Source organism: Arthrobacter sp. TE12231 (assembly GCF_054062895.1).
On the sequence record NZ_JBSSFS010000001.1, the window covers coordinates 284313 to 399655 of the forward strand.

General features: G+C 66.3%; 102 protein-coding genes and 1 pseudogene (1 of these 103 only partly in view). 57 read left to right on the plus strand and 46 right to left on the minus strand.

The window, feature by feature from the left end:
- A protein-coding gene (locus ACVWYS_RS01240; RefSeq protein ID WP_456508166.1) for a sensor histidine kinase crosses the window boundary here: on the plus strand, positions 1-477 show its 3' end. The gene continues 921 nt to the left of window position 1, outside the view; only the last 477 of its 1398 coding nucleotides appear in the window; the start codon falls outside the window, past its left edge; the stop codon is at positions 475-477.
- Positions 470-1153, plus strand: coding sequence for a response regulator (locus tag ACVWYS_RS01245; protein WP_456508167.1), 684 nt, complete (start codon positions 470-472; stop codon positions 1151-1153). The genes ACVWYS_RS01240 and ACVWYS_RS01245 overlap by 8 nt, the downstream gene beginning before the upstream one ends.
- A gap of 24 nt (positions 1154-1177) precedes the next feature.
- Here ACVWYS_RS01245 and ACVWYS_RS01250 read toward each other — a convergent pair whose 3' ends face one another.
- The 3 genes from ACVWYS_RS01250 to ACVWYS_RS01260 are packed head-to-tail and all read right to left on the minus strand — an operon-like array spanning position 1178 to position 4700.
- The gene (locus ACVWYS_RS01250) at positions 1178-2926 is read right to left on the minus strand and encodes a cytochrome b/b6 domain-containing protein (RefSeq protein ID WP_456508168.1); all 1749 of its coding nucleotides are present in this window, start codon (positions 2924-2926) and stop codon (positions 1178-1180) included.
- Positions 2927-2928: 2 nt separating this feature from the next.
- Complete coding sequence (locus ACVWYS_RS01255; RefSeq protein ID WP_456509210.1) at positions 2929-3912, minus strand: electron transfer flavoprotein subunit alpha/FixB family protein; 984 nt, start codon at positions 3910-3912, stop codon at positions 2929-2931.
- Positions 3913-3923: 11 nt separating this feature from the next.
- A complete protein-coding gene (locus tag ACVWYS_RS01260) occupies positions 3924-4700 on the minus strand; it encodes an electron transfer flavoprotein subunit beta/FixA family protein (RefSeq protein ID WP_456509211.1) in 777 nt (258 codons plus the stop codon).
- Between the two features lie 194 nt (positions 4701-4894).
- On the opposite strand from ACVWYS_RS01260, the gene metH reads away from it, so the two are divergent.
- Together metH and ACVWYS_RS01270 are read left to right on the plus strand one after the other, a co-directional pair.
- Positions 4895-8545, plus strand: coding sequence for a methionine synthase (gene metH, locus ACVWYS_RS01265; protein WP_456509212.1), 3651 nt, complete (start codon positions 4895-4897; stop codon positions 8543-8545).
- A gap of 67 nt (positions 8546-8612) precedes the next feature.
- Positions 8613-9383, plus strand: a complete 771-nt coding sequence (locus ACVWYS_RS01270; RefSeq protein ID WP_456509213.1) for a DUF6994 family protein — start codon at positions 8613-8615, stop codon at positions 9381-9383.
- A gap of 62 nt (positions 9384-9445) precedes the next feature.
- On the opposite strand, the gene ACVWYS_RS01275 is transcribed toward ACVWYS_RS01270, so the two are convergent.
- A complete protein-coding gene (locus ACVWYS_RS01275; protein ID WP_456509214.1) occupies positions 9446-12322 on the minus strand; it encodes an ATP-binding cassette domain-containing protein in 2877 nt (958 codons plus the stop codon).
- The gene (locus ACVWYS_RS01280) at positions 12319-12876 is read right to left on the minus strand and encodes a hypothetical protein (protein WP_456508174.1); all 558 of its coding nucleotides are present in this window, start codon (positions 12874-12876) and stop codon (positions 12319-12321) included. Before ACVWYS_RS01280 ends, ACVWYS_RS01275 begins: the two co-directional genes overlap by 4 nt.
- Positions 12877-13055: 179 nt before the next feature.
- Here ACVWYS_RS01280 and ACVWYS_RS01285 point away from each other — a divergent pair, with 179 nt between their 5' ends.
- The gene (locus tag ACVWYS_RS01285; RefSeq protein ID WP_456510266.1) at positions 13056-14348 is read left to right on the plus strand and encodes a C-glycoside deglycosidase beta subunit domain-containing protein; all 1293 of its coding nucleotides are present in this window, start codon (positions 13056-13058) and stop codon (positions 14346-14348) included.
- Between the two features lie 30 nt (positions 14349-14378).
- Complete coding sequence (locus tag ACVWYS_RS01290; protein WP_456509215.1) at positions 14379-15857, plus strand: sugar phosphate isomerase/epimerase family protein; 1479 nt, start codon at positions 14379-14381, stop codon at positions 15855-15857.
- Positions 15858-15919: 62 nt separating this feature from the next.
- Here ACVWYS_RS01290 and ACVWYS_RS01295 read toward each other — a convergent pair whose 3' ends face one another.
- The gene (locus tag ACVWYS_RS01295; RefSeq protein ID WP_456509216.1) at positions 15920-16864 is read right to left on the minus strand and encodes a LysR family transcriptional regulator; all 945 of its coding nucleotides are present in this window, start codon (positions 16862-16864) and stop codon (positions 15920-15922) included.
- Between the two features lie 233 nt (positions 16865-17097).
- Between ACVWYS_RS01295 and ACVWYS_RS01300 the strand changes: the two genes are divergently transcribed.
- The 12 genes from ACVWYS_RS01300 (at position 17098) to ACVWYS_RS01355 (ending at position 28245) form a co-directional block, all read left to right on the plus strand.
- Positions 17098-18393 (plus strand): ABC transporter substrate-binding protein, encoded by a 1296-nt coding sequence (locus ACVWYS_RS01300; protein ID WP_456509217.1) that lies wholly within the window; start codon positions 17098-17100, stop codon positions 18391-18393.
- A gap of 52 nt (positions 18394-18445) precedes the next feature.
- Complete coding sequence (locus ACVWYS_RS01305; RefSeq protein ID WP_456508177.1) at positions 18446-19405, plus strand: carbohydrate ABC transporter permease; 960 nt, start codon at positions 18446-18448, stop codon at positions 19403-19405.
- A gap of 3 nt (positions 19406-19408) precedes the next feature.
- Positions 19409-20245 (plus strand): carbohydrate ABC transporter permease, encoded by an 837-nt coding sequence (locus ACVWYS_RS01310; RefSeq protein ID WP_344367055.1) that lies wholly within the window; start codon positions 19409-19411, stop codon positions 20243-20245.
- A gap of 6 nt (positions 20246-20251) precedes the next feature.
- Entirely contained in the window at positions 20252-20623 is a 372-nt protein-coding gene (locus tag ACVWYS_RS01315; RefSeq protein WP_456509218.1) for a nuclear transport factor 2 family protein, read from the plus strand.
- Between the two features lie 29 nt (positions 20624-20652).
- Positions 20653-21429: a TIM barrel protein gene (locus ACVWYS_RS01320; RefSeq protein WP_456509219.1), complete on the plus strand. Its 777-nt coding sequence runs from the start codon at positions 20653-20655 to the stop codon at positions 21427-21429.
- Positions 21426-22988 (plus strand): GMC oxidoreductase, encoded by a 1563-nt coding sequence (locus tag ACVWYS_RS01325; RefSeq protein ID WP_456509220.1) that lies wholly within the window; start codon positions 21426-21428, stop codon positions 22986-22988. Before ACVWYS_RS01320 ends, ACVWYS_RS01325 begins: the two co-directional genes overlap by 4 nt.
- Before the next feature lie 66 nt (positions 22989-23054).
- Positions 23055-23450, plus strand: coding sequence for a C-glycoside deglycosidase beta subunit domain-containing protein (locus ACVWYS_RS01330; RefSeq protein WP_456509221.1), 396 nt, complete (start codon positions 23055-23057; stop codon positions 23448-23450).
- Entirely contained in the window at positions 23447-24550 is a 1104-nt protein-coding gene (locus ACVWYS_RS01335) for a sugar phosphate isomerase/epimerase family protein (protein ID WP_456509222.1), read from the plus strand. The genes ACVWYS_RS01330 and ACVWYS_RS01335 overlap by 4 nt, the downstream gene beginning before the upstream one ends.
- Positions 24551-24570: 20 nt before the next feature.
- Entirely contained in the window at positions 24571-25635 is a 1065-nt protein-coding gene (locus ACVWYS_RS01340; protein WP_456509223.1) for a sugar phosphate isomerase/epimerase family protein, read from the plus strand.
- A gap of 8 nt (positions 25636-25643) precedes the next feature.
- Positions 25644-26042 (plus strand): C-glycoside deglycosidase beta subunit domain-containing protein, encoded by a 399-nt coding sequence (locus tag ACVWYS_RS01345; RefSeq protein WP_456509224.1) that lies wholly within the window; start codon positions 25644-25646, stop codon positions 26040-26042.
- The gene (locus tag ACVWYS_RS01350) at positions 26039-27226 is read left to right on the plus strand and encodes a Gfo/Idh/MocA family protein (RefSeq protein WP_456509225.1); all 1188 of its coding nucleotides are present in this window, start codon (positions 26039-26041) and stop codon (positions 27224-27226) included. Before ACVWYS_RS01345 ends, ACVWYS_RS01350 begins: the two co-directional genes overlap by 4 nt.
- Before the next feature lie 14 nt (positions 27227-27240).
- Entirely contained in the window at positions 27241-28245 is a 1005-nt protein-coding gene (locus ACVWYS_RS01355) for a sugar phosphate isomerase/epimerase family protein (RefSeq protein WP_456509226.1), read from the plus strand.
- A 76-nt stretch (positions 28246-28321) separates the two neighbouring features.
- Here the strand turns inward: ACVWYS_RS01355 and ACVWYS_RS01360 are convergent, their stop codons facing one another.
- Positions 28322-29335, minus strand: a complete 1014-nt coding sequence (locus ACVWYS_RS01360; protein WP_456509227.1) for a restriction endonuclease subunit R — start codon at positions 29333-29335, stop codon at positions 28322-28324.
- Positions 29336-29403: 68 nt separating this feature from the next.
- Here ACVWYS_RS01360 and ACVWYS_RS01365 point away from each other — a divergent pair, with 68 nt between their 5' ends.
- Positions 29404-29820 carry a C-glycoside deglycosidase beta subunit domain-containing protein gene (locus ACVWYS_RS01365; protein ID WP_456509228.1) on the plus strand — a complete coding sequence of 139 codons (417 nt, stop codon included), beginning with the start codon at positions 29404-29406 and terminating at the stop codon, positions 29818-29820.
- A gap of 48 nt (positions 29821-29868) precedes the next feature.
- Here the strand turns inward: ACVWYS_RS01365 and ACVWYS_RS01370 are convergent, their stop codons facing one another.
- Positions 29869-31131 (minus strand): ROK family protein, encoded by a 1263-nt coding sequence (locus ACVWYS_RS01370; protein ID WP_456509229.1) that lies wholly within the window; start codon positions 31129-31131, stop codon positions 29869-29871.
- A 106-nt stretch (positions 31132-31237) separates the two neighbouring features.
- On the opposite strand from ACVWYS_RS01370, the gene ACVWYS_RS01375 reads away from it, so the two are divergent.
- From ACVWYS_RS01375 to ACVWYS_RS01400, 6 genes are all read left to right on the plus strand, one after another.
- On the plus strand, positions 31238-32278 hold the full coding sequence (locus ACVWYS_RS01375; RefSeq protein WP_456508185.1) for a Gfo/Idh/MocA family protein: 1041 nt from the start codon (positions 31238-31240) through the stop codon (positions 32276-32278).
- Positions 32275-33081 (plus strand): hypothetical protein, encoded by an 807-nt coding sequence (locus ACVWYS_RS01380; RefSeq protein ID WP_456508186.1) that lies wholly within the window; start codon positions 32275-32277, stop codon positions 33079-33081. The genes ACVWYS_RS01375 and ACVWYS_RS01380 overlap by 4 nt, the downstream gene beginning before the upstream one ends.
- A 154-nt stretch (positions 33082-33235) precedes the next feature.
- Positions 33236-34732 carry an MFS transporter gene (locus ACVWYS_RS01385; RefSeq protein ID WP_456508187.1) on the plus strand — a complete coding sequence of 499 codons (1497 nt, stop codon included), beginning with the start codon at positions 33236-33238 and terminating at the stop codon, positions 34730-34732.
- Between the two features lie 19 nt (positions 34733-34751).
- Positions 34752-36329 (plus strand): GMC oxidoreductase, encoded by a 1578-nt coding sequence (locus ACVWYS_RS01390; RefSeq protein WP_456508188.1) that lies wholly within the window; start codon positions 34752-34754, stop codon positions 36327-36329.
- A gap of 75 nt (positions 36330-36404) precedes the next feature.
- Positions 36405-37367 (plus strand): LysR family transcriptional regulator, encoded by a 963-nt coding sequence (locus ACVWYS_RS01395; protein WP_456508189.1) that lies wholly within the window; start codon positions 36405-36407, stop codon positions 37365-37367.
- Between the two features lie 73 nt (positions 37368-37440).
- Complete coding sequence (locus ACVWYS_RS01400; protein WP_456508190.1) at positions 37441-38223, plus strand: SDR family NAD(P)-dependent oxidoreductase; 783 nt, start codon at positions 37441-37443, stop codon at positions 38221-38223.
- Positions 38224-38242: 19 nt separating this feature from the next.
- Here ACVWYS_RS01400 and ACVWYS_RS01405 read toward each other — a convergent pair whose 3' ends face one another.
- The 9 genes from ACVWYS_RS01405 to ACVWYS_RS01445 all read right to left on the minus strand — a co-directional run bounded on the left by ACVWYS_RS01405 (position 38243) and on the right by ACVWYS_RS01445 (position 46923).
- Positions 38243-39019, minus strand: coding sequence for an SDR family NAD(P)-dependent oxidoreductase (locus ACVWYS_RS01405; protein ID WP_456508191.1), 777 nt, complete (start codon positions 39017-39019; stop codon positions 38243-38245).
- Between the two features lies 1 nt (position 39020).
- Positions 39021-40019 (minus strand): fumarylacetoacetate hydrolase family protein, encoded by a 999-nt coding sequence (locus ACVWYS_RS01410; protein WP_456508192.1) that lies wholly within the window; start codon positions 40017-40019, stop codon positions 39021-39023.
- 12 nt (positions 40020-40031) lie between these two features.
- Entirely contained in the window at positions 40032-41105 is a 1074-nt protein-coding gene (locus tag ACVWYS_RS01415) for an amidohydrolase family protein (RefSeq protein WP_456508193.1), read from the minus strand.
- Complete coding sequence (locus ACVWYS_RS01420; RefSeq protein ID WP_344367007.1) at positions 41102-42226, minus strand: FAD-dependent oxidoreductase; 1125 nt, start codon at positions 42224-42226, stop codon at positions 41102-41104. Before ACVWYS_RS01420 ends, ACVWYS_RS01415 begins: the two co-directional genes overlap by 4 nt.
- A gap of 88 nt (positions 42227-42314) precedes the next feature.
- Entirely contained in the window at positions 42315-43361 is a 1047-nt protein-coding gene (locus ACVWYS_RS01425; RefSeq protein WP_456508194.1) for a cyclase family protein, read from the minus strand.
- The gene (locus ACVWYS_RS01430; RefSeq protein ID WP_456508195.1) at positions 43358-44320 is read right to left on the minus strand and encodes a fumarylacetoacetate hydrolase family protein; all 963 of its coding nucleotides are present in this window, start codon (positions 44318-44320) and stop codon (positions 43358-43360) included. The genes ACVWYS_RS01425 and ACVWYS_RS01430 overlap by 4 nt, the downstream gene beginning before the upstream one ends.
- A gap of 7 nt (positions 44321-44327) precedes the next feature.
- Positions 44328-45347, minus strand: coding sequence for a VOC family protein (locus ACVWYS_RS01435; protein WP_344367001.1), 1020 nt, complete (start codon positions 45345-45347; stop codon positions 44328-44330).
- Positions 45348-45506: 159 nt separating this feature from the next.
- Positions 45507-46208, minus strand: coding sequence for an SCO1664 family protein (locus ACVWYS_RS01440; protein WP_456508196.1), 702 nt, complete (start codon positions 46206-46208; stop codon positions 45507-45509).
- Positions 46209-46254: 46 nt separating this feature from the next.
- The gene (locus ACVWYS_RS01445; protein WP_456508197.1) at positions 46255-46923 is read right to left on the minus strand and encodes an MSMEG_4193 family putative phosphomutase; all 669 of its coding nucleotides are present in this window, start codon (positions 46921-46923) and stop codon (positions 46255-46257) included.
- Between the two features lie 146 nt (positions 46924-47069).
- Between ACVWYS_RS01445 and ACVWYS_RS01450 the strand changes: the two genes are divergently transcribed.
- Both ACVWYS_RS01450 and ACVWYS_RS01455 read left to right on the plus strand, forming a co-directional pair.
- Positions 47070-48458 (plus strand): sigma 54-interacting transcriptional regulator, encoded by a 1389-nt coding sequence (locus tag ACVWYS_RS01450; RefSeq protein ID WP_456508198.1) that lies wholly within the window; start codon positions 47070-47072, stop codon positions 48456-48458.
- Positions 48459-48488: 30 nt separating this feature from the next.
- On the plus strand, positions 48489-50492 hold the full coding sequence (locus tag ACVWYS_RS01455) for a vWA domain-containing protein (protein WP_456508199.1): 2004 nt from the start codon (positions 48489-48491) through the stop codon (positions 50490-50492).
- Between the two features lie 20 nt (positions 50493-50512).
- Here ACVWYS_RS01455 and ACVWYS_RS01460 read toward each other — a convergent pair whose 3' ends face one another.
- The 3 genes from ACVWYS_RS01460 to ACVWYS_RS01470 all read right to left on the minus strand — a co-directional run bounded on the left by ACVWYS_RS01460 (position 50513) and on the right by ACVWYS_RS01470 (position 54252).
- Positions 50513-51163: a M15 family metallopeptidase gene (locus ACVWYS_RS01460; RefSeq protein ID WP_344366989.1), complete on the minus strand. Its 651-nt coding sequence runs from the start codon at positions 51161-51163 to the stop codon at positions 50513-50515.
- Between the two features lie 307 nt (positions 51164-51470).
- The gene (locus ACVWYS_RS01465; protein ID WP_344366987.1) at positions 51471-52715 is read right to left on the minus strand and encodes an MFS transporter; all 1245 of its coding nucleotides are present in this window, start codon (positions 52713-52715) and stop codon (positions 51471-51473) included.
- Between the two features lie 124 nt (positions 52716-52839).
- On the minus strand, positions 52840-54252 hold the full coding sequence (locus tag ACVWYS_RS01470) for a M20 family metallopeptidase (RefSeq protein WP_456508201.1): 1413 nt from the start codon (positions 54250-54252) through the stop codon (positions 52840-52842).
- A gap of 138 nt (positions 54253-54390) precedes the next feature.
- On the opposite strand from ACVWYS_RS01470, the gene ACVWYS_RS01475 reads away from it, so the two are divergent.
- The gene (locus ACVWYS_RS01475) at positions 54391-55281 is read left to right on the plus strand and encodes a LysR family transcriptional regulator (protein WP_456509230.1); all 891 of its coding nucleotides are present in this window, start codon (positions 54391-54393) and stop codon (positions 55279-55281) included.
- Between the two features lie 48 nt (positions 55282-55329).
- Here ACVWYS_RS01475 and ACVWYS_RS01480 read toward each other — a convergent pair whose 3' ends face one another.
- Positions 55330-56589, minus strand: a complete 1260-nt coding sequence (locus ACVWYS_RS01480; protein WP_456508202.1) for an NYN domain-containing protein — start codon at positions 56587-56589, stop codon at positions 55330-55332.
- A gap of 330 nt (positions 56590-56919) precedes the next feature.
- Here ACVWYS_RS01480 and ACVWYS_RS01485 point away from each other — a divergent pair, with 330 nt between their 5' ends.
- From ACVWYS_RS01485 to galE, 4 genes are all read left to right on the plus strand, one after another.
- Positions 56920-57846 (plus strand): C2 family cysteine protease, encoded by a 927-nt coding sequence (locus ACVWYS_RS01485; protein ID WP_344366979.1) that lies wholly within the window; start codon positions 56920-56922, stop codon positions 57844-57846.
- Positions 57847-58125: 279 nt separating this feature from the next.
- Positions 58126-59313: a galactose-1-phosphate uridylyltransferase gene (galT, locus tag ACVWYS_RS01490; protein WP_456508203.1), complete on the plus strand. Its 1188-nt coding sequence runs from the start codon at positions 58126-58128 to the stop codon at positions 59311-59313.
- Positions 59310-60482, plus strand: a complete 1173-nt coding sequence (gene galK / locus ACVWYS_RS01495; protein ID WP_456508204.1) for a galactokinase — start codon at positions 59310-59312, stop codon at positions 60480-60482. The genes galT and galK overlap by 4 nt, the downstream gene beginning before the upstream one ends.
- Positions 60479-61516, plus strand: coding sequence for a UDP-glucose 4-epimerase GalE (gene galE / locus ACVWYS_RS01500; protein ID WP_344366974.1), 1038 nt, complete (start codon positions 60479-60481; stop codon positions 61514-61516). Before galK ends, galE begins: the two co-directional genes overlap by 4 nt.
- A 41-nt stretch (positions 61517-61557) precedes the next feature.
- Here galE and ACVWYS_RS01505 read toward each other — a convergent pair whose 3' ends face one another.
- Both ACVWYS_RS01505 and ACVWYS_RS01510 read right to left on the minus strand, forming a co-directional pair.
- On the minus strand, positions 61558-63279 hold the full coding sequence (locus tag ACVWYS_RS01505) for an amidase (RefSeq protein WP_456508205.1): 1722 nt from the start codon (positions 63277-63279) through the stop codon (positions 61558-61560).
- Complete coding sequence (locus ACVWYS_RS01510) at positions 63279-64322, minus strand: agmatine deiminase family protein (RefSeq protein WP_344366969.1); 1044 nt, start codon at positions 64320-64322, stop codon at positions 63279-63281. Before ACVWYS_RS01510 ends, ACVWYS_RS01505 begins: the two co-directional genes overlap by 1 nt.
- Before the next feature lie 135 nt (positions 64323-64457).
- Between ACVWYS_RS01510 and ACVWYS_RS01515 the strand changes: the two genes are divergently transcribed.
- Positions 64458-65099, plus strand: a complete 642-nt coding sequence (locus ACVWYS_RS01515) for a TetR/AcrR family transcriptional regulator (protein WP_456508206.1) — start codon at positions 64458-64460, stop codon at positions 65097-65099.
- A gap of 81 nt (positions 65100-65180) precedes the next feature.
- On the opposite strand, the gene ACVWYS_RS01520 is transcribed toward ACVWYS_RS01515, so the two are convergent.
- From ACVWYS_RS01520 to ACVWYS_RS01535, 4 genes are all read right to left on the minus strand, one after another.
- The gene (locus ACVWYS_RS01520; RefSeq protein ID WP_133247492.1) at positions 65181-65411 is read right to left on the minus strand and encodes a hypothetical protein; all 231 of its coding nucleotides are present in this window, start codon (positions 65409-65411) and stop codon (positions 65181-65183) included.
- A complete protein-coding gene (locus tag ACVWYS_RS01525; RefSeq protein ID WP_116766260.1) occupies positions 65408-65614 on the minus strand; it encodes a hypothetical protein in 207 nt (68 codons plus the stop codon). Before ACVWYS_RS01525 ends, ACVWYS_RS01520 begins: the two co-directional genes overlap by 4 nt.
- 326 nt (positions 65615-65940) lie before the next feature.
- Positions 65941-67560: an amidohydrolase gene (locus ACVWYS_RS01530; RefSeq protein ID WP_456509231.1), complete on the minus strand. Its 1620-nt coding sequence runs from the start codon at positions 67558-67560 to the stop codon at positions 65941-65943.
- Positions 67550-69007 (minus strand): APC family permease, encoded by a 1458-nt coding sequence (locus ACVWYS_RS01535; RefSeq protein ID WP_456509232.1) that lies wholly within the window; start codon positions 69005-69007, stop codon positions 67550-67552. The genes ACVWYS_RS01530 and ACVWYS_RS01535 overlap by 11 nt, the downstream gene beginning before the upstream one ends.
- Positions 69008-69144: 137 nt before the next feature.
- Here ACVWYS_RS01535 and ACVWYS_RS01540 point away from each other — a divergent pair, with 137 nt between their 5' ends.
- Complete coding sequence (locus ACVWYS_RS01540) at positions 69145-69747, plus strand: TetR/AcrR family transcriptional regulator C-terminal domain-containing protein (RefSeq protein WP_456508208.1); 603 nt, start codon at positions 69145-69147, stop codon at positions 69745-69747.
- A gap of 247 nt (positions 69748-69994) precedes the next feature.
- Positions 69995-72175, plus strand: a complete 2181-nt coding sequence (locus tag ACVWYS_RS01545; RefSeq protein WP_456508209.1) for a leucine-rich repeat domain-containing protein — start codon at positions 69995-69997, stop codon at positions 72173-72175.
- A 55-nt stretch (positions 72176-72230) separates the two neighbouring features.
- Here the strand turns inward: ACVWYS_RS01545 and ACVWYS_RS01550 are convergent, their stop codons facing one another.
- From ACVWYS_RS01550 to ACVWYS_RS01560, 3 genes are all read right to left on the minus strand, one after another.
- Positions 72231-72434: a hypothetical protein gene (locus tag ACVWYS_RS01550; protein ID WP_116766255.1), complete on the minus strand. Its 204-nt coding sequence runs from the start codon at positions 72432-72434 to the stop codon at positions 72231-72233.
- Between the two features lie 346 nt (positions 72435-72780).
- A complete protein-coding gene (locus tag ACVWYS_RS01555) occupies positions 72781-74076 on the minus strand; it encodes a cation:proton antiporter domain-containing protein (protein WP_456508210.1) in 1296 nt (431 codons plus the stop codon).
- Between the two features lie 134 nt (positions 74077-74210).
- The gene (locus ACVWYS_RS01560) at positions 74211-75293 is read right to left on the minus strand and encodes a LacI family DNA-binding transcriptional regulator (RefSeq protein WP_456508211.1); all 1083 of its coding nucleotides are present in this window, start codon (positions 75291-75293) and stop codon (positions 74211-74213) included.
- A 204-nt stretch (positions 75294-75497) separates the two neighbouring features.
- Here ACVWYS_RS01560 and ACVWYS_RS01565 point away from each other — a divergent pair, with 204 nt between their 5' ends.
- The 6 genes from ACVWYS_RS01565 (at position 75498) to ACVWYS_RS01590 (ending at position 81039) form a co-directional block, all read left to right on the plus strand.
- Positions 75498-76346, plus strand: a complete 849-nt coding sequence (locus ACVWYS_RS01565; protein WP_456509116.1) for an ABC transporter substrate-binding protein — start codon at positions 75498-75500, stop codon at positions 76344-76346.
- Positions 76347-76458: 112 nt separating this feature from the next.
- The gene (locus ACVWYS_RS01570; RefSeq protein WP_116766251.1) at positions 76459-77247 is read left to right on the plus strand and encodes an amino acid ABC transporter permease; all 789 of its coding nucleotides are present in this window, start codon (positions 76459-76461) and stop codon (positions 77245-77247) included.
- The gene (locus ACVWYS_RS01575; protein ID WP_456508212.1) at positions 77244-78023 is read left to right on the plus strand and encodes an amino acid ABC transporter ATP-binding protein; all 780 of its coding nucleotides are present in this window, start codon (positions 77244-77246) and stop codon (positions 78021-78023) included. The genes ACVWYS_RS01570 and ACVWYS_RS01575 overlap by 4 nt, the downstream gene beginning before the upstream one ends.
- The gene (locus tag ACVWYS_RS01580) at positions 78023-79078 is read left to right on the plus strand and encodes a Gfo/Idh/MocA family protein (protein WP_456509233.1); all 1056 of its coding nucleotides are present in this window, start codon (positions 78023-78025) and stop codon (positions 79076-79078) included. The genes ACVWYS_RS01575 and ACVWYS_RS01580 overlap by 1 nt, the downstream gene beginning before the upstream one ends.
- A gap of 65 nt (positions 79079-79143) precedes the next feature.
- Positions 79144-80265 carry an NAD(P)/FAD-dependent oxidoreductase gene (locus ACVWYS_RS01585; protein ID WP_344366900.1) on the plus strand — a complete coding sequence of 374 codons (1122 nt, stop codon included), beginning with the start codon at positions 79144-79146 and terminating at the stop codon, positions 80263-80265.
- A 90-nt stretch (positions 80266-80355) separates the two neighbouring features.
- On the plus strand, positions 80356-81039 hold the full coding sequence (locus ACVWYS_RS01590; protein ID WP_456509234.1) for a hypothetical protein: 684 nt from the start codon (positions 80356-80358) through the stop codon (positions 81037-81039).
- Positions 81040-81211: 172 nt separating this feature from the next.
- Here the strand turns inward: ACVWYS_RS01590 and ACVWYS_RS01595 are convergent, their stop codons facing one another.
- Positions 81212-81784, minus strand: coding sequence for an MOSC domain-containing protein (locus tag ACVWYS_RS01595; protein ID WP_456509235.1), 573 nt, complete (start codon positions 81782-81784; stop codon positions 81212-81214).
- A gap of 246 nt (positions 81785-82030) precedes the next feature.
- On the opposite strand from ACVWYS_RS01595, the gene ACVWYS_RS01600 reads away from it, so the two are divergent.
- Positions 82031-84004, plus strand: coding sequence for an ATP-binding protein (locus ACVWYS_RS01600; RefSeq protein WP_456509236.1), 1974 nt, complete (start codon positions 82031-82033; stop codon positions 84002-84004).
- 45 nt (positions 84005-84049) lie between these two features.
- Here ACVWYS_RS01600 and ACVWYS_RS01605 read toward each other — a convergent pair whose 3' ends face one another.
- Positions 84050-85063, minus strand: a complete 1014-nt coding sequence (locus tag ACVWYS_RS01605) for a medium chain dehydrogenase/reductase family protein (RefSeq protein ID WP_456509237.1) — start codon at positions 85061-85063, stop codon at positions 84050-84052.
- Between the two features lie 205 nt (positions 85064-85268).
- On the opposite strand from ACVWYS_RS01605, the gene ACVWYS_RS01610 reads away from it, so the two are divergent.
- The 3 genes and pseudogenes from ACVWYS_RS01610 to ACVWYS_RS01620 all read left to right on the plus strand — a co-directional run bounded on the left by ACVWYS_RS01610 (position 85269) and on the right by ACVWYS_RS01620 (position 87116).
- Positions 85269-85718: an ArsR/SmtB family transcription factor gene (locus tag ACVWYS_RS01610; RefSeq protein ID WP_456509238.1), complete on the plus strand. Its 450-nt coding sequence runs from the start codon at positions 85269-85271 to the stop codon at positions 85716-85718.
- Positions 85719-85737: 19 nt separating this feature from the next.
- Positions 85738-86236: pseudogene (locus tag ACVWYS_RS01615) on the plus strand (SRPBCC family protein).
- Between the two features lie 91 nt (positions 86237-86327).
- Positions 86328-87116 carry an alpha/beta fold hydrolase gene (locus tag ACVWYS_RS01620; RefSeq protein ID WP_456509239.1) on the plus strand — a complete coding sequence of 263 codons (789 nt, stop codon included), beginning with the start codon at positions 86328-86330 and terminating at the stop codon, positions 87114-87116.
- Positions 87117-87123: 7 nt separating this feature from the next.
- On the opposite strand, the gene ACVWYS_RS01625 is transcribed toward ACVWYS_RS01620, so the two are convergent.
- On the minus strand, positions 87124-87861 hold the full coding sequence (locus tag ACVWYS_RS01625; protein ID WP_456509240.1) for a TetR/AcrR family transcriptional regulator: 738 nt from the start codon (positions 87859-87861) through the stop codon (positions 87124-87126).
- 134 nt (positions 87862-87995) lie between these two features.
- On the opposite strand from ACVWYS_RS01625, the gene ACVWYS_RS01630 reads away from it, so the two are divergent.
- On the plus strand, positions 87996-88721 hold the full coding sequence (locus tag ACVWYS_RS01630; protein WP_456509241.1) for a DUF2306 domain-containing protein: 726 nt from the start codon (positions 87996-87998) through the stop codon (positions 88719-88721).
- Between the two features lie 148 nt (positions 88722-88869).
- The gene (locus tag ACVWYS_RS01635; RefSeq protein WP_456509242.1) at positions 88870-89409 is read left to right on the plus strand and encodes a DinB family protein; all 540 of its coding nucleotides are present in this window, start codon (positions 88870-88872) and stop codon (positions 89407-89409) included.
- Positions 89410-89515: 106 nt separating this feature from the next.
- Here ACVWYS_RS01635 and ACVWYS_RS01640 read toward each other — a convergent pair whose 3' ends face one another.
- Positions 89516-90247: a TetR family transcriptional regulator gene (locus tag ACVWYS_RS01640; protein WP_456509243.1), complete on the minus strand. Its 732-nt coding sequence runs from the start codon at positions 90245-90247 to the stop codon at positions 89516-89518.
- A 67-nt stretch (positions 90248-90314) separates the two neighbouring features.
- Between ACVWYS_RS01640 and ACVWYS_RS01645 the strand changes: the two genes are divergently transcribed.
- Complete coding sequence (locus ACVWYS_RS01645) at positions 90315-91094, plus strand: SDR family NAD(P)-dependent oxidoreductase (protein ID WP_456510267.1); 780 nt, start codon at positions 90315-90317, stop codon at positions 91092-91094.
- Positions 91095-91219: 125 nt separating this feature from the next.
- Here the strand turns inward: ACVWYS_RS01645 and ACVWYS_RS01650 are convergent, their stop codons facing one another.
- The 8 genes from ACVWYS_RS01650 to ACVWYS_RS01685 form a co-directional block, all read right to left on the minus strand.
- Positions 91220-92695: an aromatic amino acid ammonia-lyase gene (locus ACVWYS_RS01650; RefSeq protein WP_456509244.1), complete on the minus strand. Its 1476-nt coding sequence runs from the start codon at positions 92693-92695 to the stop codon at positions 91220-91222.
- Between the two features lie 226 nt (positions 92696-92921).
- The gene (locus ACVWYS_RS01655; RefSeq protein WP_456509245.1) at positions 92922-94649 is read right to left on the minus strand and encodes a thiamine pyrophosphate-dependent enzyme; all 1728 of its coding nucleotides are present in this window, start codon (positions 94647-94649) and stop codon (positions 92922-92924) included.
- 98 nt (positions 94650-94747) lie between these two features.
- Positions 94748-94894 (minus strand): hypothetical protein, encoded by a 147-nt coding sequence (locus ACVWYS_RS01660; RefSeq protein ID WP_161958206.1) that lies wholly within the window; start codon positions 94892-94894, stop codon positions 94748-94750.
- A 70-nt stretch (positions 94895-94964) separates the two neighbouring features.
- Positions 94965-96479, minus strand: coding sequence for an amino acid permease (locus tag ACVWYS_RS01665; RefSeq protein ID WP_456509246.1), 1515 nt, complete (start codon positions 96477-96479; stop codon positions 94965-94967).
- 73 nt (positions 96480-96552) lie between these two features.
- Positions 96553-97497 (minus strand): glutaminase, encoded by a 945-nt coding sequence (locus tag ACVWYS_RS01670; protein ID WP_456509247.1) that lies wholly within the window; start codon positions 97495-97497, stop codon positions 96553-96555.
- Positions 97494-99092 carry a PucR family transcriptional regulator gene (locus tag ACVWYS_RS01675; protein ID WP_456509248.1) on the minus strand — a complete coding sequence of 533 codons (1599 nt, stop codon included), beginning with the start codon at positions 99090-99092 and terminating at the stop codon, positions 97494-97496. Before ACVWYS_RS01675 ends, ACVWYS_RS01670 begins: the two co-directional genes overlap by 4 nt.
- A 224-nt stretch (positions 99093-99316) precedes the next feature.
- A complete protein-coding gene (locus ACVWYS_RS01680) occupies positions 99317-99820 on the minus strand; it encodes a DUF2510 domain-containing protein (RefSeq protein ID WP_456509249.1) in 504 nt (167 codons plus the stop codon).
- A 27-nt stretch (positions 99821-99847) separates the two neighbouring features.
- A complete protein-coding gene (locus ACVWYS_RS01685) occupies positions 99848-100150 on the minus strand; it encodes a hypothetical protein (protein WP_344366859.1) in 303 nt (100 codons plus the stop codon).
- Positions 100151-100525: 375 nt separating this feature from the next.
- Here ACVWYS_RS01685 and ACVWYS_RS01690 point away from each other — a divergent pair, with 375 nt between their 5' ends.
- From ACVWYS_RS01690 to ACVWYS_RS01710, 5 genes are all read left to right on the plus strand, one after another.
- On the plus strand, positions 100526-101449 hold the full coding sequence (locus ACVWYS_RS01690) for a TM2 domain-containing protein (protein WP_456509250.1): 924 nt from the start codon (positions 100526-100528) through the stop codon (positions 101447-101449).
- Positions 101450-101803: 354 nt separating this feature from the next.
- Positions 101804-102055, plus strand: a complete 252-nt coding sequence (locus ACVWYS_RS01695; RefSeq protein WP_456509251.1) for a hypothetical protein — start codon at positions 101804-101806, stop codon at positions 102053-102055.
- Positions 102028-103044 (plus strand): MFS transporter, encoded by a 1017-nt coding sequence (locus tag ACVWYS_RS01700; RefSeq protein WP_456510268.1) that lies wholly within the window; start codon positions 102028-102030, stop codon positions 103042-103044. Before ACVWYS_RS01695 ends, ACVWYS_RS01700 begins: the two co-directional genes overlap by 28 nt.
- A 79-nt stretch (positions 103045-103123) precedes the next feature.
- A complete protein-coding gene (locus tag ACVWYS_RS01705; RefSeq protein WP_456509252.1) occupies positions 103124-104812 on the plus strand; it encodes a long-chain-fatty-acid--CoA ligase in 1689 nt (562 codons plus the stop codon).
- A 9-nt stretch (positions 104813-104821) separates the two neighbouring features.
- Positions 104822-105745: an MBL fold metallo-hydrolase gene (locus ACVWYS_RS01710; RefSeq protein ID WP_456509253.1), complete on the plus strand. Its 924-nt coding sequence runs from the start codon at positions 104822-104824 to the stop codon at positions 105743-105745.
- Here the strand turns inward: ACVWYS_RS01710 and ACVWYS_RS01715 are convergent.
- Positions 105742-106053 (minus strand): putative quinol monooxygenase, encoded by a 312-nt coding sequence (locus tag ACVWYS_RS01715; protein ID WP_344366848.1) that lies wholly within the window; start codon positions 106051-106053, stop codon positions 105742-105744. The genes ACVWYS_RS01710 and ACVWYS_RS01715 overlap by 4 nt on opposite strands.
- A gap of 24 nt (positions 106054-106077) precedes the next feature.
- The gene (locus ACVWYS_RS01720) at positions 106078-107112 is read right to left on the minus strand and encodes a LacI family DNA-binding transcriptional regulator (RefSeq protein ID WP_456509254.1); all 1035 of its coding nucleotides are present in this window, start codon (positions 107110-107112) and stop codon (positions 106078-106080) included.
- A gap of 240 nt (positions 107113-107352) precedes the next feature.
- Between ACVWYS_RS01720 and ACVWYS_RS01725 the strand changes: the two genes are divergently transcribed.
- The 4 genes from ACVWYS_RS01725 to ACVWYS_RS01740 all read left to right on the plus strand — a co-directional run bounded on the left by ACVWYS_RS01725 (position 107353) and on the right by ACVWYS_RS01740 (position 112712).
- On the plus strand, positions 107353-108708 hold the full coding sequence (locus ACVWYS_RS01725) for an NAD(P)H-dependent oxidoreductase (RefSeq protein ID WP_456509255.1): 1356 nt from the start codon (positions 107353-107355) through the stop codon (positions 108706-108708).
- Positions 108709-108768: 60 nt separating this feature from the next.
- Positions 108769-109803 (plus strand): DctP family TRAP transporter solute-binding subunit, encoded by a 1035-nt coding sequence (locus ACVWYS_RS01730; protein WP_456509256.1) that lies wholly within the window; start codon positions 108769-108771, stop codon positions 109801-109803.
- Positions 109804-109883: 80 nt separating this feature from the next.
- Positions 109884-111803, plus strand: coding sequence for a TRAP transporter large permease (locus ACVWYS_RS01735; RefSeq protein ID WP_456509257.1), 1920 nt, complete (start codon positions 109884-109886; stop codon positions 111801-111803).
- 18 nt (positions 111804-111821) lie between these two features.
- Entirely contained in the window at positions 111822-112712 is an 891-nt protein-coding gene (locus tag ACVWYS_RS01740; protein WP_456509258.1) for an NAD(P)-dependent oxidoreductase, read from the plus strand.
- Between the two features lie 41 nt (positions 112713-112753).
- Here ACVWYS_RS01740 and ACVWYS_RS01745 read toward each other — a convergent pair whose 3' ends face one another.
- On the minus strand, positions 112754-114781 hold the full coding sequence (locus tag ACVWYS_RS01745; RefSeq protein ID WP_456509259.1) for a glycosyltransferase family 2 protein: 2028 nt from the start codon (positions 114779-114781) through the stop codon (positions 112754-112756).
- A gap of 213 nt (positions 114782-114994) precedes the next feature.
- On the minus strand, positions 114995-115228 hold the full coding sequence (locus ACVWYS_RS01750) for a hypothetical protein (RefSeq protein WP_456508238.1): 234 nt from the start codon (positions 115226-115228) through the stop codon (positions 114995-114997).
- Between the last annotated feature and the right edge of the window lie 115 nt (positions 115229-115343).

Genomic DNA, 115343 nt, shown 5'->3' on the forward strand with positions numbered 1-115343 from the left:
CGCAGCGAGTCGGGAACATCCGTGGAACTTTCAACTGGCCAGCAGATGGCGGTCTACCGGATCGTCCAGGAATGCCTGACCAATGCGCTTAAACATGGCGGGCGCGGCACGGACGTGCGGCTCCACTTTGACTGGAGCGGCCCGGGCCTGACCCTGCACGTGGCCTCGGCGCTAGACCCCGGCCAAGCAGGCGCCGGCGATCCGTCCTCCTCCCGGGGCGGGCGGGGACTTCCCGGCATGCGCGAACGCGCCCATCTGGCCGGCGGCTGGCTCACGGCCGGCCCGGACGGCGAACACTTCCGTGTGACGGTCTTCGTCCCCTACGGAACCCGGGAAGCGAGAGAAGCGGACGATACAGCCTGCGCTGAAGCCGGGGGCTCCCTCACGGAAATCGCGGATGCGGAAGCCCAGCCGCTGCTCGCCGCAATCGGACTGCAGCAAGCAGCGATTGCCCGGGAAGTGCACGACCGTGGCTGATGCCGGGGCGCTCATCGCCGTCGCCCTGGTGGATGACCAGCCTCTGTTCCGTGCAGGAATCCGGATGCTCATAGAGAGCCAGGAGGACATGGAACTCTCCGGAGAGGCGAACGATGGGGAACAGGCGGTAGCCCTGGCAAGCGAACGTCGTCCGGACGTCATGCTGATGGACCTGCGTATGCCGGTCATGGATGGCGTCGAGGCCACCCGGCGGATTGTGCAGCGCGCCGATGCTGCGGGCACCGACAAGCCAAGAATCATCGCACTGACCACCTTCAACCGGGATCAGGCCGTGGTCCAGGCAGTGCAGGCCGGAGCCAGCGGGTATCTCCTCAAGAGCGCGGAACCGGAGTTCCTCCTGGCAGCCATCCGCACTGTTCACTCCGGGTATTCGGTCATCGCGCCAGGATCCATCCACTCTCTGTTTGAACATGCGGCCCGCAGTGCTCCCGCGGCGGGCCCGGACCTGTCGGTCCTCAACGTCCTGTCCGCGCGGGAGCGGGACGTCTTCCTGCTCGCGGCCAAAGGCCTCAGCAATGGCGAAATGGCGGAGAGCCTGTTCGTCTCCGAAGCAACCATCAAAACCCACCTGCGCAGCGTGCTGGACAAACTGGAGCTCCGAACCCGGCTGCAGCTGGTCGCCTTCGCCCACGAACGCCGTCTGCTGGGCACCTGAACGGGCAATTCGGCCCGGTGAAACTTAGCGGCTGCTCACCTGCCCGAACAGCTTCGCGATTGGCGCGATGATGAGCGGGCGGGCGGCGTACCACCCGGCCGCGGTGATGGCGATTGCGGCCGCGAAGAGCCAAAACCCGACCCAGTTCACCACGTCGGTGCCGCCGAACATGTGGTTCAGGTTGCGCAGCGCGCCGGTCGCGAACACCAGGAACACGTGGATGAGAATGAACAGCACAAAAAACAGCATGGTCGGGAAGTGAATGGCGCGCGCAACCTCCACCGGGTAGATCTTGTTCAGCCTCTTCGCGTCCTTCGGCCAGAACTCGCTCATGCGCACACCCGTGATCGCCGCCAGCGGGGCCGCAATGAACACCACGACGAAGTACATGATCTGCTGCAGGCTGTTGTAGTTCACCCAGCCGCTCTCAACGGGCCAGTCGAGTGTCATGTACTGCAGGAGCGCGGAGAGTGCGTTTGGGACCGCCTCCCAGCTGGTCGGGACGATTCGCATCCAGCGTCCCGAGGCAAACAGCAGCACCACAAAGATGAGTCCGTTGACAAGCCACAAAATGTCGAGCGACTGGTGCAGCCACAGGTTGATGCTGATCTTCTTGCCACCGCGCTTCGGCGTCCAGAACGCCGGCGGCTTCTGCTGAGTGCGCACCTGATAGCCGGAGCGAATGATGAGCACCATCAGGAAGATGTTAAAGAAGTGCGCCCACTGCGCCCACCAGGGGAAGCCGGGCTCCATCGTGTCGGGCAGGGGATACGCGCCCGGGTACCTCTCAAGGAACTCCGGCACGCCCGGCAGCGTCGTCACGCCGCGCGCGGCGAGCACAAGAATCCCTGCGGCGGCCACGGCGCCGACCGCGAGGAGCACGACGAGCTTGATCCACTGGCCCCGGGTACGCGACCCGTAGAGCCTGGCCTCGGTTTTTGGCCTGACGGGCTTTTCAGCGGCGACGACGGGCTGTGCCGCCGGGGCGACGACGGCGTGTGCCACCGCTTCCGGCGGGGTTGTGGCCGCGGGCGCAGTCGCCGTGGCTGAGGGCTCCGCCTCGGCAACGGCCTCCACCACGCTGGCGGCCGGGGCCGGGGTCTGGGCAACGTGTTCGGGAACGGCCTGCGCCGCAGGGGCGGCAGCGACCGCCGGAGCGAGTCCAGCCGGCGGCCACGGTTCGCCACCGGGGACGCGGGGAAGCCCGCGACGCAGCGAAGTGGTTCCCAGCGTCACTGCCGCGGGTGCGGCGGGTGCGGTGGCCGGAACAGCTGGAAGCGCCGTCGACGTCGGCGCCGTCGCTACTGCTGCTGCCGCCGCCTCTGCCGCTACTGCTGCCGCTATTGCAGCCGCAGCCGCAGCCGCAGCAACATCTGTGACCGGCGCGGGCGTGGCGCCTGCGGCGGGAGCCCCGGACCGAGCCCCCGCTGACACCGGAGCCTCGCCCGCGGGCGGCCACGGCTCGCCGCCCGGCACGCGCGGCAGGCCGCGGCGAAGCGGCCGCGCCACAGCGGCGCCGGAGTTCGCGGCCGGGACCGGAGCGGACACCGCCGTCGCACCCGGTGCCGTTTCCCGGGCAGCGGCAGCACCGGGGGCGGAGGGTGCGGGGGCGGAGGGCGCGGCGGTGACCGATCCCTCCCCGAAAACAGGCGCGGACCGGGCCGCCGCTCCTGCCGACATAATGCGTGCGGGCGCCTGCCCTGCTGCGGGCCAGGGCTCACCACCTTCGACGCGCGGCAGGCCCCGCCGAACAGACCGAGAAAAAGTTGCCATGACTACTTCTTCCGAGCCTCAAGCGCGCTGATGAGCTGCGGCACGACCTTGAAGAGGTCGCCGACCACACCAAAGTCGGCGATCTCGAAGATCGGCGCGTCTGAATCCTTGTTGACGGCGACGATCGTCTTCGCCGTCTGCATGCCGGCCCGGTGCTGAATCGCGCCGGAAATGCCCAGCGCGATATACAACTGCGATGACACCGAAACCCCGGTCTGGCCGACCTGCTGCGACTGCGGGATGTAGCCCGCATCCACTGCGGCACGCGAAGCACCAACGGCAGCACCGAGCGCATCGGCGAGCTGTTCGACCAGTGCGAACTGTTCCTTCGACCCGAGGCCGCGACCACCCGCGACAACCTTCGCGGCACCACGCAGCTCCGGCCGCGAGGTGGCGGCAACCGCCTCCTCGAACGAGTCGATCCGCGCGGCCGGCTTCTCGGAGCGCGTCACGGCCAAGGTCTCCGAGGCTTCCGGCTGAGCCGCAGCCCGCGCATCGATGGAGCCCTGGCGAACCGTGATTACCGGCGCCCCAAACGTGGACGATGACGTCACGTTGTAGGCACCGCCGTAGACGGAGTGGTGGGCGACGACGCCCTCGTCGTCGCGTGACACGCCGACCGCATCGGCGGAAACCGCTGCACGCGTGCGGGCAGCGTAACGGCCGGCGAGGTCGCGCCCGTTCAGAGAATGTGAAATCAGGATCGCGTCCGGCTGCACCTGCTCCGCGGCGGCGGCAAGGGCGTCAACGCCCGGCACTCCGAGCACGGAAGGATCCGGGGTCTCCGCGATCAATACGTGCGCGGCACCCAGGCCCGCGGCCTCCGTGGCGGCGGCGCTGCCGGCGCCGGGTGCGGCAAGTACCAAGGCGATGGGCGTGCCGACCGCAGCGGCAGCGCCGAAGAGTCCGGGTGCAGCCTTCTCGAGTTCACCGGTGGCCCGGGTTTCGACGACGACGAGGATGGCGTCAGGAGGGAATTCAGTCATGTCGTTTCTCCCTAAGCCAGTCGGTTTTCGACAAGGAAGTCAGCGAGCTTCTCGCCGGCGTCACCCTCGTCAATGATCTTTACGCCCGCCGCGTGCGGGGGCTTCTCTGCAATGGTCAGCATGATCGAACGCGCCGCCTCCGGGTTGTCGGCCGTGATCCCGAGGTCTGCGAGGGTAAGCACCTCAAGGGGTTTCTTCTTCGCGGCCATGATTCCTTTGAAGTTCGGGAAGCGCGCCCCGGGAAGCGCCTCGGTAATGGAAATCACCGCAGGCAGGTCCGCTGACACCTTCTGCACGCCGGATTCAACGGGCCTGGTGCCGGACACCGCGCCGTCGCTGATTTCCACGGAGCTGAGGCCGGTAGCGTGCGGCACGTCGAGCAATTCTGCGAGCATCGCGGGAATCATCCCGCCGGATCCGTCGGTGGAGACGTTGCCGCTGATCACGAGGTCAAACCCAGCGCGACGGATCGCTGCTGCGAGAGTCTCGGCGGTAAGTCCCAGATCCGCACCCCGGAGCGCCTCGTCAGAGACGTGGATAGCGCTCCCCGCGCCCATCGCAAGCCCCTTGCGGATCGTTGCCGTCGCACCCTCGGGAGCGAGGGAGAGGACTGCGACCTCGGTGCCCTCGTGCGCGTCGGCGTACGTCAGCGCCAGCTCCAAGGCCCGCTCACCAATCTCATCAATGACTGCCTCGCTGGCTTCCCGATCGGCGAGGCCTGTTTCCAGGTTCAGCTTTCGGTCCCCGTAGGTATCGGGGACCTCCTTTACTAGAACGACAATCTTCATCGATGGCTCTTCCTGTGGCGGGCTTGTCTCTACAGAGGAGACGGGTCGGATCTCCATCGAGTCTACGAAAGCTGGGCCCCTCCTGACTGATCGGGCCCGTGTCGTGACTCGAAGGTCTCAGGAAGGCGACCCCCGCCGTCGTAGTACATGGAAATACAGCGCCCTGCATACTGCCCCGCCCGTAGTCTGTTTAGATGCCTCGTTTTGCGCTTGATATTGAGTCCGTCCCCCGCCCCGTCCGTTCGCAGGAGCTGCTGGATGCAGTGAACCACCGGGTCGTCATTGCCGATGGGGCGATGGGCACCATGCTGCAGGGGCGTGAGCTGTCGCTCGAGGACGACTTCCTGGGCCTTGAAGGCTGCAACGAGATCCTCAATGCCACGCGCCCGGATGTCCTCGCGGACATTCATGACGCGTACTTCGCCGTGGGTGTCGATGCGGTCGAAACCAACACCTTCGGCGCGAACTGGTCCAACCTCTCCGACTACGGCATCGACGACCGGATCGAAGAGCTCGCCCGGAAGGGCGCGGAGATCGCCCGGGACCGTGCCGAAGCGGCAGAAAAAACAGACGGGCGGATGCGGTGGGTACTGGGCTCGATGGGGCCGGGCACCAAGCTCCCCAGCCTCGGCCACACCAGCTACGACTACCTCAAACAGACCTTCGCGCTGCAGGCCGAGGGCCTCATCGACGGGGGAGCGGACGCCTTCCTCATCGAGACCAGCCAGGACCTCCTGCAGACCAAAGCCGCGGTCAACGGCTGCAAGCAGGCGATCGTCACCCGCGGCATCCGGCTCCCGATCTTCGTCGAGGTGACCGTCGAAACCACCGGAACCATGTTGATGGGCTCCGAGATCGGCGCCGCGCTCACCTCCCTCGAACCGCTCGGCGTCGACGCCATCGGCCTCAACTGCGCCACCGGGCCGGATGAGATGAGCGAGCACCTGCGCCACCTCTCCAAGCAGTCCACCGTAGCCATCGCCTGCATGCCCAACGCCGGCCTGCCCGTCCTTGGTGCCAACGGCGCGCACTACCCGCTCTCACCCACCGAACTCGCCACCGCGCACGAGCAGTTCGTGCGGGAATTCGGTCTGGGCCTCGTGGGCGGATGTTGCGGTACGACGCCGGAGCACATGGCCGCCGTCGTCGAGCGTCTTGCGCCCTTGCGTGCCAGCGTCGCTGTCACCAGCGGCGGGAGGGGCGCCGACGGCAGCCGCGTTCCCACCGAGCGTGAAGCCGGCATCGCGTCCCTCTACCATCATGTGCCGTTCGACCAGGAGTCTGCGTACCTCGCGATTGGCGAGCGCACCAACGCGAACGGTTCGAAGGCGTTCCGCCAGGCGATGCTCGACGAGCGATGGGACGATTGCGTCGATATCGCCCGCGAGCAGGTCCGCGTCGGCGCCCACCTGCTCGATGTGTGCATTGACTACGTGGGGCGCGATGGCGTGGCCGACATCAAGGAGGTCGTCTCACGTTTCGCGTCGGCCTCCACCCTCCCGTTGGTCATCGACTCCACCGAACCACCCGTCCTGCAGGCCGGGCTCGAACTCATCGGCGGACGCCCGGTGGTCAACTCCGTCAACTACGAGGACGGTGACGGCCCGGACAGCCGCTTCGCGCGCATCATGCCGCTCGTGAAGGAACACGGCACCGCCGTGATCGCCCTGACCATCGACGAGCACGGCCAGGCACGCACAACCGAGGGCAAGGTGGCCATCGCCTCGCGCCTCGTCGACGCCCTGGTGGGCGAATGGGGCATGCGCGTCGAGGACATCATCGTCGACTGCCTGACCTTCCCCATCGCCACCGGCCAGGAAGAAACCCGCCGGGACGGCATCGAAACGATCGAGGCCATCCGCCAGATCACCACGAAATATCCCGGCATCCAGACCACTCTCGGCGTCTCCAACGTGTCCTTTGGCTTGAACCCGGCAGCGCGCATGGCCCTGAACTCGGTGTTCCTGCACGAGGCCGTGCAGGCGGGCCTGACCAGCGGCATCATTGACGCCGCCAAGATTGTGCCGCTCGCGTCGCTGCCGGAAGAGCAGCGCAAGGTGGCGCTGGACCTCATCTGGGACCGCCGCGAATACGACGCCGACGGCAATGTCACGTACGACCCCCTGAACAGCATGCTGGACCTGTTCGCCGGCGTCGACACCGCAGCGCTCAAGGACCAGCGCGCCGCTGAACTCGCCGCGCTGCCCACCGGCGAACGCCTGCAGCGGCGCATCATCGACGGCGAAGGCAAGGGCCTCGAAGAGGACCTCGACCTGGCGCGCGCCGAAGGCATGACCCCGCTGGGCATCATCAACGACCAGCTGCTCGAAGGCATGAAGGTGGTTGGCGAACGCTTCGGCGCCGGCGAGATGCAGCTGCCCTTCGTGCTGCAGTCCGCCGAGGTGATGAAGAATGCGGTTGCCCTGCTCGAGCCGCACATGGAGAAGTCGGATTCCTCCGGCAAGGGCACCATGGTGATCGCCACCGTGCGCGGCGATGTGCACGACATCGGCAAGAACCTGGTGGACATCATCCTCACCAACAACGGCTACAAAGTGATCAACATCGGCATCAAACAGGGGATCGCCGAGATCATGGCCGCAGCCGAGGAGCACAACGCCGACGTGATCGGCATGTCTGGCCTGCTGGTGAAGTCCACCGTGGTGATGAAGGAAAACCTCGCCGAACTGCAGTCCCGGGGGCTCGCGAAGAAATGGCCAATCATCCTCGGCGGCGCAGCCCTGACCCGCGCCTACGTGGAGCAGGACCTGGCGGAGCAGTTTGAAGGAACCGTCCGGTACGCCAAGGACGCCTTTGAGGGCCTGGCACTCATGGAGCCCCTGGTGCAGGTGGCCCGCGGCGCCGACCCGGACGCCGTCGGCCTTCCGCCGCTGAAGAAGCGGATCCATAAAGGCGGCCCGAAGTTCACGGTGACCGAGCCGGAGGCGATGCCCGGCCGGTCCGACGTCGCCTCCGACAATCACGTGCCTTCGCCGCCGTTCTGGGGCACGCGCATCGTGCGCGGCGTCGCACTCCACGACTACGCTACTTTCCTCGACGAACGCGCGACCTTCATGGGGCAGTGGGGGCTCAAGCCCGGCCGCGGCGAGGACGGCGCCTCCTACGAGGAACTGGTGGAACGCGAGGGGCGGCCGCGCCTGCGGTACTGGCTGGACCGCATCCTCGGCGAGGGAATGCTTGACGCGTCCGTCGCGTACGGCTATTTCCCGGTGGTCTCCGAGGGGGAACAGGTGGTGGTGCTGCACCACGGGGAGGACCGCGACGGCGTCCTCGGCACCGTGGGACTGCTCGCCCCCGACGGCGGCTCAGGCGGCCCGATCGGCACCGAGCGGCTGCGCTTCGACTTCCCGCGCCAGCGCCGCGACCGGCACCTGTGCCTCGCCGACTTCGTCCGCTCGCGCGAATCGGGACAGATCGACGTGCTGCCTGTGCAGCTGGTCACCGCCGGCTCCAAGATCGACGAGGTGACTGGCGAGCTGTTCAAAGGAAACCACTACCGCGACTACTACGAACTTAACGGCCTGGTTATGCAGCTCACCGAGGCGCTCGCGGAATTCTGGCATGCGCGCATCCGCTCGGAGCTGGGCTTCGCTTCCGAGGAGCCCAAGGACAAGGCCGGCCTGTTCAAGCTCGACTACCGCGGTGCGCGGTTCTCGCTCGGATACCCCGCGTGCCCGGACATGGAGGACCGCCGCAAGGTAACGGAACTGCTGCGTCCAGAGCGGATGGGCGTGGTCCTGAGCGATGAGCTGATGCTGCACCCGGAACAGTCCACCGACGCGTTCGTGTTCCACCACCCGGAGGCGAAGTACTTCAAGGTGTGAGCTGGTACTTCGACGTTATTTGGTCTGAAACCGTCAAAATGTCTTGACCTGCGCATACACTGCCACCATGCGCGTTTTCGATACGTCATTCGACTACAAGACCGACGAGTCTCGGAAGGCCAAGCGGGGCAAATCCGGCGGCCTGGGCGACCCAGACGCGAACAGCGTGAGGCTCCGGGCGGACCATGAGCTGCTGTGGACCAAGAAGCTGAACTCCGGCGCCCTTTTCGCCCCGAGCGCATCAGCGGCCCGCTGGAACGAGTACCTCATCTATACCGACGACTCCGGGGCGAGGCATTGCTACGGCAGCGATGCCATCACGGCCTCCTACACCGGAAGATCACGCCCGGCGTCTCTGGCCAACGCGATGGCCGGTCTGAACGAAGAGCAGCGGGCCCGCTACCTCTACCCGCCGTACACCATCGGCAGTGCGATGATTTGGCCCGTCAGGGCGAAAGACCGACCCACGATGAACCAGGCCCGGGGGATTCGCCACTCGATCGCTGACCGCATAGACCTCACCCTTGAGTGCGTCCGGCGCCACTACGCTGGAGAGCCGAAGAGCCCGCTTGCCGATGTCATCAACGCCTACAAAGACTTCTTCGAGCTCTTCGATGGGTTCGTGGAGTTCGTGGACTTCTTCCACTTTCAGGACCTCGTGGCGCCCGACTACAAAGACATTCGGTTCTTCGTGCCCTTTGAGGGCTTTGATCCTTCCGGGATACCGGCGGACTACGTGACGTACCGGGAGGCCACGCTGGAGTTCATCGCGGCACGGAATCGCCGGATGGCCAAGTGGGTCACAGAGAACCACCCCAACATCGAGGTTCGCGAGTAGCGTCTTGAGGTTCCGGCGATAGGTCAGGGACAGCGTGCAGGGCGGGTGTCCCGGCGGTGGCCTCAGACCCCGAGTTGAAGCCGGTCCCTGTCCGGGGCGGGTTGGGCCTGAACGGCCTGCCCACCCGTGCTGGAGACCGGCTTCACCCGCCGGAGGGCGGCGAGAACGGCCCGCCCTACCAGGGTGATTCCGATGACCGTGGTGATGGCACGCAGGGTGTCCCAGCCCGCCGTCGAGGTCACCAGCGAGTACAGCAGGAAGCTGCTGAGGTTGGTGGCCAGCGGCGCGCCGGGCACGTAGGAAATGCCGGTGCCGGCACCCACCGCGAAGGGCCAGAACCACAGATTGGTCAGCAGGCCGAACGCGTAGGACGCCAGGGCCCCGTAGCCGCACAGCATCCATAGCTCGGCTTTGCCCCGCACCCTGCGGGGGAGCAGGCCTGCCCCGGCGCCCACCCACGCGCAGGCGAAGATCTGGAACGGTGACCAGGGTCCGATGCCACCCCACAGGATGCTGGACACGGCGATGGTGGCGGCGCCGAGGAGCAGGCCGAAACGGGCACCGAAGGCGCGGCCGGCCAGGATCAGCAGGATAAAGACCGCCTCCACACCGCCGACGCCGGTGCTCGCCACCCGCACCGCCGAGCCAATGGCGGCCAGCACGCCGAGCAACGCCACCGTGTGCGCGGAGCGGACCGAGCCGTCGAGCGACACCGCGACGGCGACGGCGGCGAGCGGCGCGATGGCCAGCGCCGCGTAGGGGAGAGCCGCGGCGGCATCCTCCGGGAGGGCTGCGGCGAGCAAAGGCCAGCAGAACGCTGCCAGGGCAAGAAGGTTTGCGGCTGCGAGAATTGCGGACTCCACGCCCCGCGGCATCCGGATGTGGCGGACTCTTGCTGCCGCACCCGGACTGTCCGGCCGTGGGTCGATGAACCGTGGTTCTGCGGTGCGTTGTGCTGTGCTGCTTTGTGTTGTGGGGACACTGGCCGGGGCGGCTTCTGTCACGAATGATGGGGCGACGCCGTCGCGCATCGGGAGGATCCGGGCGCCGAGCCCGCGGGCAAAGTCGAGGTCGTGGGTGGCGATCAGGACCGCCGCGCCGTCGTCCGCTGCGGCCCGGAGCGCCGCCGCGACCGCTGTGCGTGCCTCGTAATCGAGCCCGCGGGTCGGCTCGTCGATCAGGAGTACCTGCGGATCGTCCATGGTTTGCAGCGCGATGGCCAGGATCCTGCGTTCCCCGGCGGAGAGGTCCCGCGGGTGCTCGTGTCCGATGGGCATCCGGACATCCCCGCGCAGGCGAGCCAGGTGCGATTCCGCCGACCGGGAAGGGACTTGGTCGCTGCCTGCGCGGAGCCGGTTGGAACGGCGCCGGTTCGAACGACGCGGGTCACGTTCCCGCCGTCGTTCCGCCGCTCCAAGCTCTGCCGCGACGGTGTCCCTCGTGAAGAGGTCGTCGGAGGCGTCCGGCACAAGGGCGACGCGGCCGCCGTCGACTGTGATTTCACCGGGCGTGCCTTCCCCCAGGGCGAGCGCCACGAGGAGGGACGACTTCCCGGCCCCGTTCGGCCCCACCAGGGCGACCACTTCACCGCGGTGCAGGGCCAGGGATGCGTCGCGCACCAGCGGCTTGCCCTCGCGGTGCACCGCGAGGTTTGTCGCAGTAAGTACGGGTGCATGCCCCGTTTCCGGAACGGGCATTGGGTAGGCAGCAGCCGGGGCCGAAGCGGACGGCGCGACACCGGGCACCAACGTGCCCTCGTAAATGGTCCACCACGAGTCGGCAACGGGTACGAGCGAGTCCGCCCGGTGCTCCGCCACGATGACGCAGACATCCCCGTCGCGGGCGAGGGCGTCGAGGACGGCGATGACGCGTCCGCGTGCTGAGGTGTCAAGGTCGGCCAGGGGCTCGTCAACCAGGAGCAGGACCGGATGGTCCACCACCGCGGCGGCGATGGCTACGAGCGTTGCCTCACCCGCCGAGAGGGTGCTGACATTCCGGTCCAGCAGCGCCGACACTCCGATGCGCTCCGCGACCTCCAGCACCCGGGCCTTGGCGACACCGGAAGCCACGCCGCGCAGCTCAAGTGCGAGGGAGATTTCGTCCCGGACCCGGGTGGTGGCGAATGCGGCGCGGGGATTCTGCAACACTACGCCGACGAGGCGGGCGGTATCGCGCGGCGGCGTGGCGGCACGGTCCGTTCCGGCGACGTGCAGCGTGCCGGAAATGTCTCCACCGTCAACGTGGGAGAGGAGGCCCGCGATACCTCGCAGGATCGTGGACTTGCCGGAGCCCGTCGGCCCGGTAATGACCGTCATTGACCCGCTCGACGGCGTGAACCCGGTGACGCGCACCTGCGTGTCACTAATGCGGAATTGTGCGTCCGGGATCAGAACCGGCGCTTCGGCGCCGGGGGCGGGTTGGTGTGGTGCCCGGCTGCCGAAGCCGCGTAACTCCAGGGCCGCGGCCACCCGTCCGGCGTGCTCGAGGGTGCGCTCGAGCACGGGAACAAGGGCGCGGGGTCCGAAGCGTTCGCCCCGCAATCGAAAAGCCAGGCGTACGGAGGTTACGGCGTCGGAGAGTGCCGGGAGCGCCGCCCAAGCCACCACAAGCGTCCGGGCCGTGCTCTGCAGGGGGCCGCCGCGGGCCAGGTGCCGGAAGCCGCGGGCCACGTCCACCCAGGCGTTGAGCATGCCGAAGCCGAGGATCATTCCGGCGATCGGCAGGGCGGACAGGACCGCCGCCCACAGGCCGGGTGCCGTTACCGGGCCCAGGAGGACCACATGGGCATACGGGGCAGGCAGCGGCACCGGCGGCATGTTCAGCAGGACGGGTTCACCGATGCCCGCCCCGTTGAAGAGAATGCGGTAGAGGACCCGCGCCGCGATGAAGACGGCGGCGAGAGCCGCCGCTGCGCGTAACGGCGCGGGTCGAAAGGTCATGCTGCGGGTGCGGCCGGTGCGTCGTCGACCGTGAAGAGCAGTTCCAGGCTCTCTCCCGGGCTGACCTTCAGGGTGCCGAGGCCTTCCTGCGCGTATGCCCAGGCGCCAGAGGCCGGCTTGACCCAGAGAGCCCAGTAGGCAAAGGCGGCGGGCATCTTGCTGCAATCTTCCCGGTACGTGCCGCCCTTGTGGGCGATGTCGAAGTCTGCGGCGGGTACACCGTTCACACGGCACACCAGTTCCTTGGGATATGCGGCAGTGCCCTCGATCTTCACCTTTGCATCTTCGAGCACCTTGGAAGCGAGGGTCGGCGCGTCCACGGGAACGCAAACGGACGTGTCAGCGGCAGCCTGCTTCAGGGCGCCCGAATCGGTGATGACCTTCACTCCGGTGCAGGGCTCGGAGGCGGCGCTGGAGGAAGTTGCTGCCGGGGAAGCCGGTGCAGAGGAGGTGGGCTGGGTGGCGGCCGGCGTCGAACAGGCGGCGAGGGCAAACAGGAGACCTGCGGCGGCGAAGGAGCTCGCGGCGGCGGTGCGGATTCGAGTCAAAGTCACCTGTCAAGGGTAGGGCGTTGCCTGTCCGGAACCGGATGCCGTCGCGTTGTGTGACGTGAGGCCCCTAACAAATCCAAGGGAGCGGGAGCCGAAGTTTTGTCGAATATGCGCTAACTTAAGTATAAAAGTGGCAGAATGATTGCTACTCTGGATTCTGCACCTAGAGAGAGTGAGCAATGATGCTTCTCGAAAGAGACCTCATCCAATCCGTCGGCTTCCGCAACGTAACGGACGGCGGACGTGTAACCGGCTTTCAGTTCCGGGTTCGAATGCCTTCCTACAGGGGCATGGCCGCGTCCCTCATCGACGGCATCGCCGTTCGCGTTGGCACCATCGTCGACGTCGGACCTGACGTTCCGCTTTGGACGTTCGGTGAGCGGACCTACACCCTGCAGCAGCTCTGGGACAGCGACGGCGTGCGCTGGCCCCTTGAGGAAGCGGCCGTGGTGACCGTACCGCTCGACGGCGGCCTCCCCCAGGGCGTCCACGAACTCTCCATCGAGCTGCGGCTGCGCATGTCCTATATCCCGCTGGAGCACCAGCCCACCGTGCACCGGACCAGCCGCAAGGTGACGCTCGCGCCGGAAGGCCGCGAAGGCACCTTCCGCTACGGCGTTTCCCTGTACAGCTTCATGGGCGACTACGGCACGGTCATGGACCTGGAAACGGCGCTGGCCGCCGTCGCGGACGTGGGCGCCACCGGCGTCGAAATCCTCGGCGAGGGCCACATCCCCGGCTATCCCGAACCGTCCCCCGCCTGGATCGACAACTGGTTCGGCCTCCTGGAGAAGTACTCGCTGGAGCCCACGAACTACGGCTCCTGGATTGACACCCGTCTGCACCCGGGACGGACCATGACCGTTGCCGAGGGCACCGATGCCCTTCAGCGGGACCTGCGGCTTGCCAACCAATTGGGCTTCGGGTTCGTGCGCCCCAAGATCGGCGTCGTGTCCAGCGACCTGGTCCCGGACCCCAGCTGGACCGAGTCCGTGGAACACTCCCTTGATCTGGCCCACGAACTGGGGATCATCATCTGCCCGGAAATCCACTCGCCAACGCCCATCAAACACCCCGTCGTCGAGGACTACATCGCACTCATCGAGCGGACGGGCACCAAGAACTTCGGGCTCCTCATCGACACCGGGATCTTCCAGGACCGGCCCATCCCGCTGCGCGAAGGGGAAACCCGCGAGACACGGCCCGCCTTCCTTGACGGCATCGGCGTCAATCCCGCCGACTTCGCGGATATCGCACAGTACGTTGTATTCGTCCAGGCCAAGTTCCACGACATCAACGAGCAGCTGGAAGACCAGCAGATTCCGTGGCTGCCCGTGCTCCAGGCCCTCAAGGACTCCGGTTACACCGGTTACCTCTCCAGCGAATACGAAGGCGAACGCACTCCCTGGCGTGCCATCGAGCAGGTGCGGCGCCACCACGCCCTGATCCGCCGCATCGCCGGCGGACTTACCTAACCCATCCCACCTCCCAGCAAAGAGACAACCATGCCAAACGGACTTCTTGACGATGCAAGCCTCCGCACCCACCCCGAGGGCCTCGCGCTGGCCTTGACGCTTCCGTGGTACCGGAGCCTGTGGCTCTCCTCGGTCTCCAGCCTCCGGCTCATGGTCGACGGCCGGGAAATCCCCGCCGGGGACCTGGCCCTGGAACTGGGCGGTATCCGCTATGCGCTCCCGGACCTGCCCGCGCAAAGCGAAACTCTCTGGTTCCTCCAGGAACATCCTCTGCTCATTGCCAAAACGGAGAGTCCTGTTGCCTTGGGCGAGCAGCACACAATCCAGATCATCGGTGAGCTGCGCCTGCCCTACATGCAGATTGCCCCCGGCCAGGACGGCGGTCCCGGCATGTACGTCCCCAATTTCGTCAGCCAGACATTGGAGCTGACCGTCACGGACACGGTGGCGGCGGCCCCGGAGCTGACGACGGCGGTCACCCCGCCTCCGCCCAAAGCTGAGGGGGATCCTTTCGCCCTCGGGCTCACTCTCTACTCGGCAAGTGCCGAATTCCGCGCCGGCTGGTACGACTTCGACGGCCTGCTGAGCCGGGTGGCGGAGCTGGGCATCGGCCCCGGGATCGAAATCGTGGCCTCTCAGGTCCTGCCTACCTATCCCAACGTGACGGACGACTTCGCGCGCTCCTGGCAGGAGGCCTTCGACAAACACGGTTTCACGGCCAGCTCCTTTGGCGCCAACCTGGACATGGGCAGGCGCCGTGACCGTGACATGACCCCGGACGAAGAGTACGAGTTCACGCAGACGCTCTTCCGAGGCGCCAAGAAGCTGGGTTTCCCCCTTGTCCGCATCCAGAGCGCGAAGCCGGAGCTTCTTCGCCGGCTCCTGCCGCTCGCCGAGGACCTCGAACTCAAACTTGCCTACGAGATCCATGCCCCCTTGGGGCCCAACTCGCCGGAGATCATGAAGGTCCGCGACGTCTATGCGGAGCTTGATTCGCCACTGTTGGGTTTCGTAGCTGACTTCTCCTCGACCATGCACAGCATGTCTCCCACGCTCCTGCGTGCTGTCCGCCGTGCCGGGCTGGACGACGAAGCCGTCCAAAGACTGCAGGCTATCTGGGCCACTGACGCCCCGATGCGGGTGCGGCAGGAGGAGTTCATTGCCTACCTGCGCGGACGCGACTTCGATCCTGCCCGGCTTGGGTCCTTCGCCCACCTGGCCTTTAACATGCACGGCCATGTCAGCCCCCAGGAGTGGGCTGACATCATGCCGCAAATCATGCACGTCCACGCGAAGTTCTACGACATTGATGCTCAGGGCAACGAGCCGGCCATCGATTATCCGGAACTCGTCCGCGTATTCGTCGAAGGCGGCTACCGCGGCTACTGGTCCAGCGAATGGGAGGGCCACGCCTTCGCCGAGCTTGGCGAGGTGGATCCGCTGCTGCTGGTCCGTCAGCAGCACGACCTCATCCGCAAGAGCATGCGGACGGCGCTGGCATCAGCCTGACGCTGCAACCGAACGTCCCGTAGCCTCGATGCCCGTCCAAAAATAGGCGGGCATCGAGGCATTTAAGGGGCTTCCTTTGTTGCGGCGGCTGCCACGATGTCAGCGGCCTCTTTGAAGAGGCCCCGCATCCACTCATGTTCCGAATCGCGGTTGTGCACGGGGTGCCACCACAGGGCATTCACCAGCGGAGTGGCATCGAAGGGCAGCGGCAGGATCCGCACCCCGCCTATCCGCAGCGCGAACGGTACCAGCGCCGCCTGGATGAGCGCGATCCGGTTGGTTCCCACCACAAAGTGCGGCAGGGACTGGAAACTTTCAACAACCACGTCCACGCGCGGCTCAACACCCAGCTGCTGGATCTGCCGTTCCGCCGACGTTGAAGCTGTGCGGGTCTGATAGGTCATCACCCAGGGAAGCTCGGCGATGTTCTCCATGGTGATGCGATCGCCGACGGCGTCGTTGGACGAGGAGACCACGGCCACCCACCCGTCCCTCCATAGATCCAGGTAGGGGAGCCCGGTAAGGAACCCGTGGGGGATCACCATGCCGTCTACGGAACGAAGGCGGTTGGCGGCATCCTCCACCACCATCGGGTTGTGAAGCATAAACCGGAAGCGGACCCCTGGCGCCCGCTCAGCGGCAAGTTCGGAGGCAACCCGGCCAATGGTCGTGAAGCCGTAGTCCGAGCCGTAGATGGAGAACTCACGCTCGGATTGCGTGGGCTCCCAGGTGGCCTGGCTCTCGAAGACGCGGCGTGCGGCCTCGAGCGCGGTGGTGGTGTGCTCCGCGAGCCGCAGGGCGAAGGGGGTGAGCTCGTAAGCATTTCCGCGACGGGCCAGGATCGGGTCCCCGAAGTGGGATCTGAGCCTGGCGAGCGAGGCGCTGAGCGCCGGCTGGCTGAGGTGGAGCCGCTCCGCCGCCCTGGTCACGCTGCGTTCGGTAATGAGGGCATCCAGCGAAATCAGCAAGTTGAGGTCGAGCCGGGATAGCAAAACATGATTCATCACGGCACGGCAATCCTTCAACGGTGAACTAAGTAGGGCCAGTGTATCAGCGGCGTCGATAAGTTGGGCGGCCGGCATCAGACTTCTCGATGTAAGTGCTTCCGCTCACCCCCCGCATGACTTATGTCTGTCATCGGTAAGACTTATGTGCGTTTTCGGCACATCTCTTGCATACTGATGAGTGACCGGGGTCACGGCCCCGGATATTTTCGACAACGAAGTCAGAAAGGCTGGACATGACACAGCACCGTCGCTATTCGGGCCTCAAGGTCGGCGCCCTCGCCGTCCCCACTATCGCAGCCCTCGTCCTTACCGGCTGCTCAGCCTCCGCTGGCAGCAATTCCTCCGCTGGGGGCTCACAGGAATTTTCCCTGTCGTTCGCCACCTCCAACACCATTGAGAGCCCCTTCCAGGTCTTGGCTGAGAAGTACATGAAGTCGAACCCCAACGTGAAGATCACGTTCAACCCGCAGCCCAATGACTCGTACGACCAGACCCTGCGGACCCAGCTCCAGGCCGGAAACGCGTCCGACGTCGTGGTGACCGCACCGGGTTCCGGCACCGGCCGCAGCATCCTGCCCCTCGTTCAGGCAGGTTTCCTTGAGCCTTTGGACGACGCCGCCAAGAAGCTTGTTCCCACGGGCAGCGAAGCCCTCTTTGGAACGGACGGAAAAGTCTACGGCCAGGCCCCGGAGATCACGGTGGTCGGGATGGTCGCCAATGAGACCGCCGCCAAAGCATCCGGCATCGCTGACTTCCCGTCAGACTTCTCCTCCCTCGAGGAGCAGTGCAAAACGCTCGAATCGTCCGGCAAGTCGTTCTTCGCGCTGGCCGGCTCCGCTGCTCCAAACACCGGCCTGATGGCAATGTCGCTCGCAGCCTCCCGCGTTTATGCGGAGGACCCGAAGTGGAACGAAAAGCGTACCGCCAAGGAAACCACCTTCGCCGGCTCGGACGGCTGGAAGGCATCGCTGGAGGCAGTCACCAAACTGAATGACGCTGGCTGCTTCCAGAAGGGCGCCGCAGGTGCCGGCTTCGACGCCATCACCAAGGGCCTTGCCAGCGGAACTTCTGTCGCTGGATTTATCCCGGGCCCCAGCTGGAAGCAGTTGAAGTCTGCGGCCGCCGACTCGGATTTCGATGTGCGCGGGCTCCCTGCAGAGCAGAGCTCGGATAAGGGTTTCGTATTCGCCAGTGCCAACTACGCGTTTTCCATCAACGCGGCGTCCAAGAACAAGGACGCGGCGAAGGCTTTCCTCGATTGGGCCGCACAGCCTGAACAGACGAAGGCCTTCGCGGAAATCGACGGCGCCCTCCCGGTCAGCGGCCTGGACAGCTACGACTTCAACAGCGGTGCGTACAAGAACGTTGGTGATCTCATCAAGGGCGGAAAGTACGGCCCGCTGCCGAACAGCCAGTGGCCCAACTCAGCCGTGTACGATGCACTCGCCACCGGCGTCCAGGGCCTCATCACTGGCCAGAAGACTGCCGACCAGGTGCTGCAGGCGATGGATGCAGCCTGGGACCAGTAACAGCTTCACATCACCAAGCTCCGAGAACTCAAAGGGATAAGCAAGGATTACCATGACTGCGACGATGCAACCGAAAAGCGAAGCAGCTGAAGCACCCCGGCGAGGCAAGCGCACTCCGGGGGCGGACCCAAAGGCCCGCCCCCGGGGCAGGGGGCTACAGTTCGGGCACTGGTGGTGGGCGCTGCCCGGGATTGCCCTTGTCATCGCCATCCACTACGTGGCGACCGGCATCGGCGGCTTCTTCGCCTTCACCAACTGGACAGGCATCGGCTCGTTCAAAATGGTCGGCTGGCAGAACTTTGAAGCCATTTTCAAAGATCCCACCAAGCTCGGCGCCCTGCTGAACACTCTCTTCCTGGCCTTTGGGTCGGTCTTCCTTGGCAGCGTCGCGGGCCTCATCATCGCCCTCGGCCTGAACCGGGTCCTCAAGACGCGCTACATCCTCCGCACTCTCTTCTTCATGCCCGTGGTGCTTAGCCCCCTCGCCACGGCCTACATCTGGAAGTACATCTTCGACTTCGACGGTCCGATCAACGTCTTCCTGACCTCGATAGGCGCCGGCGACCTCGCGAAGCCCTGGCTCGCGGACCCGCAGTGGGCCATCTGGACGGTGCTGGTGGTGCTTGTCTGGAGCTCTACCGGCTTCGCCATGGTGATCTTCATGGCCGGACTGGCCGGCGTGCCGGTGGAAGTCGAGGAGGCGGCCGCCATTGACGGCGCCAACCTGTGGCAGCGATTCCGGAACGTCACGCTGCCAGCTATCCGCCCCGCCATTGCCATTGCGACCACCCTGGGAATCGTCCAGGGGCTTCGGGTCTTCGACCCCATCATGGCCTTGACCGGGGGAGGGCCGGCGGGTGCAACCGAAACGCTGGCCACCCAGGTCTACAAGCAGGCGTTCGCGCTCGGGAACTTCGGCGGCGGTGCCGCCCTGGCCCTAGTGCTGGCCGTCATCATCTTGTTCTTCGCCGTTCTCCAGCAGCGGCTGACGCGATCGAACCCCGAGGACTAACAAATGTTCCGCTACACCAAACTCACCTTGCTCCGGGAAATTGGTCTCTGGGCTTTGGCGCTAATCTTCCTCGCCCCGTTCTACTTCCTGGTGACCACGGCTCTTAAGCCTGACAGCGAGATGTATACGACGTCGCCCCTCGCGCCGCCTAAGAGCCCGGACTTCAGCAACTTCGTGGCTGTCTTGACGGCCACGGGCAACTCCAACGTGGTCATGGGCCTTGTGAACAGTGTCATCATCACCGCGGGCAGCATAGTCGGATTGATCGCACTGGGCTCAATCACCGGATACGTGATCTCCCGCAACACCCGCCGCTGGAGCAGGGGCGCGTACTATCTCTTCCTCATTGCCATCATCCTCCCCGGCCAGCTCGGCGCCGTGCCCCTCTATATGGGTGCGCGTGCCATTGGCCTCACGGGATCGGCATGGGGCCTGATCATCCTGTACACCGGCATGCTCCTGCCGCTGTCGATCTTCCTTTACGCGAACTTCTTCCGGGGTCTTGGCACGGATTATGAGGAAGCGGCAACTATCGACGGCGCCAGCAAGTCCCAGATCTTCTCCAAGGTGGTGTTCCCCATGATGGCTCCTGCCACCGGCACGGTCACCATCTTCGCCGGACTCATCGTGTGGAACGACTTCTTCACCTCGCTGATCTTCCTGGGCGGCTCTGCGAACCAGACGCTGCCGGTGGCCATGTACTACTACATCGGCTCCCTGGTCTCGAAGTGGAACTCGATCTTCGCGATCGTGATCGTCTCCATGATTCCCATCCTGGCGCTGTTCCTGTTCGCCCAGAAGCGATTCATCCAGGGCTTCTCCGGCGGCCTGAAGGGCTGACCCGCGATGGTTGACAACCGCGCAGCGTTCGAGCGCTTCGTGGAGATCTTCTATACCCAAAAACGGGTAGGAGAAGCCTTCGACTTCCTTGTGGCCGACGACTACCGGCAACACAACCCGACTATTCCTGACGGGCCTGAGGCGGCTATCCGGATGCTCACGCCAAAATTTGATGGATCCCCGGACGCGAGTTTCGATATCCAGCGCATCCTCGTGGACGGTGACCTGGCGCTGGTGCATGTACGCGCTTCAGGTCCAGGGCGTCCCGACGCGGCCGTCGCAGACATCTACCGCTTCGAAAACGGGCGGATTGTTGAGCACTGGGACGTGCTTCAACCGGTTCCGGAGCGTCCGGTCCACGACCACCCCATGTTCTAAACCACTCTTCAACATTTCAGGAGACACCCATGTTCCAACTTTCGCCAAATATTGACCTTTTGTTCGCCGAATCAGACGAAAGCGCCGCGGGCCGGGTCCGTGCCGCCGCTGCCGCCGGCTTCGACGCCGTCGAGATGTGGGGCCCGACGGGCAAGGACATTCCGGCCCTCAAGGACGCACTCGAGGAAACCGGAGTCCAGCTCACTGCCCAGCTCGCGGAACCGCGCATGCAGTTCATGATCCCGCCCCGAAACCACGAGCCTTTCTACGAGGGGCTGGACGCCGGCGTGGCGGTAGCGCAGCAGCTCGGCTGCCCACGCATCGTGGTGGGCAGCGGCACCGGCTTCGGCGGGCGCAAGCGGCAGGACCAGCTTGACGAGCTGATCGAGATCTTCACCCGTGGCGTCGCGCACATCGAGGGCTCCGGCATCACCCTGGTCCTCGAGCCGGTGAACATCCGGGTTGACCACCCCGGGGCGCTGCTGGACCGGACCGCGGAAGCCGTCTATGTCGCCCGCGGCGTGAATTCCCCGAACTTTGGCGTCCTCTACGACCTGTACCACTCCACCGTCGAAGGCGAGGACGTGGCCGCCGAACTCGCCAACGCCGGCAGCCTCATCAAGTACGTGCAGATCGCCGACGCCCCGGGCCGCGGGGAGCCGGGTTCAGGATCCATCGACTGGCCCGCCCGGCTCGCAGACCTGCAGAACAGCGGCTACTCCGGCCCCATCGGGCTCGAGTACTACCCGACTATTGACTCGGCAAAGTCCGTGCGCCGCATCCAGGAACTGGTGGCGGGGCGATGAGCAGCCGCCGGCACCCCGACACCGTCGACGTCGCCATCGTTGGCAGCGGACCGACGGCATCAACGTACGCGCGAATCCTCAGCGAGGAGGCGCCCGGCGCCACCATCGCCATGTTCGAAGTGGGTCCCACGGTCAGCAGCCCGCCCGGGGCGCACGTGAAGAACATCGGGGACGCTAAACGCCGCAGCCTTGCCCAGCGGGCATCGGAAGGCCCCGGAGCCGGCGCGGAAACGGTGAATTCACCCGGCGCCGTCAAAAGCGGGGAGCGCCGCGCCCGGCCCGGGACCTACCTGCTGCCGGACGGCTACGCGTTCCCCGGAGAAGACGGGATGCCAGTCGCCGCCATGTCGAGCAACGTGGGCGGCATGGCTGCCCACTGGACCGCCGCCTGCCCCCGCCCGGGCGGGCAGGAGCGCATCGCATTCCTGCCGGACCTGGAGCAGCTTCTCGAGGACGCCGACCGCCTGCTGGGCGTGACCACCCATGCCTTTGACGGCGCCCCGTTCTCGGACCTCGTCCGCGGACGCCTTGCGGCCGTTGTGGATGAGGGCCGGGGCCGGGCCCAACGCGTCCAGCCCATGCCGCTCGCCGTGCACCGCCGGAAGGACGGCGGCCTTGTCTGGTCAGGCTCCGACGTCGTCATGGGGGACGTGACCCGGGATAACCGGCAGTTTGAACTTTTCGACGAGTCGCTGGTGACCCGCGTGCTCGTCGATGACGACGGCAGGGCCGGCGGCATTGAAGTCCAGGACCGGCGCAGCGGAGAGAGCCATCAGGTGGCCGCCCGCTACGTTGTGGTGGGCGCGGATGCCCTGCGCACGCCGCAACTTCTGTGGGCTTCCGGAATCAGGCCCTCCGCGCTGGGCCGTTATCTCAACGACCAGGCGCAGGTGGTGTTCGCGAGCAGGCTGCGTGACGTCGAGGCCGAGCATGGCCCGGCGGCTGCGGACGGCACGCTCAGCGAGCAAAGCGGGGTGGCGTGGGTTCCGTACACTGACGACGCACCCTTCCATGGCCAGATCATGCAGCTGGATGCGTCCCCTGTCCCGTTGGCCGAAGATGACCCTATTGTCCCGGGATCGATTGTTGGGCTGGGCCTGTTCTGCGCCAAGGACCTTCAGCGGGAGGACCGGGTGGCGTTCGACGACGACGCCCGCGACTCATACGGAATGCCCGCCATGCGCATCCATTACCGCCTCACGGGTCGCGACCACGAGGTGCTTGAACGTGCCCGGCAGGAAATCGTCCGGCTGGGCAAGGCGGTGGGCGAACCGCTTGACGAGCGCCCCTTCGTCCTCCCGCCGGGGTCTTCGCTCCACTACCAAGGCACAACGCGCATGGGCGCGGCGGACGACGGCGAGAGCGTGTGTTCCCCGGACAGCCAGGTCTGGCAGGTCCCCGGCCTCTTTGTGGCTGGCAACGGCGTGATCCCCACCGCCACGGCGTGCAATCCCACGCTGACGGCGGTAGCGCTCGCGGTGCGCGGTGCGCGGAGGATCGCGGAAGAAGTCACCCGCTCTTTACTTATGTCTGAATCTGACATTAGACTGACTAAATAATGAAGAAGTGGCCCACGCCACTCTGTTCAAGCACAGGCAAGACATGCCGCAGACAAGGAGGTCTCGATGATCGCCGACCGCATTATCGAGCAGGGAACACTCACCACCCAGGACGGCCGAACAGCCGTCGAAGTCCGCATCCCCTGGTACAGGGCCCTGCCGGGTTCGTGCATTGCCGGGGCGGCGTTGAGCATTGACGGCGTCAGCGCACCGGAGGGCTCGCTGCGCTGGACCATGAACAACCGCACCTTCAGCTTCGAGGAACTCGTGGACGAGACCGGCGAATGGTGGTTTCCCTTGGACTCGGCCGTTCTTTCGGGCGACGTTCCCGTAGCGGATCAGCAGGCTGAGCACGAGGTCCGGGTCGACCTGAAGCTCTATATCCCGTACATCATCACCGACCACGGCGTGCTGCACATCGAAGAGCACGACACCAGGACCATGAAGGTGGCACAGCGATGACCAGCCTCGGCACGCCGATCCAGGGCGTCACCCTTTACAGCTTCACCCGGGCCTCCCACGCCCGGCAGTACGACCTCGATGGCCTGATCCGCAAAGTGGCGGCCGAAGGCTTCGGCCCCGGCCTTGAGGTCATCGGATTCTCCAGCCTGCGGGGCTTCCCGGACCGGATTGATGACACCTTCGTTGGGCAGTTCCGTGACCTGGTTGCCGAGGTTGACCTGGTGCCCACCTCGCTCGCAGTTAACGTTGACACGGGCATCCGCCGTGACCGGCTCATGAACCACGACGAGCTGGTCGAGTACATGCGCAAGCAGATCGAAGTGGCCGCCCGGCTCGGCTTCCCGATCGCCCGGGTACAGATCTCGCTGACTCCCGACGCGATGGAAAGCCTGCTTCCCGTGGCGGAGCAGTACGGGGTCACCCTGGCCCTGGAAGTCCACGCGGACCAGCACGGCGCCCATGAACGTGTCCTGGCCCTGCGCGACCGCTATGAAAAACTCAATTCCCCGCTGTTGGGCTTCACCGCCGACTGGGGCGCCACGGTCACGGGCTTTGCTCCTTCCCTGCTGGAGGCCTACCGCCGCCGCGGTGCTTCCGAGGAGCTTCTCCGGCAGGTGGTGGAGATGTGGAACGGTTTCCATGCCGAAGGACCGCCCAACACACAAAAGGTCCATGGTGAGCGCTTCGGGGCTTTCATTGGCTTGGCAGCGCGCAACGGCCGGCCGGACCTTGGGATCGACTTCGCCATCAACGGAACAGGTCTCTTCGGTCCGGCGTCGCTGGACACGTGGCTGGAAATCATGCCGTGGGTACGCCACGTGCACGGCAAGTTTTTTGGCATCGACGAGAACGGCGAAGAGCCCTCGGTACCGGTACGTGACCTGGTCCGGCAGCTCGTCGAGAACGGCTACTCCGGTGCAATCTCCAGCGAATACGAAGGCTGGCACTGGAACAACTGGCAGGACCCGTTCGACATAATCCGCGGCGAGCAGGCCGTCCAGCGTTCGGCCGCGGCCAACGCCGGTTCGTCCATGATCACCGACGCCTCCGAGGCGCGCCGCATCCTCAAAAGCCATCTCGCCCAGCCCGTCCGCGGCTGACAACGAAGGAACTAAAAGACATGTCAGAAGGCATCGCAGGCTCGGGTATCGAGCTAGGCATTACCCTCTATTCACTCACCTCCGAGTTCGCCGCCGGGCTTTACACGCCCGAGACGCTGATCAAGGCTGTTGCCGACGAAGGCCTCGGCCCCGGCGTCGAATTCAACATCGCGCAGATGCTGCGCACCTACCCCGACGTGGACGATGACTTCATCCGCCTCTGGCGCGACAGCATGGACCGCTACGGCCTGACACCCAGCGCCGTCGGCACCAACCTGGACATGGGCCGCCGCAAGGACCGGGACATGACGCCGGACGAGGAGTACGACTTCTTCGCCGCGCAACTGCGCACCGCCAACAAGCTCGGATTCCACCGCGTGGTAATCCGCTCCGCCGGCAAGGAACTACTCCGCCGGCTGCTTCCCCTGGCCGAGAAGTACGACCAGAAGCTCGGCTACGAAATCCACGCGCCGCAGGGCCCGAACGACCCCAAGATCCTGCAGATCCGGGAAATGTACGAGGAACTGGGAAGCGACCGGCTCGGTTTCACCGCAGACTTCAGCTCCACGATGCACAGCCTTTCCCCGACCCTGTTCCGCACCCTGACGCAGATGGGACTGCCCGAGGAGCACTTCGCCGTCATGCAGGACATCTGGCGCAAACCATTGCCCATGCACGAACGCAACCAGGAGTTCGAGGACTACCTCAACGCCAACAACTTCGATCCAGCACGCCTCGGCCCGTTCACCCGGCTGGCCTTCAACATGCACGGCCTGGTTCCACCGGAGGAATGGCTGGACATCATGCCGCAGATCTTCCACGTCCACGCGAAGTTCTACGACATTGACGAGAACGGCAATGAACCTGCGATGGACATTGCCCGGATTGTGCACCAGTTCGTTAGAGGCGGCTACCAGGGATACCTCTCCAGCGAGTGGGAGGGGCACGCGTTCGCGGATCTCGGCGAATCCGATCCGATCGACCTCGTCAAGAAGCAGCACGCGCTGATGCGGCGTGCCATTGAAGCGGCCGTTGACCCTAATGCACCCGACTCCCACGCGACCTTGGTCGAGACTGTTAAGTAAGGAAAGCCATGGCAACTCACAATTCCCTGTTCCAGGACACCAACGTCCGCAGGCACCCCGAGGGCATCGCCGTGTCGGTGCAGCTGCCCTGGTACCGCAGCCTCTGGCTGTCGGCCGTCGACGACGTCGTCGCAACAGTCAACGGCGTGGAGATTCCCCAAGCGTCCCTCCGCTTCGAATTGCAGGGAAAGTCCTATTCCATAGCTGAGCTTCCGGAGCAATGGGAAACCCTGTGGTTCGTCGCAGACAAGCCCGATGTCATCATCCCGCTGGACCGCGTCCCCGACGCCGGCGAGGAGATCGACGTCGAAGTCATCCTCACGCTCCGCCTGCTCTACATGCAGATCGCACCCATGCGCTACGTGGGCAACCGCGTGGCGGTCGAGCGCAAGGTAGTGCTCGCATGAGCACCCTGCGTGTGGCCATGATCGGCTATGGCTTCATGGGCGCCGCCCACTCCCAGGGCTGGCGCACGGCACCGCGGGTGTTCGACCTGCCGGCCGAGCCGGAAATGGCGGTCGTTGTGGGCCGGAACGCCGAAGCGGTGGCCGCCGCCGCCCAAAAGTGGGGCTGGGCAGAATCAGCCACAGACTGGCGGGAAGTGATCGCGCGGGACGATATCGACGTCGTCGACATCGTCACGCCCGGTGACTCCCACGCCGAAATCGCGATCGCGGCGCTTGAGGCCGGGAAGCACGTCCTGTGCGAAAAGCCCCTGGCCAACACGGTGGCGGAGGCCGAAGCGATGGCCGCGGCTGCCGAGCGCGCGGCAGCCCGGGGCGTCCGGGCCATGGTGGGCTTCACCTACCGCCGTGTTCCGGCCGTCACATTCCTCCGCAACCTCATCGCCGAAGGCGCAGTGGGGACGATCAACCACGTGCGCGCCTCCTACCGGCAGGACTGGCTCGTGGACCCCGAAATGCCGCTGGCCTGGCGTCTGCAGAAGGAACACGCCGGTTCCGGGGCGCTGGGGGACATCGGTGCCCATGCCATTGACCTGGCCCAGTTTGTCACCGGGCTAAACCTGGCGAAGGTGTCCGGCGTCATCGACACCATCGTGAAGGAGCGGCCTCTCCTGAACTCAAGTTCCGGGCTGTCCGGCACTGCCGGGACCGGCTACGGCCAGGTGACCGTGGACGATATCGCCATCTTCACCGGCCGCTTCGAAACCGGGGCGCTGGCGTCGTTTGAAGCCTCACGCTTTGCCACCGGCCGCAAGAACGCGCTGGAGATCGAGGTTTCGGGCGACAAGGGCGCCCTGGCCTTCGACCTTGAGGACCTTAACAGCGTCCGGTTCTACGACCGCACCGCACCCGCGGACCGCCAGGGCTTCAGGAAGATCCTCGTCACGGAAGCGGACCACCCCTACGTTTCGGCGTGGTGGCCCGCGGGTCACATGCTCGGTTACGAGCACGGCTTCTCCCACCAGGTCAAGGACCTCGTGGAGGGCATCGTGGGCGGCACAAACCCGCACCCGTCGTTCGCTGACGGGCTGAGGGTGCAGCGAGTGCTCGACGCCGTCGAGCGCAGTTCCGACAATGATTCCGCCTGGACACGCGTCGCTGCCGGCGTTCCCGTGCTGGCCGGCTGAGGAGGGGGGAACAGATGGCTCGACCAATCACAATGTTTACCGGCCAGTGGGCCGACCTGCCGTTCGAGGAGGTCGCCCGGCTCGCCGGCGAGTGGGGCTACGACGGCCTGGAGATCGCCTGCTGGGGTGACCACCTGGATCCTTGGCGCTGGGATGACGACGCCTACGTGCAGGGCAAGCTGGACATCCTTGAACGCCACGGACTCAACGTGTGGACCATCTCCAACCACCTCAAGGGCCAGGCAGTCTGTGACGACCCCATCGATGAACGGCACCGCGGCATCCTGCCTGACGTTGTGTGGGGCGACGGCGAGCCCGAAGGGGTCCGCCGCCGTGCCGCCGAGGAACTGAAGAACACCGCACGGCTCGCCGCCAAGCTCGGCGTGAAGACGGTAACCGGTTTCACGGGATCATCCATCTGGAAGTACGTGGCAATGTTCCCGCCCGCCTCCGAAAAGATGGTCGACGCCGGCTACCAGGACTTTGCGGACCGGTGGAACCCCATCCTGGACGTCTTCGACGAGTGCGGCGTCCGGTTCGCCCACGAGGTGCACCCGTCCGAGATCGCGTACGACTACTGGACAACGCAGCGCACCCTGGAGGCGATCGGACACCGCGAGGCCTTTGGCCTGAACTGGGACCCCAGCCACATGGTGTGGCAGGACATCGACCCGGTGGGGTTCCTGTGGGACTTCAAGGACCGCATCTACCACGTGCACTGCAAGGACACGAAGAAGCGGCTGGCCAACGGCCGCAACGGGCGCCTCTCATCCCACCTGCCCTGGGCTGATCCGCGCCGCGGCTGGGACTTCATCTCCACAGGCCACGGCGACGTGCCATGGGAGGATGCGTTCCGGATGCTGAACGCCATCGACTACCGGGGCCCGCTGTCCGTGGAGTGGGAGGACGCCGGCATGGACCGGCTGGATGGTGCCCCCGAGGCGCTTGCGTTCGTCCGCCGGCTCTCCGGCTATGAACCGTCCGCAGCGGCCTTCGACGCCGCTTTCAGCACCAAGTAGCACACACCAGAACGGCCGGTCCCAGGTACTTCGGGGGCTGGCCGTTCCGCTGTTCAGTTGTAGTTTTGAGCTTTGATCAGACCGCAGCCCTGCCGGTCGGCGCTGACCCCGCCAGGCAAGTCTCCGCCAGTGCCAAATGCCTGCGCGTCATCTCCGTCGGGTCATCCTGCAGCCACTCGTGGCCACCCCATTCGCTGGTCAGCGTGCCGGTGAAACCTTTCCTGCCGAGCAGGCTGCCAAGGTCCCGCAACGGCCGCGAAACCCGGCCGCCGTCGTCGTCCAGGTCCCAGAACTTCAAATGGAAGGCACCCACCAAGGGGAGGATGCCCTGAAGGTCTGCGGCATCGCTGCGGCCGAACCGGATGAGCAAGTTCATGAAGAGGGTATGGATGTGCGGCGGAACCTTCCCTGAGCGGAGCAGGCCCGTGACGGCGTCGAGCGTGGCTGGGTCCCGCCAGTCATTCTCCAGGCGCACCAGAAGTTCCGCGGAGACGCCTCCGCGCCGCAGCTCTTCAAGGTAGGTCACGGGAAGGGCAGGCATCAGCATGCTGATATCCACGAGCACGCGCACATGGTCATCTGCCAGCCCGGCTATTGCATCCAGGGCTGGAGCCACGGAAGGGTTCCGTGGCGACTGCTCCCCCTGGATCTCTTCATACAGCACCAGGTCGAGCTCATGCAGCAGCGGTTGCAGCAGCGTCAGCAGTTCCGTGCCCGCCTGTCCGACCGGCAACCGGACTCCGCTCGCGCCCACCCGGCGGGCGGCGTGGAGTTGGGGGACCAGGAAGTCCAGACGTTCCTGAAGCGAACGGCGTTCGGTTGGCGATGTGAAGTCGTCCAGGCTGGCACCAACGATGCTGACGCGTGCCCCTCTAGCGGCCAGCGAATCCCGCAGTTCGTCCACCTCAGCGTCCTGCGGAGCGGGGAAGGTCCGCCACAGCAGTCCAGGCTCGAGCTCTATTGTCTTCACCGCGGAGTCTGCGATGCCAGTGACAATGTCTTGGGCCGTTCGCCGTGCTGCCGTGATCTCGGGGGCCCAGTTGAAGGAGCTGGCGCAGAGGGTCCAGTCGTCTGGAATTTCGGGGGCCATAGAGTGCCTTCCCATTTATGCTTATGAATGACAAACTAATGTCACTTTTAGGATAAAGGATGGAAGTCATGTTGCAAACCGCCTTGCGCGAAGATGCGCTGACGGCCACCCCGGGGGGCTTTGAGCTTCGCGTGGGTCTTCCCTGGATCCGCTCGATGCCCTTGTCCAGCTTGGGCGGCTTTGCAGTTGAGATCGACGGCGTCCGGGTGCCGCCCGGGGAGTTGGCGGTAGTGCTGGGGGCCCGCAGTGTGCCGGCAGATTCGCTGCAGGCCGAGTCCGGCTGGTGGTTCGTGCAGGACAGGCTGGTCCTGGCCGGCAAACGCGAACTTCGCGGCGGTGCACACGCCGTGGCTGTCGGCTTCCAGCTCCTGGTGCCTTACCTGCGGGCAGGTCCCGGCTCGCCGTTGCTCCTGCCGTTCCGCTTGGAGGCCCTGCTGGATCCTGACCGGGTGCCGGTGCCCAGCGTGTCCCGCGACGTGGCCTGAGGGGGCCGGGGGCGCTATCCCGTCATGCCGGTACCCTACGCCGGAATTTTACGCCGGAACGGCGGCTCGTTCAGGGGACGGCCGGCCCTCCGCGAACCAGCGGGGGAAAGTGACGTCGAACAGCTGCTCGCGGGCCAGTTCAGCTCCGCCGCGCAGCGGTTCGCGCTCATCGTTTACCGAGAGCGTGATGGTTAGGTCGCGGGTGGCGAGCGGCAGTGACAGTTCATAGACCCGCTGGCGCACCTCGGCCAGGAACACTTCACCGGCGGATGCGATGGCACCGCCGATCACAATGACTCCCGGATTGAACATGTTCACCAGGGCTGAAATGGTCTCGCCTGCCACCCGTGCCGACTTCTGGATGAGGGTGATGGCCAGGGGGTCCCCGTCGTGGGCTGCCAGGGTGATGTCCTCGAGGGTCAGCGCTCCCTTTTTCGCCTTCGGGGCCAGGGAGCTGCCAGCACCTTCCTTGATGGCCTGTTCGGCATCCCGGACGAGGGCCCAGCCGCCGGCAACAGCTTCCAGGCAGCCGATCTTGCCGCAGCGGCATTGTGCGTCGGAATCGGAAACCCGGACGTGTCCGATGTCGCCGGCGGCCCCGTTTGCACCGCGGTGAATCCTGCCCTTGGACAGCAGGCCCGCTCCGACTCCTGAGCCGATCTTGCAGTAGATGAGGTCCACCAGGGCGTCGCGCCGCCGGGCACGTTCGCCGAGGGCAAGCAGGTTGGAGTCGTTATCTACCCATACCGGTGCGTTGAACCGTTCCTCGAATGGTGCGCGGACATCGTAACCGTTCCACCCCGGCATGATCGGAGGCGCCACGGGCTGCCCCGAGGCGAAGTCCACCGGGCCCGGAAGCCCTACCACCACACCCCAGACGGGCACCTCCGCGTCTTTCTTCAGGATGTCGTCAATCAGGGACATCGCCGCGTCGATGGTCTGCTCCGGACCCTGTGCGATATCCCACGTGCGGTGCCTGTGTTCCAGGATGTCGCCGTCGAGGGCCGCTACGCCAACCCTCATATGAGCCGCTCCGAGGGCGCAGATCACGATCCGCCCCCGCTCCGCGCGGAAACGTAGGGTCCGGGGGGCGCGGCCCCCGGATGAGGCTCCGAACTCGCCATCGCCGAGGAAGCCCATCTGGATGGCCTGATCCACGCGCTGACTGACAACGCCCCTGCCCAAGCCGGTGACCTTGCCGATTTCAGGGCGCGTGGTGGCCTCGCCCGTGCGCACCAGGTTGACGATCCGTAGGAGGCTCGTTACTTCATCCGTCTGTGCTCCAAAGCGGAGGGTGGAGTCTGTCGTCATGGCAACAATTCTCACACATTGGAGCGACTAAGGTGCGGCTTGATGTGACTATAGCCAAAACTTTTCCTACTTATGAATAATAAGAACATAAGAAGGGGGGGCAACGATGCCTTGGGGAGTGGGGATTCTTGGAGCAGGGCCGGGCGTCGCGGCCCTTCACCTGCCGGTGCTGGGAGGACTGGCGGAACTATTCACGGTGCAGCACATTGCCGATGCCGGGAGCGGTCGCGCCCGGGGGCTGGCGGAGAGGCTTGGCGCCCGCTGGTCGGAGGGGGACGCGGACCTCCTTGAAGACCCAACGGTGGAGGTGGTGGCCGTCTGCAGTCCGCCTGCGCAACATGCGCGCCAGATTATGGAGGCAGTGGCTGCCGGCAAGCGCGCCATTTTCTGCGAGAAGCCGTTGGCCACCAGCCGGGAGGAAGCCGATGAGGTCATTACTGTGTGCCGGGCCGCCGGCGCCATTCTGGTGGTGGGAACCAACCACCTGTTTGATGCGGCCTGGGGACGCGCGAAGCATCATCTTGTGGCCCTCGAAGGCCGGGTCCAGGCAATCTCCGTGACGCTCGCGCTCCCGCCAAATGACAGGTATCACCGGCTGGTGGTCGAGGGCGGTCCCCTCCCGGCGGCCCGGCGGGGCCGTCCTGACCTGGACGATCCAGCAGTGGCGGCCGGCGTCCTGCGGCAGTTGCTGACGGGCCTCGCGATCCATGACTCTCCAGCCGTCAGGGACATTGCGCCTGGCGTCGACGAAGTGGTGTACGCGAAGGTGGCCAGGCCCATCGGCTACCTGGTGGGGTACCGGGCGGGTGACGTCTTGGTCCAGTTGGCGCTCACCATGCTTCCGGAAGGGCCGGACGCGCTCTGGCGGATGGGCGTCGCCACCTCCCATGACCGTATCGAGGTTAATTTCCCGCCGGCCTTCGTCCATGCCGGAAGCGCGGCCGTCCGCGTCCGAAGCGTGGACGGGCAGTGGACAGAGTACCGGCGGGATCCGGAAGACGGCTATGTGGCGGAGTGGCGCCTGCTTGCGTCGCTCCTTGAGGGTGCAGCCCCGGTGGAGTATGACGAACTGCTGGCCGACTCGCTCCATGCAATTGACCTCGCCGATGCTGTCGTGGCGAAAGTTCTTGAAGGGGTGCCGCAGTGAATCCCGCAGTTCGAGGGTTCGGCGTCTGCACCGCAATGCCTGCCTATGTTGCCGCTATTGCCGAACTTCCCCTGAGCGCAGTGCGCACGGACGACGTCCGTGGCGCGGTGGCCGTGGTGCCTGGATCCGGAAATTGGTGGCAGGGCATGCTGGCCGCCCGGGCGGAAGGAGCGGTGGCTGTGGTGCTTGCGGACCCCGGGGTGCTTCCGCAGGAATCCCTTGCATCCCGACCCTGGCCGGGCGATATCCCACTGATCGCCGAGCGCCCCCGCCTGCGCCCCGACGTTGTTGCTGATGCAGTCCGGGCAAGGCGGGGAAGCCCGGCCCGGATCGTCACCGTCGAGTGTGCGGCTCCCGCTGCAAACTTCGATGCCGTACTCCGGGACGGCTTTGGCTGGGCGCGGTCCCTGACCGGGCGGCCGCTGACTCCACAGGCCTGCAGGGCCACTGCCCACGGCAGGATCGCGCTCCTGGACTCCGCGGGCCCCGACGGCGGATCGGTTCCCGCTACCCTCGTCGGGACACTGGTGGGCGGGACTCACCTCGGAGGGCTGGTCCAGGTGTTGGCCCTCGGTGAGGTGAGGACGGAAATAACCGTGGACCAACCCGCCGGGCTGACGCGCCTGGAGACGTCCACCGCGGGCGGCGCGTTGAGGGCTCCGGAACGCTACGAATCATCAGCCCGCCTTGCGCTCCGCCGGGCTCTTGTTGCCTGCTCCTCGGGCCGGAACGTCACCGACCTGGATGAGCTGCTCGAGGACATGGCCCTCACCTGGGCCTTGAGGGGCACCTGGCGCGAATGATGTCGAATTCGGGCATTCTTTTGTTGTTTTTGGACTAAAGTGAGGTAGCATGGCTAGTGGCGCCGGGGTTCCCTCGGGACCCGTTCTCGTCCGTGATGGTGCGGCCGAGGCACAACACGTCGCGTCGACGGCCCGATCGTTCGGGTAGATCACTATGCCACTTTCGCCTTTGAGACTCCGTCTCCTTGTTATCTCCCTCCTTACGGTCTCTTTCCTCGGAGCCCTTGACCACACTGTGGTGTCCACATCCTTGGCCACCATTGCCGGTGAGTTGGGCGCACTGAAACTGATGAGCTGGGTCGTTGTGGGTTATACCCTCGCCAGCACCGTGCTGCTGCCCGTGCTCGGCAAGCTGGGTGATGTGCTCGGAGCGCGGCGGATCTTCCTCGGTTCGCTGGTCATGTTCCTGGCCGCCTCCCTGGCCTGCGGTTTCGCCCAGGACATGGCATGGCTCATCGCGGCGCGTGTCCTGCAGGGGATGAGCTCCGCGGGCCTGCAGTTGATGTCCCAGACCATCATTGCCCGGGTCACGACGCAGCGGGAACGGCCGCGCTACATGGCCATCATTGGTGCGGCTTTCCCTATCGCGATCCTCGTTGGCCCGGTCCTCGGCGGCGCCATTACCGATTACTGGGGCTGGTCGTGGGTCTTCTGGATCAATATTCCGGTCGGCGCAGCGGCCCTGGGCCTCGCAGTGATCGCTGTTCCGCATCTGGAACCGGGACCCATGCCGCGCCACTTCGACGTCGCCGGGGCGGCTGTTTTCACCACGGCCCTGGTGGCCCTCGTGCTCGCCGTCACGTGGGCTGCTGAACGGAGCGCCGGCCCTGGCACCGCTGCGGCGCTTGCAGTGAGCGTCTTGGGCTTCGTTGCCTTCTTCTTTATTGAGCGGCGGGCTCCCGAACCCATCGTGCCGCTCCACGTCTTCGCGAACCGGACCATTGCGGCAGGCACCGCCTTATCGGCGATCATCGGCGTCGGGCTTTTCTCCATCACGGCCTACCTGCCCACTTACTTCCAGATGGCCTACCAAACCACCGCCACGGTGTCCGGGTTCGTCCCCATCGCAACAGTGTTCGGCATGCTGATCAGCAACCTGCTCACGGGATGGCTGGCCACCCGGACCGGGCGGTACCGCATCTTCCCGATCCTGGGAACCTCTCTGGGAGCGGCCGGACTTTCTGTGATGGCGTTGCTGCCCGCGGGGCTTCCGTTGTGGGTGCCCATGATCGTTATGGGTGTGGTTGGTATGGGCACCGGTGCGTTCATGAGCTTGATCGTCGCAGTGGTCCAGGGGGCCGTTCCGGCCAGCCAGACAGGCACCATCACGGCAACCGTCAACCTGGTGCGGCAGGTGGGCTCAACGGTCGCGACGGCGATCATCGGCGGGGTGATCGGCTTCGGCGTGGCGGCCCTATTGCCAGTAGGTTTTGACGCTTCCACCCTTACCCCGCAACTGGTCCACGGGGCGACGCCCGCCGTCCGGGCCACCATCGCGCAGATCTATAGTGCAGTCTTCACACCCATCTTCATCTCCCTGGCGGCCACCTACGCCGTGGGCATTGTCGCAGCGATCCTGCTCCCGCATGGCCGCCTCTCCGACGAACCGGTTCCCGCCCCCCAAACAACTTCCGAAACACTTTCGGCCTGATTTTTTCGAAGGAGACACCATGTCCAATCCCACTATTGCCATCGTCGGCAGCGGGCCCATCGGTTCCACCTATGCTCGGGTGATCCTCGAGCGGGTCCCTGAAGCCCGGGTGGTGATGTTCGAAGCAGGACCACAGCTGACGAACCTTCCCGGCGAGAGCGTCCGGAACATTGCAGACCCTGGCGAAAAGGCCCGTGCGCGGGAAATGTCGCAGGGACCGCAGGCCGGCGCCTACCGTGAATCGCTCGGCATCCCGGCCGGGACGGTCACCGAGGGAATGTTCACCGCCCGTCAGGGCACCCATCTGCTCGATTTCGGTGGAGCCGGCTCCGCCCACGCTTCCTCTTTTCCCGCAGCGGCTGCGGCCACCAACGTCGGCGGCCAAGGTGCGCACTGGACCTGCGCCACGCCGTCGCCGGCGTTCAGCGAGAAGATTCCGTTCATCGCCAACGAGGAGTGGGATGAGCTGATCGGCCAGGCAAAGGAGCTCCTGCACGTCCACAGTGCCGCGTTCGCCGATTCCACCGTCGGCGAAGCCATTAGGTCACTCCTTGACGAAGAGTTCGGCGCGGAACTGCCGGAGGGGTACGGCGTTGGCACCCTTCCGGTTGCCGGAGACCCGCAACCGGACGGCTCCGTGCGCTGGGCGGGCGCCGACGTCGTCCTCGGTCCGCTCATCGATAAGGACAGTGCGCTCTCAAAGAAGTTTGAACTCCGTGACCTCACCCTGGTCCGCCGCGTGGAGCTGGACGGACACCGGGCTAGCGGGGTCACCGTCCAGGACCTGCGCACGGGCGAGATGTCATTTGTGGCGGCGGACGCCGTTGTCGTGGCGGGGGATGCCTTCCGCTCACCGCAGCTCCTGTGGGCTTCGGGCGTGCGACCGCAGGCGCTCGGCCACTACCTGACCGAGCATCCCGTGGTCATCTCCACGGTGGCGCTGGACGCCGAAAAGATGCGCCGCTTCGCCACGGAGGAGGACCTCGACGCCGAACTGGCCCGGCGCGCATTGAACCCGGCAGACCCTGTTGCGGCAGTGAACCGCATCCCGTTCTCCGAGCCCGAGCACCCTTTCTCGGTCCAGGTGATGTATTCCGAATCGACTCCGTTCCCGATGGAGCCGGGAACCCCCTACTCCGAGAACCGCTGGGGTTACGTCAACATGGGCTACGGCATGCGCAAGCACCCGCGCTACGAGGATGCCGTCACTTTCGACGACAACGAACCGGACTACCGGGGATTCCCCAACATGAGCATCGAGTACGCGCTCACTGAACGGGAAAACGCGGAAATCGCCGAGGCCACCGAGCGGCTGCGGCGTGCCGGCAAGGCCCTTGGCGCCTTCGTTGCCGAGCCCCGCCTCATGCCGAACGGCTCGAGCCTGCACTACCAGGGCACCATGCGCCTGGGTGAAACCGACGACGGCACCTCGGTGGCGGATCCGTGGTCACGTGTGTGGGGCTACGACAACCTGGTGGTGGGCGGAAACGCTCTCATTCCGACGGCAACGGCCATGAATCCCACGCTGATGAGTGTGGCCATCGCCGTCCGCGGCGCCCGGAAGGTTGCCGAAGCGCTTGGATCGGAGGGCGCCTGAGCTGACAGCTCTTGGGAAGCCGGGTGCCACCGACCGCTAAGACGGCCGGACTCGGAGCACAGATAACCTATGGGTATGAAGAACCTGGACCTGAACCTGTTGCCCCAACTGCAGGTCCTGCTGGAGCTGCGCAACGTTTCCCGGGCGGCTGAAAGGCTCCAGCTCAGCCAGCCAGCCACCAGCGCCGCGATGGCCAGGCTCCGGCGCCATTTCGACGACCAACTCCTGGTGCGGAACGGCCGAACCTATGACCTCACGCCCTTCGCGCAGTCCCTGGTTCCGCTGGTTGATGAAGCAATGCTTCACATCCAGCGGGCCACGCGTGTACGGTCCGGGTTCGACCCCGCCACGAGCGAGCGGGAATTCATCATCGCAGCCTCGGACTATGCGGCGGCTCTGATTGTGGGTCCCCTGCGGGGGATCCTGCGCGAGGCTGCACCCGGAGTGTCTGTGGATTTCGTTCCCACAGCCAAGTCCGGGATCCAGGGCCAGATGGCCGACTACTCTAAAATCGACCTTCTCGTCGGGCCCACGGGATACCACATGCAGGGAGCAAGCAAGCAGCTCTTCCGGGACAGCTTCGTGGCTGTGGCTGACACCGGAAATCCCCTGCTCCAGCGGCCCCGGCTCACGCTGGGGGACCTGGCCACCGTTCCCCACGCCGTCGGCTATTTCGGCGAGGGAATCAGCACCCCGGCGGACAAGCTGTTCGAGTCGCGGGGCATCCAGCGCCGCGTGGCGGCTGTGGTGGCCGGATTCCTGTCCCTGCCACTCCTGGTGGAAGGGACAGACCTTGTGGCGCTGGTCCCGGGAATGCTGGCAGCACGGGCCCAGCGCGGTGCGGAAATCGTTGTGCTGGAGTTCACGGACGACGCTGAAGCGTCCCTTGTGGAAGCGATGTACTGGCACCCGTCCCAGACGGAGGACCCTGCCAGCGTCTGGCTGCGTTCCGTGGTCCAGCGGGCCTGTTCGCGGCTGCACGAACTTTTCCCCGTCGCCGCCCACCCGGTGACTATTCGTGCGGCGGATACTACCTAGAGCCAAAGCGCCATTCCCCGTTCGGACCAACCCTGCGAAAGTCGAAGAAACGTACTTTCAGAAGGGACCCCCCATGCCTGTCTCCAGCCAGCGCCTGGCCGGCAAAACCGCCGTCATCACCGGAACGTCCAGCGGCCAAGGCAGGGCGGCGGCGCTGGCCTTCGCGGAGGCAGGGGCCATAGTGATCGGCTGCGACATGGACGACGCCGGCGCCGCAGGCACCGTCCGCCAGGTCACCGCAGCCGGGGGCCGGATGTGCAGCAGCCGGGTAGACCTGACGGACGAGCCCGCTGTGGCGGCATGGGCGCAGGACGTAGCCGCAAACCATGGCCAGATCCACATCCTGTACGCTAACGCGGCGGTCACCCGCTTCGCCCCGGTGGAGCAGCTCACGTTTGCCGACTGGAAGTGGAATGTTGAACACGAGATGGACGTGGTGTTCCTGCCGGTCAAATACTTCTGGCCACAACTGATCCGGGCGCAGAACGCCGCCATCGTGCTGGTGGGATCCACGGCAGGAGTTACCGGTTCCATGACCAACGGCCGGCTGGCCCACACCGCCACGAAAGGAGCCGTGGTGGCCATGACCAGGCAGCTCGCGGCCGAAGGGGCTCCGCATGGACTGCGCGTCAATGCTGTCAGCCCCGGAATGATCCGCACTGCAGCCACCGAGGGCAACCTCCTGGCCGCCGACCACCCCATGCGTTCCATCGCCGGCAGCATCCCGCTGGGCAGGATCGGCTCGCCGGAAGAAGTGGCCAAGTGCGCGCTGTTCCTGGCCTCCGACGAAGCGTCATACGTGACGGGCGCCAACCTGATGGTCGACGGCGGCTGGTCGGCGGTGCTGCCGGGTTAGTTGGCATCGTGCTGCAGGGCTAGCGCATGGCATCGGAGACAGACTTTGCTCCGCCGTGGCCTGACTGGCCCCCGTCCACGGGGATCTCGGCACCGGTCACGAACGAAGAGAGCGGGCTCAGGAGGAACAACACGACGCCGGCCACCTCCTCCACGCTTCCAGTGCGCCCCAGCGGGGTCTCGGCCATGGTCGCCTGCCTGAACTCGGCCTTGGCGCTCGCCGTCATGGGCGTTTCGATGAAGCCTGGGTGGACAGAATTGACCCTAATTCCCCGGGGGCCAAGTTCCATGGCAGCCACCTGGGAGAGGCCCCGCAGTGCCCATTTACTGGCGGTGTAGGCCACCGGATAGTGTGCGGTCAGGCCCGCCACGGAGCCCACGATCACAATCGCGGAGCCACTGGCCATCAGCGGCGCGAGGGTCTGGATGCCGAGCAGGACTCCGGCAACGTTCACCTCGTAGACGTTCTGCAGGTCAGCCACAGAGGCATCCAGCAACCGGCTCCGCTGGGTGATGCCTGCATTGTTGACCAGCCCGTCCACCTGCCATCCCTGGGACCGGATCCATTGAGCGAGATCGGACCAGCCGGAGGCATCGCTGACGTTCAGCTGCCGGTACACGAGCGCACCGGGCGACGTCGATGACACGACGGCCAGCCCAGCCGGCATGTCCGCGGCGAGGTCTGTGGCGATGACACGGGCCCCGGCCTCCACCAGCATGCGCGCCTCCGCCGCGCCCTGGCCCTGGCCCGCGCCGGTGACCACCACAGTCCGGCCATCGAGCTGAAGGGAGACCACCCTAAGTCCCGGAAATAACCGCGGAGGCAACCCGGTTGCGCGGACGCTGCCGGGCACGCACACGGGTCCCGGCGTTGCGGCGTTCACCCACCGTGTTCTCGATGCTGCCGATGCCTTCCACCGTCATGCGGACCACGTCGCCGGTCTTCAGCGGCGGGGGAGTCTGTGAGCCGTTCCGCCCCCAGAGCTCCGCGAGGCAACCGCTGCCGCACGTGCCGGAGCCCAGCACATCGCCCGGGCGCACCACGGAATCCTGCGAGGCGTACGCCACCAGCTCGGCGAAGGGCCAGCCCATATTGGACAGCAGGTCCTGGCCGATGGTTTCGCCGTTGACTTCCACGGCCATGGAGATCGGCAGGAACCCCTCCGCGTCGTGCAGGTCCTCGAACTCATCGGCGGTGACAATCCAGGGCCCCAGAGTGTTGGCGAAGTCCTTGCCTTTGCACGGCCCCAGGCTGACTTTCATCTCTCGGCGCTGCAAGTCGCGCGCCGACCAGTCGTTGAGGACGGTATAGCCGAAAATATGCCGGTGCGCTTCCGTCGCGGTCAGGTTCCTGCCGTTGCTGCCAGGGACGCGCCCGACGACGGCGGCGACTTCCGTTTCGAAGTCCAGGTCGTCGCAGCCCGCCGGAATGCCGATCACCTCACCGGTGCCGGTCACCGTGTGGGGGTTTGTGAAGTAGAAGGTGGGTGCCTCGTACCACTCGGGCACCACGCCCGCCACGCCGTCGATGCTTTTCCGCACGCCTTCGACGTGTTCCTCGAACGCCACAAAGTCCCGGATGGTGGCCGGCAGCAGCGGGGCGAGCAGCTGCACTTCGGCCAGGGGGACGGCAGGGCCAGAACCGATGACTTGCCGGGCAAGACTCAGCGTCTCGTCCAGTCCGGCGTCCAAAAGGGTCTGGACACTCTGGCCCATGGGCAGGGCGTAGCAGGTTCCGTTGTCCAAGAAGCCGGACTGCGTCCCGCCGTCGTGGTTCCAGCGTGCAATCTTGACCATGAAAATTCTTCCTTAGGCTGTACGGCGGGAGGTAAGGATTGAAGCGGGCGTGATGCCCAGGGCGGCAGCGTTGCCGGCCAGCACTTTGGCCTTGTCCTCGGGAGGAAGCAATGCCTCGGCTACCTCCGCCACGGGGAGGTCGGAGCCCATGTCGAACGGGTAGTCCGAGCCGAGCAGCACCCGTTCCGGGCCAGCGGCGGCCACGAGGGCGCGCAGTTCAGCAGCGCTGTGGACCAGCGAATCGAAGTACAGCTTCTTCAGATATGACGACGGCGGCTGGGCGCAGCCGTGTGCCTCGGGCCGGACCCGCCAGGCATGGTCTGAGCGGCCCAGAGTGGTCGGGAGGTAGCCGCCGCCGTGCGCCGCCAGAATCTTAAGGTCCGGGTGCCGGTCCAGGACGCCACTGAAGATCAGGTGGGACAGGGCCACCGCGTTTTCTGCGGGCTGGGAGACGGTGTTGGCGAGGTAGAAGCGGTCCAGCCGCTCATCCAGCGAGCAGCCGAACGGGTGCAGGAACACCACGGCCTCCAGCTCCTCGGCACGGGTCCAGAACGGTTCCAGACGGGGGTCGGAAAGTTCAACGGAGCTGCGCTCCGGGTCGCCGGGAGTGGCGGCAAACGAGCCGATTTCCACGCCAAGCAGCCCGCACTCAAGCACAGCGTGGTCCAGCGCTTCCACCATCAGGGCTGGGTGCTGGAGCGGCACGAGACCGAGCCCGTTCAGCCGCTCCGGAGCGCGGCCCACGAACTCCAGCACCGCCTGGTTGGCGGACTTGGCCACCTGCAGGGCCAGATCCTCGCCGGCGAAGTAGTAGAAGTGCGACGGGGACGGCGAGACCAGCTGGGCGTCCACGCCTTGGGCGTCCATGTCCGCCAGCCGGCGGTCCAGGTCCGTCAGCTGCGGCCATCGCTCCTTGATCATCCGGCCCGAAGCGGCCATGGACTCCGGTCCGTTGCGGCGCACTTCCAAGGCCTGCTGGGCGCCGAACCCCTCGGGATCAGCTTCGGCCACCAATTGCTGCAGGGCCGGAAGCAGGATGTGGGCGTGTACGTCCACAGTGGGCGTTTCAGCAGAGTGGGCGCTCATGCGGGTTCCCTCAGCAAGGTGGACAGCGAGTGCATCAGGCCGGGCACATCGGCGTCCCGAACGCCGTCGAGCATCCACTGGCCCAGCTGGACGGAGGCGCTGACCACCGCCTTTGCCCGGTCCAGGCGGCGGTCGGTGAACTCCTTCCACAGGGTCTCCGTGAGGTCGTCGGCCTGTATCAGCAGCTCGGCCAGCACGGCGGCGTCTTCCAGGGCCATGGCAGCCCCTTGTGCCACCGTGGGCGGGCAGCTGTGGGCGGCGTCGCCGATGATGACGGTGCGGCCGCGGTTCCACGGCCCGTCGACCAGGTGGGTGGTGAACCACGTGTAGTTGATGCGGGCGCTCTGGTCCAGGCTCGCGCGGATTTCGTTCCAGGGGCCGCCGTAGGCTGCCGCGAGTTCGGTCATGATGCGGGGGCCGTCTTCGTGCTTGCGCTCCTGGGCCTTCTCTACGAGGTAGGCGTAGATGGTGTCCGGGCCGGTGGGGCAGTAGCCGGCGATGAAGCAGGGGCCGCCGTAGGTCAGGTCGGTGCGGACCACGTCCTCTGGCCGCTCCACGAACGCGCGCCAGATACCCATCCCTGTGGGCTGGGGTTCGACGTCGATGCCGATGGCCTTACGGACAGCGGAGTGCAGGCCGTCGGCACCAATCAGGAGGTCGTAGCGTGCGGTGCCGCCGTCGGCGATGCTGACGGTGACGGAACCGCCGTCGTCCGTTATTCCGGTGACGGTCTTGCCATAGCTGATCCGTGCACCTGCCTGCTCAGCCCGTTCGCGGAGGATCGCAGTCAGGTCGGGACGGTACATTCCCAGCGTGGCGGGGAGGTCCTCGCCGCCGGTCCGGATGTCCTCGAGGACCGCGATGACGGTGCCGTCGGGGTTCGGGGCGCGCAGGCCGAGGGTGCTGAACGCGTAGCCTTTCGCCTCGATCTGCTCCCAGACGCCGAGCTGGCGGAAGATCCGTAACGCGTTGCCCTGCAGCGTGATTCCCGATCCGAGAGTCTGCGGGGCTTCCGCCTTCTCCAGGACTTCCACGTGGATTCCGGCGTCGGCCAGGAGGATGGCTGCGGTCAGTCCCGCGGCTCCCGCCCCGACGATTCCGACGTTCTGTACTGCTGCCATCGCTGACTCCTTTGTATTGACGGCGTAACTGCTGGTGGTTGTGTTGCTGTTGTACTGAAAGCTACCGGACCGCGATTACCGGACCCGATTACCGGACGGCGATCGGGTTGACGGGTGACCCCACGGCACCGGTGATGGGAAGCGGAGCGGCGGTGAGCAGGAAGTCATACCTTCCGTCCGCCGCGCACGCTTCCGCCAGGCCGTCCGGGTCCCACATTTCACCCAGGAACAGCCCGAGATTCGGGATGGCGATCTGGTGGAGTGGCTGGAAGGCGCCCTCAAACTCGTTGGGACGGACCTCGAAGCCCCAGGTGTCGGTGGCGATTCCGGCGATTTCGCTGCGGTGCAGCCACGGCCCGGTGCTGAACGACAGCCCGGGGGCGGAGCCGCCGGCGTAATCGCCCCAGCCGTCGCGGCGGACCCGGGTGTGCTGCCCGGTGCGGATTACCACGATGTCGCCCCGGCCTACTCGGGAGCTTGGCCCCTGCAGTTCAATGGTCCGCTGGAGGTGCTCCGGGGTGATGGCGAAGCCGTCCGGCAACTCGCCGTCGCTCCGTCCCATATCGGGTCCGAGCGCGCGCCCAACGTCCAGCAACACACCCCGGGTCACGATCTTCGCCGCAGCGGTTTCGATCCCGGTCACGAGGTCACCTTCAGAGGTGACCACGTCCCCGGCAGCACGGCCATTCCAAGCCTTGCCTTGGTCGAAAATGTGGCCCAGGCCGTCCCACTGCGTGGAGCACTGCAACGGCATGGCAATGACGTCGTCTGCTCCGCCGAAGCCGTGCGGGAATCCCTGGTTGCCGCGTTCGGCGTCCACGCCGGTGTCGGTCATGGTGTGCACGGGGTTGGTGCGGCGGCGCCAGCCCTTCTGTGGTCCGTTGGTGTCGAAAGGCTGGGACAGCGAGAAGGCCTCGCCCGTCTTCACCAGGGCTGCTGCTTCGATGCGTTTGGCCGCGTCGATGAAGTTCAGGGTCCCCAGAACGTCGTCTGCGCCCCAGCGGCCCCAATTGTTGTGGGCTGCGGCCATGGCGCGGATGCTGCCAAGCGGGTCCTCACGCCGGATCACCGGGGAAGCAGTGGCTGATTCCCCGGTGGCGGAGATGGTGGCAGGGGAGATGTCTTGGGCGGTCACGGCTGGCTGCCTTCAGTTTGCACTTCGTCCCTGCAGCGGATCAGCTGGGTGCCCAGCCCGGTGATGGTGCCTTCCATGACGTCGCCGTCCTGGAGCAACCGGCCCCAGTGCTGTCCGTTGCCGGCGGGGCTTCCGGTCAGGACCAGGTCGCCGGGGCGCAGCGGCATGATCTGGGAGGCCTCGCTGACCAGCTTGGCGACCCCGAAGATCATGTCCCGGGTGGATTCGTCCTGCATGGCCTGGCCATTGAGCTTCAGCGTCACCTGGACGTCCTGCGGGTCGCCGAAGAACTTTGCCGGCACCAGCAGCGGTCCGGTCGGCAGGAAGCCTGGGGCGTTCTTGGCCCGGTACCAGTCCGAGCCGATGGCAGGCATGTCCTTGCGGAAAACGTACTCCCGGGTGGTGATGTCGTTGACCATGGTGTAGCCGAACACGTACTCCAGGGCTTCCTCGGGGGTGACCCGGAATGCCGTCCTGCCGATGACCGCTGCAAGTTCCAGCTCCCAGTCATGGGACTTGGAATAGGACGGCAGAGTGAGGTCCTCCGTCGCGGACGCGATCGCCGTCGGGAGTCCAATGAAGAAGTACGGCGTGCCCTGCCCTGCCCGCTGATCCATCATGGCCGCCGTCTTGGCGCGCACTTCTTCCTCGTCCTCGCCCTGGCCGCGGTGCGCTGCGGCGAGGTCGATCACGTGCTTGCGGTAGTTGGCGCCGGTCTGGAGGACCTGGACCGGCTCCACCGGGGCAAGGAGCTCCACGTCGGCCGCTGCCAGGCCAGTACGCTCAGCGGCAGAAGCGGCGATGGCATCCAGTTGGCACTCCGTGGTGTCCCAGTGCTCAATGATGGAATTGATGTCCTCATTCAGCGGCACGACACGACCGCCCACCAGCATGCCTGCCCGGGCCTTGGTGTCACCCGGTTCCTGAAAGCGGATCAGAGAATACGTAGCTTCAGCCATGGCGCCGTTAGCCCCGTCCCTGCTTGGCGTAGGGGTTCAGGAGGGCTTCCTTCATCTCGGGGGAAGCGCCCTCTTCGGTGGCCGTGAAGCCTTCGGCGGGAGGGAATGATTCGGTCATGGAGTGCGGCATGGCGCCGTTCTTGTAGAAGTTGTTCGAACCTTCGGAGGGCTTCCAGGTGTTGGCCTCCCAGTCCGGGACGTAGTTGCGGTAGCCGCCGGAGTTAAGCTCCACGCGCAGGCCTGACGGCTCGCGGAAGTAGAGGAAGTTCTGCTCACCCACGCCGTGAATGGAGGGACCGTATTCCATCGGGGTGCCGTTTTCCATCATGACGTCCGCGGTGCGCAGCAGGTCCTCGGTGGCGTCAACCCAGAAAGCGATGTGGTTGACGCGCCCGGGGCGGTTGGAGGTGTCCAGGACAACGCCGAGGTCGTGGGATTTTTCATTGGTGGTGAGCACGGAGAAGACGGTGATGGGGGCCTCGTCCAGGTCCACGAATGCCATGACGCGGAAGCCGAGGGCCTCGTTGTACCACTTGGCGAAGCCGCGGACGTCAGACGTGGCGACGGTGACGTGGTCCAGGAATCGGGGAGCGGCGGCGTGGCTGCTGCGGCGTTCCGGCCGGTCAGGGTAGGTGGACTCGAAGCCGGCTTCGGCGACGAACTTATCCACGTCGTAGAACAGGCGCATGTGGTGGCCGTAGGGGCCGGTGAATTCGTATGCCTTGCCGTAGCCGTGGCCGCCGGCGGTCCAGTTGCCCTGGACTCCGGCTGCTTCGACGCCCCGGGCTGCTGCTTCGAGGGCTGCCTGGGAGTTGGTGCGCCAGGCCATCCGGCCCAGCGAGGCTTCCGGTCCTTCGGTGATGACGAGGCTGTAGCGGTAGTAGTCGCCCCAGCAGCGCAGGTAGACGTTGCCGTTTACCCGGTCGATGATGCGCATGCCGAACTTTTCCTCATAGAACCGTGCCGAGGCTTCGACGTCCGGGGTGGTGATCTCGAGGTGGGCAAGATGGGAGAGGGGAGTTTCCACGTTGAAGTCCTTCTATGTTGCTGCTGGACGGGACCAGCGGGTCTAGTAACCAGACTGAAGCACCAGAGCTATTCGGTGAAGGGTCGTTTCCTGATGCCACCTATTTGTCTGGCGGATAGTTGAAGTGATCCTCGACCCGCGCGTTCCGGAAGCAGCCACCTACACGAGCGGCCACGGGTAACGCATGCCGGTGCGATCAACCGGCAGCACCCCTGCGCGCAGCAGTCGCTGCACGCGGCGCTGCAGGGCGGTGACCTCGTCATCGTCGAGTAGTTCGGCCAGCTCGGGAGGCGCGGCCTCCGCGAAAGAGGAGATGTCCTCGAGCAGGGCACCGGGGATGGGGTCGCCGGCGAAGTCCCAGATCACGGTGCGGAGTTTGAATGCTGCCGAGAAGCACAGCCCGTGATCAATGCCCCAGATCCGCCCGTCGTCGCCGCGCAGCACGTGGCCGCTCTTGCGGTCCGTGTTGTTGGCGACGTAATCGAACACGGCGATCCGCGCCAGCTCGCGGTGTGTCTCAGGGGCGTCAGCGTAGAGGGTGAAGTAATGCTCCTGAAAGTCGCACTCGATGAACCACTGCAGCGACCCGATCCCCAAGGGGGCGTCCTCGCGGATCACCGTCGCCGGCACGAGTCCCCAATTCAGGGACTCGCTGAGCAGGTAGGCCGCGCGTTCCCGTTTGTAAAGCCCGGGCTCGAAATCGGACAGCGGCCGTTCCCCGGCCTCCGGCTTATAGACCGCATACGCGGCGTCGTCCCCACCGGAGACCTGGACCAGGAACGTCTCGTTGCTGCTGCGGGGGATGCGCCCGAGCAGCTCGACGCGGCCCTCGCTGAGCAGTGTCAGCTTCCGGCCGGACACCGGCCGCCCCGCTTCACCGAAGGTCCCAATGCACGCTGCCCCGAATTCACTGTGCCCTCAACCCGCTGAGCGGCTCCGCCGTCGAATTCACCATCAGCACCGCCGGGTCCTGACCCTCCACAAACGAGATGGCCGACACCGAGCCCGGGCTGATGACAATGCGCTGGAAGAGGTCCAAGGGCGTGCCCAGGGCATGGGCGACCGCGGCCTTGATCGGATCGGCGTGGGAAAAGCACACGACGACACCCCCGGCGTGGGCTGCACGCAGTGCCTCCATCGCGCCGACGATCCGCGCCTGCATCTCCGGAAAGCTCTCGCCGTTGGGGAAGCGGAAGGCGGACGGGCTGTGCTGGACGGTCTGCCATTCCGGCAGGGCCGCCAAGTCGGCGATCGCAGATCCGGTCCAGTCGCCGAAGTCGCATTCGAGCAGCCCGTCGTCGTGGTTTACTTCCAGTCCCGTGCGTGCCACCGTCGGCTCCGCCGTCTCGCAGGCGCGCTCCAGCGGGGACGAATATAGGGCGTCCACTCGTAGTCCAAAGAGCCGGTCCGCGACCCGTTCGGCCTGGGCCAAGCCCCGGTCGGACAGGTGCAGTCCGGGCGCGCGCCCCGGGAGGACCGTGCCTGTCGTCGGCGTCTCCCCGTGGCGCACCAGAAGCAGGAGCGTGCCCTGCCGCTCAGGTGACGTGACGGGTGCCGGCGGAGTTGCTGCAGTCATCAGGATCTAAGCGTAGCGCCAGGGGCCCCGCCCGAGCTTGCGAGGGAAGGGGGAGGCGCAGAGCGGTATGCCGCACTCGGGCCCAAAGCTCAGGAATCTCAAAGAATCCCTCGATTCCCCGCCGGGTACAGGTCTACGGTGGAGGAGTGAGTGATCGCCCCGATATCTTCACTGTTGGTGAACTGCGTGCCTCCGGCCACGTTCACAGGGACCTGCGCCGCGAAATCCGCGACAACCTGCTCGCCGCGCTCGCCGCCGGCCGGGATCCCTGGCCCGGGATGTACGGCTTCAGCCGGACCGTCCTGCCCCAGCTCGAGCGGGCACTGCTCGCCGGCCACGACGTCGTCCTGCTGGGCGAACGGGGACAGGGCAAGACGCGGCTCCTCCGCACCCTGGCCGGGCTGCTGGACGAGTGGTCGCCGGTGATCGAGGACTCGGAACTGAACGAACACCCGTACGAACCCATCACCGAGCACTCCCGCGCCCGTGCCCTCACCGAGGGGGACCGGTTGCGGGTGTCGTGGCGCCACCGCTCGGAACGGTACGTTGAGAAGCTTGCGACGCCGGACACCTCCGTCGCCGACCTGATCGGCGACGTCGACCCCATGCGGGTGGCCGAGGGCCGCCGTCTTGGCGACCCGGAAACCATCCACTACGGCCTGGTCCCACGCTCCAACCGCGGAATCATCGCCATCAACGAACTGCCCGACCTCGCCGAGCGGATCCAGGTGTCGATGCTCAACGTGATGGAGGAGCGCGACATCCAGATCCGCGGCTACGTGCTGCGGCTGCCGCTGGATGTCCTGGTCGTCGCGTCCGCCAATCCGGAGGACTATACGAACCGCGGCCGGATCATTACGCCGCTGCGGGACCGCTTCGGTGCCGAGATCCGCACCCATTACCCGATCGAGCTCGACGACGAGGTCGCCGTTATCCGGCAGGAGGGGCACCTGGTGGCCGGCGTCCCGCCAGTCATCCTCGAGATCCTGGCCCGCTACACCCGGGCGCTGCGGCAGTCCCCGGCGATCAACCAGACCTCCGGGGTTTCCGCGCGGTTCGCCATTGCCGGTGCCGAAACCGTCGCCGCGGCCGCCCTGCGCCGGGCCAGCGTGCGCGGAGAAGACGAAGCAGTCGCCCGGATCATCGACCTGGACGCGGCGGTGGAGGTCCTCGGAGGGAAGATTGAGTTCGAGTCGGGCGAGGAAGGGCGGGAACAGGACATCCTGGACCACCTTTTGCGCATGGCTACCGCGGAAGCGGTGCGGGCGCACTTCCACGGCATCGACATGGGTCCGCTCGTGGCCGCGCTCGACGGTCATTCCACGGTGACCACCGGGGAACTGGTCACGGCGCGGGAGTTCCTCCAAAATCTTCCGCCCCTCAACGGATCCAGCCTCTACGACGAAATCACTGAGCGCCTGGGCGCGACAAACGACGGGCAGCGAGCCGCCGCCGTCGAACTTGCACTGGAAGGGCTCTACCTCGCCCGGCGGATCTCCAAGGAGTCCGACGACGAGGCGACGATCTACGGCTGACTACATCTACGGCTGAGTACAGGAGTGCCCATGAGCGTTCACAACCGGTCCCGATACGGCCGGTATACGGGAGGACCCGATCCGCTCGCCCCGCCGGTCGACCTGGCGGAGGCACTTGAGGCCGTCGCCGAGGACGTCATGGCCGGCTACTCGCCCCGGCACGCCCTGCAGGAGTTCCTGCGGCGCGGCGGCCGCAGCCGGGAAGGGCTCGATGACCTCGCCGGTCGCGTACAGCAGCGGCGGAGTGACCTGCTAAGCCGGCACCGGCTGGACGGCACCCTCAGTGAGGTCCAGAAGCTGCTCGACACTGCGGTGCTGGAGGAGCGCAAGCAGCTCGCCCGCGACGTTCGGATGGACGACACGGACCGCGCCTTACGGGAGATGCAGCTGCAGAACCTGCCGAAGTCCACGGCGGCAGCGGTCAACGAACTCGCCTCCTATGACTGGCAGTCCAGCACCGCCCGGGAAGCCTACGAGCGGATCAAGGACCTGCTGGGCCGCGAGATCCTGGACCAGCGGTTCGCCGGGATGAAGCAGGCGCTCGAGGGCGCCACGGAGGAGGACCGCGCGGCCGTGGCCGAGATGCTGCAGGACCTCAACGAACTCCTCGACAAACACCGGCGCGGGGAGGACGCCGACGCGGATTTCCAGGAGTTTATGGCTAAACACGGCCAGTTCTTCCCGGAGAACCCGCAGTCCGTCGAGGAGCTGATCGACGCGCTCGCCCAGCGCGCGGCCGCCGCCCAGCGGATGCTTCGGTCCATGTCCGCCGAGCAGCGCGAGGAGCTGATGCGGCTCTCCGCCCAGGCGTTCGGCTCCCCGGAGCTTATGGCACAGCTGGGCCAACTCGATGCCAACCTGCAGGCGCTGCGCCCCGGCGAGGACTGGTCCGGCTCCGAACGCTTTGAGGGCGAGGAGGGGCTGGGCCTCGGCGACGGCACCGGCGTGCTGCAGGACCTCGCCGAGCTCGACGAACTCGCCGAACAGCTGTCCCAGTCCTACAACGGCTCCCGCCTGGACGACCTGGACCTGGACGCGCTCGCCCGGCAGCTGGGACAGGACGCTGCCGTGTCCGCCCGGACGCTCGCGGAGATCGAAAAGGCCATGCACGACGGCGGCTTCCTGCAGCGCGGCGCAGACGGCGACCTGCGGTTGTCACCGCAGGCCATGCGACGGCTCGGCAGGTCGCTGTTGCGGGACACCGCCAAGCAGCTTTCCGGACGGCAGGGGCGCCGGGACACGCGCGTTGCCGGGGCGGCCGGGGAACAGACCGGCTCCAGCCGCCAGTGGGAGTTCGGCGACGCCGAACCGTGGGACGTCACCCGAACCATCACCAACGCGATCCGCCGCACGATTGCCGACGGAGGTGACCCGGGGCGCGGATTGCGCCTCGCCGTGGGTGACATCGAAGTGACCGAGACGGAAGCGCGCACGCAGGCCGCCGTCGTCCTGCTCGCGGACGTGTCCTTCTCGATGGCCGCCGAGGGACGGTGGGTGCCTATGAAACGCACCGCACTCGCCCTGCACCATCTGGTCACAACACGGTTCCGCGGCGACCGGCTGCAGCTGATCACGTTCGGCCGGTACGCGCAGTCCATGGATATCGGCGAGCTCACGTCCCTGCCGGCCCTGCGCGAGCAGGGAACCAACCTGCACCACGGATTGCTGCTCGCCGGCAGATTCTTCCGCCAGCACCCGTCCATGCAGCCGGTTCTCTTAGTGGTCACCGACGGCGAACCCACCGCGCACCTGCTGGCCGACGGCGACTCGTGGTTCAATTGGCCGCCGGACCCGGAGACCATCCGTGTCACCATCGCCGAGTTGGACCGCCTTGGGCGGGCCGGTACGCAGGCCACGTTCTTCCGGCTCGGCGACGACCCAGGCCTGGAACGGTTTGTCCAGCGGATGGCCCGCCGGATCGACGGCCGGGTGGTGGCGCCCGACGCCGGGGATCTGGGCGCTGCGGTGGTAGGGGAGTATCTCCGCGCCCACTTCCGCGGACGCCCCTACGACGACGCCGACTGGGCTACATAGACGATCTGCGCGTCGGCGCTTTATTGGAGATAATCCGGGGCCGCTTCCAGGCCGAAGTAATCCTCAAGGGTCTCCGTGCTGCCCATATCGAGGGCGACGTTCTTTCCCACATAGCGCAGATGCCATGGCTCGTAGGTGTAGCCGGTAGTGGCCTCGGCGCCGGCCGGATATCGGATGATGAATCCGTAATCCCGGCAGTTCTTAGCCGCCCACTGCCCCGCCGGGGTATTCGCGAAGCAGGCTTGCAGGGCACAGGTTCCGCTGGCATTGCCGATGTCCATCGCCAGACCGGTCTGGTGCTCGCTGTAGCCGGCTCTCGCAGCCAAGGTATCCGCCGTCGCCTGTCCGTACTGACTCACGTAGCTGTCATAGAGGCTGGCCTGCTGGCTGAACGACCGGTAGCCGCTGATGGGAATGATGTTCACGCCGGCCGCCTTGGCGGCCCTGGTCAACTGCTTGTAGGCGTCCGCAGCCTCCGCCCGCAACCGTTCCCCCTGGACCCTGACCAGCTGCGCCGGCACGTAGGTGGCAGGGTTCAGTTGCCGGTGTTTGTTGACCACCACCTGCAGGCTGGAGGCGGAACTGATGTCGTAGCCCGCCGCGGCCACTGCCGCCACCGACGGTGCGATCATGCCGAGCGAAAGCACCAGCCCCGCCACGGCACCTGTCATCCTACTGATTCCTTTAAGCACGAGGGCTCCTAAGAATTGTCCGGAACAGATGCGGGAACTCTATCGGTCTGCAGGCGCCGGGGTCGAGGGGACGCGCGGACTCGTCGAGGGGCGGGCAGGCCAAGGGCACGGCAAAACACCCGTCAAACGCAAGCGGACGACGGCGGGAGGTCCCGCCGTCGTCCGTGTGGGGCGCAGCCTTAGGCTCGGGAACTGCCGCCGTTGGGCTCCAGCAGGCCGCCGCCGGCCAGGTGTCGGGGGTCGGGGGTCAGGGGGCAGGGGTCAGACGAGTTTAGGTGCTCAATTATCACCGGATCCCGCGGTACTTCAGGCCGCAGCTCAGGGCAACGATACTGAGGCAGGAGAGTGCGGCGATGTAGTAGCCGGGGGACATATTCTGCCCGGTCGCTTGGACGAGGAACGCGGCGATCATCGGCGTGAAGCCTCCGAAGACGGCGACGGCAGTGTTATAGCTGAATGACAGCCCGGTGGCACGGGCCCGGGCGGGGAAGGCATCGGACATGACCGACGGCAGAGCACCGAAATAGATGGCCTTGAGCAGCGCGAGGATGACCATGACGGAGGCCAGGACGAAGAACGTGCGGCCGGCATTGAGCCAAAGGAACAACGGAATTACCGATATTCCGATGGCGCAAGCTGCAGGAATCATTATTTTGGTTCTGCCGTACTTGTCCGACAAGTGCCCCACCATGGGAGTTCCGAAAGTCAGAATGATGCCGGTGAGAACGAGGCAGAAGAATGACGACGATTTGGGCAGCCCGAGTTGTTGGATGCCAAAGGTGGGCATGTAGTCGAGGATGAAGCTCATTGCAGTGGAGACGACGAGGGCGCCCCCAGCGATAAGGATGCCCACTTTCTGGCTCTTGAAGAGATCGCGGATCGGCTCGTGGCGTTCCGGATCGGGCCCGTGGTCTATGGGTGCTTCGTCGACGAATTTGCGGATGTAGTAGCCGGCAGGTCCAACCAGAAGTCCGAAGACGAACGGTATCCGCCAGCCCCAGGACATCATGTCCTCGTTTGACACCACCGTTGTGAGCGCGACAACGAAGATTGCTGCGGTCAGCGATCCCAGACCCTGACTGGCGAATTGGAAGCTTCCCAGGAATCCGCGGCGTTCTGAGTTTTGTGCGATGAGGTAGGACGTTGCCGCGCCAAATTCACCGCCAGCGGAGAAGCCTTGAATGAGACGTGCCACGATGATCCCGAGGGGCGCCAGAATGCCGATGGAATCATAGTTTGGCATGAACGCAATCAGCGCGGTTCCCAACACCATTAGGCGGATTGTCAGCATCAGACCCTTTTTGAGGCCCTTCCGGTCGGCATAGGAGCCAAGGACCAGGCCACCCAACGGGCGGATCAGATAGGACGCGCCGAAAACTGCGAAAGCCTGGATGACCCCGGTGGCAGGGTTATCGGATGGGAAGAAGTTCCTTCCTATGTAGATGGCCAGCAGCGCGTAGATGGACATGTCGAACCATTCGAGCGCATTGCCGATCGTCGCGGCCGCAATCCCGCGGACGGGCGAGGCCATTTTTTGCGGGGGTGTCCTCTTTGGGGACGGGGCGCCGGCTGATGGTTTGGGGCCGGCGACGGCGGTTCCTATCGGGGAGGCCTTTTGTGCAGGGTTCATTGTTTTGCTCCGGTATTGGGTTGGCTCAGGCTGTGGTCGCGGAGAGCGGAAGTTCGACGTTGACGCCGGGCTGGCCCAGATCGTAGAAGAGGCCGCAGGCGATCTTCAGACCCTGGCTGGCGATGGACGCCAGCATGTGTTCGTTGGGTGCGTGTTGGCGGCAGCCGGGATAGGAGTGCGGGATCCAAAGCGTCGGAAGACCCAGAACGCCCTCAAAGACGTGATTCGGCAGGGAACCGCCGATGTTCGGCAGCACTGTGGGCTGGATGCCGGTGGTGCTGTGGATGGAACGGCGTGCCCATTCCACCCAGGGATTGGCGGGGTCGAGGCGGCTCGCGGGAAAGAACGTGGTTTGGCGCACCCGCACCATTTCGAATCCGTGGCGGTCAAGGTGGGCCTGGATGGTGGCTTCAACACCGTCCGTCGGCGTGCCTGCTACGAACCGGAGCTGGAGTATCGCACGCGCCGATCCCGGGATCGCGTGGATCGGTGCTTCGATGTCGCCGGAGCCAAGGGCCAGAACCTCCAGAGCGTTCCAGCCGTAGAGTCGTTCGGCTGGTGTGAGGCCGGTGTCCGCCCAGTCAGTGTCGATGTGCGGGTCCCCGGGAGTGTGAGGAATGGCAATGTTGCTGAGCGCCGTTTTAACGGACTCGGGGATGGTTGTTGGAAGCAGCTCCGGCAAGAGAATTCTTCCGTGCCCGTCGACTAAGGTGCCGATGGCAGCTGCCAGTGTCGTCCCCGGGTTGCGCAGTAGACCGCCCCAGTTGCCGGAGTGGTAGCTGCCGGACCGCAGGTTGACGTCCAGTTCAAACGTGATTCCGCCCCTCGATCCGAGAAAGATTGTTGGCGACTCCGCGCTCAGTCTGGGGCCGTCTGAGGCAATGAAGATGTCCGCCGCCAATTTGTCTTTGTTGACCGAGGAAAATTCATCCAGCGAGGGCGACCCGATCTCCTCGCCGCATTCAAACAGGAACTTCAGATTGAAGCCCAGACGGCCGTTGCTTTCCAGCAGGATGCGCAGCGCCGCCAGATTGATCAGATGCTGGCCCTTGTTGTCGGCCGTTCCGCGGCCATACCAGCGGCCGCCGTCCGCGTCGAGGACCCACGGGCTGCGGTCGTCGTCCCAGCCATCGTCCTGACCACCGACAACATCTGCGTGCCCGTAGCAAAGGACGGTTGGAAGTTCCTCGGACTCGAATCGGGTGCCGATCAGAAACGAGTTGGCCCCGCCGTTCCAGCGGGGATGAAGCTCAGTGTCGCAGCCGAGCTCTGCCAGGGATGGAACGAGAACATCTTCAAGATATGCTTTCAAGGCAATTCGCCCGGCTGCGGTAGCACTCTCCGTCCGGTAAGAAACCAGGCGCTTCAGTTCCTCGAACAGTTGTCCGTCTGAAGCATATGCCTCTGCAATGCTTGATATTTCCTGCGGAAGGGTCATGGTCGGTGCTCCTGGGATAGTGCCTTGTGCCGGGTGAACGGAATCAACGTTAGGAGTGCGCCAGCTCACAAACCAGCATCGTTTTATCAAATGGCGTTGACTTCAAGGCAAACCGGAGCTTAGATGGGGCCAATGAGGATGCTTCCTACTGCACTGGTCTATTTTCATGACGTGGCCCGAACCGGTTCAATTACGGAAGCTGCCATCGCCCAGCACGTGTCGGCGTCCGCCATTAGCCGGCAGATAAGCAACCTGGAGCGCACGATCGGCGTCACGCTGTTTGCGCGGCATCCGCGAGGAATGACGTTGACGGAGGCTGGACGGCTCCTACTTGCGCACGCTAGGCGAAGTGAAGCCGAAGGAGAGGCGCTGATCCGAGAACTTCAAGATTTTGACAAGCGGCAAAAGCGAATCATCAACGTTGTCAGTTCTGAGGGGCTTGCCAGGTGCAGGGTTCCCCAGGCGATCGCCCGGTTCATCGTGGACTATCACGACGTCGACTTTCACTTGGATGTGGTCTCTTCAGCCGAAGCGACGCGGATGGTCGTCGACGGCCGGACAGACATCGCCGCCGTTTACGCGCTGGGGCTCCAACGTGATGTGACCGTTGAGTTTTCCGCGGCCGCTCCGGCCTTCGCCGTGGTAGCCACAGGACATCCGCTCGCGGATCGAAACAGCGTGCGCCTTGACGAACTGTGTGCATATCCGCTTACCCTTCCCGCTAAAGGCCTCAGCCAGCGAGAGCTTTTCGACATAGCCGTGCAGATGGAACAGATATCGCCGCGGATTGCACTGTCAGCGGATCAGGTCAGCCCTGCATTGGAATTCGCCCGGGCAGGAGCCGGGGCGGCACTGATGAGCCGTCTTGTGGCTCGTCCGGAGGGGGAGGACGGGCTTGTCTTCGTGGCTATCGATCATCCGGTATTTCACCAGCGGCAGGCGCAGATTCAGACGATGGCTGGCCGGCGCAGACCTGCGGTGCAGACGGCCTTCATTGAAGTCTTGGCAGGGATTCTTGCCGAAAGCTAGCGCAGGAGCACGGCAACAACCGGTGGTCCTGGTGCGTGGGGCGCAGCCTTAGGCCCGGGAATTACCCGGGCCCGACTCCAGCAGGCCGCCGCCGGCCCAGCGCTTGAGCGCAAGCTTCTCGGCGTCGTCGAACTCCATGAGGGCCAGCCGGCAGAGCTCTTCAACGTTCCTGACCCACGCGGCGGCGAGGTCCCTAGCGGTCATGTCGTCGGAGAGGGAACCGCCGGCGTACACCACGCCCTGGATCACGAAGTTGACGGCCGAGCGAGACACCGGCTGCCCGGCCGCCACGCAGTCGTCCCGGACGGAGCGGGCGAGTTCGCTTCGGTTGCCGGGGTGCTCGCGGAGCTTCGCCTCCAGCGAGACGAAGACCTGCCGGAACTGATCGGCGGAGAGGGCCGGCACGTCGGTGACCCGGGTGACCTGCTCCTCGATCGCCGGCCTGCCTTCGGAGGCCAGCGAGGACAGCTCCGGCGAGAACCGCTTCGCGTCCCATACCCAGCCGGGGGACGGCGTGGATGAGTATTGGACGCCCTGGCCGATCTGCGCGATCCAGGCCCCGAACTTTCCGTGACCGCCCCAATCGGTCTTCAGCGACGGGTCAGCCGTTAGGGCCCTGTGCGCTGCCACGGCCCCGGTGACCGGACCGGGCGCGGCCTGCACCAGGGCGCGGACCTCGTCGGCGGCCGTCGTCGCGGCCACGGAAACACCCGGTGCGGTGCGGAGCGGGGCGGCAAGTCCGGCGGAGGGCACCATGCGGGGGATCTCGGCCGAGGTGCCGTTGAGGATTGCCACGAAGTCGTGGGACTCCACCACGCTGTCGGCCATCTCCCGGTACGCGAACGCCACAGCCCCGGCGGCGATGACCGTCGTCATCCGGTCGGCCGCCCGGAACCTCTGAACCAGCGAGGTGAAGTCCGCATCCGCCGAGGCAACGAAGAATTCCTCAACATGCGCCGCGCCGGACAGCGCATCCATCGCGTCCAGGACCAGGTTGATGTCGGTGCTGGACTTGCCGCGCTGCGTGAGGGAGGGGCAGTCGATCACGCGGAAGCCCGCCCGGGTCCAGTAGGGCCGGTACTTGGAGTAGATCACCGGGTTGAGGTAGCAGTTGCGGATCAGGAAACGCCGGGATTCCGCACCTGTGCCGCCGTCTGCCAGCGCTTCCGTCCAGTGCTTGGGATCCTCGGCGAACCTCTTGGCCGCGGCGGGGTCCAAAGCCATCAGGCCCGTATAGACGTTGTCGAAGTCCACGAACATCGCGGCGCGGATGCCAGGCCGCCGGGACTGGGGGAGAGGATCACTCATCGGCTCAGTGTGCCAGCAGGAGACGGGACGTGCCAGATGTGTCGTTCCAGTTGGTGCCGCTTGCCGGCGGCGAACGCAAGGGCTCTCGCCGCCGTCCCCGGCACGTCACGGACTCATTGCGGGCCAGGCCGGTTCCCTCGCTGTGACTTCCATGTGTTTTGCCTGTGGATCCTCCGCTGGTCCTTGCGCGGGTCTGGTTGCCTACGGCAAGCTGTTTATTAGTTGGCGACTTGATCACTTACCAGGGTCCGGCGGCGAGGATGCCGGTGGATCTTGACGCGGCGATGTCGCCGCCCAAGCAGTAGCCCGCAGAACGGGAGGGCACGTCACATGAAACGTGCAGCATTCGGATCAGCTAAATTTCGCGCCATCGGCATTTACTCACTGATTGCCGTCGTGGTCATTCTTGGAATTTCGCTTGTTTTCATTTACCGGGCGACCGTTATGCCGAACCCTGCGTCGAGTCCGGGAGCGTCGGCGCCTCCGGGCGTATCGGGGCCTGCGGGCACAAACCCCTCGGTGAGTCGCGGGACCTACCAGAGAGTACCGAACCAGGTGCTGTTTGCCCTCGACGCTAACGGCAAACCGAATATTTCCGGCGACCTGACAAATATCCAGCAGGGCGACGTCGGAGACTGCTATTTCCTGGCGGCTCTGCTGACGGTGGCCGCGCGGGAGCCTGACACCATTCAAAACATGGTTCACGACAATGGTGACGGCACTTACACCATTTCATTTCACAGCAAGTACGACGGGGTGCCCAATCCGGTGCAGGTGACGGTCAACGGTGACCTCCCATATCGCCGCGGCAAAACCGTTGAAAATGGCATCGAAAATATCGGTGGCAAAAACGTTTCATGGGCGGCGATTATCGAGAAAGGCTGGGCGGCCGCGAACGGCAACAGCTATAAAGGCATCGAAGGCACTGACCTCAGCAACGCCCAGGATCACGATGTGCACAATGGCCTCTATGCCATCACCGGCAAGGCGGGCGTCGACCGCAACCCCGGCGGCCCCATGACGCAAGTGAGCTTTGAGCAGGTGCAGCAGGATTTCGCGAACGGCCTTGTCACGCTGGGGACCTCAAACTCCGACGGCAAGCTCGTATCCGACCACTCCTACGCAGTGCTGGACGTGAACGCCTCCGACCAAACCGTCGTGGTGGGAAATCCGGAGGGCGGCCAGGAAACGCTGTCGTTTGACACCTTCCGGTCCACGAACATCAACCAGTACATCGCGATACCCACCTATCCCTGAGAAGCAGACAGTTGAGCGAACGACGGCGGCCAAGCGCCGCTGTCGGGATTCACGGATCCCGGGGAAGCACCCGTCCGGCGGTTCGGAGCCGTTTCCGCTTTCCGGCCTCGGCCGCTGCCAGACCCGTCGTCGTCGTCGATGCACCCCTCCTCCATGGCCTCGATCGTGCTGGCGCCCACGGTCAGGTCCGCAACGCGTGCGATCCCTCCTCGCGCCGCCGGCAATGTTTCACTTTGTTCGATATTGTTTTCATTCGAACGTTAGTGTACAAATGTGAACATGACATGCATCACTACGACCTTCCTGGCCGACGGCCGGGAGATCCTCTACTTTGACGATGCCGGCACAGCGGAACGGGCCCCCGAATCCCTGACGGACCACCGCGAACTGCCCGTCCGCCCCGACCCGGGCCAGTTGCGCTTCGACGCGCTCAGCCGGGAATGGGTCGCCGTCGCCGCCCACCGGCAGTCCCGTACGCACCTGCCGCCGGCGGACCGGTGCCCGATCTGCCCGACGACGCCGGCCAACCTGACCGAGATTCCGGCTCCGGACTACGACGTCGCTGTCTTTGAAAACCGTTTCCCCTCGCTCGGGCCGGCCACGAGCGAGCTCCCGGCGGCACTTGCCTGGGGAACCTCGACACCGGCCGTGGGCCGCTGCGAGGTGGTGGCGTTCACCCCGGAGCACACGGGGTCCTTCGCCGATCTGGGCTGGCGCCGCACACGGACCGTGATTGACGCCTGGGCCCACCGGACCGAGGCCCTCAGCGCCCTGCCCGGCATCCGGCAGGTCTTCCCGTTTGAAAACCGGGGCGCCGAGATCGGCGTCACCCTGCACCACCCGCACGGGCAGATCTACGCCTACCCCTACGTGACGCCGCGTGCCGCCGTCCTGGCCGCCGCGGCCGGCGCGTACTTCGATGCCTCCGACGGCACGGCGACGCTCGCCGCGTCCGTGCTGCAGGCCGAGCGCAGTGACGGCAGCCGCATGGTCCTGGAGGGCGAACACTTCAGCGCTTATGTGCCGTTTGCCGCGCGCTGGCCGCTGGAAGTCCACCTCGTCCCGCACCGTCAGGTTCCGGATCTGGCGGCGCTGAGCGGGGCCGAACGCGATGAGCTGGCGCACCTCTACCCGGATCTCCTGCGGCGCTTCGACGCCCTATACCCGACGCCGACCCCCTACATTGCGGCCTGGCACCAGGCCCCTCTGGAGACGGAGATGCGCCGGGCGGGCCAACTGCATCTGCAGCTGACCTCGCCCCGGCGCGCCGCCGACAAGCTCAAGTACCTGGCGGGCTCCGAAGCGGCGATGGGGGCCTTCATCAATGACATCACCCCCGAATCGGTCGCCGCCCGGCTGCGTGAAGTAGGCAGCGAAGTAGCCAGTGAAGTGGCCAGTGACGTCGCCGGCACAACGGCCGGCACCGCAACCCGCACCACCCTGACCCCGGAAGGCGCCCCTGCATGAACACGCCCACCCGCGCCGACGCCCATCCGGACAACCTGATCAGCCGCTTTGAGGCCACCTTCGGGGCCGCCCCGGACGGCGTCTGGGCCGCCCCCGGGCGGGTGAACCTGATCGGTGAACACACCGACTACAACGAGGGCTTCGTGCTGCCCTTCGCCATCGACAAACGCGCGACGACGGCGGTCCGGCTCCGGGACGACTCCACCGTCCGGCTGCTGTCCACCTCCGGCGACGACGGCATTGTGGAGGCCAACGCCGCGGCCCTGATACCCGGCCGGGCGCCCGGCTGGGCCAAGTATCCCCTGGGCGTCGTGTGGGCGTTGCAGCAGCGCGGCGTCGAGGTTCCGGGCTTCGATCTGCTGCTGGACTCCGATGTCCCGCTGGGCGCGGGGCTGTCATCCTCCCACGCGATCGAATGCGCCGTCGTGACGGCCCTCAACGAACTCACCGGTGCAGGGCTTTCGGCCCAGGAGATGGTCTTGCTGACCCAGCACGCCGAAAACGCGTTCGTCGGCGCGCCGACCGGCATCATGGACCAGTCGGCATCACTGCGCGGCACCAGCGGCCACGCCGTCTTCCTCGACTGCCGGGACCAATCCGTTCAACTCGTGCCGTTCCAGGCACAGGAAGCCGGTCTGGTCCTGCTCGTCATCGACACGAAAGTCTCGCACTCCCACGCCGACGGCGGTTACGCCTCCCGCCGCGCCTCCTGCGAGCTCGGCGCCGAGGTCCTGGGCGTGCGTGCCCTGCGGGATGTCGCCGTCGCCGACCTCCAGAACGCCAGCGAGGTGCTCGATCCGACCACCTTCCGGCGGGTCCGTCACATCGTCACCGAAAACGGCCGCGTCCTGCAGGCAGTGGATACCCTCCGCTCCCAGGGCCCGGCCCATATCGGTGACCTCCTCGATGCCAGCCACGCCTCAATGCGCGACGATTTTGAGATTTCCTGCCCCGAACTCGACCTCGCCGTGGACACGGCCCGGACCCACGGCGCCATCGGTGCCCGCATGACCGGCGGCGGGTTCGGCGGCTCGGCGATCGCCCTGACTCCCGTGGAGCATGAGCAGGACGTCCGCGACGCCGTCGTCCGCGCCTTCGCGGAGGCGGGATTCACCCGGCCGGAAATCTTCACCGTCACCCCCTCAGCCGGCGCGGAGCGCATCCAATGAGAATTCTGGTCACCGGGGGTGCCGGCTACATCGGTTCGCACACCGTTCTGTCCCTGCAGGAAGCCGGCCATGAGGTGGTGGTGATCGACAACCTCGTCAACTCCAGCGAGGAATCGCTCCGCCGGGTTGCCGAGCTCAGCGGCACGCCCTTGACCTTCCGCCTTGTGGACCTGGTTGATGAGGCGGCGGTGGATGCCGTCTTCACCGAATACCCGGTCGACGCCGTCATCCACTTCGCCGGCCTCAAGGCCGTCGGGGAGTCCGTCCGGGAGCCCCTGATGTATTACCACAACAACCTCGTGGGCACCCTGAACCTGCTCCGGGCGATGGACCGGCACGGCGTCCGCTCAATCGTCTTCAGCTCCTCGGCGACGGTATACGGCGAACACAACCCGATCCCCTACGTGGAGAAGATGGAGATCGGCGCCAACAACCCCTACGGCCGGACCAAGGAACAGATCGAGGACATCCTTGCCGACCTCGGAGCAGCGGACGGCCGCTGGCACATCGCCCTCCTGAGGTACTTCAACCCCGTCGGCGCCCACCCCTCCGGCCGGATCGGCGAGGACCCGCAGGGCATTCCCAACAACCTTGTACCGTTCATCGCCCAAGTGGCGGTGGGCCGGCGCGAGAAACTGATGGTGTTCGGCGGCGACTACGACACCCCGGACGGCACCTGTCTGCGCGACTACATCCACGTGGTGGACCTGGCCGAAGGACACGTCGCCGCGCTCGACCACGTGGCGGGCCGGGCCGGCGTCTTCCGCTGGAACCTCGGCTCGGGCAAGGGCTCCTCCGTGCTCGAGGTCCTGCACTCCTTCGAGAAGGCCGCGGGCCGTCCGATCCCTTACGAGCTCACCGGACGCCGCGCCGGCGACCTCCCCGCCTTCTGGGCCGACGCGGCCTCGGCCCTGGCGGACCTGAGCTGGTCCACCACGAGGACTGTTGATGAGATGTGCGCGGACCACTGGTGCTGGCAGAAGAACAACCCGCACGGCTACAACGCTTTGGGTGCGCCGCACATGACGGAATAGAGCGCCAGCCAAGTACTCAATCCGGATATGTCCGGTCTCGCTTACGTCAGCCGGGGCGTCCGTGGGGGAGTTGTCCGGCGGGAACCCGTTGCCTCAAACGCGGCGGCCAGGCTCAGCAGTGAGGTGTCATCGTAGGCCCGGCCCGCGAGGGTCAGGCCAACGGGCATGCCGGTGTCGGCCATCGTGCCCATGGGCACAGTGACGGTCGGGATGCCCAGATGGCGCGGCACGAGGTTGCCGTTGGCGACCCAGACGCCGTTGCGCCAGCCGAGATCCGCCGAGGCCTCGTTGACGTCCATGTCCGCGGGCCCGACGTCCGCGGCGGCGGGAAACAGCACGGCGTCCAGTCCGAGTCTGTCCATCCATGCCTCCAGGTCCACGCGGCGGGTCTCCTCCAGGCCCTGCAGGCCACCTTTGAGATGCGGGATGTCCGTCAACGATGCGGCGCCGTACTTGCGGATGTATCCAGGGTAGTTGGCGATGTCGTCATCAAAGCCGGCATAGCGGTCCGGGAGCGCCCCGTCCGGATGGGGGAAGATCGTTGCGCCGTCCACCGCAGCCAAAGTGTTCAGGGCAGGGTCGCCGTTCGCTGCGAGGAAGTCTTCCCAGGCCCAGGCCGAGAGATCCAGGATTTCCCGCTGCAGGTATTCCGGGCTCACCAGGCCGCGCGTGGCGATCGTGGGTGCCCCGGGGCGGTCTCCTTCATAGTTGGACACCACCGGAAAGTCGACCAGCACAACCTCGGCGCCGGCCGCCTCAAGATCGCGCCGTGCCGCTTCCCACAGTTCCATCACCGAGCCGCGGGTGTGGATGCGCTGGCCGGTCGGCCCGCCGATGCCGGGCTTCTCGCTGCTGCCGGCGTCGGGGTCGGCGTTGACGTACATCCGCGGCACGCCCAGCCGCCTGCCCTTCAACACCGAGCGTGCGTCGTCGGCATCTGCCGGCGCCAGCGCAGGGTAGGAGGACGGCCGGAGCGCCGAGGCGGCCGGGATGTCCACCCACGGCTGGACCCGCCAGAAGTCGCCGCGGGTCTGTGCGTCGTCGGCCACGATGACGTCGAGCACCTCGAGCAGGTCTGCCATGGAGCGCGTGTGCGGCACCACCACATCCATGGTGGGCACCAGCGGCCAGTTGCCACGGACGGAAATGACCCCTCGCGAGGGCGTGTACGCGCACAGCGCGTTGTTCGACGCCGGCGCGCGCCCGCTGGACCACGTCTCCTCCCCAAGGCCGAACGCCGCGAAGCTTGCCGCCGTCGCGGTGCCAGAACCGTTGGAGGAGCCGGAGCCGAATGCCGCCGTGAGGAAATCGGCGTTGTAGGGGCTCTCTGCGCGGCCGTAGACGCCGCGTTGCATTCCGCCGTTGGCCATGGGCGGCATGTTTGTGAGGCCTATGAGCACCGCGCCTGCCGCCCGCAGGCGTTCGATGGTGAACGCATCCCGCTGTGCTACGAGATGCTCGAAAGCAGGCGAACCGGCCGCGGCGGTAAGGCCCCTCACCAGATAGCTGTCCTTGGCCGTGTACGGGATGCCGTCCAGCGGCCCGAGCGTCGTGCCCCCGGCCCGGCGCTCGTCAGAGGCACGGGCATCCGCCAGAGCGTCAGGGTTCATGACGACGAGCGAGTTCAGCGTGATGCCGTTGTGGTCGTAGGTTGCGATGCGCTCAAGGTAGGAACGGGTAAGTTCCTCACTGCTGGCCCGGCCGGACTCCAAGGCGTCACGCAACTGGGCGATGGACGCCTCGACGACGTCGAAGCCCGCCATCACGCCACCGGCCCGTCGAGCGTGGGCTGCTGCTGGGTGATGCAGTGGATGCCCCCGCCGCGGGCCAGGATCGGGCGGGCGTCCACGGTCACCACGCGGCGCCCCGGGTATGCCTCCGCAAGGATTTCCGCGGCCATCGCGTCCGCCCTGTCTTCGCCATAGCCGCAGGCGATCACGCCGCCGTTGACCACAAGGTGGTTGACATAGCTCCAGTCCACGTAGCCTTCCTCGTCGCGCAGTGTCTGCGGGGCCGGCAGCGGGAGGATCCGGAACGGCCTGCCTGCGGCGTCCGTCTGGGTTTCGAAAAACGCTTGCAGGGTGCGGCTGACCTCGTAGTCAGGATGCTCCGGATTCATCTGGGTGTGGAGCAGGACCCGGCCGGGGGAGGGCAGGGTGGCCACCATGTCGATGTGGCCTCGGGTGCCCAGATCCTCGTAGTCGCGGGTCAGGCCGCGCGGCACCCAGACGGTCTTGCGGGCGCCGATGGTGCGTGCCAGCTCTGCTTCGACGCGGGCTTTGTCCGCGTACGGGTTCCGGCCCGGGTCCAGCTGCACGGTTTCGGTCACGAGCACGGTGCCTTCGCCGTCGACGTGCATGGCGCCGCCCTCGTTGACCAGCAGCGAGCTGACGAGCTCAGCACCGGACTTTTCGGCCACGAAGCGCGCCATCCCGGCGCTCTTCTCCCATTCGGACCACTTGGGTGCACCCCAGCCGTTGAAGACCCAGTCCACCGCGCCGAGGACGCCGGGACGTTCGTCGTCGACGACGAAGGTCGGTCCGACGTCGCGCATCCAGAACTCATCCAATGGGGCTTCAAGCTGTTCTATGCCGCTGCCGAGCATGTCGGCAGCCCGCTGCCGCTCGCTGGGATCCACCACCATGGTGACCGGCTCAAATTCGGCAACCGCGTGGGCGACGGCCGTCCAGGCCGCATAGGCCTCCTCGGCTGAAGCGGCGTCGTCGCCCAGGGTCAGGCCGGTGCGGGGGAACGCCATCCAGGTTCGATCGTGAGGTGCGGTTTCAGCGGGCATTCTCCACGCCATGAGAAGGGCTCCTTAGTCCTTTTTGCGCCGGCACTGCACGCCTCCTCCCCAATGAGGGGCGCGCATAGGAACGACGCCAAGCCGTTATTGATCAATCGATCAATAAGGTTGAAAATTACTCTAGACTGTTAGGTGATGTCAAGCACACAGAGGAAACGCGCCGTCCGAAAGGCGCCAGGGGAACGGGCCAGCGAGATTTCAGAGGCGGCCCGGACTATCGCCCTCGAGCAGGGGCTCGGGTCGATCACCCTGCGCAATGTGGCGGCCCGCGTGGGGGTGGCTTCCGGCCTGGTGGCGCATTACCAGCCCAATGTTGAGGCCCTTGTGGCGACCACTTTCACCGGCATCGTCTCGGCGGAAGCAGCGGAATTGCAGGCAACCCTGGACGGGATGCCGTCAGCCCGCGGGCAGCTTGCCTACCTTTTAGACACGCTGCTGGACAGCGGCCGCCTGGACGTCACGGCGGTCTGGGTGGATGCCTGGACCATGGGCCGGCGCAACGAGGCTTTGGCGGTATGCGTCCGCGATCAGATGGACGCTTGGCAGGCCATGCTGCAAGGCGTGGTGGAGGCCGGTATTGCGGCCGGTGAGTTCGAGACCTCCGACGCCGCATCCGTCGCCTGGCAGATTCTGGGGATGATCGACGGGCTGAACGCCCAGGCGTTGGTGCGCTGGGACGGCGTCAATGACCGCGGCACCCACCTGGCCCGCGCGGTCGAAGGGATGGTGGGTGCGGCGCGCGGTTCGCTGCAGCAGCTCGGTTCTTCCCAGGACTGATGCCTTTCTGCCTCAGCCGCGCCGGCCGCCTGATTGGGGACCGCACGCCACCGCCTTCGGGGCGGTGCGGACGGCAGGGAATCACGGTCGGCAGTCGCGCTGTTCCGTGTAGCCGAAGGGGACAAGCTCGCTCAACCCGACGCGGAAGAGCCTGTCGTCAAGGCGGCTCACAAGGATGCCATGGGTGGCGAGCCCGACAGCGACTTCCGTCATCAGTTCCACCGCGGCATTGAGACCGCGGTCCATCGACTCCCGGTCCTGGGCGAGGACCTCAATGCTCTGCACGGTTTCGGTACCGGCCAAGAGATTCACGGCGCCGCCTCGCATACCGGCTTGGCGGAATAGCCGTCTGCCTTTTGATAGAGAGCCCGCCTGTCCGCGCCGTGGCCTGCGAGCCATAGGGCGCCTGCAGCCTGGGCGACGTCGTCCACATAGCCGGTTCGGATGAGATGCCCGTCCTTCCATACCTCCACCGGCCTGCCGACCAGGTTGCTCCAGTCGTGATCGTCGCTCATGATGTCGCCTTTCTTCGAGGAATGTGTTGGTGCGGTGCAAGTCCACGCACGATGACGTCCGCTTCCGGGCCCGGACGTGTTTCTTGCGGCCAGCGCACCGTCCCCAGTGGGGCTAACGCCCTGACGGCCGGCCTGCGACGCCGCTTGCCGGTGCAGGCAGAAGAGGAGCGTGCAAATAAATGAATGACGTTCATTATTGGCTCAAGGCTGTGAGGCTGTCAACCGGGTGAGGGGAGTGTGAACAAATATGCCGCGCGACTCGATAGGGCGGGTGGAAAAGCCCATGGCTGAGCATTCCACCCGCCGTAGTGCTTACAGCCGCTGTGCTATTCCACCCGGTCCAGCATGAATTGGATATCTCCGTCCACGACCGTGCCCAGGATGTTGCTGCCGGCCAAGTCATCGGGGTCTGCTGTTAGCGGATCGCATTCAAAGGCAGTGAAGTCTGCGCGTTTGCCGACCGATATCGATCCGGTGCTGTGGAATAGGCCCGCCGCGCGCGCGGCGTGCGAGGTGTAGCCCTCCAGGGCCTGGAGGGCTGTGAGCGCCTGGTCTGGCCCGATGGGCGACTCGTCCGGCTGGCCGGCACGCCGTCGCAAACGGGCGTCGGCCATGATCGGCAACGGCTCGAACGGTGCGATGGGCCAGTCCGACCCCAGGGCCAGCGTCACTCCCTCCTGGCGCAGGTCCTGGCAGCGCCAGGCGCGGTCGGCCCGCTCCCTGCCCAGCCGCGTGGACCAGTTGTCGCTGTGGTCCGCCCGTGAGTAGTGGGTGCAGTGAGTCGGCTGCATGCTCGCCACGACGTCCAGTCGGGCGAACCGCTTGATCAGGTTGTCCGGGATGGATTCAATGTGCTCCACCCGGTGGACCGTCGCGGGAGTCGAGGAAGGCAGCGATTCCAGGGCGTCGAGCACATGTGCCACGCCGGCATCCCCGATCGCGTGGGTCGCAGTCGGAATGCCGCGACCGGCGAAGTATCGGACTGCTTCGGCATACTCCTGCGGGCGCGGCCAGAAGGGTGCGGTGGATTGGCCGTAGGAGTCGGGTTCGAAGAGCCAGGCCGTGCCGTTGTCAATGGTTCCGTCCACGAAGAGCTTGATGGCATCCACCGACCAGCGGCGGCCGCCCTCCCGGAGCATCATCGCAAGTTCCGCCCACTCCGTCTCTCCGCTTCCGGGCATGCACCAGGCGGCGCAGCGCAGCCGCAGCGGCAGGTCGCCGTCGTTCTCCAGCGCGCGGTAGAGTTCGAGCGATCCCGCACCGAGGTCCATGACGTGTCCGCCGGTGAGCCCCGAGCAGGCAAAGCGGCGGAGCAGTTCCGCCAGCCGGGATTTCCGGGTTGCGAACGGCTCCGTTGGCGCGTGTCGCTCCACAAGGTCTACGGCCGCCGCCTCCAGTAGCAGTCCCGTCGGCACCCCGTCGTCGTCGCAGACTACTTCGGAGGCCTGTTCAAAGACTCGCGGGCCGGTGACGCCGGCAAGCTCCAAGGCGCGGACGCTGGCCAGCGCCGAGTGCCCGTCGAAGAGTCGAATCAGGGTGGGGCGTCCGGCGACGACGTCGTCGACAGCCTCCCGGTGCACGCGCGATGAGCCGAAGACGTTGGGGTCTAGCCCCCAACCCCGCACCCATCCGCCCGGTGCAGCGGCGGCGGCCTCAGCGTGCAATAGTTGGCGCACCTCGGTGAGGGTCCGGGCGCCGGAGAGATCCCGGCCGCCGGTCATATCGAGGCCAAGGACCGGATGGATATGGCTGTCCACCAGCCCTGGCGTCAGCGTGGCAGCACCCAGGTCAAGCACATGGGTCCCGGCCGTCCGCCAGTCCGTGGCGTCGGTGCGGCTGCCGACGGCGGCAATCAGGCCGTCCTCTACGGCCACCGCCTGCACCGGTTCCGGCGTGCCGTCCAGCGTGTGGACGGTGTCGGCGAGCAGGATCAGATCAGGATTCATGGATTTCAAAACTTCCTATGCGTTCGAAGGTCGCGGGCCGCCGGGTGCGCAGCCTGCGGGCGGTGAGGAGTCCCGCCAGGAAGACGGCAGGAGTGACCAGCAAAATAATGGTGTTGGTCAGGGTGTCGGCGAAGGTTAGCAGCTCGATGTTGACCGCGATCATGGCGACGACGGCGAAGAGCAGCACGGCGGAGGCGATACTCAGCGGAACGACCAGGCGGTTCGTTACCGCCGCGGGGTTCCGGCGAAGGTAGATGAAGGCGGCCACGGAGACCAGGCCCTGCAGCCCGACGATGCCAAAGATGCCGGGCGTGTTTACCCAGATCAACAGCTGCTGGTATGGGTCTGCGCCGAGGACTGCACAGACAATGATCACGACGGCGGCGAGCAGGGACTGCAGTTGGCCGGCACGGTGCGGGGACTTGTATTTGGAGTGGGTCCTGCCCAGGAACGCCGGCAGGACGCCGTCGCGGGCCAGCATGTAGACGTAGCGGTTGATGGCGTTGTGGAACGCCAGCTGGGAGGCATAGACGCTGGTGACAATCAGGACGTACATGACCACCTCGGCCCATGGGCCGACGTACTGGTTGATGGTCGCGAAGAACATTCCGTTGGAAAGCTGTCCCGCCGCCTGGACCACGTCGCCGTCACCGTACGCCTGGACCACGCTCCACACAATGAAGGCGTAGAAGACGGACATGAAGCCCACAGCGATGAAGGTCGCCCGGGGGACGGATTTGTCCGGATTCCGCGCCTCCCGCCGGTACAGAACGGTGGACTCGAACCCCATGAACGCGGCGAAGCAGATGCCCAGAATTGCCAGTACTCCAGGGTTGAAGGCATTCTCCGGGGTGAAGGAGGAGCCGCTGATCCCGTGGGCACCCCCGTGCGAGAGGATGCCCGCGCCCATCACTGCGAGGATGGCGGTTTCGGCGACCAGTAGGACCCCGAGCACCTTGGCGCCGACATCAATGCCGCGGTAACCGAGGAACCACACGGCGGCCACGGCGCTGAGCGCCACGACCGGCCAAGGGACGTCGAGACCGAAGATGAAATGAAGCATGGACTGGGTCTGCACCGCAAAGAGCCCGTAAACGCCGATCTGAAGGCAGTTGTACGAGACAATCGCCAGCACGGCGGAGGCCAGACCTACCGTCTTGCCCATGGCCAGTGAAATGTAGGTGTAAAAGCCTCCGGCAGCCTTGACGTGCCGGGTCATCGCCATGAAGCCGATGGCAAAGATCGTGAGGACCGCGCCGGCGATCAGATAGCCGGCGGGGGCACCTATACCGCCGGTCGCAATGGCAACCGGCGCGACGCCGGCCATCACGGTTAGCGGGGCGGCCGCGGAAATGACCAGGAAGGCGATGCCGCCTGTGCCAATGGCATTGCGTTTGAGGCCGTTCTCGGCCGCCGTCTTGGACGGCTGTGTTTGGGTGTCGGACATGTGGGGTTCCTTTGGAGGGGTCAGGAGCTCTCATAAACGATAGCCTTTCGTTTATTATGGGCCCCTGTGACCCGGCGCACAATACTGAGTCCCAAAAATTGTGTAGGTTCTTAGGAGCCACTGATTGGAGAATCCCCATGGGCCGCCCGCTCGCTCCGCTGATATCCATCGACGGACTCGTAACCGCCAGCCTCGAACTGGTCGATGAGACCGGCGACTTCAGCCTGCCGAAGTTGGCGCGGCGCATCGGAGTCAGCCAGTCATCGATCTACAACCACGTCAGCGGACGGGAGGAGATCCTTGAGCTGATGCGCCGGCGTATCATCAGCGAGACCCCATATCCCGCACTTCAGGGGCTGAGCTGGGAAGACACCCTCCGTGTAGTGATCCGCGCCTACCGTGACGCGTTCGCCCGGCATCCCAGGCTGGCCCCGCTGATGGTCCTGCAGACTGTGCAGGACGCCAAGGTCATCGGCCTGTATGAGGATCTGGCCCTGGCGCTGGAGGGCGCTGGCTTTGAGGGAAAGGACGTCGTCTCGGCCATCACGACCATCGACAGCTTCGCCCTCGGTGCGGCCCTTGATCTGGCCGCGCCCGACGTCGTGTGGGCGCCGTCGGGCGAGGGGTTCCCGGCGCTCACACGCGCGCTCGAACATGCCGGACCACCCCGGCAGCGGGGAGAAGACGCCTTTAACTTCGGGCTCGACGTGATCATCGCAGGACTGCGCGCCCGGCTCTAGGGGCGTCGATACGGCCAAGAGCCCGCCAGGGCGGAATCAGACCAAGCTCTGGCCGCGCTGGAAGCCGGAGTTCTTCTGCCGCCGGTGATTCCTGGACATCGTGACGGGGCAGGCGGCGTCGTCCATAATTAGCTCAGCCGCTGACACCGGCAGCCGAACGCCGGAACAGGCCTGGATTGTTGAGGCCAGCACGTCGTTGCGTGGGGCCTGTTATGGCATGCGGCCGGCACGGAGGAAGGTCTGGGTTATGAGCACACCACTACCCCAAGTGCGCGTCCTGACTTACAACGGGGAAGACATCGGGATGGGGTTCAACAGTGACAGCGGCCTGGCCATAGGCACCGCATTGGACTTTGACGAACCGTCGCGCCTGTCCGGGCAGGAGGCCAAGGCAACCGCCGAAATCATCACAACACATGAGTCGCTGATGGAGTCGTTGGGCGTATCCGCGGAAGCGCAGGGGCGCTACGGATTTGCATCTGCAAGCCTCAAGGTCGACTTTTCGAAGAGTACCTCCTACAACTCCGTTTCAACGTTCGTCGTAGCGAAAATGGTCGTCAATAACCAGATCGTGCGCGGACGAAACTTTCGCATCAAGCAAGACGCGAAAGATCTGCTGACAGCCAGTCAGTTTGAAGCGTTTTCGAGGGCGTACGGTGACTCGTTCGTGCGGGGACAATTTCGTGGCGGGGAGTTTTTCGCGGTGCTGCGAATCACGTCACTGGATACGGCCGTGCAGACCGATCTTGCGGTGACATTGCAGGCGGAGATCAACGGCGCGATTGGGGCCGGCTCCTTCAGCGGCAAATTCAACGAGCATAAGGACCAGTCCCAGTCGCGGGCCGAACTGCATGTGGTGTTCTATCAGAAGGGTGGAGAGGGCCAAGAGGAAATCGGGACAACCATGACCGTTGATGAGGTGAAAGAACGCCTCAAGTCACTCCCGACGGCTGTGGCCAACCACCCCTTCCCGTACGAAATTGAAGTTGCCACTTATGACACCGTGCCGATTCCGATTCCTACGAAGGTTCAGCAGGAAGCCTTCCTCGTAGCGACGGCTGACGCTGACCGCCAAAGGCTCGCTTATCTCCAGAAGTACAACGACTTCACCTTTGCGGCGGAACATCCGGAGTTCTTTGAAAATCCTGCTCCCAGCGCCGAGCTCCAGGCCGCGGCACAGGCCTATGCGCGTGCGACGGACGCGGCTACTCGTCATGCCGTTCGCCTGTCGAGGGGTGAAATTGATCCACCTCAACTCTTTGACCCGGCCACGGCTGACCCCCCGCTGCAATTTCCCACTCTCGAACTGCATCGGCGGATCGGCGGCGTGGAGGGCAGCTACGCCGACTGGTATGAGAAACGGAATCAGCCGGGGATACTTTCCGACGACCGGAAGCTGGTAAACCAGATCGCTTTCGCTGTTGCCGGCCGGATCGACAATCTCGAAGGGATCGTGGATCCTGGCGGCGACGAACTGAAGACGGAGCACCTGCGTGGCGAGGCGCTTGCGCAAGTCGTCAGCGAGCTGGATAAGTTCACGATCGAGTGGTACCCGGAAAATATGGGAATTACCTCGATCGCCCATCTTCCGACGATGATCGCAAGGGACCGGCTCGCCGAACTATCAATCACCGGCAGAAACAACGACGGCGCCCTGATGAGTTTGCAGGGCATGGAACAGCTGGGAAAGCTTCAGCACGTAAATGTTTCGGGGAACCGCATAGGCCAGCTGGAACCGGTCGCGGGACTTACCTTTCTGCGCGGACTCGACGTTTCGGACAATGACGTAAGCGACGTCGCGCCGCTCGGGCGCTGTCCCAATCTCGAGTCGTTGAATATAGGCGGCAATCGGATCGCCGATATTTCCCCGCTGGCAGCGGCGAAGAACCTGAAGACCCTGTGCCTGACCGACGTCAAGTTCACAATCTGGCCTGATACCAAACCGGTCGGACATCTGATGGCAAAGACCGAATTCGGAGTCTGGAGCGTGGAGACACACGACAATCCGCTCCAAGTCGCCACCGGCCTGGAGGATATCCAGGGCATTGCCAATCCCTTTTTGTCCCTGCATCAATTCAACGTGCGCTGGGGCGTTGTGAAGGACGGGCCGGATGCGCAGTTTCACGGCACTGCGGCAAGGATTGGCTTGTCGCCCAAATTTGCTGTCCATCTGGTGCGCGGCACCGAGACGCTCGACGACGAGTGGAGTCTGGTCAGTGTGGGGGATGAGCCCTCCGGGCCGCTGGCATTGGAGGGATTCGGGGCGGACGGACCCCTGCCCCAGGGGGCGAAGCTGATCGCCTTGGTTAGTGAGGCAGCCAACTTCCTGATCTGGACGGCCGTGCTGGACGGAGACACCGCGGTCACACAAGCCGGCGCCACTTTCCTGCGCAACTCCGGCTTCACCACGTGCGACGTCCTGCCTTAAATGCCAGAGGACGACGGCGGGGAGTCAACTCCCGCCGTCGTCCTCCGTGTGTTTGCTAGGCGGAAACTGCCTCAAGGTTTGCTGCACCGTGGTTCAGGCTGAGCGTGAAGGTGCCCGGTCCGCTGGCGTGGACCGCGATGTTGCTCTTGGCGGTGTTGTGGCGCTCCGAGAGGTCGTGAATCAGGGCGTCCAGCTCGTGGTGCATCGTGGAGCGGTCCCAGAGCTTGTGGGTTACAGAGGTGGCAGTTTCAAACGTCATTGTTCAGTGCTTCCATTTCATGAATCCGGATGTCCGGCTGCCGCACCGATGCGGAGCCGCCGTGGGGCCAAACCAGGAACGCCTGAAACCTTGGGCAGCTCTGCGAGCTCACCGGTTTGGCCTCATTGCGTCCACCAGGATGGGTGCCCCCGGTTCACTGCGGACGCGTGGCGTCGGAGCGAACATCGGGGCCGCGTGACCGGGAGCAATGCTCCCTGCCCTGCCTTTCCATAGTGCACAGCGCCGCGCAGACGTCTCAAGCCAGATGGCGAAAATAGCGCGTGAGACTCATCACAGGCACCGGCGTGGCGCGAACTGCGACGGCGTCGCGCAGGGTCCGTTCGGACTACAGACGGGGGCGCTTCCGCGGGAAAAGTGCCGTGGGCGTGTGCCTGCGGCTCAGGCCCCGGGCCGGAGCGCGGGTGACCGGCACCGGCCCTCCCGGCTCCGGCCCTGCTGCGGCAGCGGCTCTGCCGTAGCGGGCGGCCAGCGGCGCGGCGCTGAAGCCATGCGCCAGGACGCTGAGCAGCACGGTGGCGGCGATGACGGCCACCGCCTGGTCGGACGCTGGTCCGAGGGCTTCCAGCGCCAGCAGCGCGAACACGAGGGACGCCAGGCCGCGCGGACCGAACCAGCCCACGAACAGGACGGTGCGCCGGTCCAGTCCGGCGCCAAGCGAGGCCAGTGCCACCGGCAGCATGCGCACCACCGTGAGGCTGAGCACGGCATACACGATGGTCAGGGGGACGAAGTGCGCCAGCATGGTCGGAATGGTGATGGCTCCAAAGGCCAGCCACACCAGCAGCGACACCAAGCCGCCCATCTGCTCGACGAAGACCAGTTCGGCCGGCGCCCGTTGACCGGCGCACGTGCCGAACGCCAGACCGCCGCAAAAGGCGGCGACGAATCCGTTGCCGCCCACAGCGAGGGCGGCGGTGTAGGCGAGCAGGCTCAGGGCAAGGACTCCGACACCGGCAAAGTCCTCGGCGCTCGTCCCGCGCCGGCGGGCCAGCTGCAGCAGCCACCCGCCCACGGCGCCGGTTGCCGCGCCAACGCCGGCGCCGATAAGCAGCTCGACGGCGGCACTGCCGGGACCAGCTGCACTCTCCAGACCTGCGGCGGCGGCCGCGCCGGCGATCGCGACCATGACGACCGGGGTGGCGATGCCGTCGTTGAGGCCGCTCTCGACGGTGATCAGCTGGCGGATCCGCGACGGCACCGCCGGATTCGTCACCACGGGGATCCCGAGCGCGGCGTCAGTAGGGGCCAGCGCCGCACCGACGAGCAGGGCCAGCCACAGTCCGAACTGAGGAAAGAACCAGGCGGCCAGCACCCACCCGAACACAATCGTCAGAGGCAGGCCGATTCCCAGCAACCGCACATAGCGGCCCACGTCCCGGCGCAACTCCTGAAGGGGCAGACGGGCGGCGTCGGAGAACAGCACCCACACCAGGGTAACCTCGACAACCGGGGTGATGGCCGCCGGGGGCGACGCGGCATCGACCAGCCCGGCCCAGGCCAGGCCCGTGCCGACAGCAGTGAACACTATAGGAGCGGTCAGGTCCGCCTGCTGCAGCCGCGCCGATACCAGCGCCCACGCGAACAGTGCGGCGGTGATCAGGACTATGACCGTCAGTTCCATGACGGATCGGTGCCCGCCTCCGTGCCCCCGGAGTCGTCATGAGACGTGTCGGAACAGGCCATGTTCAACTTTAGGCGCGGCGGGGCTGCCGATGCCCGTGTCCAAAGTCCCTAGGGGCCCTGGCCGGCCGCAGATTAGTGGCCGACGCCGGTCACCCGCGGGGCTGCGACCGAGCCGCGGCGGATCAGTTCGGCCGTGAACTCCGGCACGGCCGCGGGCACCTTCCGGCCTTCGATCTGCCGGATCAGGGCCGCCGCGGCCGCAACACCCATGTCATAGACGGGCTGCGCGATGACCGTGAGCGGCGGGGTGGTGAGGCGGGTCCAGGCGAAGTCGTCGTACATGAGGAATGAGACGTCGTCCGGAATCCGCAGGCCCAACTCCTGGATGGCTTCAACGACGCTGAGGCCGATCAGGCCGTCGGAGGCGATGATCGCCGTCGCCGGATCCGGGCGCTGCAGCAGCTCGCGGGTGATCTTCTTGATCGACTCGTTGTCGCCGGCGTTGAGGCGGATCAGATCGTCCGGCAGGTTCAGACCCGCCTCATCGAACGCCCGTTTCATGCCGTCGCGCCGGTCCGAGATCTGGGACGAGTCCAGGACCATGCCGTCGCGGTACGGCTCGTCCGTCTTGAGGGTGGAGACGAAGGCGATCCTCCGGTGTCCGGCCCCGATCAGGTAGCTCGTGGAGTCGTGCGAGATGCCCTCCATGTCCACCGCCACGGTGTCGACGTCGAGCCCCGACGCCTTGCGGTCCAGCAGGACCAGCGGGCGGCCGGATTCGTGAACGCGGCGTAAATGTTGCGTTTCCACGGATGACGCCGGTGCCACGATCAGGCCGTCGACGCGCTTGTCCAGGAGCACCCGGACGGCATCGATTTCCGCCTCGGTATCCTCATCCGTGTTGATCAGGATGACGTTGAAACCACTGCGCTTGGCGGTGTCGGTAATGCCCCGCGTGGCGAGGCCGAAATGGGGGTTTTCAATGTCGCCGACCACCACCCCGATGGTGTGCGATTTCCCCGTGTTCATGCTGCGGGCGAGCTCGTTGGGCCGGTACTCCAACTCCTCGGCAGCGGCCAGCACCCGCTCACGGACGTCGTCGCTCACGGCACCGTAGTTGCCCAGGGCGCGGGCAGCCTGGGCCTTGGAAACCTGGGCGGCTCTGGCGACGTCGGCGACAGTGACATCGCGGCGCCGGGAAGCATCACTATTCATTACGGCCTTTCGTAGCGGACTCTTGACGCCCCATGTGGCTTCGATTACATTTCTAGCAATCGATGTGAGTCCGGTCTCAATCTTAGGGACTGAGACCGGACTCAGCAAGGCTCGCATCGACAGTCCGCAACCCGGGGGCCAATTGCCCGCCCACCTCGCCCCTCACTCCCACGATTGGAAAACGCTGTGAACACAGGAAACAAAATGCGCCGCCCGGTGGCGCTCATCGCCGCCGCTGTTGCCGCGGTCCTGGCCTTGTCCGGCTGCGGAGGAACCTCCTCCGCAGCGTCCTCGCCGGCGGACAACCCCTATGGCCTGATTGAGGCCGGCACCATTCGCGTGGCCAGCCTGGGCGATTCGAAGCCCTACACCTTCACCGACGCGCAGGGGAACTTCACGGGCTTCGACGTCGAGCTCTTCAAGGACGTCGCCCACCGCGCCGGAATCGACAAGGTCGTCTTCACCGGACAGGACTTCTCCGGGCTGCTCGCCGCCGTCTCCAACGGTCAGTTCGACGCCGGCGTTGCGGCCATTGGAATCACGGACAAGCGCAAGCAGACCGTCGACTTCTCCGATGGGTACCTCGCCGGATATCTGACGGTCATCACCACGAAGACCTCGGGCATTACCGGCGCCGACGGGCTCGCCGGCAAGCGACTCGGCGTCGTGCAGGGAACGCTGCAGGAGGCCTACGCCGTCAAGAACTTCACTTCCGCGAGCCTGGTGCGCTTCCCGGACAACAACACCGCAATCGCCGCCGTCAACAGCGGATCCGTCGATGCGCACTTCCTGGACTACGAGGCCGCCAAGGCCTATGAAACGCAGTACGGCCTGGTCAGCGCAGCGGACATCCCGTCCTTCGATGCCCCCGCCGGGTTTGCCGTGGCCAAGGGCAAGTCCGCCTTCAAGGACGCCCTCAACAAGGGCCTGGCCGCAGCCATGGAGGACGGCACCTGGAAGAAGCTCTACCAGAAGTGGTTCCCGGGCTCCCCGATGCCCGAGCAGTACCTGCCTAAGGCGGAACAGACGGCCAGCCCGGCCCCCAGCAAATAAGCGTCCCCACAACGAGGCACGTCCGGGACCTAGCCCGGCGGCCACCTGACCGGGCGGGCCGCGCAGCGCGGCCCGTCCGGGATCCACAAGCTACCTACGTCTGAGAGCAACCATGGACTGGTTAAGCACCATCACCCGCACCTTCTTCGACTTCGACGCAATGGCCGAAGTCCTGCCCCAGCTTCTGGGAGTCGGTCTCCTCAACACCCTCATCATCTCCATCGCGGCAACGATCATCGGAGTTGCCCTCGGCATGATCGTTGCGGTGATGGGAATATCCCCCTCCAAGTGGCTGCGGGTCCCGGCGCGGATCTACACGGACCTCTTCCGCGGCCTCCCGGCCATCCTGACCATCCTGCTGATCGGCCAGGGATTCGCCCGCTTCAGCCAGTCGATCTTCGGCCCGTCGCCGTACCCCCTGGGAATCATCGCGTTGAGCCTGATTGCCAGCGCCTACATCGGCGAAATCTTCCGCGCCGGTATCCAGAGCGTGGACAAAGGCCAGGGAGAGGCCTGCCGTGCCCTGGGCATGAGCTACGCAAAATCCATGGCCCTCGTGGTGGTTCCGCAAGGCGTCCGCCGGGTCCTCCCGGCGCTGGTGAACCAGTTCATCGCGATCGTCAAGGATTCCTCGCTGGTCTACTTTCTGGGCCTGCTGGTCACCGAACGGGAGCTCTTCCGCGTCGGCCAGGACGCCGCCGTCCTCTCCGGCAACCTCTCGCCCCTGGTCATGGCCGGAATCTTCTACCTGCTGATCACGGTGCCCCTGACCCACCTGGTCAACCACTTCGACAACCGCTTCCGCACCGGCCGGCGCCGCCCCGCCGCACCCAGCAGCGGTCTCAAGGAAGTCAAGGAACTCGCCGCGGCCTCGCCGCTGACCACCGGGAGCAACACATGAGCCTCGCCAGCAACACCACACAGAACACCGCCCCGGACATCGAGACCTTCCACGGCTCCAGCCTGGAACTGAAGAACCTCACCATGGCCTACAGCGACATCGAGGTGCTCCGCAACGTCAGCCTCACCGTCGCACCGGGCACCACCACGTGCATCATCGGGCCCTCCGGCTCCGGCAAGTCCACCCTCCTGCGCGGCGTCAACCGGCTGCACGAACCCAAAAGCGGGGACGTGCTCCTGGCCGGCGAGAGCGCCCTGGCGGTCAAGCCGGACATCCTGCGCGCCCGCATCGGCATGGTGTTCCAGCACTTCAACCTCTTTCCGGACCACACCGCCCTCGAGAACGTGGCCCTGGCCCTCTGGAGCGTCAAAGGCATGCCCAAAGCCGAAGCCAGGGAACGCGCCCGCCGCCGCCTCGCCGAGGTCGGCCTCGCCGAACGCGCCGACCACCGCCCCCGCGACCTCTCCGGCGGACAACAGCAGCGCGTGGCGATCGCCCGCGCCCTGGCCATGGAACCGGAAGTCATGCTCTTCGACGAGGCCACCAGCGCCCTGGACCCGGAACTGGTCAAAGGGGTGTTGAACCTCATGGCAGGCCTGGGTCGCCGCGGCATGACCATGCTTGTGGTCACGCACGAGATGGGATTCGCCCGCAAAGTCGCCGACCAGGTCGTCTTCATGGACGAAGGAGAGGTCGTCGAGTCCGGATCCCCCGCCGACCTCTTCGACAACCCCCGAAGCGAACGCCTCCAGCGCTTCCTCTCGGAAGTGCTCTGATGGAGACCCTCAAGGGAAACGCAGGAGCGGCACCCGTCCGCACCGCCGTCGTCGGCTTCGGAATCTCGGGCAAAGTCTTCCATGCGCCGCTGATCTCGGCGCATCCCGGCTACTCGCTGGACGTGATCGTCACGGCGGATCCGGTCCGCGCTGCGGAAGCGGCACGGCTCTACCCTGACACCCGGATCGTCCCGACGCCGGAGGCCCTGTTCGACCTCGCCGGCGACCTTGACCTCGTGGTCCTCGGCACGCCCCCGCTGACCCACTTCGACCTCGCTGCAACCGCGATGGCCCGTGGCCTCCACGTGGTGGTGGACAAGCCGTTCGTCACGACGGCGGCCGAGGGCGAGGCGCTCATCGCCCGGGCGTCCGACGCCGGGGTGCAGCTCACGGTATTTCAGAACCGGCGGTGGGACGCCGACTTCCTGACGCTCCGCAGGCTTCTCCGGGAAGGCGCAGTGGGGGAGGTCCGCACCTTCGAGTCGCGCTTTGAGTGGTGGCGGCCGGAAGGCTTCGGGAACTGGCGGGACACCGCGGCAGTGTCCGACGGCGGCGGCATCCTCAACGACCTCGGCGCCCACCTGATCGACCAGGCCATCCAGCTCTTTGGTGCTGTGACGGAAAGCTATGGGGAGACCGCGAACCGCGGCCCGGACCCGGACGGCGCCGACACCGAGGCCTTCGTGTCCCTGCTCCATGAATCCGGGGTCCGATCGCGGCTGTGGATGAACGGCATGGCGGCCCAGGTGGGCCCGCGGTTTCATGTCGCGGGCTCCGAGGCCGGCTACACGAAGTGGGGCCTGGACAGCCAGGAGCCGGCCCTCGCTGCCGGCATGACGTCCTCGGATCCCGCGTACGGCGTCGACCCCGAGGAATCCTGGGGGCGCGTCGGCGTCGATGGCGCCACCCAACCCGTCCCTGCCCAGACGGGCGCCTATCCCGAGTTCTACACCCGGCTGGCAGGAGCCCTCCGGGGCGAAGGCCCGCTACCCGTGGACCCCGCAGAGTCCCTCGAAGTCCTGAAGGTCATCGACACGATCCGCGCCTTCGCCTAGCCACACTGCGCCCCGGCCAAGGCCCGGGCGCACCCCAAACCCACTACGCAACGAAAGGGAGACCCATGTCCTCCACGCCCTCAACCAAACGCGTCGCCGTCATCGGCGGCGGCATCCTCGGCGTCTCCACCGCCGTCCACCTGCTCCGCGCAGGCGCCTCCGTCATCCTCCTGAGCGAACGCGGCCTGGCCAGCGAGGCCACGGGCCGCTCGCTGTCGTGGCTGAACTCGGCCGGAGAACGGTCCACCCCGTACCACCAGCTCCGGGTCGCCGGCGTGGACCGCTACCGCACCCTCTTCGCCGCGGACCCGGACCGGGACTGGCTGCAGTTCGGCGGAGGTCTCATGTGGAACTCCGCCGGACAGGCGGCCGCCACGGAAGCCCGCCACGACTACGAAGAATCCATCGGCTACAACTCCCAGCTCCTTGCCCCCGAACAGATTCCCGCGGCCACGCACGGCATCGATCCGGACGCCGTGCCGGAGAACGCCATCTTCAACCCCGGCGAGGGCTGGGTCAGCCTGCCCGAACTCGTAGACTTCCTGATGGAAGAGTTCCATGCCCTGGGCGGCGAACTCATCCTCAACGCCGGAAAAGTCTCCGTCACGGTCGACGGCGGCCGGGCCGCCGGCGTCGAGACGGCAGCAGGTGAAACCTTTGAGGCGGACGCGGTGCTGGTGGCGTGCGGTGCCGCAACGCCGGACGTCGTCGCGCCCCTCGGCGTCGACATCCCGAACGGGTCCCCGGTCTCCATGCTGGTGGTGACCAAACCCGTGGAGCACGGTCTGCAGGCCGTGCTGAACACCCCTCGGGCCGCCGTCCGGCCCAACCCCGGCAACACACTCGCCCTGGACCACGACTGGTACGAAGAGCACATCACCGAACACGCCGACGGCTCCTTCAGCGTCCCCGATGACGTCGTCCAGGAACTCGCCGACGAAGCCTCCAAGCTCATCGCCGGCAACCCCGAACTCAAGCCTGCCTCGTGGAAGATCGGTTACAAGCCCATCCCGGGCGACGGCGAGCCGGTCCTCGGCGAGCTCGGCCAGGTGCCCGGCTGCTTCGTGGCCTTCACACACTCGGGGGCCACGCTGGGCCTCATCGCCGGCGAACTGCTCGCGGGCGAGATCATGACCGGCAAGAAACACCCCATGCTCGCCACGTTCCGGCCGGGACGCTTCTCCTAGGCACTGCCATCAGAGGCCGAGCCGTGCCCGTCACGGCTCGGCTATGGTGGCTTCAACTGCGCAATGGTCGCAGGAACCTGAAGGAGCAACTTGTTCGCCGAGACGTCCGCCGCGCTTGCCGGGCTGGCCCTGATCGCCGTCGAGCTCATCCGGTCAGTTCCCGCGCTCCGGCGGGTGCAGCGCACCGGGACCAGCGACGGGGTCAGCGGCTTGAGCCTGGGCGTGCTCGCCGGCACCGGACTGGGCTGGCTGGCCCTGGCGTTGTTGGTCCAGAGCTGGTGGGTGCTGGTCGCCAACATGCTGTGGATCGTGATCCACGCAGTCCTGTGCCGGGAGGTGGCCCGGACCGATACCCGGAAGAGACGCGAAATTGTCCTGGCCGGGGCCGGCTCGGCGGCGGCCCTCGCCGTTGCCACGATCGGCGCCCGGTTCTTCATGCCCGTGCAGGACGCCCTCGGGCTCATGCTGGGCGTATCGACCCTTTTCTATGCCGTCCCCGCCGCGTACGAGGGCCTGGTCAGCGCCTCCACCCGCGGCCTGAGCCTGCTCTCCCTGGGCGTGAACACCCTGGAAGGCAGCATCTACTTCCTGGCCGGCATCGCCGTGCTGAAGATCGCCGAGGCGGGGGACCCGGTGTTCGGCTTCGCGTTCTTCGGGGTGGTGAGTATCGCCTCGAACGGGGTGCGGTTTGTGCGGGTCGCGTACCGGCGGATGAAAGGACTCGACCAGGCCTGGCCGCGGGCGGCCGCGCCTGTCGCCGCAGCCCAGCCGTAGCGCCGCCGTACGCAGCACGAGGAGAACGACGACGTCGGGATGCTCCCGCGAAGCCTCCGGTCCGGATTCGCCGGAAACCTGCGTGCTCGCCGGAAGCTTCCGGCGAATTGGCAGCCTTCCGGCGAAATCGGCTGTGGCTGTGAGCCCCGGACCCTGCCTTATCCGGTTACTGCTACGGCAGGCGTGTCGGCCGGAGCACCACAGCGTGGCCGGCTTTCTCGGGCTCGAGGGGGACAGGGCTGACCAGCACGGCCGGCCCGCGGCTCAGGAAGCCGTCCGAGAGCGGCTGGCAACGCACGCCACCCCGACCCCGCATGGCGGCGTGGGCTCCGGGCGCGAGCATCCGGTCCATCCACGCGCAGGGATGGGCGGGCCGTCCGGCCCGGAACCGGACCACATCCCCTTGCGATTCGAGCGCGAAGTCTTGACCCAGCAGGGGAGCCAGGTGGGCGCCACGGATGACCACATTGCGCCGGGTCAGGAGCGGGTCAAAGGGCCCGATACTGAGCTCTGCGGCCATCGCCTCGAGGGCTTCGACCGCGAGGATGGTGACGGCGGCGTCCATGTGCGCGGCCTTGCCGAAGAACCGGTCGCCGACGATGCCCTTGCCAGCCACCACCTCGACCCGGTCCGCGTCCGTGGTGGGGACATCTGCCGCACCGTCGCGTGCGCGGCCAAAGTAGGCGTGCGCCGGCGAGACGAGCAGATGGAGGATCTCGACGTCGTACCTGTAGCTTGCCGTCATGCCCTAAAACTATCCTCCATCACACAGACTCGGCACCATGCACGGCTCGGCGGCCCCACGCCGAGGCTGCGCGCCGGATTCGCCGGAAACGTGCGAGCTCGCCGGAAGCTTTCCGCGAATCGGCAGCTTTCCGGCGAACTCGGCCGTGGGGAACGGTGTTGGCGCCCAAACTGCTACGCTCCACGTATCGGCCCGGTCCGGTGCCGACGGCGCAGCAACAGCGAAGTTGTGAGCGAGGTAAAGAGCATGACGGTTGCCGAAATCCAAGTGGACCAGCGGGTGATCGGGATTGACTCCCGGCGCTTCGCCTCGGTGGAGAAGGCGCTGGTGGAACTGATCACCAACAGCGACGACAGCTACGCCCGGCTGGAGAAGGCCGGGGCGTCCGTGACCGGCCGGATCCGCGTCGGCTACGAGCGCCACCACGCCGGGGCCGTGCTGATGGTCAGCGACCAGGCGGAGGGCATGTCCTTCGAGCAGGCCGGACGCATCCTCAGCTACGGCGGCGCACACAGCCCGCTCGCCCGCGGCGAAGGCGCCGGCCGCGGGTACTTCGGCCGCGGGCTCAAGCAGGCCATCTTCGGTCTGGGCCACGGCTGGATCGAGACCATCCAGAACGGCCGGTTCACCCGCATCGACGTCTTCCGCGGCGAGAACGGCGGCTACCTCTACGACGACGACGGCGCAGACCGCCGCGCCTTCCCCGCCGACTACGCCCGGCTGGGCATCCCCGGCGGGGACATCGACGCCGGCGCCGACGGTACGGACGGCGCCGCCGGCAACGGCACGCGGGTGACGATCGTCGTCGACAATCCCCACGTCACGATCACCCAGCACGCGACCTTGCTGCAGTCGCTCTCGGACAACATCTACCTGCGGGACGTCCTGGACCGGCGCGAGGTGGAGCTGGTGCACGGACGCCCCGGCGCCGAGGACTACGGCAGCGAGAACATCCGTTTCCACGAACCGCCGGCCACTGTGCTCCTCGGCCCCGACCAGCCGGGAAGCTTCAGCCTTGATGGTGAGGAGTTCCCGTTCACCGTCACGCTCAAGCGGGCACGGGACGTGGAACTGACGCTCAAGGGCGACGAACGCACTGCCGGTCTGGTGGTCGAATCCGGCATGGCCGTGCTCGACTGCCAACTGTTCGAGTACGAGAACCAGGTGGGCACGGAATACCTCTTCGGCACCGTGCGCTGCCCGGCACTGACCGAGATGCTGGGCCGGGGCAAGGCGATCATCAGCGACGAGCGGGAGGGTCTGAATCTCAAGGACCCCTTCGTTGCAGCCTTCTCCCGCGCCGTCAGCCGGATGATCGCCGGCCCCGTGCAGGCTGAGAAGGAAAAGCTCACCCACCTGGAACGCGCCACGACGTCGGGGCGGACCGCGGAGATGATCGAGCACCTGCTGCAGCACATGAGCGAGGCAGCCGTCATCGATTTGGGGCTGGAGACGGCGCCGGCGCTCCGGAACGGCGACGGCTCGGCGGCGGCACCGCCGGCGGCCCTGCGGTTCACCACGCCCTTCTACTACCGCCCGCCGGGGCATCCGTTCCATGTCGCGCTGCTGCTGGATCCGGGCCAACTGCCCGACGCCGGGACGCTCACCTTTGAGCTCGCGTTGCCCGGTTCACTGCGGATTGACCCCACACCCGCCCCGGTCCCGGTCAGCGCGCTCAGGGACACGCGGAGGATCGAGTGGACCATGGCGGGGGACCGGTCGGGGGAGCACGGCGAGATCACTGTCCGGGCTGGCGACTACTGGGCATTGTGCGAGATCGTCATCGCTGAACACGCCTCCCGCCGCAGCACCGACCAGCCGCCGCACCACGCCATCGCCACCGACGCCTCGGCGCAACAGGCGGCGCACCGCGAGGTCCACCGCCCGAGCCGGGATCACGGCGTCGACCTCTTCACCGGCTACGACTTCCGCACCCTGCACAACAGCGCGGACCGTGCCGTCTACAGCCCCGCGGAGCGCAAGGTCATCATCAACACCGGCGCCCCGACGGTCCAGCTGTATGTCGACGGCCGCGGCCGTTTCCGGGATTCCGCCCGGCTGTTACTGGCCGAGCTCTTCCTGGATGTGATCTCGGACGAGCTGGCCAGGCGCCGCGTGGAACAGCACGGGGATGCGGGCGACCTTAAGGCCTTCCAGGCCGCCAAACGGGACATCATCCGTCGCTACGGGAGCGACATCCACCGCACGTTCCTGGGCTAGGCGCGGCCGGAGTTCGCGCGGTGACCCGGCGGTGACCGTGCCGGATTAGGGGACGAGCACGATTTTCCCTGTTGCCGCCGTGCTTGCCAGCAGTTCGTGGGCGTGCCGGGCCTCCGAAAGCGGCAGCCGCTCGGCCACCACAGGGTGGATCTCGCCACGGCGGAGCATCTCGAGGAGCACCAGGAAATCCGCTTGGAACCAGTCCTGGTGATGGATGCGCAACTTCTGGATTCGGTAGGACAGCACCTTTCGGCGGGGCGAAAGCCAGCCCCAGAGGGCGACGCTCCCGGTTGCCGCGTACCAGGCGACCACCCCGGGCCAGTTCTTGCGCCCCTTAGCGATGGTGGCATAGCGGCCGAACACCACGAGCCGTCCGCCGGGCCGGAGCGCGCGGAAGGAACGTAGCGACAACGCGCCGCCGATCCCGTCGAGGGCTATGTCTACGCCGTCGCCGGTGAGCCCGCGGAGCCGGGCCAGGAAGTCCTCGTTCTTGTAGTCGATTGCCACCGCGCCGAGCCGCTCCACGGCAGCACGGTCCCGGCCGGCAGCAGTCCCGTAGAGGCGGAGGCCGGCCAGCGCTCCGAGCTCGAGGATCGCTGTGCCCACCCGGCCGGCCGCGCCGTGCACCAGAACGCTCTCCCCGGGCTTCGCCTTGGCCGTGCGGTGCAGCAACTGGTAGGCGGTCATGTAGGGGAAGACGAGGCTCACGACCTCGGCCGGGTCGAGGTCCTCGGGCACCTCCACCGCATACACTTCCGGCACGCAGACCTTCTCGGCGTTGGCGCCCCACACAGTCAGCGCACCGATGCGGTCTCCCACGCGTATCCGCGAGCAGCCGGGTCCGAGTTCATCGACGACGCCGACGAGCTCGTAGCCGGGCGTGAACGGCGGCTTCGGCCCGCCGAGATAGGTACCGGCCCGCAGTTGTGCGTCGGTGAACGAGACGCCGGAGGCGAGGACCCTGACGCGGACTTCACCCGGACCCGGGCGGGGATCCTCGACCTCCACCACATTCAAGACCTCGGGGCCGCCGAAGCGGTCGATCACTACACGCTTCATGGGCTCACTCTACGCCCGGCGCGCGGCCGGCACACCGGGTCCATCCGGCACGGATGTCTCCGGCAAAAGGCACACGAATTCGCCGGACCCGTGTGAGGTCGCCGTAAGCTTCCGGCGAATTGGCGGGCTTCCGGCGAACTCGGCGTCCCGGGCCACCCGCCACCCCATTGACACCTGTCGCAGGGCCCGACTATCCTACAACCAAATGGTTGTAGATCAACGCAGGAATCAGCTCGGCGAACCGCTCAGCGACGAAGAACTTGACCATCTGTTCCAGGCATTCGCCGATACGACCCGACGGGACATTGTGCGCCGGGTGACGGTGGGGGAGTACTCGGTCTCCGGACTGGCTGCCCTCTACGCCATGAGTTTCGCGGCCGTCCAGAAGCACGTGGCGGTGCTCGAACGGGCTTCGCTGGTCTCGAAGGAGAAGCGGGGAAGGGAACAGATTGTGCGGGCCAACCATGACGGGCTACAGAAGGCCCGCCGCCTGCTCGATGAGTACGAGGTCATCTGGCGGCAGCGGGCCGACCGGATCGCCGACCTGCTCGCCGAGACAGCCGACCCGCAACCAGGCCAGACAGAACCAGCCAGGTCAGAATCAGACAGCACCGAAGCAGGCACGAAACAGGCAGGGAACACACAGCAACGCTGAAGGATAGGAAGGGCTTGTCATGACCGTTGTCAGTTCAGTCAAGAATCTCGAGGCGCTGAGCCTCACCGTGGTAGCCGAATTCGACGCCGGCGTGGAGCGCGTCTGGCAGATCTGGGAAGACCCGCGCCAGCTCGAGCGCTGGTGGGGCCCGCCCACGTGGCCGGCCACGTTCGAGAAGCACGACTTCGTCCCCGGCGGCGAGGCCACCTATTTCATGACGGGCCCCGAGGGGGAGAAGGCCCGTGGCTGGTGGCGGTTCATCGCCATCGACGCCCCGCACCGTCTGGAGTTCGATGACGGCTTCTCGGACGACAACGGCGACCCCGTGGCCGACATGGGCAGCATCCACGGGGTTGTGACTCTGGAACCGATCGGCAGCCGCACCCGGATGACCGTCCTGTCCACCTTCGAGGCGGAGGAACAGATGGAGCAGATCGTCGCCATGGGCATGGAAGAGGGCATGAACCAGGGCCCTGGGCCAGGTGGACGCGATCCTCGCCGAATCCGTCAACGCCTGAGCTGCAACGACAACGGACGACGGCGGGAACCCTCCCGCCGTCGTCCGCTGTGGCCCTATTCAGCCCGCCGCGTGCGGCGTTAGGATGCCTTGTGACTTTCACCCACGGTTACGCGGCCAATGGCGATCTCCGCATGTACTACGAGGTCCACGGTCACCCGCGGGCCGACAAGCCCCCGCTGCTGCTCATCCCCGGCGGAGGGTCGACTATCGAGACGAACTTCGCCGGCCTCATCCCGGCGCTGCTGGCCGAGAGTCTCCAGGTAATCGCCGTCGATGAAGAAGGGCACGGCCGGACCGCGGCGACCGGCCGCCCGCTCACCGCTGAAAACTCCGCCGACGACGTCAAAGCCGTGCTCGACGAGCTCAGGGTGGACTCCGTGGACGTGCTCGGTTTCAGCGCCGGCGGCCATACCGCGCTGGCGCTGGCGATGCGGTATCCGGCCTCCGTGCGGTGCCTGATTGCCGCCTCCACCTTCGTCAGCCGGGACGCGGTCAGCGACGAGTTCTGGGACGGTATGGCGAAGGGCACGCTTGCCGAAATGCCGGAGGCGCTCAAGGACGCGGACCGCCGGCTGAATCCGGAGCCCGGACACCTCGAGCGGCTGTTCGAGCTGGACCGTCAGCGCATCCTGACCTTCGCCGGCTGGCCGGACGATGACCTGCGCCGCATCACGGCCCGCACCCTGGTCCTGGGCGCCGACCGCGACGTCATGAGCCCAGAACACGCCGTGCGGATGTCCCGTGTCATTCCCGGGGCGCGCCTGATGATCGTGCCGGGTGTCCACGGCGATTACCTCGGCGAACTGTCTGCGAGCGGCGGCGACCTGACGGCCATGCGGACCATCGTCCCCTACCTGCTGCGGTTCCTGGAGGAGTAGGGCGCGGTCAGGGCTCTGCCGGCGTCGAGGTCTTTTTCGGCATGGAAGTCCAGTGCTGCCGGTGCAGGCGTTCAAAGCCCTCCAGGAGCAGATCCAGCGCGAACTCAAACTCGAACTGGTCATCGCAGCCCTGCCCCGCCACGGAGTCCTCGTGCGCGGACGAGGTGGCGACCTTCAGAATGTTCGGATACCGCTCGGCCATCTCGCGGAACATGGCGGCCTGCGCCTCCGGCGGCAGATCCGCCGTCCCCTCCGCCGTCCCGCCGGCGGAGTCAGGGAACAGCTCCTGGGTGAACCCCCACATGCGGCTGCCCAGGGCATGCATGACGTGGTGGGTCAGATCGACGGAGAAGCCGCCGGCCAGGAACATCCCGATGAACGAATCCATGTACCCAAGGACCGCCGGCGTCTTGTTGGTGCGCGACTCCAGGACCTGACGGGCCCACGGGTGACGCAGGAGCGCCCGCCGGGCCGAGAGCACCCTCAGCCGCACTGCGTCCTTCCAGTCGGCATCGCGGGCGGGAGGATCGATCTCGCTGACGAGCGCATCCACCATGCCGTCGAGGAGTTCCTCCTTGTTGGCCACGTGCTTGTAGAGCGCCATCGGCACGACGCCGAGTTCCTGGGCCAGCCGCCGCATGCTCAGCGCCTCGATCCCCACCTCGTCGGCCAGTACGACGGCGGCCGCGAGTACCCGGCCCCGGCTCAGGGGGGTCCGGCGCGTGCGCTCCGCTTGCTGGGTCATCCGGCCACCTTTCCCTAGCGGTCTCCTCTTGACAAGTGTACGGCGTACACCTAGCGTTGTGCGCATCAGGTGTACGCCGTACACCACGAGCCGCGCGAAACAGGCCGTGGGCGGCTCCAGCGAAGGACCAAGCCATGACAATTCATGCCAGCAGCGCTCCCGTGCCCCGCGTCCGCCGTCGCCCCCAGTGGCCGGTACCCGCCGGATTGATCCTGCTCAGCCTCATCCCGGTCATTGGGGGGGCGGCGCGGCTGACGGAATTGACCGGAGGTGCGGCCATCACGCCTCAGAACGCCCGGTTCTTCGCCTCGCCTGTTCCCGTGGTGACGCACATTGTCTGCGTCACCACCTACAGCCTGCTCGGGGCATTCCAGTTCCTGCCCTCGCTGCGGGGCCGCCGCGGCTGGCACCGCATCGCCGGCCGCATCCTTGCACCCGCGGGCCTGCTGGCCGCCCTGTCCGGTTTGTGGATGGCCGCCTTCTATCAGCTGCCGCCCGGCGACGGCCCGGCGCTCTTCGTCCTGCGGCTCGTCTTCGGCTCAGCCATGGCGGCGAGCATTGTCCTGGGAATCGTCGCCATTGTGCGCCGCGACTTCGTGCGGCATGGAGCATGGATGACCCGCGGCTACGCGATCGGTGTCGCCGCGGGAACGCAGGCGCTGGTGAGCCTGCCGTGGATACTGCTGGTCGGCCCGCCCGACGAGCCGACCCGGGCGGCGCTGCTGGGATCGGCCTGGGTGATCAATGTCGCGGTGGCCGAGTTTGTCATCCGCCGCCGCGCGCAACGGGCCACGAGGGTGCCGCGGCCTTCCGGGCGGAAAGTCGCAGGTCTTGAACCGGTGAGGCGGACGACGGCGTGAGGCGGCCGCCGTCGTCGAAGTAGCCGGAAGCGTGCCGGTTCGCCGTAATTTCCCGGCGACTCGGAGAGTTTCCGGCGAGTTCGAGGCTGGCGAGGCGTCGGCGGCGCGCCCCACGGACGCCGGATGGCAGGCCGCTAGACTCACGCGCATGACGATTGTGGACGATCAGGGGCGCCCGGAGCCTCCCCTTGCCGCCGATGAAACCGCGACCCTCCTGGGGTTCCTGGACTTTCAGCGGGCCACGCTGGCGTGGAAGTGCGCCGGACTGGAAGCCGCCGGCCTCCGGGTGACGACCGCTGCCTCATCGATGACCCTGGGCGGGCTGCTGAAGCACATGGCCTACGTGGAAGGCGAATGGTTTTCCCGTTCCCTGCACGCGCGGGACCGGGAGGCTCCGTTCGGCACCGTGGACTGGAAGGCCGACCCGGACTGGGACTGGCATTCCGCCGCCGAGGACACCCCGGACCAGTTGCGCAACCTGTGGCAGGGCGCCGTCGACCGCTCCCGGGAACGCCTCGCGGATGCCCTGGCCAGCGGCGGCCTGGACCAACTGGCCCGGCGCTCGTGGCCGGATGGCTCGGCGCCGAGCCTACGCTGGATCCTGTGCCACATGATCGAGGAGTATGCCCGGCACAACGGCCACGCCGACCTCCTCCGCGAAGCGGTGGACGGGCAGACCGGGGAGTAGCCGCGGCGGCCACAGCGTTCCCCGGGCGTTTCCGGCGGGGAGTCCGACGGCGCCACTCGCCCGCCGCCGGTGTCTTCAGGGAGTCCTGCGCGTCTTTCGAAGACTCCTACGCGTCGGGCATCTGCAGCACGGTCAGGGCGGCCAGCAGGTATGGCGCGGGATCGGGATCGCTGCCGGCGGCCCACTGCATCCAGGCCTCGAACGTTGCCCCGAGATAGGCCGCGCAGAAGTAGCCCGCCATGTCGTCGCGGACGCCGAGCGTGATCAAATACCGGCGGCCCCGCTCGCGCTGGGGGGCGAGGGCGGCGTAGCTCCGGCTGGCCAGTTCCGGGTGTTCGGCGATGAGCCGCAGGCGCCCGCGGGTAAGGGCGAGGTCCGGAAGCGCGGCTGCCCCGGCGACGGCCGCCGCACTCAGTCCCGCCCGGATCTGCGCCGCGCTCAGTCCCGCCCGGATCTGCGCCGCACCCGTCCCTGGCTGGAGCCCGCCGTCGGACGCGCCAGCGGGCCTGCCGTCGGACTTGCCAACGGGGCCGCCGCCGTCGCCCGCGCTGTCCAGTTCTCTTCCCAGAGCCCGGTCCAGTGCCCGGCCGGCGGCCTCCGTGACCGGCTCGATGCCGCCCCAGACGAGGTCGGCCTTGCTGGCGAAGTAGCGGTAAAGGCTTTTGCGCCCGATCCCGGCCGCGCCCGCGATGTCCTCCATGGACGTCTGTTCGTAGCCGCGCTCGGCGAACAGGTGCAGGGCGATGCGGGCGACGGCGTCGGGGTCGATCGTCGCCGGCCGCCCGGTGGCGCGCGCGGCGGCGGGCTGGTGGTCCTCGGAGGGCTGGCCGCTATTCACCCTTACATAATGACACAGAGTGTCATAAGGTGAGCCTGTGAGCATCCTCAACGTCTGGAAGGACATCATGGGCAACGAAGCTTCATGGCAGGAAACCGTCACCGCGGGCCGCTTTGCGGGCAAGACCGTCATCGTCACGGGTGCGGGATCGGGCATTGGACAGGCCACGGCCCTCCGCGTCGCGCGGGAGGGCGGCCGGGTGATCGCGGCCGACATCAGCAAGGAACGCCTGGACGCCCTCGTGCAGGACAACGCCGGCATGGACCTGGTTCCCGTGCCCGGCGACATCTCCACCGAGGAAACCGTTGCCGCCGTCGTGGCCGCGGCGGGCGGGCGCGTTGATGCGCTGGCGAACGTCGCCGGGATCATGGACAACTTCACGCCGATCCACGAGGTGGACGACGAAACCTGGGAGCGGGTTTTCCGGATCAACGTCACGGCCCTCATGCGCCTGACCCGCGCCGTCGTGCCGCTCATGCTAGAGGCCGGAACCGGTTCCGTAGTCAACATCGCCTCCGAAGCCGGGCTGCGCGGGTCCGCCGCCGGCGCCACCTACACGGCGTCCAAGCACGCCGTCATCGGCCTGACCAAGAACTCCGCCGTGATGTACGGGCCGAAGGGCTTGCGGTTCAACGCAGTGGCCCCAGGTGCCACCATCACGAACATCGAGGCCCCGTGGGGATCCGAGCTCGGTGCCGCGCGCCTCCAGCCGCTCATGGGCGCGAACATCCCGGCCCCCGCCACCGCGGCGCAGCTGGCAGCCTCGATCACCTTCCTGCTCAGCGACGACGGCACCAACGTCAACGGCGCGGTCCTCCCGTCCGACGGCGGCTGGTCGGCGGTCTAAGGGTCCGTCCACCCGCCTGCCCAACCATCCGTGCTCACCCACCCGTGCCCACCCGATGCGCTATCAGTCTTGGCGTTTTCCGAGCCGAATGACGACCAGGAGTGATAGCGCATCCAGGGGGAGGGCTAGGCTCCGGGGAAGCGTTCCCGCAGATTGCGGTGGACGTCGGCGGCCGATCCTGCGCCGGCTGCCGCCTCTTCGGTGAGCCCGAGAACGGCCGCGGCCCCAACGCCGAGCGTTCCCTGCGGCGAGATGCGCAGCAGGTCGGCGGCCAGCAGAACCTCGATCGCCAGCAGGTCCTCAAGAAGTCTCAGCGCTTCCTCGGTCTTGCGGACGCTCAGCATGGCTCCCGTGGCATGGTCTTCGACGCCGACATCCAGGATGGTCGAGTCCAGGGTGGCGGGAGCTGCGAGCAGCCGGAGCTCGGTGTAGCAGGCGGAGCCGGCGTAGCGGAGCTGCACGCCCGGCGCCGCGGCGGGCCCGCGGTTCCCGGGCGGGGGCCCCGACTTCATCGCCGCCATGACGGCAGTCCACAAGTGGCTCATGCGGCGTTCGCTGAGCTGACCCACGTGGACCAGAGCCACGCGCAAGGCGTCGAAGGCGATCGCCAGCACCATCGGATGGAAGTTGCCGTTGCTCAGCACCGAGCCGGTTGCGACGTCGACCAGCGGGTTATCGCTCGCGGAGTTCAGCTCCGTGTCCACGGCACCCCCTGCCGTGGCGAGGAACTCACGGAACGCGCCGTGGACCTGCGGGATCACCCGGAAGGAAAGGGCATCCTGCACCGACCGCGGCCCGCCCGGGATCAGGAGCAGGCTGCCTTCCAGCAGTTCGCGCAGATGGGCCGCTGCCGCTACTTGCCCCGGATACGGCTTGGCCGCGGCCGCGGAGCCCGAAAAGACCGAAGGGTTGCCCCGGGTGGCTTCGATGGACAGGACTGCGGCCTGGTCCGCGGCGCCGGCCGTCCGCGCCGCGCGGGCCAGCACCAGGGCCCCGTGGCCGATCGAGACGCCGTTGGCCGAGATTATGGCCAGTCCGTCGCGGCCCTCGAGCCGGAGCGGCGCGATGCCCGCACGGCGCAGGGCTTCGGCTCCGGGGAGGGTCTCGCCCCTGAATTCCGCTGTGCCGGTGCCGACAGCCACCTGGGCGATGCCGGCCATCGGACTGATATCGGCCGCTCCGACCGAGCCCGTGCTGTGCAGGACCGGGTGGACGCCGGCGTTCAACATGGCCAGCAGGGTGTCTGCCGCGGCCGGGCTGGCGCCGGAGCCGCCCCGGGCCATGCCGTTGAGGCGAACAGCCATCGCGGCCCGGACCACTCTCCGATCCAGCAGGGGTCCGAACGCGCCGCCATGGCTTGCCACGAGGAATTGCTGCTGCCGTTCGAGTTCTTCGCGCGGCACCCTGGTGTCCTTGCCGTGGCCGACCCGGGTGCTGAGCCCATAGATCGGGTTGCCGCCGGACATGGCCTCCTCCAGCAGGGCCCGGCTCGCCGCGATCCGTGCCCTGGCGGGCTCGCCGAGTGCCACCGGCGCGCCCTCGGCTACGGCGACCAATTCCTCCTGCGTCATCGGCAGATCGCTGATGGTGACTGGTTCCATGACGTTGCCTCCAGCAACCAGTGTGGTCCGGGGCGCCCGCCTGTACAAGAGATCACCGGACAAGAGATCACCGGACAAGGGGACACCCCACCACCCGTTGCACTTTCAGATATGGCGGCTATCGGCGCCGAATGACAACCAGACCTGATAGCGCAACCAGGAGGACACGACGACGGCGGGAGGCTCCCGCCGTCGTCGTCCGTCTGTTTACCGTCTGGACCGCAATCTAGTAGGCCTTGACCCGCTGTTCGACGACGAGGTGGACCAGGGCGAACACGCCGTCGCGGTCGATGGCGGCCAGCGCGGCCTCGAGGGCGGCCGGGATGTCCTGGTCCTCGGTGACCGTGACGCCGAAACCGCCGAAGGCCCGGGCCATCATGCCGAAGTCGGGATTCTTCAGCTGCGTGCCCGATACCCGGGACGGGTAGTGGCGTTCCTGATGGGTGCGGATGGTGCCGTACTCCTGGTTGTCCATCACGATGATGAGCGGCGTGGCTCCGTACTGGGCGGCCGTGGCGAGCTCCTGGCCGTTCATCAGGAATTCCCCGTCGCCGGCGATGGTGACCACCCGCCGCTCCGGGCTGGCCAGCGAGGCCGCGATGGCCGATGGAATCGAGTACCCCATGGAGCCGTTCCGGGCGCTGATCATGGAGGCGTAGCGCCGGGTGGGGAAGTACCGGTGCGCCCAGTTGGTGTGCTCGCCGGCCCCGAACGTGACCATGGCGTCCTCGGGCAGCAGCGGCACGAGGTTGGCCATGAGGGTATCCATCTTGGCGGGCCCCTCGTCCGGGGTGGACGGCGGCAGGCTGGCGAAGGACTGCTGCTCGGCCCGCATCCGGGCCGTCCATGCCTTCCACTCCTCCTTGACCGGGAGGTCGATGTTAACGAGGTCCCGGACGAAGGCCTCCGGCTTGGCCAGGATCTGGCGGGAGACGGGGCCGGAGCGGCCGCGCAGCGAGGGATCGATGGTGACCAGGAAGTTCTTCTTGTTCCAGTCCTGCCTGCAGACGAAGCCGTCCGTGATCACGTCGCCCGGGACCGTCCCGACGAACACGAGCAGGTCGGTTTCCTCCAGGAGGTCGTAGGTGGGGCGGGGTCGGCCATAGCCGATCGGTCCCACATAGCTGGGGGAGTCGAAGGAGACGGTTCCCTGCGTGCGCCATTCCGCCGCGGCCGGGATGTGATGCTTTTCGAGCCATTCGGTGAGCTCCGTGGCCGCGTCCTGGGTCCAGTCGTTCCCGCCGGTGACAAATAGCGGCTTCTTGGCCTGTGTCAGGGCCTCGGCAAGGACGCCGGCATCCGTGCTGCTCATACCGCCCGCGGCCACCGGGATGGCCGGGTGCAGGGCCGGATCGATCTGCACGCGGATGATGTCCTCCGGCAGGCCCACCACCACGGGGCCGGGGCGGCCGCTCATGGCCGCGAACATGGCCTCGGCGACAATCTCGGAGGCCCGTTCGGGGTGGTCCAGGACCATCACGCGTTTGGCACCGGTGTCGAACCACGCCTTGATGTCGAACTCCTGAAACGCCTCGCGGTCCCGGTGCGCGAACGGAATGAGACCGACAAAGAGCAGCATCGGGGTGGAGTCCTGCCACGCGGTGTGCAGGCCGACGTGGGCGTTCGCCGCCCCGGGCCCGCGGGTGACCATTGCGACGCCGGGACGCTGGTTCATCTTGCCGTCGGCCTCGGCCATGTACGCGGCGCCGCCCTCGTGCCGGCAGACCACGGTCTCGATGTCCGAGCCGTGCAGCCCGTCGAGGACGTCCAGAAAGCTTTCGCCCGGCACAACAAAGGTGCGCTCAACCCCGTGCGCCACGAGGGAATCGACGATGACGTGGCCGGCGGACTTCAGGGCGCCGCTGCCGTTGAAGCTGTCCGGGATAGCCGCCGGGACCGTCTGGAGGGGTGGGAGGGTGTCGCCGTCGACTGGGTACGTGTCGGTTGCGGTCATGGTGGATGCAGACTCCGTTTTCATCACTTGGTTGTCTTCTTGGGTTGGTTTGGCGGGCAAGGCATGTCCACTGAATCCAGCGGAACGGATGGTGGCGCCTAGTCGGTTTCCGGTCCGGTGCAGAAGAAGCAGCCGTCCTCGCAGCTGTCGTTCGACGCCGGCGGGTTGCTGGTGCGCACGGCTGGCGGGTGGCGCTCCTGCAGGGTGCTGGTGCGGCCGGGATTCAGCGGGTTTCGTGGCTTCATGGAGGCTTTCAGGTTGTAGGTCGGATGGTGGGACCGGTCAGCAGACGAATGTTCGATTAGCCAGGTTCGATTAGTGGATCGGAGTCCGGTTGGCCAGCACGGGCGCGGCGCCCGTGAAGCCGTCGCGGGTTTCGGCGATGTCGTGGATCTGCTTCCGGCAGGCGTACCAGCCGCCGACCATCAGCGCGCAGGCCACCAGGGTCACCAGCAGCGTGAGCGGGGAATCGATGAAGACCATGACGAGCACGCCGAGCAGGAAGACGAGGGAGAGGTATCCGGTGTAGGGGGCGCCGAACATCCGGAACGAGGGGCGTTCGAGCCAGCCCTTGTCTGCCCACCGTTTGAGCTGGATCTGGCAGAGCACGATGGTGGCCCAGGTGACGACGATGCCTACCGAGGCGACGTTCAGGACGATCTCGAAGGCCTGACCGGGGACCAGGTAGTTCAGCGGGACACCGAGGAGGGAGACGCCTGCGGTGATGGCGATGCCGCCGTAGGGGACGCCGGCTTTGTTCATCCGCTGGGCGAACTTCGGGGCCGATCCGGCTACTGACATGGAGCGCAGGATGCGGCCGGTGGAGTAAAGGCCGGCGTTCAGCGAGGACAGGGCGGCCGTGAGGACCACGAGGTTCATGATGACGTCCACGCCCTGGATGCCGATGGATCCGAAGAACGTCACGAACGGGCTGACGCCCTTTTGGTAGGAGGTGTAGGGCAGCAGCAGGGCGAGCAGGATGACCGAGCCGACGTAGAACACGGCGATGCGGAAGACCACGGAGTTGATGGCCTTGGGCATGATCTTTTCGGGGTTTTCGGTTTCGCCGGCGGCCGTGCCGATCAGTTCGATCGAGGCGTAGGCGAACAGCACGCCCTGCATGAGGATGATCATGGGCAGCAGGCCGTTGGGGAAGATGCCGCCGTTGTCGGTGATGAGGCTGAAGCCGACTTCCTGGCCTTCCAAGGGGGTGCCGAACACGACGAAGTAGCTGCCGATCAGCAGGAACGCGACGAGGGCGGCGACCTTGATCAGGGCGAACCAGAACTCGAGTTCGCCGAAGACCTTGACGGAGGCAAGGTTCAGGCAGAGGACCACGATGAGGGCGATCAGCGCCCACGCCCACTGTGGAACGGTCCCCATCCAGGGGACGTATTTGCCGAAGAAGTTCATGTAGAGGGCCGCGGCGGTGATGTCCACGATGGTGGTGGTGGCCCAGTTGATCCAATAGAACCAGCCGGAGATGAATGCGGCCTTCTCTCCGTAGAATTCGCGGGCGTAGGACACGAACGATCCTGAAGAGGGCCGGTGCAGGACCAGTTCTCCCAGGGCGCGCAGGATCAGGAACGCGAAGAAGCCGCAGACGGCGTAGGCGATGACCAGTGACGGGCCGGCGGCGTTGAGCCGGCCGCCGGCGCCCAGGAACAGGCCGGTTCCGATGGCCCCGCCGATTGCGATCATCTGGATTTGCCGGGGCTTCAGGCTCTTGTGGTAGCCAGAGTCCTCCGCGTGGATCAGGGCATCCGAAGCATGGGCGTGGCCACCATCGGCCTCGTACAAGCCAACCTCGTCATTGGGGTTGTTGGGCATGGGTGTTCCTTTCGATCTGTCGGAGATCTAAATGGGGTTTGGAGAGAGATTGTGGGGACAGCGAGGCGTCAGATCAGAAGATCGACCACCCGGTCCGGTCGGACAGGTCGGCGAGAGCCGCCGAGCCTGCCAGGGAATTTCCTTTGGAATCCAGCCGCGGGCTCCAGACGCAGATGGCGCACTCGCCGGGGACGATCGCCAGAATGCCGCCGCCCACACCGCTTTTCCCCGGAAGTCCCACGCGGTAGGCGAACTCGCCGGCGGCGTCATACATGCCGCAGGTCAGCATGATGGAGCCGATGCGCTTTGCCTCGCTCCGGGAGACCACCGCGCCTTGCGCCCCGCGGCCATCCTGCGCGAGGAACAGGCCCGCCTTGGCCACCTCCACGCAGGTCATCATGATTGAGCACTGCCTGACGTAGTTCTCCACCACGGCCTGTGCGGGCCGCCGCAGGTTGCCGAATTCCTTCAAGAAGTGGGCGAGGGCCAGGTTGCGGCTGCTGCTGGACAGCTCACTCCTTGCGGCCGCCTCATCGATGAAGGGACCCTGTCTTCCATTCTGGTGACCCACCTGGTCGGTGAGGAAGCGCAGGACCTGAGCGGCGGCGTCGGGTGATCTTTCCATCAGGTGGTCGGTGACCACCAGTGCGCCCGAATTGATGAAGGGGTTCCGCGGGATCCCGTGCTCGACTTCAAGCTGGACCAGGGAGTTGAAGGACGTCCCTGACGGCTCGCGAAGGACCCTGGACCACAACGAGCCGGAGTCGTCGGCGCTGAGCGCCATCGCCAGGGTGAAGACCTTGGAAATGCTCTGGATCGAGAACGGAAGATCGGCGTCGCCGGAACTGAAGACTTCTCCGGACGTCGTGGCAACCGCGATGCCGAACCGGTCGAACGGCGGGACCTGAAGGTGGGGAATATTGGCTGGAACTGACCCCGCTTCCGTCCGGGGCCGGTGGCTGCGGACAAGGTCTTCGAGGACCGGGCCAAGCGGCGGAGAATCAAGTGCTGTCATCATTTCTTGCCCAGGTGCTCCTTCTGTGTGCCGGCCCACTCCTGAACATGAAGCAGGGCGACCAATGAATCTCGGGGATTGCCGAAGTTCAGCCCGGTGACCCGGCTGACTTTGTTGATCCGGTAGTAGACGGTGTTCTTATGCAGCTGCATCCGCTTGGCGCACTCGGCCACGTCCAGGGAGGCGTCGAAGAATGCACGCAGGGTTTCGGCCAGTTCCGCGTCGTGTCGGAGGAGGGCCCAGAGGCTGCGGTGCCGGAAGGCCGCCGTCGTGAAGTTTTCGACGGCGTCGTGGAAGAGGATTTCCGCCTCGAAGTCGTCCACGGTGGCTACCGGAACTTCGCCGGACCGTCGCATGCAGCCGAGCAGGGCTTCGGCTATTCCGATCGCGGAATGAATCGAGAGCAGATCGGGGACGACGGGTCCGACGGCGGCAAAGGGGCTGATGCCGAGGTGCTTGGCGGCGTCCTTGACGATTGCCTCGGCCAGACTCCGCAGCCCGGCATCGGCGTTGGCGGACTGGAGACCGGGAATGACGACGGCGGTGTCGCCGTGAAACTGTCCCACGATGGCTGACGATTTGTAGGCGGCCGCGTGGATCGACGCGAGATTGGCCAGCTCCCCGTGCTTGAGCGCCGCGTCGTCCTCCCGGGCTTCAGACGCTGAGAGGCCAAGCAGGATCAGGGCCGAGGGGCGGTCCGCCGGGATCTTTTCACTGTGCGCGCTCGCCGCGGCCTCCGCAGGACCCGAAAGGAGGCGCGCGATCCGGTCCTCGCGCATGTGCACTGACTGCTGGTTGCGGTACCGGATGAGCTCGGCGGAGGCACGCGCGGCAGAGCCGGTGAGCACGTAATCAACGTCGTCGCCGAAGCCGGCGCCGGTTTCCTGGAGCCAGATGTAGCCCATGATGCGGTTGCCGGCGAACAAGGTGATGGCGACGCGTTCCCGCAGGCCGTCCTGGGGCCGGGCGGGTACCCGGACCGGGAGGCGGGTCCGGTGCAGCTCGCGGTAGGCGCCAAGGTCTTTGAGCAGGAGTTCGTATTTGCGCGGGCCGCGCCGGGCCAGGATGGAGGCCTTGCGGAGCTCGTCAATGGCGTTGGCGACGGTGGAATATGCCAGGACCTTGTTGGCGGCGTCCTCGATCACGACGTGGCTGGAGGTCAGCCGGGCAGTCGTCTGGGCGATGGCGAAGAGGTCCTCTTCAAGCAGGGTCAGCACTTCGCGCTGGTAGCTGGGCGGCTGGATCCGGTCCTTGGCGATGGACAGGAGGCGGTCCCAGTCCGCGGACGGGTCCACCAGCAGCAGGCCGGTTCCGGCGGCGCGCAGCAGTTCTTCGGCTTCCGCCAGTTCCTCCGGGCTGCCCTTGACGGCCAGGACCAGGGGAGGGTTCTTCAGCAGGCGCCGAACTGCCGGCAACGCGGAGCGTCCGCGAACGCCGACCAACAGGACAAACGCGGCCCCGCCGTCGGAGCTTTCGTCGTCGGCGTCCACGATCAGAAAGCGCTCGATCGCCGCATCCGTGCGGGCGGGCCGAAGCATCAGGGTCGCGGAGCCCAGCGGGAGATCCGCGAGGATGTCGTCCACTGTAGCTGCGGCCATGGGCTTCCTTCTGACATTGGCACCCTCCCGGACGGCTCTGTCCGGACACTTCATGCTATCGAGCGGTTATCCCCAAAAATATGGAAAAGATCCTAAATTACGCGGCTCATTTTAGGTCCGGGGACCAAGGAGGGCCCGGTTGCGGTGTGGGGCGTGGGCCAGCCTGTGCCCGCAAGCGGTAGAGGACGACGGCGTGCACGTCCCGCCGTCGTCCTCTTTCCGGTTCAACGCGATTCAGGCCGAGTCTGGCCGGTCCAGGACTGGCCATCCCAAAAGCCCAGGACTCCGGGCGTACCCGTCGGGTACCAGCCGGAGGGCGGCAACGGCGGCAACGGCGGCGCCGCCGGAGTCTGCTGAACAGGCTGCATTGGACCAATAGATTCCCGCGGCATTTGCGGCTGCACAGCTGGCGGCTGTGGCTCGTAGGCCGGGAGAGTCTGCACGCCATCGTGGGCATACCTGTCCGCCGTTAGCCTCTTGACTAGTTCACGGGCCACTTCAGGGGACGTAGTGTGGTGCGTCCACGCGTGGCCGTCCCAGTAGCGGGCTGTGGCGCCCTCGTTGTACCAACCGGCCCGAAGCCCGCCAATATTGAGGCCGGCAGCCAGAAATTCACCGAATTTGGCGGTGATTCTGTCGGCCGCCTGCGATGCCGGAGTGGTGAGGTTGTGCCAGTAACCTGCGACGTAGTCATTCGCATCCTCCTGACTCCTGCGCCCGGCCGCCACTTCCGCGTCTGCCCACTGGCAAAGCCGCTAGTATTCCTCGGTGAATTGCTCGTGCCTCATCTGGGCCAGCTGGGCTGCCGCGTACTCGGCCCGAATGGCATTCTGTTGCATGAGGGTTCGCTGCACATTCAGCTGCTGGCGGCTGGTGACAAAAGTCCCCACATTTGCCGCCATGTTCAGACGGTTGCCTTTCATCTTGCCCGTGAGGTCTTTTCCTTTCAGAGGCGTTCCCCTGCTGGATTTTGCTCGCGAGGCCGTGTTAAAGCTGTGCTGTAATCCGTGGAAGCATCCCGCCAAAACGCTGCTGATCCGGACTTTATCCCAAGTCATTCAGCTGTGGCGCTAACTGGTGATTTCTTTGCGACTACCTGTCAGGTCTTTTAGGTGCAGACCGGGAGTCGAAGCCGTCTCTTGCCGGCTTTGTGACGCAATACAGGGCGATGCCGGAAATAACATCCCGTCAAAATTGGTGACGCCGGAGTAGCTGTGTATTCTCTGGGAATGAGCGGCGATGCCGCGCATAACTTTGGGGGAAGAACAAGACACATGAGCCCGCCTTAGCGCGCCAAGTCTGCAGGCGTATACGCCGCTCACATTGCGAATCTCGCACCCAAGACTGGTCGACCAGCCAGCCGCAATATCGCACCATTTCAACCTCGCATCCGTAGCGCGGCCTGTCATCAGGCTGCCCACGAAAGGACCTCAATGAGCCAGCCAACGCCCCCTCCCGCCGGAACCCCGGCCGACTACACGAAGGCTCCGGCACCGTACCCCGGAGCCCCCGTAGCCTACCCGGGCGCTCCGGCCGCTTTCCAGGGCCCCCAGGCCGGACAGCAGTACGGCGTAAGCAGCAAGTCGTTCCTGACGACCTGGCTGCTGTCCCTGCTCCTTGGCAGTTTCGGTGTTGACCGTTTCTACCTGGGCAAGGTCGGCACCGGCATCCTGAAGCTCGTCACCTTCGGCGGTGTGGGAATCTGGGCCCTCGTGGACCTCGTCCTGGTCCTAACCAACAAGCAGACGGACAAGCAGGGCCTCAAGCTTGCAGGCTACGAGCAGCACAAGAAGATCGCGCTCATCGTGTCTCTGGCCCTCGTGGCGCTGAGCTTCATCATCAACATCGCCCGTGGAGGTTCCGCTCCCTCTTCGGCTCCGGCTGTTGCTCCCGCTGCCGCGGCCACTTCGGCTGCCGCTGCCCCCGCCGCTGCTCCGGCTGCCGCTCCGGCCGCTGAAGCTGCGACAGGCGCCAAAGTTGGCGAACCGTTCACCGCCGATATGGGCAACGGGAACGTCGCGCGGATCACGATCGTTTCCGCTACCTACGGCCAGGCTGCCGCGGTGGGTACGTACGTCCCAGCTGCCAAGAACGGCGGCTACCTCGTGCTCGATGTGCTGTGGGAGACGGACAAGGGCCAGACCTCCAGCAACCCGCTCTACTTCAAGGCCAAGGACGCCGACGGGCGTGCGGCCAACAGCGAACTGATGATCGACGATCAGCTCGGCTCGGGAGATGTCCCCGTTGGGGATAAGGCACGTGGAAAGATCGCATTCGACATCAAGCCGGGCACGTCCACGATCATTGTCACGAACCCGATTCTTCAGGAAGCCGCGCGCGTTCAGGTCACGCCGTAATTTCTTCTTGTTCAAAGAGAGAGCCCTTGGTGGATACTGCGCCGGGGGCTCTCTACGTCTGCCGCCTCAGGTGACGGAAATTCTCATTCTGTTAAATTCCGTTCTTCCCCGTTCCCATGGCCACGCGGCCCCGGGGAAGTACTCAGGTTACTGCTAGTCGTCGCGCTGGAGCCCTTCTGCGGTCCAGCCGATGGGGGTACTGGCAGTGACTCCCGGGCCATAACTGACGCGCTTAGCCTTGGGGACGTGGGTGCGGCCGTCGTTCGGCGGAGCAGCCCACGCCCGGCCGAACCGACGGCGGGGGGAAAACGTCCGGGGCCTGCGGCACCCGCGACCTGACAGGAGACAACCGACATGCGCATGCGTCAGAGCGGCGGCCCCAGACTCGAGGAAACGCCACGGGCCTCACCCACGCCCCCGCGCCTGCTGGTGTCCTCGGCGGCACTGCTCTGGGGGTTGCAGTTCGCCTTCCTGAACCCCGCGCTGGCGCTCCTGCTGGTCGCGCTGTATGACGCCACCCCGCCGACGTCGGGTGGGTCCTTGCCGTCTACAACGCCAGCGGGTTTGTCGCCGCCCTGCTGGTGCCCGCCTATGCCGACCGCATGAACAACTATCTGCGGCCCCTCCTGGTCTGCGCCGGGCTGCCCCTTGTGCTCGCCGGCGTGCTGGCCGGCACTACCTCGCTCCCGGTCGCCGTCGTCGGCCTGATCGCCCTCGGCGGCCCGGCGGGAGTCGGCGTCTCGCTACTCTTCGCGCACCTCAAACATTCGGGGGCGCCGCGGGCGGACGTCATGAAAACCCGGGCCGTCGTCTCCGTCGCGTGGGTGGCCGGGCCGCCACTGGCAACGCTCATCATGGGTACGCTGGGCAACCGTGCGATCCTGCTGGCCCTCGCAGCGGTGGCCGTGCTCAACATTGCCACCACCGCGGCCATGATCCGCCGGAAACCGCAGACGGTCAGCGACCCGACCGGCCCGTCAACCCCGGACGACGACGGCCCGCCGCTGTCCAGGGCCGGCCTCGCCGCCGTCGTCCTCGCGTTCATCGCCTTGCAGGCCACCAACAGTGCCGCAGTGTCCGTCATGGGCCTCTTCGTGACCGGCCGGCTTGGCCTGGACGTCCTCTGGGCGGGTATCGCGCTGGGCGTTTCCGCCGCGCTTGAGATCCCCGCGCTGCTTGTCATCGGGCGGCTGAGCGCGCGGTTCTCCAGCCGTGCCCTCATCACCTCAGGCTGTCTCGCCGGGATTGCGTACTACGCCGCGATGGCCTTCGTCGCCGACCCCGTAGGTCTCATCGCGCTCCAGATCCTCAATGCCTGGTTCTTTGCGATTGTGGCCGGAGTGGGCCTGACCCTGTTTCAGCAGATCATTCCGCGTCCGGGGCTGGCCTCGGGCCTCTACATGAACACCAGGCGCGTCGGCGCGATCGTCTCCGGCCCGATCATCGCCCTCGGATCCATGACCGCGCTCGGATACCAGGAAGTCTTCGCGGCCTGCGCCGCGCTCGCCGTCGTGGCACTTGCAGCCATCGCGCTGACCCGGACGGCGAAGGCCGCGGTACCGGACCCGGAGGCCGTCCATAGCGTACCGGCGTGAGCATCAGCCGCCCGGCACCCGCCGTCGGCCCCCCGCGCCCGAATTCGCCCCGGCCGGAACTTCAGGAAATGATGGGGCCATGGCGAAAACTGACCAGCAGCCCTGGGTGAAGAATTACCAGCCGGGCGTCCCGGCGGAGATCGAACTGCCCACGGAGTCGCTCGTGGACATGCTGGAGCGGTCCGTGGCCGAGGCGGGGAGCGCGCCGGCATTGGAGTTCTTCGGCCGCCGCACCAGCTACTCCGATCTCGGCGAACAGGTGGACCGGGCCGCCGAGGGCCTGCGCCGCCTCGGCGTCCGCGCTGGTGACCGGGTGGCCCTGATCCTGCCGAACTGCCCGCAGCACGTCGTCGCGTTCTACGCGGTGCTTCGCCTGGGCGCGGTGGTCGTCGAACACAACCCCCTGTACACCCCCGGGGAACTGCGCCACCAGTTTGAGGACCACCAGGCGCGGATCGTGATCGCATGGGACAAGGCCGTGGCGGCGGTCCGGGGCTTCCCGGACGACGTCGAAATCGACCACATCGTCTCCGTCAACCTGCTGGAGGCGTTCCCCGCCGTCAAGCGCCTCGCCTTGCACCTGCCGGTGAAGAAACTGCGCGAAACGCGTGCCTCGCTGACCGCGCCGGCGCCCGGCACCACGCCATGGAGGGAGCTCCTCGCCCACGGCCGGATCGACCCCGCGCACCCGCGCCCCTCCGTGGGCGACCTCGCGGCGATCCAGTACACCTCGGGCACCACCGGCCGGCCCAAGGGTGCCATGCTGACCCATTTCAACCTGTACTCCAACGCGCTGCAGGGCGAGGCCTGGATGCATGGCGCGGAGTACCGCAAAGAGGTGTTCTACGCGATCCTGCCGATGTTCCACGCGTTCGGCATGACGCTCTACCTCACCTACGGCATCCGCAAGCAGGGCCTGCTGGTGCTCTTCCCGAAGTTCGACCCGGATCTGATCCTTGCCGCCATGAAGAAGTCGCCCGCCACCGTCTACTGCGCCGTCCCGCCGATCTACGAGCGCACGGCGATGGCGGCGAAGGAAAAGGGCATCTCGCTGCGGTCCTGCAAATACTGCATTTCCGGCGCCATGAACCTGCCCGACCACGTCGTGGAGCTGTGGGAATCGGTGTCCGGCGGGTTGCTCGTGGAGGGCTACGGGATGACCGAGTCCTCGCCGGTGGCCATGGGCAACCCGTTCTTCCCCACCCGGCGCACCGGAACCATCGGCGTACCTTTCCCGTCCACGCTCATGAAGGTGGTGGACATCGACGACCCGGCCGTTGAGGTCCCTCAGGGCCAGCCGGGGGAGCTGCTGATCAAGGGCCCGCAGGTCTTCCAGGGCTACTGGAACAACCCCGAGGAAACCGCGAAAGCCCTCACGCCCGACGGCTGGCTGCGCACCGGCGACGTCGTCACCGTGGACGCGGACGGCTTCACCAAGATCGTGGACCGGGCCAAGGAACTCATCATTACGGGCGGCTTCAACGTCTCGCCCACCGAAGTGGAGGCCGCGCTGCGGCTGCACCCCGATGTTGCCGACGCCGCCGTGATTGGCAAGCCGCTGGAGCGCGGCGGTGAGATGGTGGTCGCCGCCGTCGAACTCGCCCCGGGTGCCGACCTCGACGAGGAGGCGCTGCGCACGTACTGCCGCGAGCACCTCGCCGGTTACAAGGTCCCCAAACGGATCGTGGCGATCGGCGACATGCCCCGTTCGATGCTGGGGAAGATCCTCCGCAAGCAGGTGCGCGAGCAAGTTCTGCCGGAACTGTGAGGAAGCCGAATGCACGCTGAGATCGACTTCACCGCAGGCGTCCCGCGCCCCGGCGATCTGGAGGTGGCCTGGATCCACGGATCCGAGTCCGCGAAGCACAACACGGACCCGGACATCCAGGTCCACGCCTACGACGACCACACGTTCATCCTGCGTCAGAACATGGCGGTCAATTACGAGGCGCCGTTCATGTTCCTGCTTTTCGGCAACGCCCGTGCCGTGCTCATCGATACCGGCGCCACCGCGTCCGCGGACTTCTTCCCCCTGCGCCGCGTTGTCGACGGCCTTATGGACGGGTGGCTTGCCGGGCATCCCCGCGACGGTTACCAACTACTTGTCCTCCACACCCATCCGCACGGCGACCATGTTGCCGGAGATGCCCAGTTCGCAGGGCGCCCCGATACCGTTCTGGTGGACGCGGCCCGGGACAGCGCGTGGGAATTCTTCGGGTTGACTGACTACCCTGACGAGGACTCCGGCGACGACGGCGGCGGCTCCGTGGAGCCGGCGCAGGTGGATCTGGGCGGACGCGTCCTGGAATGCTGGCCGAGCCCGGGGCACCACACAGCAGCAGTCACGTTCTACGATCCGTACACCGGCTTCCTGCTCACCGGCGACACGGTATATCCCGGCCGGCTGTATATCCAGGACTGGCCCGCGTTTGTCCGCACCATCGAACGGCTGATCAGGTTCTGCGGTACCCGTCCCGTCACGTACGTCCTGGGCTGCCACATCGAGATGTCGAGGGAACCCGGCGTCGACTACCCCATCTACACCACGTACCAGCCGGACGAACCGCCGCTGCAGATGAAAGTCGACGACCTCCGGGAGATCCGCCGGGCCATCGACGAGGCCGGCGGGCGCCCCGGCCGACACGTGTCTCCCGGTTTCATCCTCCGCGTTGAGGCGCGGTTAGACGGGGACGGCTCTTAGAGAGCGCCCTGGCCCGGGGTTCCGGCGGGGATCGGCTCGTGGCGCATCACGGCGACCGGCCCCTGCAGGAGGCCTTCCAAGGAGGCGTTCAGCCGTTGAACCGGGCCGCCGGCGCCGTGGGCGTCGAGCAGTTCAGCGGACTCCCACTTCTCGATCATGAGGATCTGGCCGTTGGGAGATTCGTGTATGGCGTAGAGGAGGCAGCCGGGTTCCTCGTGGACCTCTGCAATGGCCGGGGACAGGGCCTCGACCACCTGGTCAAAGGATCCTTCTTTGGGTGTAAACGTTGCGGTGACGACGACGGGCATGGTTCTTCCTTCGCGATGTGGTTCTTAGCGGGTAGCGGTCTGGGCGAGCGGGGCACAGCTATTGCGCGGCAGGAAGTCGGCCTTGACCTCGATAAGCCGGGGCCCTTCCGGCAGCTTGCCCTGCATGCGTCCAAGCACGAGTTCGAGCGCATGGACGGCGAGCATGTCCAGCGGCTGGCGGATCACGCTCAGCGGCGGGGTCATTAGTTCTGTCCACGGATTGTCATCGAAGACGATCACCGAGAGGTCCTCGGGAATGCGGACCCCCTTCTGGACAAGCCGCCGCACCGAGCTCTGCACCTGGGCCGTGTTGGCGACGATGAGGGCCGTGGGCGGCTGCGGCATGGCAAGAAGGGAACCGACGGCATCGCCGCCGGCATCCCCGCGGAAGGGGACGTCGCGGATGAGCAGGGGGTCAACCGGCAGCGAAGCGGTCTCGTGCGCCGCCCGGTAACCGCTGATCCTGGCCCGGCCCGTTGACGTGCTCAGTGGCCCCGTAACGAGGGCGATCCGGGTATGGCCGAGGCCGATCAGGTACTCGGTGGAGCGCCGGGCGGAGTCAAAGTTTTCAATGCTGACGACGTCGACGTTGCCGAGTTCCTCGATGGTGCGGTCAACGAACACCACATTCACGCCGAGGTCCTGCAGGCGCACCCATTTCTCAATGTTGCCGCCCGTGGGAGTGGCAATGACGCCGCTTACGGACCGGTCCAGCAGGGTATCCAGCGATTCCGCCTCCAGGTGCGGATCCTCCTGGGTGGTCATCAAGACAACCTGCACGCCGTGGCTGCGGGCCTCCCAGACGATGCGGTCGGCCAGGCGGGCGAAGAACGGGTTGGAAAGGTCGGTGACAACGAGCCCGATCGTGAGGGCATGGCCCCCGCTGAGCTCGCGGGCCGCTGCCCGGGGGCGGTAGCCCAGCTCGTCGATGACCCGGACGACTTCCTGTCGCTTTGCTGGTGCAACGGGCCCGGAATCCGGGTTCAGCACCCGGGACACGACCGAGACCGAGACTCCCGCAGCCGCCGCGACATCGCGAATGGTTGGGGCCTTCTTCACCGCTCCTCCTTGAGGGAAATCCTAGGCAGTAGTTCGTACACAGCGTCTCCGGTCGAACGCCATGAGCTGGCGGAAGACGTTTCGTTTGGATCCGTTGACACAGCTTAGCACCGGGTGGTACAAAAGTGGAACCGGTTCCACTTCGGGTAAATTTCAAGCCAAACCGCGACAAGGAAGTTGTGCCATCCGCTACGGCGGAAGGGTGTCTCTTCGCTTCGCACCCCTACCAGAGAGACTCCAGTGAATCTTCACAAACTCCTCACCGACCGTGAACAGGAAGGCCGCCCCATCCGGGTCGGCCTGATCGGCGCCGGCCGCTACGGCACCATGTACCTTGCCCAGGCCAACAACATCCCCGGCATCCACGTCGTCGCCATCGCGGACATCAACGTCAAACGCGCCGAAGGCGCCTTCGCGCTGGTCGACTGGCCCGCAGAGCAGATCGCCCCCGACATCGCCACGGCGCTCACAAACCGCACGACGGCGATTGTTGCCAACGCGGACGAGCTGTTCGACGTCGACATCGACGTGATCGTCGAGGCTACCGGCAACCCGATCGTGGGGATCAAGCACGCGCTCCGCGCCATTGAAACCAGGAAGCACATCGTCATGGTGACGGTCGAGGCCGATGCCCTGGCAGGCCCGGCCCTGGCCAAACGGGCCGAAGCCGCCGGTGTCGTCTATTCGATGGCCTACGGCGACCAGCCCGCCCTCATCATGGAGCTGGTGGACTGGGCCCGCACCAGCGGGTTTGACGTGGTCTGTGCAGGCAAGGGCGCCAAGTACCTTGAGCACTATCACGAAATGAACCCCGACAACGTCTGGGAAAACTGGGAATTCTCGAAGGAGCTCACCGACTCCGGGCAGCTGAACCCTTACATGCACACGTCCTTCCGGGACGGGACCAAGGCGGCAATCGAAATGGCCGCCGTGGCCAACGGCGCCGGGCTCGAACCGTCCGATGCCGGGCTGAGCTTTGCGCCGGGCAACGTCGAGGAAATCGCCACAATCTGCCGTCCCAGCGATGTCGGCGGGGCACTGGCCCACGAGGGAAGCGTCGATGTCATGTCCAGCGTCAACCGCGACGGCAGCTGGATCAGCCACAACACCCAGGAGGGTGTCTTCGTCGTCGTGAAAGCCACGAACGGCTACGTTTCCGGCTGCTTCAACGAGTACCCCTGGCACCCGGACCCCACCGGCCAGTACGCGGCCCTGTACCGCCCGTACCACTACGTCGGCCTCGAACTCAACGTCTCCATCGCCAATGCCGCCCTCCGGGGGATCGCCACGGGTTCGCCCATCGGATTCTTCGGTGACGTCGTCGCGACGGCGAAGAAGGACCTCAAAGCCGGCGAATTCCTCGACGGCGAAGGCGGCTTCACAGTCTGGGGCAAGCTCGTTTCGGCTAAGCACTCGGTGGCCACCGGCGCCCTCCCGGTTGCGCTGGCCCACCACGTCGAACTGCGTAACGACGTCGCCAAGGGCGACATTGTCCGCTGGGACGATGTCATCATTGACGACTCCCTGTCCCAGGCTCTTGAGCTGCGCCGCGAAACAGAGGCGTTCATCGCCGAAACCGCTGCCGTAGGGGCCTGACTCACTCCCTGATTGCTTCCGTACGCCGGATCACATCCTTCCAATGAAGAAAGGCATCGCATGAATACGAAGACCCGCGCCATCACCGGAGTCCTGGCCTGCAGCCTGGCAGCCTCCGTCCTTGCCGGCTGTGCCGCCGGAGCATCCGGCGGAGGGCAGGCCGGACCGGTCGCCAAGATCCAGTTGTCGATTCCGGACCCGCTCACATCCTCTGTGGGAGTCTCGGCCCAGCACTTCGCCGACCAGGTGAAGAAGACGTCCAACGGTTCCGTCGCCGTCACGGTGGTTCCCAACGGCACAAGCTTCAGCGGGGACCAGAACGCCGCCGTGACCAGGCTGCAGGGCGGCTCCCTGGATGCCCTGATCCTGTCCACCTCGGTGTATGCCTCGGTGGTGCCGGAAATGAATGCCATCAGCATCCCGTACCTGTTCAAGGACACCAAGCAGGAAGCGGCCTTCCTTGACGGCAAGCCGGGCCAGGCTCTGAAGGACAAGCTGGCCAAGAAGGACACCGTCGCCCTGAGCTTCCTGACCCGGACCGGCCGTGAGATCACCAACTCGGTCCGTCCCATCGAGAAGCCCGCGGACCTGAAGGGCTTGAAAATCCGGGTTCCGGGCAACACTCTCTGGACCGACTTCTTCGGCAAGCTGGGCGCCAGCCCCACCACCATGGCGTTCTCCGAGGTCTTCACCGGTCTCCAGACCGGAACGATCGACGGGCAGGAAAACCCGATCGAAGTGCCCTGGACCAACAAGTTCTCCGAAGTGCAGAAGTACGTCTCGCTGACCAACCACATCAACGACGCCTGGGTCCTGGCCCTGTCGTCGAAGAAGTGGGAGTCGCTCAGCGCCGACCAGCAGAAGGCCCTCACCGACGCGTCGGCGGAAACCTCAACGTTCAAGACCGGTTACGACGCCGAACAGTCCAAGAAGCAGCTGGACGAACTCGCTGCCAAGGGCATGAAGACCAACGAGATCACTGCCGCCGGCCTCGAGGAGTTCAAGGCCGCCTCAAAGAGTCTGTATCCGGAGTTTTCCCAGCTCATCGGCAAGGAATTCTTCGATCAGGCGATCGCCTTCACCACCTCTAGCTAGTCCCGCAGGGGTGGGAGCGTCTTCCCGGCCTCCCGCCCCTGCCCGCCCTCCCGCTCTCAATGTCGACAGTCTGGAAGAACATGAAACACGCCCTCGCTCCCGAGGAACTCGAGGAGGTCATTCCGTCTGACGCGGAAGAGATCCTGCACCACGGTCACGTCGCTTCGCGCTGGAGCGGGGGACTCTGGTTCGACAGAACACTGGAGTGGATCGTGGGCGCGGCGATCCTCGCCGAGCTCCTGGTCATCCTGCTGAACATCATGGTCAGGCTCATCACCGGCGACTCCGTGCTCTGGACCCAGGAAGTATCCGAGATAGCACTCCTGACGATTGCCTTCATCGGCGGAGCGATCGCCTATCCCAAGGGCGCGCACATGTCGGTGCAGGCACTCATCATGCGCCTGCCCGCGGGGTGGAAGCCCTATCTGGCGGCCCTGGTCGACTGGCTCGTCTTCATCATGAGCGCCGGCGCATTCGCCCTCTTCGTGCCGACCCTAGCCCAGCAGATCGACGAAAAGACGCCGATCCTGCAGCTGCCCGTGTTCTGGGTTTCGATGCCTTTCTCTGCCGGCATGGTGCTCATCGCATGGTTCGCGCTCGTCAAGCTCTGGCGGCAGGAACGCCGTCCCGTTCTGGTTGCCGCCGGGATCGCCGCGGCGATGGTCGCCGTCGTTCTCCTGGCCCCGCCCCTTTTCTACTACGCATCGCCGAACGTCCTCCTCGGCGTGGTGCTCGCAGTGCTGTTCCTGCTGCTCTTCCTGGGTCTCCCGATCGCCTTTGTCCTGGCCCTGGCGTCCGGAATCTACCTCTACCTCGGCGGCATTTCCGATGTCAGCGCCATCCCGATCGGAATGGCCTCAGGCGCCAAGGGGTTCGTGCTGCTGGCCATCCCGTTCTTCATCCTCGCCGGCACGGTCATGAACTCCGCCGGCCTCACCCTGCCGCTGGCCAAGCTCGTTGACGCCCTCATCGGCCATCTGCGCGGCGGCCTGCTGCAGGTGGTCGTCGTCACCATGTACATCTTCTCCGGCATCTCCGGATCCAAAGTCGCCGACGTCGCCGCCGTGGGCACCACGATGCGCGGCATGCTGGAGGAACGCAAATACCCGCGCGGCGAGGTGGTCGCTGTCCTATCGGCGTCGGCCATCATGGGCGAAACCATCCCGCCCAGCATCGTGCTGCTCGTTCTCGGTTCCATCACGACCATCTCCACCACCACCCTGTTCCTGGCCGGGTTCATTCCCGCGGCGTTCCTGGCGCTCGTCGTCATGGGCCTCGTGTTCCTGCGGGCCCGCAGGCAGGGCGGCGTCGCCAGCCCCAAGGCCACCTGGCGCGCACGCGGCTCGGCGACATTCTTCGCGCTGCCAACTCTCCTCCTGCCGGTCGGCATGGTGGCGGGCATCCTCACCGGTTTCGCGACCCCGACGGAGGTCTCCTCTGTCGCGGTGGCCTACGCGTTCGTCCTGGCCGCCGCCTACCGCCGCGGCAGCAAGAAACTCCTCGGTGACACCTTGCGTGAAACGACGACGACGGCGGGCATGGTGCTCTTCATCATCGCCGCGGCCTCGCCCCTGGCCCAGACCCTCGCACTCGCCGGCGTCTCGCAGCAGATCCACGACCTCATGTCCGGACTCGGCGACTCCCCGGTCCTGTTCATGCTGTTCACGGTGATCCTGCTCATCATCATGGGCCAGCTGCTCGAGGGGCTGCCGGCAGTACTCATCTTTGCCCCGCTGCTGCTGCCGATCGCCACGGACTTCGGCGTCAACCCGGTCCAGTACGCCATGGTCCTCATCATCTCCATGGGCATCGGCTCGTTCGCTCCTCCGGCGGGCGTCGGCTTCTACGTCGCCTGCGCCACCGCCCGCGAAACCGTGGAAAACAGCCTCAAGCACTTCTGGCCCTACCTGGCGGCCCTGTTCATCGGGCTCCTCGTGCTGGCCGCCGTTCCCTGGTTCAGCACCTTCCTCCCCGCCCTCGCCGGACTCATCCCCTTCTAAGCCAGGAGACCGCAAACAATGAACGTTACTTCCACCGGACTGCCCACGTCAGTGGCCCTGCTGGGAACAGGTCCCATGGGCGCTCCGATCGCCCGGAACATCATCGCCGCGGCCGTCCCCCTGACGCTTTGGAACCGCACCGTGCACAGGGCCGAGGCCATCGCCGGCGGCCGGGTTGCCGCCTCCCCGGCGGAAGCGGCCAGCGACGTCGTGCTGACCGTGCTGCCCGACCTCCCGAATGTTCAGCGGCTCCTGGACGGCAAAAACGGGCTCCTGGCCGGGTGGAAGGCTGCCGGGATCGCCAACCCCGTGCTGGTCATCCACGGCACGGTCTCGCCTGTCGCCGTCGCGGCCTTCGCCGCCGACTGCCAGCGGGACCACGGGGTGACGGTCATCGATGCACCGCTCAGCGGCGGCACCATCGGCGCCGAAGAGGGCCGGCTAAGCACCATGATTGGCGGACCCCGCCACGTTGTGGAGCAGCTCATGCCGCTCTTCCGGCTATACAGCTCCACGGTCGCCTGGTTCGGCGACACCGGTGCCGGATCGACCGTCAAGGCCTGCAACCAGATCGTCGTTGCCGCCACCGTCACCGCGCTGGCAGAAGCCATGGCGCTCGCCGAAGCCTCCGGGCTGGATCTTGAACGGGTCCAGTCAATCCTGGCCGGAGGACTCGCGAACTCCGAGGTGCTCCGGCAAAAAGGGCAGCGGTGGATTGACGCCGACTTCGCAGGCGGCGGATCGGCCAAGAACCAGCTCAAAGACCTCGGATTCATCGCTGAGGTCGCCGCGGGGGCGGGCCTGAACTTGCCCGTGGCCGGAAGCCTCCTGACGGCGTTTCAGGCGATGGTCTCCGCGGGCCGCGGCGACCTGGACCACACGGGCATCTACCTCGGCCTCCGTGGCTGATCCGGTGGCGGCGTCGGCGACCTCCCCCGGACGGTGCGCTTTCAGCGGCCCCGCAGCGACGCCGCGGCCGGAACACCCGGCGGGAATTCGGGCAGCGCCCCTGCGGGAGTGTGGAAGATCCACAACGAGAGGGCACGGTAGACGGCCCAGTCGTCGTCGGCCGCCCGCAGGGACGCGGTCTGGGACCCGTCCGGCTGTTCGGTGGTCCGGATGACCTGCAGCTGGACCGGCACGGCCTCGGGGAGCCGGAGTGTGACCAGGCCCGAGGCCGGCAGCGTTCCATGCGGGAACCGTACGGCCGCGCCGCCGACGGAGATGTCCAGCAGCTCGCCGCAGACGCCCTCGGCCTCCACGGGCGCCTTCACCTCGATCCGGTGCGCGTTGCGGCGTGACGTGGCGAATTCGGCGGCCCGGATCCGCCGGGTGCCCAGGACCAGGACCACGCCGGCAAGCACCAGCCAGGCGCCCGAGGCCACCGTGGAACCGGGCGTCGTCCGCCAGGGAACCAGCCCGGCCAGCCCGGCCGCCGCGTACAGAATGACCGCGGTGATGAGAACCACCATCACGATCAGAATCCGCGGCGTCCGGCCGCGGAGCCGCGAATCCGCGGCGCCCTTGGGCGTGACCTGGAACTCCAGGACGTTCCGGGACATGAGCCACCAGAGGCACGCCAAGCCAACCGGGACGCGGAAGATCCGCAGGGCGAAGGCCGTGGGCCAATGGATTTCGTTGCGCATGAGCTGCTTGGAGCCCCACAGCCGCACGGTGAACATGACCAGGAAGACCCCGGTGAACAGCAGCGGACCGGCGGTGGAGGTCTGAGCCCCGGACAGCATGATCAGCACCGGAATCAGGAAGGCCACCAGTGTGGCGATGCCCTCCAGCCACCACAGCGTGCCGTTGAGGTACTCGTGGTAGTTCCGCCACGACATCCAACCCTTGGCCGCCCACAGTTTCTCGTGGACCAGGATCTGCATCGCGCCCATGCCCCAGCGCCGCCGCTGCAGCAGGTACTGGTCCGGCGTCGCCGGCGCCAGCCCGACGGCGAGGGTCTGGTGGTGGTACACGGTCCGCCAGCCGCGCCGGATGAGTTTGAGTGTGGTGTGCATGTCCTCGGTGATGGTTTCGGTGGCCACACCGCCCACCTCTTCCAGGGCGCTCATCCGCAACAACGACGTCGACCCGCACCAGAAGGGCCCGGCGCCGGGAACGTTGCGGGAGGCCATGAGGACGTTGAAGAAGGTGCCCTGCTCGCCGGTGATGCCGTCGTCGTCGAACGCGCCGCCGTTGTAGAAGGACTGCGGACCCTGGATCAGGGCGATCTCCGGATCCTCGAACCAGCCCAGCGTGGCGGTGAGGAAGGTGGGCAGCGGGACGTGGTCGCAGTCCAGCACCGCGATGATGTCGATGCCCGGGCCGCCTGCGGCCTTTTCCGCGGCCATCAGGCCCAGCGCGTGGTTCATGTTGCCGGCCTTGGCGTGGTCGTGGACGTCTCGGCGGACGTAGCGGGCGCCGTAGGCGGCGCACATTTCCTCAACCCAGGGCCGGTCGCCGTCGTCGAGGACCCAGGTCTCATGGTCCGGGGCGAGCTCGCAGGCCGCGGCCACCGTGGGCGTCAGCACCTCGATGGGCTCGTTGTACGTGGGGATCAGGACTGCGACCCGCATGCCGTTGGGGGCCTCGGTCACCGGCGCCGGCGGATGGCTGTCGATGTTCCACACGGACCACGCCTTCAGGATGAGGCCGGCCAGCGGGAGGGCCTCGAAGGTCACCAGGATCCAGGCGATGGTCAGGTTCCATTCACCGGACGGCATCGTGAACAGCACACGCCATGTCAGGTACAGGACCAGGGCCGCGATCGCGGCAAGGCCGCCAAGATGGGCCAGCCGCCGGGACCGGGGCGCTTCCGGCCCGGGAGGTCCCAGACGGGCAGCCCAGCCGGCAATGCCCGCGCGGGTCAGCGCCGTGGCATCAAGTTGTGCGGGCCGCGGCGCCGCAGAAGTCTTGTCGGCCGACAGTCCCTCAGCCGATGCGCTTTCGGCGCGCTGCCGTAGATCCTCACGAGACACGTGATCTCCCTCAGCTAGATCCGGTGCTCAAGTCCGATCATCGTAGCCGCGGAGTGCCCCGCGTCGCCGGGGCTGGCGTAATACTTGCACAAAACTGCGCCCGGGGTGCTGTTGGGGTGGCGCCACGAGCCATCACCGCATGTTAATGCGCCGGAACCCGCTGCACAGGCGCCCAGTGCGCTGCGGTTTGGTGCGCTGGCTTAGTGCACTGGTTTAGTGCACGGCGATGTTGTCCGCGTCCCCGGGGCCGACGAACTTGCACGAGCCCGGATGCCGCACGGGCAACGTGCAGGTGCGCCCGGTGGGCAAGTGGACATTGGCGCACCGTCCTGCCAGGGCCACATCTTCCCGGACATGCGTGACGTGCGTGCTGCTCAGATCCCGGGTTCCTTCCTCACTGCTGGCGGGCTGGGGGCTTCCGGACGGACGGCGCTCTTGGCTGTTCACGGCTGCAACTCCTCGGGATCTGTTCTGCAGGAAAGATGGGAAGGATGCTTAGTTTCCGAAGTCCCCAGCCTTGCACGGTTGGGTTAACACCGGGTTACGGGGGCGTTAGGGTCCC

Coding starts and splice junctions, on each gene's coding strand:
- ACVWYS_RS01250 (WP_456508168.1), bottom strand. CDS start 2,926: ATGGCAACTTTTTCTCGGTCTGTTCGGCGGGGCCTGCCGCGCGTCGAA.
- ACVWYS_RS01255 (WP_456509210.1), bottom strand. CDS start 3,912: ATGACTGAATTCCCTCCTGACGCCATCCTCGTCGTCGTCGAAACCCGG.
- ACVWYS_RS01260 (WP_456509211.1), bottom strand. CDS start 4,700: ATGAAGATTGTCGTTCTAGTAAAGGAGGTCCCCGATACCTACGGGGAC.
- metH (WP_456509212.1), top strand. CDS start 4,895: ATGCCTCGTTTTGCGCTTGATATTGAGTCCGTCCCCCGCCCCGTCCGT.
- ACVWYS_RS01270 (WP_456509213.1), top strand. CDS start 8,613: ATGCGCGTTTTCGATACGTCATTCGACTACAAGACCGACGAGTCTCGG.
- ACVWYS_RS01275 (WP_456509214.1), bottom strand. CDS start 12,322: ATGACCTTTCGACCCGCGCCGTTACGCGCAGCGGCGGCTCTCGCCGCC.
- ACVWYS_RS01285 (WP_456510266.1), top strand. CDS start 13,056: ATGCTTCTCGAAAGAGACCTCATCCAATCCGTCGGCTTCCGCAACGTA.
- ACVWYS_RS01290 (WP_456509215.1), top strand. CDS start 14,379: ATGCCAAACGGACTTCTTGACGATGCAAGCCTCCGCACCCACCCCGAG.
- ACVWYS_RS01300 (WP_456509217.1), top strand. CDS start 17,098: ATGACACAGCACCGTCGCTATTCGGGCCTCAAGGTCGGCGCCCTCGCC.
- ACVWYS_RS01305 (WP_456508177.1), top strand. CDS start 18,446: ATGACTGCGACGATGCAACCGAAAAGCGAAGCAGCTGAAGCACCCCGG.
- ACVWYS_RS01310 (WP_344367055.1), top strand. CDS start 19,409: ATGTTCCGCTACACCAAACTCACCTTGCTCCGGGAAATTGGTCTCTGG.
- ACVWYS_RS01315 (WP_456509218.1), top strand. CDS start 20,252: ATGGTTGACAACCGCGCAGCGTTCGAGCGCTTCGTGGAGATCTTCTAT.
- ACVWYS_RS01320 (WP_456509219.1), top strand. CDS start 20,653: ATGTTCCAACTTTCGCCAAATATTGACCTTTTGTTCGCCGAATCAGAC.
- ACVWYS_RS01325 (WP_456509220.1), top strand. CDS start 21,426: ATGAGCAGCCGCCGGCACCCCGACACCGTCGACGTCGCCATCGTTGGC.
- ACVWYS_RS01330 (WP_456509221.1), top strand. CDS start 23,055: ATGATCGCCGACCGCATTATCGAGCAGGGAACACTCACCACCCAGGAC.
- ACVWYS_RS01335 (WP_456509222.1), top strand. CDS start 23,447: ATGACCAGCCTCGGCACGCCGATCCAGGGCGTCACCCTTTACAGCTTC.
- ACVWYS_RS01340 (WP_456509223.1), top strand. CDS start 24,571: ATGTCAGAAGGCATCGCAGGCTCGGGTATCGAGCTAGGCATTACCCTC.
- ACVWYS_RS01345 (WP_456509224.1), top strand. CDS start 25,644: ATGGCAACTCACAATTCCCTGTTCCAGGACACCAACGTCCGCAGGCAC.
- ACVWYS_RS01350 (WP_456509225.1), top strand. CDS start 26,039: ATGAGCACCCTGCGTGTGGCCATGATCGGCTATGGCTTCATGGGCGCC.
- ACVWYS_RS01355 (WP_456509226.1), top strand. CDS start 27,241: ATGGCTCGACCAATCACAATGTTTACCGGCCAGTGGGCCGACCTGCCG.
- ACVWYS_RS01360 (WP_456509227.1), bottom strand. CDS start 29,335: ATGGCCCCCGAAATTCCAGACGACTGGACCCTCTGCGCCAGCTCCTTC.
- ACVWYS_RS01365 (WP_456509228.1), top strand. CDS start 29,404: ATGTTGCAAACCGCCTTGCGCGAAGATGCGCTGACGGCCACCCCGGGG.
- ACVWYS_RS01370 (WP_456509229.1), bottom strand. CDS start 31,131: ATGACGACAGACTCCACCCTCCGCTTTGGAGCACAGACGGATGAAGTA.
- ACVWYS_RS01375 (WP_456508185.1), top strand. CDS start 31,238: ATGCCTTGGGGAGTGGGGATTCTTGGAGCAGGGCCGGGCGTCGCGGCC.
- ACVWYS_RS01385 (WP_456508187.1), top strand. CDS start 33,236: ATGCCACTTTCGCCTTTGAGACTCCGTCTCCTTGTTATCTCCCTCCTT.
- ACVWYS_RS01390 (WP_456508188.1), top strand. CDS start 34,752: ATGTCCAATCCCACTATTGCCATCGTCGGCAGCGGGCCCATCGGTTCC.
- ACVWYS_RS01395 (WP_456508189.1), top strand. CDS start 36,405: ATGAAGAACCTGGACCTGAACCTGTTGCCCCAACTGCAGGTCCTGCTG.
- ACVWYS_RS01400 (WP_456508190.1), top strand. CDS start 37,441: ATGCCTGTCTCCAGCCAGCGCCTGGCCGGCAAAACCGCCGTCATCACC.
- ACVWYS_RS01410 (WP_456508192.1), bottom strand. CDS start 40,019: ATGGTCAAGATTGCACGCTGGAACCACGACGGCGGGACGCAGTCCGGC.
- ACVWYS_RS01415 (WP_456508193.1), bottom strand. CDS start 41,105: ATGAGCGCCCACTCTGCTGAAACGCCCACTGTGGACGTACACGCCCAC.
- ACVWYS_RS01420 (WP_344367007.1), bottom strand. CDS start 42,226: ATGGCAGCAGTACAGAACGTCGGAATCGTCGGGGCGGGAGCCGCGGGA.
- ACVWYS_RS01430 (WP_456508195.1), bottom strand. CDS start 44,320: ATGGCTGAAGCTACGTATTCTCTGATCCGCTTTCAGGAACCGGGTGAC.
- ACVWYS_RS01445 (WP_456508197.1), bottom strand. CDS start 46,923: ATGACTGCAGCAACTCCGCCGGCACCCGTCACGTCACCTGAGCGGCAG.
- ACVWYS_RS01455 (WP_456508199.1), top strand. CDS start 48,489: ATGAGCGTTCACAACCGGTCCCGATACGGCCGGTATACGGGAGGACCC.
- ACVWYS_RS01460 (WP_344366989.1), bottom strand. CDS start 51,163: ATGACAGGTGCCGTGGCGGGGCTGGTGCTTTCGCTCGGCATGATCGCA.
- ACVWYS_RS01465 (WP_344366987.1), bottom strand. CDS start 52,715: ATGGCCTCGCCCGTCCGCGGGATTGCGGCCGCGACGATCGGCAATGCG.
- ACVWYS_RS01470 (WP_456508201.1), bottom strand. CDS start 54,252: ATGACCCTTCCGCAGGAAATATCAAGCATTGCAGAGGCATATGCTTCA.
- ACVWYS_RS01475 (WP_456509230.1), top strand. CDS start 54,391: ATGCTTCCTACTGCACTGGTCTATTTTCATGACGTGGCCCGAACCGGT.
- ACVWYS_RS01480 (WP_456508202.1), bottom strand. CDS start 56,589: ATGAGTGATCCTCTCCCCCAGTCCCGGCGGCCTGGCATCCGCGCCGCG.
- ACVWYS_RS01485 (WP_344366979.1), top strand. CDS start 56,920: ATGAAACGTGCAGCATTCGGATCAGCTAAATTTCGCGCCATCGGCATT.
- galT (WP_456508203.1), top strand. CDS start 58,126: ATGACATGCATCACTACGACCTTCCTGGCCGACGGCCGGGAGATCCTC.
- galK (WP_456508204.1), top strand. CDS start 59,310: ATGAACACGCCCACCCGCGCCGACGCCCATCCGGACAACCTGATCAGC.
- galE (WP_344366974.1), top strand. CDS start 60,479: ATGAGAATTCTGGTCACCGGGGGTGCCGGCTACATCGGTTCGCACACC.
- ACVWYS_RS01505 (WP_456508205.1), bottom strand. CDS start 63,279: ATGGCGGGCTTCGACGTCGTCGAGGCGTCCATCGCCCAGTTGCGTGAC.
- ACVWYS_RS01510 (WP_344366969.1), bottom strand. CDS start 64,322: ATGGCGTGGAGAATGCCCGCTGAAACCGCACCTCACGATCGAACCTGG.
- ACVWYS_RS01515 (WP_456508206.1), top strand. CDS start 64,458: ATGTCAAGCACACAGAGGAAACGCGCCGTCCGAAAGGCGCCAGGGGAA.
- ACVWYS_RS01525 (WP_116766260.1), bottom strand. CDS start 65,614: ATGAGCGACGATCACGACTGGAGCAACCTGGTCGGCAGGCCGGTGGAG.
- ACVWYS_RS01530 (WP_456509231.1), bottom strand. CDS start 67,560: ATGAATCCTGATCTGATCCTGCTCGCCGACACCGTCCACACGCTGGAC.
- ACVWYS_RS01535 (WP_456509232.1), bottom strand. CDS start 69,007: ATGTCCGACACCCAAACACAGCCGTCCAAGACGGCGGCCGAGAACGGC.
- ACVWYS_RS01540 (WP_456508208.1), top strand. CDS start 69,145: ATGGGCCGCCCGCTCGCTCCGCTGATATCCATCGACGGACTCGTAACC.
- ACVWYS_RS01545 (WP_456508209.1), top strand. CDS start 69,995: ATGAGCACACCACTACCCCAAGTGCGCGTCCTGACTTACAACGGGGAA.
- ACVWYS_RS01550 (WP_116766255.1), bottom strand. CDS start 72,434: ATGACGTTTGAAACTGCCACCTCTGTAACCCACAAGCTCTGGGACCGC.
- ACVWYS_RS01555 (WP_456508210.1), bottom strand. CDS start 74,076: ATGGAACTGACGGTCATAGTCCTGATCACCGCCGCACTGTTCGCGTGG.
- ACVWYS_RS01560 (WP_456508211.1), bottom strand. CDS start 75,293: ATGAATAGTGATGCTTCCCGGCGCCGCGATGTCACTGTCGCCGACGTC.
- ACVWYS_RS01565 (WP_456509116.1), top strand. CDS start 75,498: ATGCGCCGCCCGGTGGCGCTCATCGCCGCCGCTGTTGCCGCGGTCCTG.
- ACVWYS_RS01570 (WP_116766251.1), top strand. CDS start 76,459: ATGGACTGGTTAAGCACCATCACCCGCACCTTCTTCGACTTCGACGCA.
- ACVWYS_RS01575 (WP_456508212.1), top strand. CDS start 77,244: ATGAGCCTCGCCAGCAACACCACACAGAACACCGCCCCGGACATCGAG.
- ACVWYS_RS01580 (WP_456509233.1), top strand. CDS start 78,023: ATGGAGACCCTCAAGGGAAACGCAGGAGCGGCACCCGTCCGCACCGCC.
- ACVWYS_RS01585 (WP_344366900.1), top strand. CDS start 79,144: ATGTCCTCCACGCCCTCAACCAAACGCGTCGCCGTCATCGGCGGCGGC.
- ACVWYS_RS01595 (WP_456509235.1), bottom strand. CDS start 81,784: ATGACGGCAAGCTACAGGTACGACGTCGAGATCCTCCATCTGCTCGTC.
- ACVWYS_RS01600 (WP_456509236.1), top strand. CDS start 82,031: ATGACGGTTGCCGAAATCCAAGTGGACCAGCGGGTGATCGGGATTGAC.
- ACVWYS_RS01605 (WP_456509237.1), bottom strand. CDS start 85,063: ATGAAGCGTGTAGTGATCGACCGCTTCGGCGGCCCCGAGGTCTTGAAT.
- ACVWYS_RS01610 (WP_456509238.1), top strand. CDS start 85,269: ATGGTTGTAGATCAACGCAGGAATCAGCTCGGCGAACCGCTCAGCGAC.
- ACVWYS_RS01625 (WP_456509240.1), bottom strand. CDS start 87,861: ATGACCCAGCAAGCGGAGCGCACGCGCCGGACCCCCCTGAGCCGGGGC.
- ACVWYS_RS01630 (WP_456509241.1), top strand. CDS start 87,996: ATGACAATTCATGCCAGCAGCGCTCCCGTGCCCCGCGTCCGCCGTCGC.
- ACVWYS_RS01635 (WP_456509242.1), top strand. CDS start 88,870: ATGACGATTGTGGACGATCAGGGGCGCCCGGAGCCTCCCCTTGCCGCC.
- ACVWYS_RS01645 (WP_456510267.1), top strand. CDS start 90,315: ATGGGCAACGAAGCTTCATGGCAGGAAACCGTCACCGCGGGCCGCTTT.
- ACVWYS_RS01650 (WP_456509244.1), bottom strand. CDS start 92,695: ATGGAACCAGTCACCATCAGCGATCTGCCGATGACGCAGGAGGAATTG.
- ACVWYS_RS01655 (WP_456509245.1), bottom strand. CDS start 94,649: ATGACCGCAACCGACACGTACCCAGTCGACGGCGACACCCTCCCACCC.
- ACVWYS_RS01660 (WP_161958206.1), bottom strand. CDS start 94,894: ATGAAGCCACGAAACCCGCTGAATCCCGGCCGCACCAGCACCCTGCAG.
- ACVWYS_RS01665 (WP_456509246.1), bottom strand. CDS start 96,479: ATGCCCAACAACCCCAATGACGAGGTTGGCTTGTACGAGGCCGATGGT.
- ACVWYS_RS01670 (WP_456509247.1), bottom strand. CDS start 97,497: ATGATGACAGCACTTGATTCTCCGCCGCTTGGCCCGGTCCTCGAAGAC.
- ACVWYS_RS01675 (WP_456509248.1), bottom strand. CDS start 99,092: ATGGCCGCAGCTACAGTGGACGACATCCTCGCGGATCTCCCGCTGGGC.
- ACVWYS_RS01685 (WP_344366859.1), bottom strand. CDS start 100,150: ATGACTTGGGATAAAGTCCGGATCAGCAGCGTTTTGGCGGGATGCTTC.
- ACVWYS_RS01690 (WP_456509250.1), top strand. CDS start 100,526: ATGAGCCAGCCAACGCCCCCTCCCGCCGGAACCCCGGCCGACTACACG.
- ACVWYS_RS01695 (WP_456509251.1), top strand. CDS start 101,804: ATGCGCATGCGTCAGAGCGGCGGCCCCAGACTCGAGGAAACGCCACGG.
- ACVWYS_RS01705 (WP_456509252.1), top strand. CDS start 103,124: ATGGCGAAAACTGACCAGCAGCCCTGGGTGAAGAATTACCAGCCGGGC.
- ACVWYS_RS01710 (WP_456509253.1), top strand. CDS start 104,822: ATGCACGCTGAGATCGACTTCACCGCAGGCGTCCCGCGCCCCGGCGAT.
- ACVWYS_RS01715 (WP_344366848.1), bottom strand. CDS start 106,053: ATGCCCGTCGTCGTCACCGCAACGTTTACACCCAAAGAAGGATCCTTT.
- ACVWYS_RS01730 (WP_456509256.1), top strand. CDS start 108,769: ATGAATACGAAGACCCGCGCCATCACCGGAGTCCTGGCCTGCAGCCTG.
- ACVWYS_RS01735 (WP_456509257.1), top strand. CDS start 109,884: ATGAAACACGCCCTCGCTCCCGAGGAACTCGAGGAGGTCATTCCGTCT.
- ACVWYS_RS01740 (WP_456509258.1), top strand. CDS start 111,822: ATGAACGTTACTTCCACCGGACTGCCCACGTCAGTGGCCCTGCTGGGA.